We start from the raw sequence: 115,343 nt of genomic DNA, 5'->3' as shown, positions 1-115,343 counted from the left end.
GCTTTCGGCCTACGATCTCGGCGATATCCCAACCGTAAAAAGTCACTTACATACCCTTAAAGGCAGTGCCGGAACGATTGGCGTATCCCGCGTAGCGGATATTTCCCGTGCGGCCGAAGGCAAGCTCAAGGTGAATGACACCAGCGGCTTAGCCGACGCACTTCAGGCCTTAAAACTAGCGTTCGAAGAGTTTCTAAGCACCTGGAAAAATTAATAGAAGGGATAGTTCTATCCCTTCTATTAAGTCTGCGTGATCGGCTCATATCGGTTATTCCTGAAAGGCGCTAAGGTCTTTGCAGCAGCAGTGCCGACGTTGAGGTGTCGTATTGAAGCCGGGCGTTTGTTCCAAATTGCACAAGTTTGGCTTCGGCATTACTTATGTTTATGGTAACAACATGCCCCGCACTGATCAGCACATCATCACAAGCCGTCGGGACGCGACCACAGCTCCAGGTAGCCGCCGTGCTCCAGTTGCCGGATGCCAGGCTTGCGCAGCTTCCCCGGCTGATAACGATATCGTCCAGCCGAAGTTGGTCACGCGCTCCGGAAGTGCCTACGCCCGTCCAGTAATATTGCCAAAGTAGCTGAATGTAAGGCTTGTTGAGCAAGCTTACTGGCAGGGCTACCGGACCAATTACCTGACTATGGCCAGCACTGGCGTTACGAACATATTCTACGGGGTTGTTAGACGCATCGAGGAGGTCTGTAAACGCCCCGCTGTCGCCAACCCGGTACCGTAATCGGATTCGGTACTGGCGAGAATTGGGCGTCACCGTTCCTCCGGTCCACTGGACCGAAGCCTGGTTAAGCCCTGTTGTGCGTAAAGCGAGTAAGGCTCCCCCTACAGAACTGGCAGTAAAACCGGGGTTTCCACCGCCCGTATTGATGAAGGCAATTCCAGAACTTCCCAACCCATTGATACGGGTACCACTGCTAAGGTTATAAACTCCTTTGACCGTATCGGCAATGGTAGCGGTTAGGGTCGGATCGGCCTGGTTCATCACAACCAGGTGCATATTAGGCGGGTAAGTTCCGGCCGGTGCTGTAGCCGACCAACTGTCAAGATTATAATTGCAATTAAGCAACGCAAACGAAAGCGGGTTACTGTTGAAGCTGTCATCCAGTTCAAAAACGGCCACCAGAGTACGATCTGACGTAGGATTATAGCTATAGGCTGTATCGGTAGAAACTGTGGTACTTCCCTCCTTCCAGGCCTGAAACTTGTAGCCGGTTTTCGCTTTAGCCACCACCCGAATAGGGTTTCCCTGAAAATAAATACCTGTCCAGGGATATGGGTTAGCCGCAACTCCCAGTGTCGTAGGTACGATGTCGATAGTATTCACCTTGACGTATCCTTGTGCCGTATTTGACACATTAACCGTCAGGTTGCGGTTGGTAGTCAAGCCAAACTTATTGCGCAAATGTTCACGAACGTAAGTAGGCCGTTGCTCCACGAAGGTTTTTATTCTATTAACATTAGATACCCACTCGGTATAGGTATTGCTGGAAGGCCACCGATTGAAGTGCTCCTGCATGTGCGGCTGGTATTCATCTTTAAAAGAAGTTAGCAAACTAACCGTGCGAGAAGGGAGAAAAGTGGTGTTGAGTAAATCGGCGAATCGATTGATAAAGTAGCTTTTAAATTCAGGGATGTCGAGTAGCCGCCGAAAAAACAGGGTAAACTCATTATTGTCAGTAGCATGGTAAAGCGTTGTGTGAGTAAAATCATTAACTAAGCTAAGGCCATAGTCCATATCTTTTATCATCCACCGCCAGCGTCCATCGTGCCCACGGGGGGCATTGGAAACATACTGACTGGTTCGTTTCCGCCAGGAGAGCTGGTTGTTATGTGGCCAGTCAGTATTTGCTGAGTAGACTTCCGATATCTGGTAATCAGCTAGATTATCAACATCAATTTGTGTTTTTGCGTATGTATAGTTGACAGGGCTGTTTTGCGTAAAATAAGATTTCAGTTCGTTATATTTAACCAGGTCACCTTCATCGGCAGAGTAGCCGTTCCGGATATCAACTATATCCACACTGTCTGGATCAACGGCGAAGTTTCGATTTACGTAATACCTATCGTACCGCTCGTTAAGAATATGTACGCCCCAATATTCACCATTGAGAAATAAAACACTGGGGCGACTCGACTGGGTTTCGACATTTAGATGGCGCACCATGGTTTGCATATAAGAATCGATCATTAAGGTATATGCCCAGTCATTACCGCTATTTCGAAGCATCAGTCGATTGTAAAAAAGCGAAGATGGTCGATTGGCGAAGAACGGATATTGGAAATCCGTATCGCCATACAGTCGTAAACTTTTTCGGGGAAACGCCCGCGAACAACCGCCATGTATGCGCAACCCGATTGGCTGATTGATGATCGACGAGTTATTCAGAAAAAACTCAACGTTACCGGGCCGCTCCCATGCATCGCCTTCCATGGTATAATTAGAAACCGTGCAGAACTCGGCGGGCCCACCGGGATACGTTGTCCGCCAGTTATCAAATACGGCTCCGGCCGCATATATACCTGTGTTATAGTCAAAAAGGTGCTTCTCGTTTAACGTAATGGACACCACCGGAAGTGAATAGCGGCTCGTCGATGGGGTAACAAAATAGGTCTGCGTAACAATGTCGCTGGCAATCGAATTAGCTTTGTAAGCAACTGCCCGCACAACAGTACCCTTAAAAACAGGCGTTGTTGGAAAATAACCAGGAGAAAAATTAAAGGTAGATGACTTTGTTGACAGACTATTTGCGCTGCTGGTTCGATCACTGATGGGAATGCTTCCTGAATAGGGGTAAGTTCTGAACGACCCGAACAACATGGTTCCAAAAGGCTGACCAGCTTGATCTGGATAGCTATTTTTATAAGGGAACGCAACGGCGTTGGGATTAGTCGGGTCCGGGTCCGACCCATCCAGCGTGTAATAGATGGTAACGGTAGGATCGGCCGATGTAATCGACAAATTAAAATCAGCATTGTAGAAGCCGCCTGCTCTTGAAAAGGCAGGGGCACTCACAAAACCTTCATAACCTGTTTTTCCCTGGTTTGTCGCTCCGGGACTTATGTTGTTCTCTTGAAAGTAGAGCCAGGTAGCACTCCCGTCGGGCTGACGTCCCCGCGATATGTCCGTACGCTGCGCCCCAAAGCTCAGCGTATCAACCAGCGTAACACCATCGGGACGGTACAACCCGATTTGTTCACCTTCAGCCGCCAGCTTGAAACTTACATGCAGCGGACCGCGACTAACCTCTCCACTAGCCCAGATCAGCAGATACCCGTTGGCCGGAATAACGGTTTGGGGCGATCCAACAGGCAGTTTATACTTAGTAGGTGTGCTAAGGTTGTCGGTCAGGTAGTAGCCACCAATATCGACGGGTGTATCCGATGGGTTATACAGTTCAAACCAGTCTTCGTAGGCACCGGTGGCATCGGCCAGCGTACGGCTATTGGAGGCCATCAGCTCATTGATATAAATCTGCTGACCATAACTGGTAAAACTTATTTTTAAGAGAAGGATGAGGATAGCGATTTTACTTTTCATACTAATTGACTAAATCGGTGTATGAACAACTTGGCATATTCTCCGCTAACGCTCACCGCGCCAGGAATGATACTATACCTGAACTGATGGGCAGTAAGCAGATAGGACTTTAGTTCAATGTACATTTCGCTATTAAAAGCCGGACTCTTACAAATCCGGCTATCCCAAAAATAAAAAACTTACTGTGCCTACAGGTTCGAATCTTCCTGGCTATTGAATGTGTCCCCCTGCTTAAGATCGCCGGTTTTCAGCCCTTTTGAAAACCAGTACACCCGCTGTGCCGAGGTACCATGCGTGAAGGCATCGGGCACGACCCGGCCACGGGTTTGCTGCTGGATACGGTCATCACCAATGGCGTTGGCGGCTGTAAGCGCACTTTCTACGTCGTTCTTATCGATAGAAATGCTTTGCCCCTGCGCGTGATTGGCCCAGACACCGGCGAAGAAATCGGCCTGTAGCTCAAGCCGGACCAATACTTTATTGTATTCCTTTTCGCTTAACTGGCTCCGCAGGGCATCTACTTTATCCATAACACCCATCTGCTTCTGGATGTGGTGACCCACCTCGTGCGCAATAACGTACGCCATAGCAAACTCACCCGGCGCATTGAAGCGATCTCTGAGTTCGTCGTAGAAAGACAGGTCGATGTATAACTTCTGGTCGGCGGGGCAATAGAAGGGACCCGATGCCTGCGATGCTGTTCCACATCCCGACTGGGTAACTTCCCGGAACATAACCAGCGTTGGGGCCGGGTACCGCTCCCCCTGGTCGGCAAAAATCTTCGTCCAGACATCTTCTGTACTGGCCAGTGTTTTCCGGGTAAACGAAGCGGCCGCATCGTCGGCCTGGGGGCCCGCGGGTGCCGACGATGCGGCAGGCTCTGAGGAGCGTTGATTCAGAATTTCTGATGGGTCGCCACCCAGCAACATGACAATGACGGCAATGACAACGGAGCCAATGCCCCCCCCAACGAGTAATCCACCACCACCGCTTCCCCGGCGATCGTCGACGTTATCGCTTTCACGTCCTCCTAACCAACGCATAATTTCTTCTAGTTAATTAACTGGTGAATGTATAGTTTAACTTCTGCTGGCAAGATTACTGTTTCCAGCCCTAAAATGTTTTACCACCCCACGTATTCAGCGGGGTTTGGCACGTTCATACTGCACCGGCCACGCTTGTTCTTCTCCCAACTCATGAGCCGCATGGAGCGGAAAATAAGGGTCACGCAAAAACTCACGCGCCAGTAAAATTAAATCAGCCTGCCCATTCGCCAAGATACTCTCGGCTTGCTCAGCGCCTGTAATCAGACCTACGGCGGCCGTTTTTATGCCCGTCTGCTGCTTAATCTGTTCCGAAAACGGTACCTGATAACCGGGGCTAAGCGGAATCCGGGCCGCTACATTACCACCCGTTGAACAGTCGATAACATCCACACCCTTCTCATTAAGAATACCGGCGAGCCGCACCGAGTCATCGATTGTCCAGCCTCCTTCTGTCCAGTCCGTAGCCGATATACGCACAAACAGCGGCAGCGTCGACGGCCACACTCCTTGGACGCGCTCAACTACTTCGAGTAACAATCGAATCCGATTATCGAACGAACCACCGTACATATCGGTCCGGTGATTACTCAACGGCGATAGAAACTGGTGTAGCAAATACCCATGAGCTGCGTGAATTTCGATTACCTGAAAGCCAGCTTCCAAAGAGCGCTGGGTCGCCAGAACAAAATCGGCACGTACTTTTTCGAGGCCTTCATCGGTCAGGGCCAGCGGTTCCGGTCCCCCTTCGCTGAACGGAATGGCGCTGGGGGCCAGTGTTTGCCAGCCGGTTGCTTCAGTCGGCGCAATAACTTTTCCTCCGTCCCAGGGCCGTTGTGTACTGGCCTTTCGTCCGGCATGGGCGAGTTGAATACCCGCCACCGAACCCTGTTGCCGGATAAACTGAGTGATGCGCTTAAGGCCGTCGATGTGTTCATCTTTCCAGATACCGAGGTCATTGGGTGATATGCGTCCTTCCGGCGATACGGCGGCTGCTTCCGTAATAATGAGCCCCGCGCCCCCAACAGCTCTACTGCCCAGATGTACCAGATGCCAGTCCGTTGCGAAGCCATCCTCGCTGGAATACTGGCACATAGGCGACACAACAATACGATTTTTAAGCTGGATACTCCGGATGGTAAGCGAGGAAAACAAAACAGACATATTGGTAAATAGAGACGTGTTTTTTAATAAAACATTCAATTTTGAAAACGGTTAATCTAATCCAACAAAAACCTCAATAGCTATGGCAAGCGATTCGAAAATTGACCGACGGGATGATGTTAACCCCAGCGAGGGCGAGCGTAAATACGGTGATATTGACTTTGCCGACCGAACAAATAACAAATACCCGATAGATACGCCCGAACACGTTCGAGCGGCCTGGAGTTATATAAACCACAAAGACAATGCCGCCAAGTACGAAGCCGACGAAGTAGCCACCATAAAAGAACGGATCAGGAAAGCCGCAAAAAAGTTCGAGGTGACGATTGACGAGTCGTAAACGTGCTTGCTTTCGTCATAGGTTGCAACCTGAGTTGGTTATGAGTTATTGGTTAATAGTTATGGAGTGCTTAATAACTATTGACCAATAACTCATAACCATTAACCAACAAAAGGCCCGGCTTTTGCGAGTCGGGCCTTTTGTTGGTGGCGGTAAGAGAGAAACTAGATTTTCTCTTTCACAACTTTTACATCTTTCTTAGCGCGGTCTTTAATCAGTTCGCCTTCCTTTTTTACCCGATCCTTCCGGGCAGCTTTGAGGGCTTCTTTATCGCCGGTCATCTTGGCGGCTTTACGCTCAGCCTTATTCATTTCCAGAGCTGCTTTGTCGCCTGCTACTTCCGCTTTGGCTTCCACAACATCTGCTTTTTTCTTCATTTTACTATCCTGTGCCTGAGCGGCCGTCAGGGTTAACACAAGGGCGGCAAAAGCAACGAGTACTTTTTTCATAACGTTCGTGGACATTCGTCCTTAAGTGAGTGATTAGTTGCGCAAACGCTGTCAGGCCGTTACCTAACAAGTTTACAAATACTAAACACGTGCAATGCCATGTTGTTTAGGCCAACCGGATTAATCATTGATTAAATTCATTATTCCGTTCGGCGGCCTGATCAGTAAGCGTTGTCAATACTGATTCTGACAGCTTGCTTTCGCTATCCTTGCCAAAAGCACGCTTTTCACTAATACCACCCGGAGCCGGTAGCCAGTCGTTCACGATGCCCATCGCTTCAGCCATCAGATTAGGGGCTACTCCCTGAAGTGCGGCCCCTACTTTGGCCGATAAGGTTATTGTTCGTTCCGCTTCGCCATAACGACAGGCATCAATAACGTCGCGGGCTGCATCGGTAGAGTCGATGGTAAAGAAAGGGATTGAATCACTGATCTTGAAAGCAGCGTATTCTTTTTCGTTCTGTCCCTTAAAAATAGCGTTTCGGGGACTACCGGTACGCATGAGGCCGGGAACGATAGTTGTTACATAAATTCCTTTCGTGAGCAACTCGGCCCGTAAGCCTTCCGAGTACCCCACCATTGCAAACTTACTGGTTGCGTAGGGCAGTAAATGAGGTACGGCCAATTTGCCGCCAATGGACGTAATATTGATAATGCTACCCCGCCGGTGAATCGTTTCACGGGTGTCACGCGCCAGCATCTGGGGTAATACCGCATTGATCATGTAGAACGACGCCCAGAAGTGAGTATCCATAGCCTGCCGGAAATCATCTTCCGTAGCGTGTTCATAAGGAGTTACGATAATGGTACCAGCATTATTGATGAGCACGTCAACCGGGCCAAGTGCCTGCCGAACATTTTCCGCAAACTGATCGATATGGACCTTGTTTGTCACATCGCAAACCTCCGTGTATACCGATGCGCCAAGGGCTTCCAATTCAGCTTCAGCGCGGTCGAGTTCGTCGGCGTCGCGGGCACAAAGCGCCAGATTAGCCCCCTCCTTCGCCAGCAACCGGGCCAGTTCAAGGCCAAGCCCCCGCGAGCCACCGGTAATTAATACGGTTTTGTCGCGAAAATCAATCTTACGTTTTTGGGCCAGTGCCGCTTTAACGGCCGCCCAGGCACTGATACCGGCAATTCCCCAGAGCAGGGCTTTCGTTGGAAGGGATACATTCATGATTTGTTCATCTCGTTGAACTACCATAACTACCCTACAGCCGGAAGGTTATCCGGCAACGTGCTGACGGAGGTCAAGAGTAATCCACAGTCGTTGTCTACTTTATCAAACAGAACCCTGTCTACCTCATGAAACTACTTACGCTCCTGCTTCTCGCCTTAGGTTTATCCATCAAACCGGACCCTGTGCAGCCCATCGTTTCTAAAACCTACGTGTGGGCTCAGGCACCCGTAACCCGGAAAACGGCATCCGAACAACGGGCTATTCTGGACGGCACCTCAACGGATTTTAACCACATCGAAATTCACGCGACTACCCTCCCACCCCGTCAGGCTCCGCACCCGGCGCACAAACACGACGACGAAGAATTGATTATCATCAAAGAAGGAGAACTAACCGTTACCATTGCCGGTAAAACGAAGACCCTTGGCGCTGGAAGTGTAGCGCTGATGATGCCCGGCGACGAGCATGGTTTCGACAACCGGAGCAACTCGCCCGCTACGTATTACGTTATGCGCTATACGGCCAAAGAACCGGCAGATGCGGAGCGTGGCAAAAAAGCGGGGGGCTCGTTCTGGATCGACTGGAAGGACGTTGCCTTTCAGCCCCACGACAAAGGCGGTATCCGGCGCATGTTCGACCGGGCAACGGCCATGTCGAAACGATTCGAGATGCACGTCACGACGCTGAACCAGGGCTTGTGGAGCCACCCACCCCACACCCATCGGGCAGCCGAAATCCTGCTGATGGTCGATAATTCGGCGCAGGAAAGCATTGACGGAAAGCTTCATCCGGCCACCACCGGCGATCTTATTTTCCTGGAGTCCAACGTGCCCCACGCAATCCAGAATACGGGAAACAAACCCTGTACTTATTTTGCTTTTCAGTTTGAGTAATGTCGTTGGTGTTGTGGTGTCGGTTTTGAGACACCAACACCTCATTTCACTTACCAGCGCCTACAAACGCCAGCAGCTCCCGATAGACGAGGTTATGCTGCCAGAATAACTGCGTTACCATGGCAACGTGTTTCTTTCCCGGCAGCACCTTATAGTCATGGTTCACGTTGTGCGCCTTAAGCCGTTCATGAAAGCGCTGAGAGCTGCTCGTAATGCTTGGATAGGTGCGACCGCCACTATACATCAGCATAGGTTTTGTGGTGTCACTAACAAAATACATAGGCGACACCGCCCGCCACACAGCCGGGTCTTTTCCGTACGGAATCAGGTATTGCTGATCATTCGGATACTCCAGTTTAGTGAGGTAATCGAACATATCCAACCCGGCGGGGTCGTCGAGAATGGCCCCTTTCACAGGGTTTTTGGCCATACCCAGTTTAGCAAATAACCGACTGTCGGTAGCCAGAAGAGCAGCCAGCCCGGCACCCGCCGAGTGGCCCATCACGAAAATACGGTTCGGATCTCCGCCATAGTCGGCAATGTGCTGCGTAGTCCAGCGAACAGCCTCCGCACAGTCGTCGGCCATGGCAGGTACCCGGACGGCAGGCGAAAGCTGGTAGTTGATAATCACTGCCACAATACCCTGTTTTGCCAGCCGACGGCCGATGAACGAGTACAGGTTTTTACTGCCGCTGTTCCAACTCCCGCCATGAATGAAAACGACTACCGGCATTCGAGCCGTTGCCGGAGCTTTTCGGGGTGCGTACACATCCAGCAGATGCCGTTCCGCATCTACGCCGGGAGTATTCGTTGCTGCGTACGCTATGTCTTTTACGCGCCGACTGGGCCGGGCAGTGGCATATTCATTGAGAAACAGTACTAAGATTAGTACAAAAAAAAGCCCTGCCGGAATCTGCCAGAGCAAGCGAAGAATAATCATGTTGAAAACTCTCATTCTAATGAAATCACAAAAGGCGCAAAGTTCTCATACCTACGCACTTGGGTCTTATAGCTGGCGCAGGTAAATACCCGCGCCAGCTTTTTTCTAATTTTTAGCCTGAACGGGCAAATCTTCCAGTTGCGCGTAGCTGAGTTTCCAGGTACCATCATCTCCTTTTTTCCAGAGTAGCATGAAGTTACCTTCGCCAAAGGCACGGGGCTGGTCAGGCAGGTTGGTCAACACGTCGACGGCGAAGGTACCTGCCTCATAAGCGGTGCGGGTATCGGAAGCTGAACTGATTACGTTCGTTTTCAGATTTGCCAGCGTGGGTAAAGTTGCCTGAACCCATTTCTGGCTCACCTCCGATTTGCCTTTGTAATGCACATTTCCCTGAAGGAAGTCCACGTCATCGGCCATGAGCGACGTTATTTTATCCGCATTCTTGTTATTCCAGGCATCAATAAACTGCCGGTTGAGGTCCTGCACATTAACGGCATCGCCCGACTGTGAACAAGCCGTCAACAGCACGGAAGCGATTAGTATACCAAAAAAAGATTTCATAAGTGTATGATTTAACATGGTGAGAAAATAGGGTACTGTCATTCCAGTGAGACGTTTGATACTGTCTCACTGGAATGAATACAAGTCTTATGGAAATTGATTACCAGCTCTTACGTCTGTACTCCGAGGTACCGTAGGGAGCGGAAGGATCGCCGTAGGTTTCGTTTTCGAGGAAACCGGCATTCATCATATACGCTGGCGTAGTTGGGTGAGCGGCCAGCATGGCTACCGGCTGAACGGCTTTCGTAGCGGTACCTTTGGTCGAGGCAGAAGCCACCATGGGTTTAGTGTTGGCAACTCCGGTATGTCCGGCTGCCCGTTCAGCCGCCCGTTGTTCGGCAGCTGCACGCTCTTCGGCAGCGGCCCGGTTAGCGGCAGCAACACGAGCCGCTTCTTTATTCTTGTTGTCTTTGATTTTACCGATGGCATACCCGGCGGCTCCACCCGCTACGCCACCAACAACACCACCCACAACACGGTTTCGTTTGTTGATGATAGCACCGGCCGCGCCACCTACTCCGGCACCGATCGCCGTACCTTTTGCCTGCGGGCTCCACCGTTTTTTGCCGTTCTTGCCAATAACATACCCACCGGCCCCACCGGCAAGTCCGCCAATGACACCGCCAACGGCCCGGTTCCGTTTGTTTATAATAGCACCCGCAGCTGCCCCCACCCCGGCACCGATAGCGGCACCTTTGGTTTGTGGGGCCAGGCCCTGCGCTTTTATTTCTACCGATTGGCCAAGGATACCCGTTAGGATCAGTGCAATGGCCATATTTTGAATCGTTCTCATAGCGTCATTTTTTAGTGCGTGATATATACTTACTACGTTACATAGCACCCAATCAACTTGTCTTGTTAAGCGATTGTTTTATTCTCAGACTATTCCAAAGCCGTAAGGTTTAATAATTGAGGTAATCCCGACTTACGTACGATGGACAAATACCGTCTGGATTCGGCTGGTTGCAACTAACCGGTGAGTTTGTAAATTTTTACCAAACACTACTGACATAGGGCTGTCAGTGGTTGCCGATACCTTTGATCCATCAACCAAATCAATAGCCCAATGTCACTAATTCAAATGCTGGTAAAGGAAATGAAGCAGGAAGCGCAGACGACGCGAAAAATGCTCGAACGAGTTCCGAATGACAAATACGACTGGCAGCCGCATCCCAAAAGTATGACCATTCGCCAGTTGACGACTCATATTGCGGAGTTGCCCACCTGGGTTTCGTTGGCTCTGGCAACGGATGGTTTGGATTTTGCCACTAACCCGTATTCGCCCGTTACCATCAACAACACAACTGAACTGATGGACCTCTTTGAGCGGTCGCTGGCAGAAGGTGAAACAGCCCTTAGTCAGGCTACGGATGAGCAACTGGAACCGATGTGGACGCTGCGACACGGCGATACAATTTTAAGTAAAACGACTAGGGGCGAAATGATTCGCATGTCTTTTTCGCAGATTGTCCACCACCGGGCGCAGTTAGGCGTATTTCTTCGATTGCTCGATATACCCATTCCCGGCAGTTACGGCCCCAGCGCCGATGATTCTGGTTTCTAAATTTGCACTGACGCATCATAAAAAAGCGTGTTGCCGAACCATCCGGCAACACGCTTTTCATACTTCATTCGAACGGATTTGTTATTGACTAAGGTTCGATCAGCACTTTCAGGGCTTTCATCTTCGTTCCATCGGCTGGCTTTACATGAAGGTAATAAACACCCGGTGACAGAGAGGTACGGGACTGGATGTCAAGTGCTTTATCTACTTCATTCGCTTCCGTATCAATGGGAACCTCCACACCAGAAGGGTTATATAATGTAACATTGACAGGTATCTGTTCCTGTCCCAAAAGGGTAAAACTACCCTTGTTGGGATTGGGCGATATAACCGATTTGTCTGACTGCGCTGTTGCATCTGCCAGTACAGCAATAATCTGTGACAAGGCACTTCCACCACCAACATCTTTTTGCTTGAGTCGGTAGTAATAAATCTGTCCCGGCGTCACATTTTGGTCAGTAAAGGCATAAACCGATTGTACTTGCGTATCGTACTTACCATCTACGGTGCCAACGCTTTCGAAGTTTTTTGCGTTGGTACTTTTCTGAATATCAAAGCCCTGATTGTTCTCCTCCCAGGCAGTTACCCAGTTTAGCGTAATCTCATTTTTACTGGGTTTGCCCGTAAATGAAACAAGATTGACGGGCAGTGGAGACGTTCCGTTGAGCGTAACATCGTCGACACTGAATGTTCCTGTAGTACCCGACGATGGCCCTACAGTCAAATCGGCACGCTGAGTCCCATATGGATAAAAACGAAAGGTTAGCGTTGTTCCCGACGGAACGGTGAAGTCAGCAAAATTCCATGTAGTAGAAGCTCCAGTCGTTGGCGTAATTGGCGCAGCGCCCCAACTGGTCGATGTGGCAAAACCGTCCGTACTATAACGGACTTCCAACTGATTAGGTGCACTATTGCTGGCGTCACGCTTAAAGCTCAGAGAAGCCACATTTAACTGCGCGTTAGCATTGGCCGTTACAGAAAACTCAATGTATGAGGAGTTATTAACAGCACTGGTATTATTGAGTGTTGCAGAGTTAAACACACCGGCAGAAGCTGTGCATGTTACTGTACTTCGGGTGAAGGGTGTACCTGTTGCGTTAGCTGATACGGTAGGTGTATTGCCCTGTGTAGGACAGGTTCCGGTACCCGTAAATGTATTGCTATAAATTACCTGTCCGTAGTGGACCGTTGGTAGAAACACGCAAATTGAACCTATCAATAACCATTGGCGTAACGAAGCAGAGAAGATTGGATAGACTTTCATGGAGTGTACTTATAAAAGTGCGGGGACTTATTATAGTAGTACGCAGAATATCCAGAAAGTAACGATTAAATCACAAAAAGTTTACATAGATCATTCGGAGCAGATCTTTGGACAGATCATCACGGGTCATTTCGATCAAGCTCCAGACAAGCTGTACGACAAACGGGGTGGCTTTGTACTCAATTGTGAATGAGTACAAAGCCACCCCGTTTTAACTCTCTGCTGTTCTTAGCTTAGGGCATTCCGGCAAAAGTTAACGCACTTTTTAACTTCCGCTACGGAATTCGACCCTTCCGGAATCTTATACTCCAGCTCAACGGTAGCCGGGAAGTTATATTTCTGCTCACGCATCAGTTTTAGTACCTGAAGCAAAGGCGTATCACCCTGACCCCACACCAGATTACCTTTGCCGTGATCGGCCGTTTGGCGGTCTTTGATGTGCATACTGGCAATACGGTCGTGCTTCTGTTTGATCAACGCCAGCGGATCGGGATTACCGGCGGCCACGTAATGCCCCAGGTCAAAATTCATCGCATTGGCCGGTGATTGCGCCAGTGCGGTATCCCAGAAAGTAGGCGTTTGCTGCTCATGTCCGTGATAGCCCACTTTCATACCCTGCTTTTGGGCCATAGTGCCTAGTTTCAACGTATGAGCGTCATTGGCCGGGTGCTCCAACGTAACCTGATTGGCTCCCAGCATTTTGGCGGCCCGTAGCCCGTATTCGATTTCCGCGTCTGAACTCTGCATCCCGAAAGTATCGGGTTTGAAGCCGTAGATGCGTACTCCCGCCTGGTTATATAGTTTGCGAACCTGCTCAAACTTCGACATCGGCACCGAAAGCCGCCACTTGGTCATCTCGGCCCGGTAAGCTTTCATCTGGGCTTCGGCTTCGGTAACCAGTTTCTGCTCATCCTCCGTTAGCGGCTGATTTTCGCGCTTTTTCCGCATCAGCGGGAACACCGACCGCATATCGACCGTGTTTTTTGGAGCACCGGCGAATGTTTCGGCGGGGCCACCCATCAGTTCAATGGCACTCACACCCGAATCCAGTACATACTGCAAGGTAGCTTCGGCACTCTGGTCGGGCATCTCCCGAAATGAGTAAGTGATGACCCCAATCTGTACACCGTCGATCAAGGAATTCGGCTTGTCACCTAATGAGCGAATCAGGGCGGGAGCGCCAAAGAGTTTGTTGGTACCCGCTACGGTTCCGGCTACAAGTGCGGCCGTAGCACCCAAAAACTTACGGCGCGATGGATGGTTGTTCATGGTTTACAGTCAGTTAATTTAATTCGGGTAAAGGAATAGAGATGTGACTATAAATATAGAAATTATTGCGAAACTATGTTTAAGAACGTGATTTTCGCCCGTATTTCGCCCGTAAAATCCTTCACTCCTTTACCCGCTCCGACGCTGAAATCAACTTATTTATACGTATGTAGCCGGTCAGTACCCCATGAGATTCAAGTCTGCGGTTTCCAGCATCTCAACCCGTTTGCCCATCTTTTTCTGAATGATCTTGAAGTGGTGTTCCTCCTCCGGGGAGATCAATGAAATGGCTTCGCCCTCGGCTTCGGCGCGGCCCGTCCGGCCAATGCGGTGGATGTAATCTTTAGGCGAACGGGGTAGTTCAAAATTGATCACATGCGGTAACAGTTGAATATCGATGCCCCTGGAGATCAGATCGGTAGCTACGAGTACGGTCAGGTGCCCTCCCTTAAACTTCGTGAGCGCATCGGTACGGGCACCCTGCGTTTTCCCACTGTGGATAGCGGCCGCATGAATGCCGTTCTTGTTGAGCTTTACAACCACATTGTCGGCCGTTCGGGTGGAGGAAACGAATACCAGCACCTGCTTCATCTTCCCCTCTTTGATCAGGTAACGCAGCAGCGGTCCTTTCCGCTCAAGATCGACGCGGTAAGCAATCTGCTTAATCAAATCGAGGTTCTGCTCTTCCTCAACGACTTCAATTTTGACCGGATTCCGCAGTAAGTTTTTGTTAATGTCCTTGATGGCATCGCCCAGCGTGGCGGAGAATAAAATCGTTTGCCGGTGGCGGGGCAGTCGGTCGAAGATCCGCTCCATTTCCTCCTCAAAGCCAAGATCGAGCATTTTATCGGCTTCGTCCAGTACCAGGATGTCGACCTCTGTCAGTTGAAGTGCGTTGGACGCCATCAGGTCCAGCAACCGGCCGGGTGTTGCCACCACAATTTCGGCATCGCGCAGGGCCATCATCTGTGGATTGATGGATACGCCCCCAAATACCGCTACCGTTTTCACCTTTCGGGGAAGGTTTGCGCCGAACGTTTGGAAAACTTCGGCCACCTGAACGGCCAACTCGCGCGTTGGCACAAGTACCAACGACTTTACGTAGCGGTTGCGGGTCGGAGATTTCCGCTGAAACAGTTCCAGAATAGGCAACACAAAACTGGCCGTTTTCCCCGAACCCGTCTGGGCAATACCCAGAATATCCTTCCCCTGCAAGATAGCCGGAATAGCCTCCTGCTGAATGGGATACGGCTTCGGATAATGTTGGGAGGCTATCGCTTTGAGGAGAGGTTTGGATAAACCGAGTTCTGAAAAGGGCATACTATGAATGAAATAGATTGTAATTGATGGGGACCACCCCCAACCCCCTCCTAAAACAGGAGGGGGCTTAATAACGGACTACGCTTTTTTTAGCCCCCTCCTGTTTTAGAAGGGGGTTGGGGGTGGTCTCTCCGGTTGGGGGGTGGCCTTACTTATCCCGCTTTTTCTTCCCACCCACCCGCTTGATGGGTCGGCCGTATTTGAGCATTTTTTCCTCGGCAATATTCCGCCGGACGTTCACTTTCTGGTTCTTGGCACTTTTTTCATGAAAAGCCGGGCCAACATCTTCGCGTCTGACAGTTTTGACCTCTATGGACTTCATGTTCACCTTCGGCTTCTCGTCGTCGGTCAGTTCGTCCGAAATGACCAGATTTTCGGGCAGAGGCAGCATCGGGATCGGCTGATTCATTAGTTGCTCGATGGCTTCCTGTTCCTCATGTGCATTCTCCGTGATGAACGAGATGGCGATACCTTCCCGATCGGCCCGACCGGTTCGGCCAATGCGGTGGATGTAGTTTTCAGGTACTTCGGGCAGGTCGAAATTGACCACGTGCGATACGTCGGTCACGTCGATACCTCTGGCAATAATATCCGTGGCAATCAGAATCCGGCAGATTCCCGCCTTAAAATTATTGACGGCCTCAAAACGCTTATTCTGTGCTTTGTTGGAGTGAATAACCCCAATCTGATCCGGGAAGCCCGATTCCATGTGCTCGAATAACTGGTCGGCCAGTTGCTTGGTGGCTACAAAGACCAGCACTTTGGTCATGGCCGCGTTTCGGTTCAGCAGTAGTGTCAGCAGGTTGATCTTGGTGTAGAAATTAGGCACCCGGTAGCCCGACTGGTCTATTTTTTCCAGCGGAGTACCCATCGGGGCCGCTTCCACCCGAACGGGTTTGTTGAAATAATCATTGACCAGTTGGTCGACATCGTCCGTGAGCGTGGCCGAGAAGAGTAAATTTTGCCGTTTGGGGGGCAACAGGTCCAGAATTATTTTGAGCTGGGTACGAAAGCCCAGGTTCAGCATTTCGTCGAATTCATCAATGACGAGTTTCTTAATCGCCTTCGTTTTTAAGGTACCACCCAACATAAAATCGGCCAGCCGACCAGGTGTTGCCACGAGAATATCCATCCCCTGTAGAATCTCGACCGTCTGCGCCTTCATGTTCACGCCCCCGTATACCCCAACCACCGTCAGGTTCATGTAAGTCGTCAGTTTTTTGACCGCTTCGACCACCTGCACCACGAGTTCGCGGGTGGGGACGATGATCAGCATTTGGGGAATCCGTTCTTTGGAAAACTGAAACTGACGAAGCGTTGGCAACAGATAAGCAAACGTCTTTCCGGTTCCCGTCTGGGCAATGCCGCACACGTCCTGACCCGACATGACAACCGAAAATACCTTTTGCTGAATGGTTGTGGGTGTTGTATAGCCCAAATCGCTGAGTGCGTTCAGAAGGGGTTTATTTAGATTCAGTTCGTCGAATGTCATAGCGGTACCAGTCAAATAGAGTACGAAGGTACGGCTTATCCCCTATAGGAACACGGATGAAACGGATTGAACGGATTAAAACGGATTTTTTATCTGTCCTAATCCGCCCAATCCGTTTCATCCGCGTTCCTATTATATACCCGGCATATTTTGCGTTACTTTTACGGGATGATAACCCCTCAGCAGCAAACACAAATCCTGACGAACCTGGGCATTTCGGCGTTGAATCCAATGCAGGAAGCCGCCCTGAACGCCATCACACAGGATAACGATACGTTTTTGATCGCCCCCACCGGCTCCGGCAAAACGGTGGGCTTTCTGTTGCCCATCCTAAACCTGCTCAAATCCGACCAGAAAACGAGCGTTCAGTGTCTGGTTCTGGCCCCTTCCCGCGAACTGGCGATACAAATCGAACAGGTCTGGAAGAAAATGGCGACGGGTTTTAAAGTCAACGTTTGCTATGGCGGGCACCCGGTCGAAACCGAAATCAAGAACCTGAGCAACCCGCCCGCGCTGCTGATTGGCACCCCCGGCCGCATTGCCGACCATATCACCCGCCGAACGTTCTCGCTGGATGGTATTCATACGCTGGTGCTGGACGAGTTCGACAAGTCACTGGCGCTGGGCTTTCATGATGAGATGGAGTTCATTGTTCGAGGACTACGCAATCTCCGGAGACGCGTGCTGGTATCGGCCACATCGGGCATCAGCATTCCCGACTTTATCCGGCTCAAGTCACCTACCAAACTGACATTCAAGGCGGAGAACGAGGACGAAACCGGTCTGACGACGAAGGTAGTTTACTCCCAGTCGAAGGATAAAATCGACACCTTATTTGACCTGTTATGCTCCCTGGACTCAGAGCCTGCCCTGATCTTCCTGAATCACCGGGAAGCCGCCGAACGCACCCGCGAACTACTGGCCGAACGGGGTATTCATTCGCTCGTGTATCATGGCGGCATGGAGCAACCCGACCGCGAACGGGCGCTGATCCAGTTCCGGAATGGCAGCACCCGCTACCTCGTCACCACCGACTTAGCCGCCCGTGGCCTCGACATTCCCGAGATGAAATACGTGATTCACTACCACCTACCCTTGCAGGCCCACGAGTTCACGCACCGCAACGGCCGCACCGCCCGGATGCACGCGTCGGGTACGGCCTACGTGATTCTATCCAGCGATGAAACCCCGCCGACTTATCTCGACCCATCGCTCGAAGAGTTTCATGTTTCTCCGAAGCACACGCTGCCCCAGCCTCCCGATTTTGTGACACTGTACGTGAGTGGTGGCAAGAAAAACAAGCTAAATAAAGTGGACATCGTTGGTTTCTTCTCCCAGAAAGGCGGTCTGGAAAAGGGCGATCTGGGCCGCATCGACGTGCAGGATTTCATCTCGTTTGCCGCCGTGAAGCAGGAGAAAGTCAACGCGCTTCTGGCCAAAATCAGTCAGGAGAAAATGAAAGGGAAGAAGTATAAAATTGAGGTGGCGCGGTAGCTTGTGCGCAGCTTTATTTCACCGCACAAGCTACCGCGCTGCTGTTTAAAACAACGAAAAACGAAGGCCCAACTCCGTATAAAGACTATTTTTCAGTGCCTGATCCGGCTGTACCAACTCGGTTAATTCGAACGTCGCCTGTTGTGAGAGTAAATTGGTGTTGCTCCGGCGAAACAGGGGAAAACCGCTGGCTTCCCGGCCATAAATAACCAGCTTGCGGTTTTGTTCAAACTTGATGCCGGTGTCTAGATAAAGCCACGTCTGCCCTTTAAGCTTTTTTTCAAGCTTGAGTGAAGCCAGAATACCCCAACTACGACTGCCCAGCGACAGGTCTATCTGGTCTGTACGGAAGCTCCGGTTGCCCACCGTCACGTCACGGGTTGTGTTACCAATCTGACCCGCACTTCGCAGATCCGTTTGCCAGTAATACCCGATGGTTGGTTTCAGAAATACCGGATTGCCCCGCCGTTTCAGGAGCAAATGGGAACTGGTTGTTAGCTGTTTTGATTTGGAAAATACCTCATCATCCCTTACAGCGCTTGATCTATAACCCACGCTCCACCACTTGTTGATTGTATAACCTAATCCACTTGTGGCATAAATGGGTATTGACAAACGGGCATTTTCTTGCTGTCGCAACCGATACTTAGCTGGTACATACGTTAATCCAAAGCTTTCCGGCAAATTACCGAGCGCAAATGGTACATATCGTAATCCACTCAACGTTTCCAGATGAGTCAATATGTGAATGAGTAACCTTCTGCCCATTCCCTTTTTTGAAATAGCCCCTCCAGCAAGGGCACTCGTGGTGGATACCGGGACATTAGCAGCCGGTGCGACAACAACATTGGTTGCCAATGCCTGCGCCTGCGCAACGCTAACACCCAGGGTTGTTTCGGGGACCAGCGTGGTAAATTCGTCCCAGAAAGAGGTAGAATAATTGTTTGGCAAGTTGTAGAAAAAGTCGCCATAGGCCAGACGCTTAGCGTACGGTATGGGTTGTGCGTTCGCCGTATCCAGATCGGTGACGACCAAATCAACCGAAGCCAGTACCTTTTTCGTTGTTCGTCGACTGGTTGCCTGAACCGTAATGTATTGCATATACCATTTCCCGTTCAGCAGCCGATAAACAGCTCTCGACTGGTTTTCGGCTTCCATTCTCGAATTCAGCGAAGTTGAATCCTCCCGGCCCATCCGTTCAATAAACCGGTAAGCCAGTGTTTCTTTGTCTATATGCAGGACACCCCGCGGTTTATTTTTTGGGTCAGCCTGTTTTCGTTCAAAGGATACAACATAGGTCGGCCGTCCATCGAACAGCGTTTCCTCAACAAGCTGATACCGATAGCGGGACATATCGCCCTTTAAGAATCGGAATCTTCTTTTTACAATATCGTCCGCTGCGAAGCAAAAGGGGCCACCATAAAATACAACATTAGTCAATGAATCGCCACCGGCAAATCGGCTGATTCTAACCTTCTGTAATTCGACCTGTCCATCCTCCACCGTATTCTGATAGCCGGTGATGTAGCCCTTCATTAACGCTTCGCCAGCAAACACATAGCGATTATCCGGCGTTTTTAGAGATTCCCGGTAAAATAGCTGATAAGCAATTGGATGCGTCGGATAGTTTTGTTCAATACGATCATAAGCTCGTTTCAATAACACCCGCAAGGAGGAATCGGGCATGACAGTAACTTCCTTCAGCGTCTTGTCTATCGGCGCCAGACGCACCATTATGGTTTCTTTACTTGCCGAAGAGGCTATAACTTCTGATTTAGTACGGTAACCCAGGTACGAAACCAGCAACGTTACCGGCCCTGATGATTTGGAAATATTGATCGAAAAAAGCCCGTCGCCATTAGCCGTTGTACCAAACTTAGTACCGGCTATACTGATGGACGCAAAGGGCAGCCGGGCCTGCGTCTGCCCGTCAATAACGCGTCCCGTAATAGTCTGTGCATGAACCGAAGCCGAGAGTAAGCAAACCAAAAGTAAAAACTTCATATACGGAATTGGGCTGAAAAAGCTAACCTTAACAAGTCGCTCGTGAGGCTCACTCCCGCGTTTGTCCTTCTACTGGAAGTGACCGGAAGCGCTCGGCAACTTACGTAAATCCATCAGGAAACGCTTACGCTAAGTATACTTTATTCAACAATTCATTATAAAAAAATAGTAGGTTAGTAATTGAAATCAGATGTGTATTTGGCAAGTTTCTTCCACCCGCGTACACCATACTACAGATTGAATAGCATTAGGAGAACGTTGTTCAGACCTTTACTTTCGTACCTGAGCCAACTAATCTCCTCCTGCTCTGAGACTTCCCATATGCGCTACACCCGAATGCCTATCGAAATTGAATCGCCGGAAGAGGTCGGCTATTCGACGATCAAGTATAATCTGGCCGAAAGTTCGGTACGCGACATTCAACTGCGTGAACTGAACCTCGATCTGGGCCAGCTTGTCCTGAGTTACGGCCACCACCGGGGCCACCCGGATCTGCTCGACTGCCTGGCCAGCGAGAGTGCCCTGCTGAAACCCGACGATGTGCTGGTATGCAGCGGTGCCGCTACGGCGTTGTTCATCATTGCCACCACCCTGCTCAGCGAACACGACCACCTCATTGTGGTGCGTCCCAACTACGCTACCAACCTCGAAACTCCACGGGCCATCAACTGCGACATGAGCCTGATCGACCTCACGTTTGACGAGCAGTTTGCCCTCAACGTCGATCAAATCCGGCAGGCTATTCAGCACAACACCCGGCTCATCAGCATTACCAACCCGCACAATCCCACGGGCACGGTCATTCCTGAGACTACTCTGAACGAACTGATCGCTCTGGCAGAAGAGTACAATTGCTACCTGCTGGTTGACGAAACCTACCGTTACCTGAATTTCCAGACAACACGTCTCCCCTATCTGGCCGAGAAAAGTAAGCATGTGATTTCGGTGAGTTCGCTGTCGAAAGCATTCGGCGTGCCGGGTATTCGCATCGGGTGGATCATCTGCCGGGATGCGTCGCTCATGCATCGGTTTCTGGCGGCAAAGGAGCAGATTATGATTACCAACTCGGTGGTGGATGAACAGATTGCCCTGCACATGTTACAGCATCAGACCACCCGACTTACCGAAGCTCACCGGCATATCCGCGCAAACTTTGCGATTACTCAGCAATTCTTCGCCCAAACGCCCTATCTGGAATGGGTGGAGCCAACGGCCGGAGTCGTCTGCTTTCCGCGCCTGAAAGCCAACTACTCCCTCAACATCAAAGGTTTTTATGAATCTCTTTATACGACTTACGAAACCATCGTAGGGCCGGGACACTGGTTCGAGCAGGACAAAATCTACATGCGCATTGGCTTCGGCTACCCCACCGCCGACGAGCTACGAACCGGCTTGCAAAACATAGACCAATGCCTGAAGGAGCACATAACGGACTAAGCCCTTCGTTTTTTTCTGTATTATTACTTCCTGATCAACTCATTTCCAAGAATTGGTTTTTCCAACCCTTCAGTTATTGATTTCCGGCAATAAAAAAAAAGCATAGTGCAACAGTGATAAAAACTCCTCCCACGAACCACCAAACCGTGAAGCGAAAAATACCTCTGTGCATCTCTTTTTTTCTCTGCGAATCTCTGTGACATAACCTTACACTAATGGATTTTTCGAAATACGAGAAAAGTACAGCCTCCGTCTGGGCGGGCGAAACCGACCCCTTACCCAACGGGGCCGTTACCACACCCATCGTCAAAAGCGTTGCCTTCGCCTACCATGATCTGGATGAATGGCATGAAGTAGCCCTGGGCAAAGCCGATGGCTTCATCTACAGCCGCAACACCAACCCGACCGTTCACGTACTCGAAGAAAAAATCCGGATTCTGGAAGGGGCCGAAGCCGCCACGGCCTTTGCCACCGGTATGGGGGCCATCAGCAACACCCTGTTTGCGCTGCTGGGTCCGGGGAAACGGGTGGTATCCCTCAACGATACCTACGGCGGTACCAGCCGACTTTTCCTTGACTTTCTTCCTCGCTATGGGGTCAACGTTACCCTGTGCGATACCACGAATTTCGACCAGATCGAAGCCGAAGTTGCCAAAGGATGCGATGTGCTCTACCTCGAAACGCCCACTAACCCCACCCTGAAAGTTGTCGATATAGCGCGACTGGCCGCTGCCGCTAAAAAAGTGGGGGCCGTAACGGTTGTCGATAACACCTTCGCCACGCCCATCAACCAAAACCCGCTAGCCCTGGGTGCCGACCTGGTATTACATAGCGCGACCAAGTTCCTCGGCGGCCACTCCGATGCCATGGGCGGGGTCCTGTGCGGCAGTAAAGAGCTGGTGAGTAAAGTATTCCAGTTTCGCGAAATCAACGGAGCCAGCATTCAGGCCGATGCCGCGTACATGATCGCGCGGGGCATGAAAACGCTGGAACTGCGCATTGAGCGGCAGAACGCGTCAGCCCTGACCATCGCACGGTATCTGAAGGCGCACCCAAAGGTCAGGGATGTTTTTTATCCGGGACTGGAAACGCACCCCGGTCATGATATTGCCAAAGCACAGATGTCCGGTTTTGGGGGAATCATGAGTTTCTCGCTGGATGGCGACTACGATCAGGTCAAAAAGTTTTTGCCGAAACTCCAGTTTGTGCATCTAGCCGCCAGCCTCGGCTCGGTGAGCACATTGGCCGGGCCACCCCGAACTACCAGCCATGTAGAGTTGACCGAAGAACAGCGTCGACAGTTAGGCATTCCCGAAAGCCTGATTCGTTATTCCGTTGGCATTGAGAACGTAAACGATCTGCTAACGGATTTAGAGCAGGCGCTGGCAATTTTATAAGCATTTACTCTGGTTTTGGTCAACCGTTGAAACCGGATTTAGCCAGAAACTTCTTTACTTTTTTTGGGCTGTTACAATCAATCGAGAGAATGTCTTTGATCGCTTTTTTTTTGTCTCTTGCATTCAGGTAATAGCGTTTAGCTATTTCGTACCCGATGAAGTAGCCCAGGTCGCCTTGGCCAACCGGGTAATCCAGGGAATTGTAAAACCACTGGTCGCGGGTATCCGATGACGTCGAATAAAGGTCTTTGCTAAACTGCTGCCACAGCGCCTGTCGTTTCGTTTTGCCGTAGTTTATATAAGGCAGAAAATCGACTGGACGCTCCAGCAACAGTTCCGCCATAAAATCGCATGATCCCTCCAGAAGCGCATGACCCAGCAAAGGGGTTTTCATGCCGTAGCCATGAGTTTTTTGCTGCGTATGTACGGCTTCATGAGCGACCAGATAAAGCATTTTGGTGGGCGAGCTATACAAAAGACTTTTAAAGAAAGCGGGTAACTCCGAAGCATTGGAGGTGCTGTCGCCAATTAAGATTTCTGTTCCAATAAGAATTTGTCCATTTTTGGTTGTCCCACCCGTCGACAAGGTGCCTATGCAAAAGTAAATGGATGGTTGTTTGAAGGCTGGATAAAGTTGGGCAAAGTGATTCAGCACTTCGTTGAACTGTACCTCCTGCGTTGCTAACCGCAATGTATTTGGTCGAATAGAGGTCAGATACTTGGGATAAGACTTAATCATTTGATACCATTCGACAGGCTTAAAATGCCTGCTTTGGATAAAGTAGTGTAAACCTTTCGTTGCCTGGTCAACATAGCTCGACTTGATAATCGCTACGGCTTTAGCCGAATCGGATTCGTTTTGAACCTGATCAAACGCAAGCCAGAAATTGGTGATATCGATTGTTGAGATGACAGGTTTCGTTTGGGCAAAAGCCAGAGAAGTATAACAAACAAGAACAATGAGTACTATACGAGACATGGACAGATTCTGTTTAGTAGTTCGACAAGGGGCAACACCCCCAATTGATGAAATGACCCCCAACCCGTAGCATCCGGCCTACAATGTGTTTTTAACAAAAATGTATATGAAGCAATATAAACACGACAAGTCATATCGCCCACTCTTCATAAATCTATTGTTTCTAAAATCTGCTTTCTGGCTCGCTAGTTTACTGCTGTTAGTCAATCTGTCGGGCATGGCACAGCCCGGCAAAAAAGATGTAGCCGCGCAACGGCTGGAGCAGGAACTGAATCGTATTGCAGCAATTGCCAAAGCCAAAGTGGGCATTTGCGCGTTGCACCTCGAATCAGGAAAGCAAGTAAGTTTGAATCTACAGGAGCGGTTCCCGATGGCGAGTACCGTGAAGATTGCCATTGCGGTGCAGTTGTTCACGCTGATCGAGCAGGGTAAGTTGTCGCTGATGACGATGGTGGACCTGCAACCGTCCGACCTGCATCCGGGCAGTGGTACGCTTGACGTTCTGTTTGCCAAACCCGGCGTTCAGTTGTCCGTTCAAAATCTGCTGGAATTGATGATGGTGATCAGTGACAACTCGGCCACCGATATTCTCCTTCGGCTGGTGGGCGGCACCGAAGCCGTTCAGAATCGGGTCAGGACACTGGGTATTCAGGGCATGTCCGTCGACCGGACGATTATCCAGCTGATCGCTGATCTGGAAGGCATTACGTTGCCCCCTTCCGATAAATGGACGGTCGGATTTTACGCAAAACTGGACAGCACCACGACGCCGGAAACAAGACGAGCCGCAGCAGCCCGACTCAAAACGGACCCACGCGATACCTCAACGCCCGATGCGATGGTCAACTTGCTGACACAGATTTACCGCGGAACGGCTCTCAAACCCGAAAGCCGGGCGTTGTTGCTGGGCGTGATGGAACGCTGCCGGGGTGGTGCCGCCCGACTCAAAGGGTACCTGCCACCCAACACCATCATCGCCCATAAAACGGGCTCGCTGGATGGCAGCGCAACCGACGACGTGGGCATCATCACCCTGCCGGGCGATGCGGGTCATATTGCCATTGCCGTTTTCGTCGGCGATTCGCCCATGCCCCTCGCCGAGCGGGAACAGACCATTGCCCATGCTGCCCGCTCTATTTATGACTATTTTTTATACCAGCCAGCCATTATGTCGAACACGGGCCGGTAATGTTTTCGGTCATACAAAATTACAGCACGGTACGGCATCGTCATACAACGCTACCAACCGTGCTGTTAACTCAATGTTAAAATAGCTACAGGCCCGACTAACGTGCAAACAGTCAGTATGGTACTTATCCGAAAGGCAGTCATTACGTCATTCGGACCTATAGCAGGCGATCATATAAAATATAGGTATAGTGATCCGTTGGTAAAGCAGGTCGCCTGACCCCCATAACAGGGTTTTCCTATTGTGGAACTTCCCTGATGGTCAGGACGCCATCAATATCCACCCGGCTGCCTCGCTGTGCCGCTTCCCGCAGGAAACGAAGAGACTGCCGCAAGTCCTCTTCAAGCTGCTTAATTCGGTTTTCCGACGCTTTTATGCCCTCTTCCGTCTGGTCGTGCAGGGAAATTTTACGGGCATGATGCTGTAACTTAGCATTGATGATTCCCGTAAGGATAGGCGTGGCCTCCTCGGGGTTAAAGCGGCCGTTCATGACCTTCAATTGTATTGACTCAGACATATTTTTCTGCTAAAAAGAGTGATTACTTAAGCGCCCTGACCCGCCGAGAAGGCTGGTTGCCCATCGAACGTGCACAGATTCTCCGTCTTGATGATGCGGTAACCGGCTTCGGTGAGCTTGCTCTGCAACGCAAGAATTTCTTCGTACCGAACGTTTTTCACATCCCCGGCCTTGAATCGGCAACGCCAGTGATCGGTACAGAACGTTTCGGAGAAACCGTCCGGCCACACTTTTACCCCCCGGTTGGTAATCATGGATAAACTCAGTGGCCCGGCGATGTACTGTTTCAAATCTTCTCCCAGCAGAGCCGCATTGCGGTTTTCGTGGTAGAGAAAAATATCGACGCCAACGGTTTCCGTCGTCACGGGTTTCCGGACGCTCAACTTGTCTTTTATTGGCTCAGCTTTCACGCTGGCATAATGAACGGGTTTGAGTTGGGTGGGTAACTGCCCCATGCGGGCAATGACCGCGTCGGCAAATTCTTTTGTCCCAACGCGCTCCGTACTGACCGACTCTTTATAAATGTCATACGTATGGATACCGTCTTCCAGCGTTTTGAGCCAGGCGTTGTGTACTTTAGAAGCCACCTCGCCCTCGCCCAGATGAACCAGCATCATGATTGCCCCCAGCAATAAGCCCGATGGATTGGCCAGATTCTGACCCGCCCGCCGGGGAGCCGATCCGTGAATGGCTTCAAACATGGCTACTTCTTCGCCGATGTTGCTGCTACCGGCCAGCCCAACCGACCCGGCAATCTGAGCCGCCACGTCGGAAAGAATATCTCCGTAAAGGTTCGGCATCACAATAACATCGAACGCTTCGGGTGTGTCGGCCAGTTTAGCGGCTCCAATGTCGACAATCCAGTGTTCCGCTTCAATTTCCGGATACTCCTTGGCTATTTCATCGAACACCTGGTGAAACAAGCCATCCGTTTGCTTCATGATGTTGTCTTTGGTGAAGCATGTCACTTTTGAGCGACCGTATTGGCGGGCGTAATTGAACGCGTACCGCACAATCTTTTCGCAGCCGGGCCGCGAGATGAGTTTGAGGCACTGGACAACTTCCGGTGTTTGCTGGTGTTCAATACCGGCATACAGGTCTTCTTCATTTTCCCGGATAATCACCACATCCATAGTTGGGTGTTTGGTCGCTACGAAAGGCGCGTAGGAAATACACGGACGAACATTGGCGTACAGACCCAGCATTTTTCGGGTTGTCACGTTCAGGCTTTTGAAGCCACCGCCCTGTGGGGTTGTGATGGGTGCTTTCAGGAAAACCTTTGTCCGACGCAGCGACTCCCAGGCTTCGGGCCGTATACCCGCCGAGTGGCCACTTTGATAGACCTTTTCGCCAATTTGTATCGTTTCATACGCCAGAGGGGCCTGCGCAGCTTCGAGAATGCGAAGGGTTGCCTCCATAATTTCAGGACCAATACCATCGCCGTAGGCTACGGTTACGGGAATCGAATAAGACATAGTGAATGCGGTGTTTTTTTGGCAAATGTAAGACTAATCTTCACAAATGATAGTATTACTATCAAAAATAAATGTTTTACTAATAAATTTACTAGCATAGCTAATAATTGATCATTCATTCGTCCGGTTTGACGTGTTAGATAACAGACTAAACAGGTGTTGGTATGAATCTATTGATACTACTAAGTGGGCTTTGGCCGGTAATACAGCCACCGATAGGTGATTCGGTACGACAGCAAATCGGTGTACAGGCGTATACCGGCTTTATCATTCCGCATGCTCCCGATTTGAAAGCCATTTCGCAAACCCGACCCGTTGGAGCAGAATTAACCTATAGCCGAACAACCTTCAACCGGGCGGCTTATGAGCGCTGTAACTGCTTTGCCCGTACAGGTGCTTACGTTAATTATGTGGCATTTAATAATCCTGCCGAATTGGGCCGGACAGTGGGGCTGGGCGGGTATTTCGAGCCGCTGATCCGGCACCGGAAACCACTCTATTTTTCACTGAGGGCAACGGCGGGTCTGGCCTACATCACGCGGGTATATGATGCCGAATCGAACCCCGGGAATACATTTTTTGGCTCACCACTGAGTGGCATGCTGGCCCTCTCTGTCAACGCCCATCACCGACTGACGCAGCATATACACGCATCGCTAACGGCCAGTTATAACCATATTTCCAATGGCGGTATCCGGCAGCCCAACCGGGGTATGAATTTTCCTACGCTGGGGCTGGGACTAGTGTATATAACCAATCCAGCGCCTTTACCCAATCCGGCTTACTGGCCAAAACCAACGGTTAACAACCGATTTACGAAGCGGGTGATGGCGTTTGGCTCGGTACGAACGCTACCCCAAACGGATATTCTGCCGGAAACGGTCGGGTGGCTATGGGGCTTTTCGGCTACGGCCGGGTACCGCATCAGCCGGTTTCATGCCTTCACGGGTGGACTGGAGTTTGTGGACGATGGCTATATTCGGGAACAGCTCCGCCGGGAGAACAAGCTGACCAATCATCGTCAACTGGGTTTGCTGGGTGGCTACGAGTTGTGGCTTGGCCGGTACACGTTCACAACGCATCTGGGCTGGAACCTCGTACAACCAGCGGCCCTGCCCGACGGCCGTCTTTTTCAACGATACCAGCTATTGTATACGGTGCGGAATCACTATCTGGTAGGTGTTGGCCTCCGGGCCAGACTCAACGTAGCCGAGGGATTCGATTTGCGGATGGGGGTACGATTCTAACAAAAAGGGCAGCTGACCATCCTGATCAACTGCCCTTTTAACCTTGATAGATTATTGACTTACTGCTTCAAGCTTTTCAGATACGCAATGCTTTTGGGCATTTGTTCGTACTCCTTGTTGCTTTCGTCTTCGATGAAATAATGCTTAACACCCGCCTTTTTGGCCAGACGTAAGATTTCGGGAATGTTCACCTGTCCATCGCCGAGGGTCACGTCATTTTCGGGCGGAGTACCACCCGTCAGATCACCTTTGATACCTTTTTTGAGGTCTTTCAGGTGCATTAGCTTATATCGGCTACCGTATTTTTTCAGTAAGGCAACCGGATCACCGCCCCCGTGCTGGGTCCACAAAATATCCATTTCGAACGAAACGTACTCCGGATTCGTATTTTTTACGATGTAGTCGTACAGGGTTCCATCCTGATACGGCTGAAATTCGTAGCCGTGATTGTGGTAGCAGAACGTGATGCCGTTTTCTTTCAGCGTCTTGCCCACCCGGTTAAAATCCTCGACGGCTTTCTTCGCGTTTTCGAGCGAGAAATTACCCTTCTGATGCGGAATCCAGGCGACCATCACAAAGGAGGCTCCCAGGGCTTTGGCTTTCTGCACCGCTTCCATAGGCTCTTTTACGATCTGCTCATAGCCCATGCCCGTTGCCGGAATTTTGATCCCCCGTTCGTCGCACAGCTTCTTGAACTCTGCTTCGGTAAACCCTTTGGGTGCCCCGCCTTCCATTTCGGTGATACCCAGCGCCTTGATCGTATCCAACGTAGCGATAACATCTTTAGGGAAACTGGCGCGGTAGGTATAAGCCTGAACACCCACCGGAAAAGTATACAGCGGTTTGCCTTTCTGGGCAACGCTATCGGTTATACCCAGGGCAATTGTCGTTGCCAGATACAACGAGAAAACGAGTTTTTTCATGGTTAACGGTTTTTCTTTTCATGCCTGTCATTCAATAGCAAGGCTTCGCTCAATAAGGCGCTATACGCACTATTTTTACTGTATGTGCCAGACTATCGACAAGTAGATTACCGGGTTTACAGCCTCTTTTTCCCATGCAACGAAGGACGTTTATTCAGAACACGGGTTTGCTTACGGCAGCCCTCAGCACCACCGGAACCGAACTTTTAGCCCGTTCGGCCCCGGTCACCGCAGCCAGAAACAAACTGCCCAAGTGGAAGGGGTTTAACCTGCTGGACTTCTTTTCGCCCGACCCCGCCAAAAGCCGGAAAGGCACGACCGAGGACCACCTCAAATGGATGCAGGATTGGGGTTTCGATTTCGTCCGGTTGCCAATGGCGTACCCGTATTATCTGAAGTTCGACCGGAGCCGCAACATCACCCCCGACGAAGTTTACCAGATCGACCCACGGGCCGTCGACCGGATTGACGAGCTGGTCACTATGGCGCACAAGCATAATCTGCACGTGAGCCTTAACCTGCACCGCGCACCCGGCTATTGCGTCAATGCGGGCTTCCACGAACCGTATAACCTCTGGACCGATCAGGCGGCACTGGATGCCTTCTGCTTCCACTGGAATATGTGGGCGAAACGGTACAAAAATGTATCCGCCAAAAAAATCAGCTTCGATTTGCTGAACGAACCCGGTATGCGGGCCGACATGAACGACCAGCATTCCAAACGGGGTTCGGTTCCGGGCGAGGTGTATCGAAAAGTGGCGCTGGCCGCTTCTGAAGCCATCTGGAAAGAAAATAAGAACCACCTTATAATTGCCGATGGCAACGATACGGGCTCGTCGGTGATTCCATCCATCGCCGATCTCAACATCGCCCAAAGCTGCCGGGGGTATAATCCGGGCACTATTTCACATTACAAAGCGCCCTGGGCCAACAAAGACCCGGAACATCTGCCCGAACCCAAGTGGCCGGGGCAGGTGGGCGACAAATACCTGAGCCGGGCCATGCTGGAGACCTTCTACCAGCCCTGGATCGAGTTGGTCAATAAAGGCGTTGGTGTGCATTGTGGCGAGTGCGGTTGCTGGAATAAAACGCCACACGATGTGTTCCTGGCCTGGTTTGGGGATGTACTCGACATCCTGTCAAAAAACGGCATTGGCTTTGCGCTTTGGGAGTTCATCGGCGATTTCGGCATCCTGAATTCGGGTCGGGCCGATGTGGCTTATGAAGACTGGCACGGCTATAAGCTCGACCGAAAACTACTGGAGTTGATCAGAAAGGTATAAATTCAGCGAGTGCCCGTTGAACATCTCTTTTTTTAACCAATCTGTTCCGGTATGAATACCCTGATCATTGCCCGTTTTATGAGTTTGCTACTGTTCGTCACATTCCCTTTGTGCGGCCAGCCAACCGGTAAAGGCGACCGGATTACAGGTCCTAACTTTGCGACGCGAAGTCCAGTTCTGGGGCGGCACGGGATGGTAGCTACCAGTCACCCACTGGCCACACAAATTGCGCTGGACATTCTCAGACAGGGTGGTACGGCAGTCGATGCTGCCATTGCGGCCAATGCTGCCCTCGGCGTGGTTGAGCCGAATAACGGTGGTATCGGGGGCGACCTCTTTGCACTTGTCTGGTCGGCGAAGGATCATAAATTATATGGGTTGAACGCAAGCGGCAGATCACCCGGAAGTCTGACATACAGCGCGTTACGTACTGCATTAGGAAACCGAACGCAAATCCCCTTATATGGCCCGTTGTCCGTATCGGTTCCGGGCGCGGTAGATGGCTGGTTTACGTTGCACCAGCGGTTTGGTAAGTTGCCCGTTCGTACGCTGCTGGCACCCAGTATTCGCTACGCACGCGAAGGCGTTCCGGTACCGCAGGTAATTGCCTATTCCTGGCAGGTGGCCGCAGCCCGGTTGGCCGCCAGCGAGGACATTGTTCAAGAGTTCGACAACTTCCGCCGTACGTTTCTGATCAACGGCAAAGCACCCGTTGAAGGACAAGTATTTAGTAACCCGGACCTGGCAGTTACGTACGAAAAAATAGCTGCCGGTGGTCGGGATGCGTTCTACAAAGGCAATCTGGCCGAGGCTATGGACCGGTACGCCCGTCGGGCAGGCTTGTATCTCCGCAAAGCCGATCTGGCCGCTTGTAAAAGCACCTGGGTCGAGCCGGTTTCGGTAAACTACCGAGGCTATGACGTCTTTGAACTACCGCCCAATGGACAAGGAATAGCCGTTTTGCAGATGCTCAACCTACTGGAAGGTTATGATCTCAAAAGCTTAGGACATAACAGCGCCGACTATCTGCATCTATTGGTCGAAGCCAAAAAACTAGCCTTTGAAGACCGGGCCAGGTACTACGCCGATCCCGAGTTTTCCAACCTACCCGTTAGCGGGTTGCTTTCCAGGGACTACGCGGCCAACCGGCGCAAACTCATCGACCCCAAGAAAGCGGCCGAGCGACTGGATGCGGGTGACCCGGCCCTCCGCACGGGCGACACCGTTTACCTGACTGTAGCCGATGAGCAGGGCAATATGGTATCGCTCATCCAGAGCAATATGCTGGAATTTGGCAGCGGCATGGTGCCGGATGGCCTCGGTTTTGTTCTTCATAACCGGGGCACGAGCTTTAATCTGGAAGCCGGTCATGCTAACGTTTATGCCCCGGCCAAACGGCCATTCAATACGATCATTCCGGGTTTCGTTACCAAAAATGGTGAACCGTTTCTAAGCTTTGGGGTCATGGGGGGCGCTATGCAACCGCAGGGTCACGTTCAGGTATTGTGCAACATCATCGACTTTGGCATGAATGTACAGGAAGCTGGTGATGCCGCCCGGTTCAGCCACTCGGGCAGTAGTGAACCCATCGGCACCGTCATGACCGATGGTGGGAAACTGGCCCTGGAAAGCGGCATCTCCGCCGACGTCAGAACTGAACTGGAAAAGCGCGGACACCACCTCGCAACAACCGATTTTTTCGGGGGCTATCAGGCTATTCAATGGGACCCTGTCAATCGAATTTACCGGGGAGCAACGGAGATGCGTAAAGATGGGCAGGCTGCCGGTTATTGACCTAAATAATTTAGCCTTACTGTATAGCGATTGATAGTGGGCCAGCCGTTAATGCAATAATACATCCGGTAAAGACGGGGTTAAAAATCTACGGTAAACGCTGTGGAAAAACAGAATCAAAATACACTACATCGCCAAGCAACTAACTGATAATCATCAGTTGGCACAAATTTGGATAATACACCTTAAAATAAGTAGCTTACATTTAATTAGTTAATCAGCATGGCAAACCTGGCAGACCGGATAGCAAGTTTTTTTAGTGGTAACGATTCCAACACCGACGAAGGATTACGCGACCTCTTTATTAGTGAGCTAAAAAGCGTTTACTATGCAGAGAAGCGAGCCGTCGATGCCCTGGGCGACCAGGCCGAAGCAAGCACAACGAATGAAGTCCGCAGTGCTTTTCTGGCGCATCAGGAGCAGAGCCATATTCAGGTTGAGCGACTGGAAGAAATATTCAGGATTATCGGTATAAAAATCGATATACACCTGTCAGATGGCATCGACGGACTGATCAGCGATTCAAAACGAGTTGTTTCGGAAACAGAATCGGGTTCGCTGACACGCGACGCCGGACTCATTATTGCAGCCCAAAAGATTGAGCACTATGAAATTGCAGCCTATGGTTCACTCCTTACATTAGCCCGCACGCTTGATTTCAGCCAGTCGGCCGAATTAATTGAAAAGACGCTGGAAGAGGAAAAGGAAGAAGATCGAAAACTGACTATCCTGGCTCAAACCTTCGTCAACAAGCGCTCCAAAGAGGAAGAGGAAAAACATCCCGGCAGCCACCACGCCAGCCGTCCTGTCCCGCACGGTTCCGACTCAGACATTACGCTGGGCGGTCCGTTAGGGATTTAGTGTTGTAGTGCCGACCGTCCCGGTCGGGTGTGAAGAAGACAAAATATTAGATTCACACCCGACCGGGACGGTCGGCATTACGTTACTACTGCACCACTGCTTTGTGCTTTTTCTTCGACAGCGGGGGTGTACTTTCCGGCGGTCGGCGGTGGTGGGTGGCCTGTTCGTAGGCATACGCCAGTTTTATCAGTGTTGGTTCACTGAACGGCCTGCCGAAAAACTGCAATCCGGCGGGCAACACGCCGTAGGTAAAGCCCATCGGCACCGAGAAGGCCGGGAATCCCGTTGGGGGCGACAAGGCATTATTATTCGTTCCGGAAGGCGTATTCAGATCGCCGATGAGCCGGGGCGGGTAACTGAACGACGGATATACGAGCGCATCGACCTGCGTGGAATCCATCGCCCGCAGCAACAATTGCCGAAGCCGCTCCCGCAGTGCCAGGTTCTTACCCCAGCCTTTGTGCGCTTCCGGTGCCAGCGTGTCCGCTATGGCATCCAGCAACCCTTTTTCCAGATAAGGATGAAACTGGCGTGATTTAACAATGGATTCCAGCGTTTTATGCGGTGCATTGGGTCCCAGACTGGCCAGGTACAAATTGAAATCGCGCCGAAGCTGCGGAATGGTGTCGAAGGACTTATTGATCGTGTCGAGTTGGGGCACCCGAACGGAGTCGATCACAATGGCTCCTGCAGCCCGAAGTTCATCGAGAGCTTTGTTGAAGAGCGCGTACACCTGCGGGTCTGAATTCTTCGGCATGACCATCTGGCGAAAAACACCGATCCTCGCTCCCTTGAGCCCGTCTTTGTCCAGAAACTGCCGATACGTTTGTGGAATTTTCCCCTCGCTGCGTTTCGTTACCGTATCGGCTTTGTCGTAGCCAGCAATCACATCGAGTACCCGAACGGCATCTTCCACCGTCCGGCAGATGGGTCCGCCGGTATCGTTGGTCATCGCCAGGGGTGCAATGCCATCGCGGCTAACGAGACCCAGCGTTGGCCGAAAACCCACCAGACTCTGGTGCGACGCCGGGCCGCGAATGGAGCTTCCGGTATCCGTTCCGAGGCCAATAACCCCGAAATTAGCGGTAACAGCAGCCGCCGTCCCCCCACTTGACCCCGCCGTTGTTCGCTTGGTGTCATAGGGATTTCGGGAGTAGCCCGGCAAAATAGAGCTTACCGAAAACTGCCCCGAATAGGCAAACTCCGCCAGATTTGACTTGGCAATGATAATGGCCCCGGCCTCCCGGATTTTTCGCACAACAAAGGCATCGTCAGGTGGGATCGACTTCTTCATGGCCAATGTGCCGTTGGTGGTGGGCATGTCGTAGGTATCGTAATTATCTTTCACGATTACCGGAATGCCATGCAGCGGCCCAACCAGTTTGCCGGTTACCTTGTAGAGTGAATCGAGCCTCCGGGCTTCGGACAGGGCTTTGGGATTGACCATAATGATGGCGTTCAGGTAAGGCCCCTGTTTATCGTAGGCCTCGATCCGGTCCAGATACAGTTGTACCAGTTGAACGGCGGTTAGTTTACCCGCCTGCATAGCAGTGTGCAAACTGGTGACGGTGGCTTCGGGAATGGTTTTAGCATTGAAAGACTGGCCGCAAACGGACGCAATCATAACAATATAAAGAAGAGAAAGAGAAATTATGTATTTCTTCATTTAGCAGAATAAACAATAACTTTGGCGCTAGTACAGTGAGTTTTCAGCATAATGATACGCTTTTAAGCCGAATAAAAACTCAGAACCTCAAATAGTTTAATTTCATATTTCTTTCAGCACGTTTTGGTGCTTTTACACTTCCTATGAATCGAGTACTTGCTCTCCCTTCTCTGGCATTCATTTCTCTTTTTTCAATTTCGCAACCGCTCCAGGCGCAACAGACCCCCTCAAAAACACAAGCTCCTTCGGGCGTTGAGAAGCGTTACGTTGATGAAGTGAATGCCCTGGCCGCTCAGCCTTCAGTAAAAAAAGCCTTTCAGTTTTTCGTTGATCTGGAACCTCAGACGATGAAAGATCTGATCAACCTGACCGAGACACCTTCTCCGCCCTTCAAGGAAACGGTGCGGGCTAAAAAATACGCGGCCATGCTCAAAGAAGCCGGGGCCGATTCGGTCTGGATCGACGAGGTGAGCAACGTAATCGCCAAACGAAAAGGCCGTACGGGTACCAAGACGGTGGTTGTCGAATCGCACCTGGACACCGTCTTCCCCGAAGGCACCGACGTGAACGTAAAACATAAAGGCGACACTCTTTACGCACCCGGCGTGGGGGATGACACACGTGGATTAACCGCCATTCTGGCCGTTCTAAAGGGCATGGAAGCTGCCTCGATCGAGACCGATGCCGACGTACTGTTTGTTGGCGCGGTGGGTGAAGAAGGCCTGGGCGACCTCCGTGGGGTGAAGCACCTCCTCCGGAAAGGCGGTCCTAAAGTCGATTCTTACATTGCCGTGGATGGCGACGGCATCAGCAGCATCGTTCACCGGGGGCTGGGTTCGCACCGGTACCGGATTACGTTCAAAGGACCGGGTGGGCACTCGTATGGCTCCTTCGGCATTGTCAACCCGCACAGTGCCCTTGGGAAAGCGATTTATTACTTTACGGCCGAAGCCGATAAGGTGACGCGGCAGGGCGTTAAAACAACCTACAGCGTCAGCGTAATTAACGGCGGCACCTCCGTCAATGCCATTCCGTACGAGTCGTGGATGGAGATCGACATGCGTTCTGAAAGTCCGGAGAAACTCAACGAAGTCGACCAGTTGTTGCAGGCGGCTGTTCAGCGGGCCTTGAAAGAAGAGAACGGAATCAAACGGCAAGGCCCGGACCTGACCGTAGAAGTGAAAAAAATCGGCGATCGGCCATCGGGCAAAACCGATGCATCGGCGGCTATCGTTCAGCGGGCTATGGCCGCTACCAGTTACATGAACGTAGCTCCTCAACTGGATGTGGCCTCAACAAACGCCAATACGCCCATTGCGCTGGGGATTCCGGCGGTCACCATCGGAAGTGGCGGGATCGGCGGGGGCGAACACTCCCTGAACGAGTGGTGGCTGAACGACAAAGGTTACCTCGGCATGCAACGCATTCTGCTGGTCCTGCTGGCCGAAGCCGGGCTGGATAAGGGAACGACAGCCCCGAAAGCGAAAGCGGGGAAACGGCGGTAAACGGCTTAGCCGTTCCTACCAATAACATCTTTTTAGTAGCTTGCAGGGCTGTAGTGCCGACCGTCCCGGTCGGGCGAGTAGTTGCTAAAGGCCAGCCGCCCGACCGGGACGGTCGGCACTACACTAACTACCAACCTATTTCCATGAAACCACTCATTCTCGCTTTTTGCCTTGCCATTCTTGGCGGAACCGTAACGGCTCAGGGTTTATACATGCCGCGCAACGTGAAGCAGGCGTACCAGAAAGGAACCCGCTCACTGGATGGCCGACCCGGCAAAAACTACTGGCAGAATTTCGCCCGGTACAACATCACCATTACGGCCACGCCCCCCAACCGAACCATTCGCGGGACAGAAGAGATTACGTACATCAACAACAGTCCAGATACGCTGAGATCGCTCGTCTTCAAGTTGATCCTGAATAGCCACAAACCCGGTGCGGTACGTCAGTCGCCCGCTTCGGCCGAGTATATGACCTCCGGGATTCACATTGACAAGTATACCGAAGGCAAAAACGATAAAATCTGGCGCGATGCCGGTAACGCCACCCAACGGCAGGTGGCGCTGACGCAGCCCCTCATGCCCCATGACTCGATAAAGCTGGCCTTCGAATGGCATTACGATGTTTCTAAGGAAAGCGGGCGCGAAGGTGTACTGGATTCAACGACGTTTTTCCTGGCTTACTTCTACCCACGAGTGGCCGTCATGGACGATTACTACGGCTGGGACCGTACCACGTTTACTGAAGCACAGGAGTTTTACAACGACTTCAATGACTATACCCTCACGGTCAATGTACCGAAAGATTACCTCGTCTGGGCTACCGGCGATTTGCAGAATGCTGCCGAAGTACTGCAACCCACCTACGCCAAACGCCTGAGCGAATCCCTGCAAACGGACTCCATCATCCACGTAGCCACCCTCGCCGATCTGGCCACCAAAAATGTAACGACCCAGCAACCGGTCAATTCATGGAAATGGAAAGCCAGCTATGTACCCGATATGGCACTGTGCATCAGCAACCAGTATGTCTGGGATGCATCGAGCGTGGTGGTCGATAAAAAAACAAACCGCCGATCCAGTGTGCAGGCGGCTTTTCTGGACAATGCAACCGATTTTCACGAGATGGTAGGTTTTGGTCGGCACGCGCTCGACTGGTTTTCCAACAACACGCCGGGCGTGCCTTACCCCTACTCCAAAACGACCATCGTTCAAGGGTTTGCGGACATGGAATACCCTATGATGGTGAATGACGGAAGTACGAACGACCTGAACTTCTCGCGGTTCGTGGCCGAGCACGAGATTGCCCACACCTGGTTCCCGTTCTACATGGGCATCAACGAAACGCGCTACGGATTTATGGACGAAGGCTGGGTGACGGCTTTCGAATACCTGATCAGCCAGGCTGATTTGGGCAACGATCAGGCCCGACAAAACTTCCAGCTATTCCGGGTAAAAGGCTGGATAAAAGACCCGTCGGCGGAGCAGGATTTGCCGATCATTACCCCTGCCAACGTGCTGAGCGGGGCAGCCATGGGCAACAACGAGTACGGGAAAGCCGCGCTGGGCTATCTGGCGCTGAAAGAGCTGCTGGGCGATGCCGATTTTAAAAAGAGCCTGCTCGAATTCATGGCTCGCTGGCACGGCAAACACCCCACGCCCTGGGATATGTTCTACAGTTTTAACAACGCATCGGGCAAAGACCTGAACTGGTTCTGGAGCAACTGGTTTTTCAGCAACAACTACATTGACCTCGCCATTCAGAACGTTGCCATGACGCCCACACTTTGTAGCGTCACGATTCAGAACATTGGCGGCTACGTGGCCCCAACGGATGTTATTGTGACCTTTACCGATGGCACGTCACAGACAGTTCACCAAACACCGGCTATCTGGCAGGCGAACCAGCGCCTTGCCATCGTAAAGATTCCGGTCAAAAAGAAGGTTGCGTCGGTTCGTCTGGAAGGCGGCATCTTCATGGACGCCGACGAGCAGAACAACGTCTGGAAAGGTAACACCGGGCGTCCCGCCCGGCCGTGACAAAGCAAACCCTCTTACAGTAGTTAGTACCGAACACCAAAGCCAAAGCCAAACCCCTAACAACCGGCCGCCCGACGGGAACAATCGTTTACTGGAACGCGTATCTACATAAGTACCTCCCAGTTGAGTTTATGACTCGCCGACAGCATTTTGTTATTATCCTGATTTTAGGGGCACTCTCAACGATCAGTCCGTTTTCCATCGACATGTATTTGCCGGGCTTTCCGGCTATTGCCAGAGACCTTCGTACGTCCATTTCGCAGGTTCAGCTTTCCCTCACGGCTTATCTGGTCGGTATTTCGGTAGGGCAGCTTTTGTATGGCCCCCTGCTCGACCGCTTTGGCAGGAAGCGGCCCCTGTTTGCGGGCTTGATCGTGTACGGCATTGCCTCGATTGGCTGTGCGTTCAGTTCGTCGATCGAGATGCTGATCGCCATGCGTCTGCTGCAGGCACTTGGCGGTTGTGTGGGTCTGGTAGCCGCGCAGGCGCTGGTGCGCGATCTATTTCCGGTGGGCGAGATTGCGCAGGTCTTTTCGCTGCTTACCCTGGTGGTAGCCGTTTCGCCCATGATTGCGCCAACCGTTGGCGGGTACGCCACTGTTGCCTTTGGCTGGCACTCCATCTTTGTTATCCTGGCTATCATCACGGTCTTGATGTTAGCTGGGGTCTATTTCGTTTTACCCAACGGTAAAGCGCCCGATGCGTCGTTGTCCCTCCGCCCGAAGGCCGTTATGGGCAGTTTTTTCACCGTGCTGAAACAGCCCCAGTTCCTGACCTATACGCTGGTTGGCGGTATTGCCACCTCAGCCCCGTTCGCGTATCTGGCGGGTTCTTCCGATGTGTTCATGAATATCTACCACGTCAGCGCTCAGGAATACGGCTGGATTTTCGCCTTCCTGGCCATCGCCATGATCGGACCAACGCAGTTGAATCGCTTCCTGCTTCGGCGGTTCAGTAACGAACAGATCATTTTCGTCACGCTGATTTACCAAACCGTAGTTGGGGTGCTGTTGGTGCTGGGTACCTGGGCGGGCTGGTATGGGCAATATGGCCTGATTGGCATGTTATTCCTGTTTCTGGGCGGTCAGGGAATCACCAACCCCAATGCGTCGGCACTGTCGCTGGCACCGTTTTCCCGGCACGCGGGCAGTGCAGCTGCCCTCATGGGAAGTTTCCGAATGGGCTTTGGTTCGCTGGTATCGGCCTCTGTCAGCCTGTTGCACAACAACACGGCCATCCCAATGGTGGGCGTCATGACGGGCTGCATCACCCTAGGAGTGGTCATTCTGCTGATCGGCGAGCGGGTCATTCGCCAACAGGCCAAAGCCAATGATCTGGACGAGCCCATGTCCGAAGTTTTGTTATGATTGGCCAATGCTTAACACAAGCGTTTTGGCTAAAACGCAACAACAACGAGTAGTTGGTACTGACAGCTATTCGTTCTATATTGCATAGGATACAACGATTTTGTTCACGTAAACATCTACCGCTTATGGCAACAACAGTAGAGCGTCCGAAAGAGATCGCCCAGCAGATGTTAGACAAAAAACGACGCATTCAAGAGTACTTAAAGAGCGGTGATGAAACAAAAAAACCGGCCGGAGTTAAATTTGTCAAGCCCTTTACCGTACCTGCTGAAGGACAGTGATACCGGTTTCATCTTTGAGACAGACCTTGGTCTACTCTATGAAATAAGCTTTACAGACGACTCAGGCTATTTAACTGAGTCGTCTTTTTCGTCTATAAACCCAGTTTTTTCATTTACCATAACTCACCTGTCCGGACAAATTCAACCTAAAGATCCGCGTATCGAGCAAACGATAATAAGCGCCCTTTATCAAACGTTTGAATCCCTACCAACGGCGGTCGTTAGCTATGTGTGTAGCCTGGATAATAATCAGGAAATAGCCAGAAACAGACTATTTCACAGTTGGTACTTAAAGACCGGCAAAGACTATTTTGTAAAGCTTGACCACACAATTATTGATGATCGAATTTATTCGTCCGTTATTTTCCGCAGTGATCATCCGGCAAGAGATGAAATAAAAAACCTGTTTTTTACGCTTTTTCATAAGTAGGGATAGATAGCCAATATTGGTATTTACCGTTGAAAAGTACAGGAAAGTATCACCAATGCGACAATCTTCTGAAAATAGCGACAACACTAACTTTACCTACGATTACCGGCTGGACGCTGTCACGGTGCCGACCTTGACGGATAGTCTGCTGGCCATGCATAGCGGGGGCTTCCTGACGTCGGCAGACTCCTACGCCGACATTATCCCGACCAGTATCAGCGTCGATCAGGGAACGTTTACGACGGCATCGCGGGTGGCTTATTTTCCGGTCGTTGTCGTTCGGCAGACGGCCGATGCCCTGCTGGTGTCCTGCACCTGCGAGGCTACCAAAACCAAACTCTGCACCCATCAAACGCAGGTACTATCCAGCCTGATTGGTCGGCGGGAGCTGCGTATCTTTTTCGACCCGGCCATTCGGCACGAAGCGATCCGGCAGGTAGCCAGTGATTACGGACTGGAAAACGAAGCCCGACCGGACGATTTTTTCCGACTGGATTACGACAACAAAACCATTACCATTCGCCCCAAAAGGGACGAACTCATTCCATTTACCCCGGCCGACCGCGAACGCCTGACCGCGAGTTTGCTCCCGAAAACCACGCGACAGGGGCCGATGATGGAGGAGCTTTCGCCCGGTCAAAAACGGATACTGGTGTTTACGAAGCATCGGTATTACGACAACTTCTGTCTGGAGCTTTTCGATGTGGCAACAACCAAAGACGGTAAGCCCAAGAACCCCTTAACGGACCTTCAGCCACTTGACCTGCTACCTAAAGTCGACAATCTGAATGAAGTCAGATTCTTTTCGGCAGTGGCTAAATTTCAGAACCATCACCGAACGAAAAACGAAGAGATTGATCTGGAAGGGTTACGGCTGGTGGCGGGTAATCCGTCGAAACTGGCGGTTTACTACCATTCCAGCCGCGTTTCGGAGAATATAACCGCCCACTCGCTTGTTCCGATCAAACTGGCCAGCCTGAAAACCGACCTTCGGTTAACCGTTCAGTACGTCGACAGTTTTTACGAGGTTTCGGGAAGCGTCACGATCAATGGGGCAACGCATGGCCTGCACACCCTCACGCTCCGGTACGATTATTTTATTTTGCTCGACGATACGCTGTACCTGATCGACAACCCGGCTCACCTGCGCGTTATACAGTTTTTCAACAAAAAGAAGACCAGACTAGCCATTCACCAGTCGAAGTACGACCTCTTTCAGCAGACGGTATTGTCGGAACTGGAAGATCAGGTTTTAATTCAGTACGCGTACCTGAAACCGGCCACCCCCAACCAACTGGCGCAGCAGGGTTTCGCGGAAGAACGGGAGCGACTTATTTATCTGTCGGGTACGGAGAATTATGTGTTCCTGACGCCGGTGATGAAGTACGGAAACGCCGAAGTTCCGGTGCTGTCCAAGCGGCAGATTCAGGCCGTCGACCGCAAAGGGAAACCGTTTTCTGTGGCGCGGGACGAAGCCGCCGAAGTAGCGTTCACGATGGCTGTACTGGCGGAGCATCCCGATTTTTACGATCAGCTGAACCAGAGCTATTTCTACCTGTACAAAAAGCATGTACTCGATGAAGGCTGGTTTCTGGACGCTTTTGAGGCCTGGACCAGCCAGGGCATTAAGGTGTTGGGTTTCAACACGCTGAAAAACAACAAACTGAATTCCAATAAAGCCAAAGTTTCGGTGACGGTGAGCAGTGGCCTCAACTGGTTCGAAACGGCGCTGGGACTGTCGTACGGTAAGCAAACAGTATCGCTCAAACACCTGCATAAGGCCATCAAAAACCGCAGCCGGTTCGTTACGCTCGACGATGGAACGCAGGGCCTGCTTCCTAGCGAATGGCTCGACCGGTTTTCGGCCTATTTCCAGGCGGGCGAAGTTGTCGACGATCGTATCCGAACCCCCAAAGTCAACTTTCAGAGCATCCGTGAACTATATGCCGAAGAAGAACTGCTGAATGACGTAAAGGATCAGTTGGCGCTGTTTGCGAAAGGGTTCCGGGATTTTACGTCCATCCGTCCCGTTGCGGTGCCGGGCGAGCTACAGGCTACCCTCCGGGATTATCAGAAAGAAGGATTAAACTGGCTGAACTTCCTCGATGAACTCGGCTTCGGCGGTTGCCTGGCCGACGATATGGGCCTTGGGAAAACCGTTCAAATCATCGCGTTTATTCTGTTGCAGCGCACGAAAAACCGGCCTAATACCAATCTGGTCGTTGTACCTAAATCGCTGCTCTTCAACTGGCAGGCCGAAGTGGCCAAATTTGCCCCCAACCTCCGCATACACACCTTTTACGGGGCTAATCGTGGCCTGACCAAAAAAGAGTTCGATCAATACGAAATTATCCTGACCTCGTACGGTACGCTCCTGTCCGACATTCGTTTTCTGAAGGAATACCCGTTTAATTACGTATTTCTGGACGAATCGCAGGCTATTAAAAATCCCGAGTCGCAGCGGTACCAGGCCGCGCGTTTATTACAGTCCCGCAACAAGATTGTGCTGACGGGTACGCCCATCGAAAACCACACCTTTGACCTATACGGGCAATTGTCGTTTGCCTGTCCGGGTCTGCTGGGCAGTTACAACCACTTCAAAGCGCATTACTCCACGCCCATCGACAAATTTGGCGATTACCAGCGTGCCCGCGACCTACAGAAGAAAATCAACCCGTTCATCCTCCGCCGAACCAAAGCCCAGGTGGCAACCGAACTGCCCGAAAAAACAGAAATGGTCCTTCACTGCGACATGGGTCTGGAGCAGCGCCGGGTGTATGACGCCTACGAACTGGAGTTCCGGAATTACCTGCTATCGACCAAGGAAGGCGATATCCCCCGTGCGAAGCTACATGTGTTGCAGGGGCTCACGAAGCTGCGCCAGATCTGTAATGCCCCGGTGCTACTCAACGACGAAGAATTTTACGGTAACTCGTCGGCGAAGATCGACGTGCTGATGGAGCAGATCGAAAACAAATCGCCAAATCATAAGATCCTGGTCTTCTCGCAGTTCGTGACCATGCTCGACCTGATCAAAAAAGAGCTGGAAACCCGGCAGATCGGGTTTGAGTACCTGACCGGCCAAACCAACGACCGGCAGGCTATCGTCAACCGGTTCCAGACCGACGACAGCGTTCGCGTATTCCTCATCAGCCTCAAAGCGGGCGGGACGGGGCTCAACCTGACCCAGGCCGATTACGTGTACCTGGTCGACCCGTGGTGGAACCCGGCGGTCGAGAACCAGGCCATCGACCGGAGTTACCGGATTGGGCAAAAAAAGAATGTGGTAGCCGTTCGGCTGATCTGTCCCAATACCATCGAAGAAAAGATTCTGCTCCTTCAGGAGACCAAGCAGGAACTGGCCGATAAGCTGGTTAGAACTGATACAGCCGTACTCAAATCATTATCGAAAAAAGACCTGTTAGAACTACTCAATTAATACAGATTTTTCTCTTTTCAATTCAAAAATGGAGCTATTACCTATGTTAACAAAAATAATTTATCATAAACTATAGATTTACAATAGAATTCTTATTTATCTTTACAGCGTAATACTCACCGTAACTTTTACTTATGCCTACATTAGTACATACTATTGCCGCCGTAACCGAATTAGCCTTCGTAGCGGACGCTTATCCTTACAAAAATCCAGATACTATTATTGTCATACTTAAGCCTACACTACGCGATGGGCTTCCGTTGACCAAATCCACGTTGACGTTCAATGCGGACAGCTTTACGGTTGAGGCCGTACTGGAAGCGTACGAACGGGAAGTCGTTTCGTTTTTATCAAACACCTTACGAACGGCCGAACGGCTTTTGGCCAAATCAACGCGGACTACGTTAGCACCCTTCGCGCCTTTATGTCTAAACTAGAAAATCTACTTAAAAAACTACTACCATAAAACACTAAAAGTAAGTTGACAGGTACGTCATTTAGTCATGCCTGTATAGAGCTCCTAGTAAAAATTTATACTGTTGACAGGCAAGGCGAGCTACGGATGTAGCTCGCCTTACTTGTTTTTTAAAGATTCTGCTGCCAAGTCTCCCGCAGTTTGATCTGCTGGGGTGTCGCCTGCGGGTCGAGTTGAAATTTGTACTTCTGCACCACTTCCTTTTCCTGAACCGTACCCTTAGCCTTCAGTTCCTGCCCATTTCGTCTGACGGTCAGCTCATACACATCGCCCACTTTCTGCTTTTTCAACTCATTTTGAATGTCGCTGAACGTTTCCAGCGTTACGGGTTGGCCATTGTAAGCAACCCACTCGTCTTTTTCCTGCAAACCTGCTTTGCGCAACGAGTCGCTCAGACTTGTCAGCAAAAACTTATTATCGGCAAAACCGGCCCCCATGCCCATGTAAGGTGCTTTCTGACCCGTGTTCACACTGGGCATGTAGGTAATCCCCAGCTTCCCGTAATAGTCACTAAAGGGCAGCGATTCGGTCGCTTTTATGTACCGATTAAAGAAATCGGCGATTTCGGGATACGTCTTTTGCGTGAAAATGGTAAAGAATTCTTTTTCAGGAAATGCCTGATTGGGTCCGTAGGTTGTGGCCAGTTCGTTGATCACTTCGCGCAGGCCGCGCTTTCCGTTCGATAGTTCCAGCAAACGAATATCCAGCAGACCGGCCACCAGCGCCCCGCGAGCGTAAATGTTACCGTATTGCCGCTGGCCTTCGTCGGTATAGCAGGTCAGGCCCAGTTTACTCAGGCTGTAGGTTGTATCCAGGCTTTTGTCGTACGCTATTTTCTGGCTCAGCTCGTCAAAATACGTTGGCAGGTCCATAATCTTGCCTCGCAGTTGCATGGCATCGCTGGCCCACTCGGTCACGCCTTCGTAGAGCCAGAGGTGTTCGGAGGGCGTGGGCGTTACGAAGTTGAACTGCTGGATGATTTCGCTGTGAATGTTGAGGGGCGTTACAACGTGAAAGAACTCATGCGCGGCAATCGATGTCATGTTATCGGCCAGCTTCTGAGAGAATTCCTCTTCTTTGATCACGTATTCCGAACTGTAGGAATGCTCCCACGCGCCCCAATCCTGATCTTCGAAGTGGTACAGAAACGTGTACCGTTTTACAGGCAACTGCTTTAAAAACTGACCGGCGGCATTGAGCATCGACTGCATGTTGGTGAGCAGTTGATCGGATTTGATCTTGTCGCTTTTCGAGTAGGTGTACACGTCGATCTGCGCCCCCGCTACCGTAGTGGTTGCTTTTGTCAGGCGGCCCAACAGAATGGGCGAGTCGACAATGCGGTCGTAATTAGCCGCCGTAAAATACCCTTTTGCGTTTTTCTCCAGCGCCGTCCCCACCGACCATTCGGCCGGGTAGTTGAGTTTTACGTCGATGGGTGCATCCTGCATACCGGTGGGAAAGCCAAAAACACCCTGCCCGTTAATGAGCACGTGGTCTTTTTCGATGGACGTGCCACACATGTTGTACGGCTTATGCTCGTTGACGGGTGTATCCCAGGTTTCGGCGATGCTGTACTGCACCGTCCGCACGTTTTCGGGTTTATCGAACTGCCATTGGTTGGTCGACACCTGCTGCGTTTTCAGTTCGCGGCCTTTGGCATCGAATGCTTTGAACGACCGCACATACCGGCCAATGTCCATGATCTGATAGGTACCGGGAGCAGTGGACGCGAACTGGTAAACGGCATTGGCTGCCGTCAGGCCGCTCACCCGCAGCGTCACCTTAAACTGATCATCGGCGCGGTCGTTGAGGTTTACTTCGTACACCAGTGGCGTAGTGGGTTTGGCCGTTGTGAATTGAAAAAGGAGTGTGCTGGATGCCAGAAACAGCAAGCGTAAGATCTTCATAAATGGTCTGTATCAACGTAAAGCGGCAAGTTAACCGAACCCACAAAACGGCTAAAGACAGATAGTTTTTACGGAAGTATTACGGGATAAATGGCGCTGGTGCGTCTGGCAGGTAGGCGTAAAATGTCGGTCTGGTTGGCTTTCGGTATCTTCCTAACCTGCCTTTAAAATTAGTATATTTGTCAAAAGCCTTTCTTCATGAAGACAGCCGAACTTAAAATAAGTGTCGTCAAAGAAATTGCGGAGTTATCCGATGAACAATTTATGCAAGTGTATGACGACCTGATGCGTCTTTTGCATGCCTCCGACAATAAACCATCCTTTGGCAGTGCGAAAGGGCTTGTCACATTTATGGCTGACGATTTCGACGCGCCACTGAATGACTTTAACGACTACATGCCGTGAATCTGTTATTAGATACACACACGCTTATCTGGTATCTGGAGGGCAGTCAGGAATTGAGCGTAAATTGTCGAATCGCCATTGAAAACCCGACAAATAAGATCTTTGTTAGCGTTGCCTCCTTTTGGGAACTCGCTATTAAGCTTAGCATTGGCGGGAAAATAGAGCTATCTGTTTCACTGGATCAATTGAATGAGTTGGTTCGCAGAAATAATATCAGCGTTTTACCTGTTCTGGTTGCACATACTGTCATAGTTCGCTCGCTGCCGTTTTATCATAAAGACCCATTTGACAGGATAATTATTGCTCAGGCAATGAGTGACGACATGACTGTTTTAAGTCGGGACGGGCACTTCAGTTCCTACCCGATTCAGGTTGTTTGGTAACTCGTTTTCGTTGCCCAACAATTAACGAGGAGCCGTAGAAGCAGGCAATGTCTGCTTCTACGGCTCCTCGTTATATCATTCTTCCCTACGCACTAACTTCCGAAGCGGGTTGCTCCTGCTGGATGTAGCTGGGGTCCATGTACATGGTTTCCCAGAGGTGGCCGTCCAGATCCTGAAAGCCGTGGCCGTACATGAAGCTGTGATCCTGCGGCTCGTTGGGCGTGATGGCCCCGGCGGCTACAGCTTTGCTTACCCACTCATCCACCGCTTCCCGACTCTCCGATGAAAGACAGATAATCGCTTCGGCACTTTTGGTGGTATCCGAAATTTCTTTCTTCGTGAAGCTTTTAAAAAACTCCTCGACCAGCAGCATGACGTAAATATCCTCGCTGATAATCATGCAGGTGGCTTTTTCGTCCGTAAACTGTGGGTTGAAACTGTACCCCAGGCGGGTAAAGAACTCAATGGATCTGTTTAGGTCTTTAACGGGCAGGTTTACAAAGATTTGGGTTGCCATACGTAGTTGTGTTTAGTTGTTTACCAGACAAAAATACCAGCCCTGGCGCGAATGGAAGGTGTGTAAATGCGGCAATAAAAGGGGTAATTGCGGCAATTATCCGCTTTCTTACACAGGGCCGTAAAACCATGAACCCAGACTTTCCTGTAGAAACTCCCGTGTGCCAACCTATGGCCTTTCGTTACCTTCATAAACCTGCTTTACTCATGATCCGACCGGTATATGCTTGCCTGCTTTTCTCCTTCATCCTACTGCTAACGGTGGCGTTCAAACCCAAATCAACTACCAAACCCATCGTACTGGCTTACGTGGGCGGCTATCGCGGGCTGGTCGATGCGGAGAAAATTGCCGCCGAAAAAATCACGCACATTAACTACGCCTTCGTCGATGTGCGCAGGAACCGGGCGTGGCTGCATAATCTCGCTACCGACTCCACCAATTTCAGGAAACTGAACCAGCTCAAACGACGCAACCCCGACCTTAAAATTCTGATTTCCATTGGCGGCTGGGCCTGGAGTGAGAACTTCTCCGATGCCGTCGTGAGCGATACAGGTCGGGTGGCGTTTGCTGCTTCGGCCGTCGACATTGTCCGGGAATACCAGCTGGATGGTATCGATATCGACTGGGAATACCCCGGCATGAAAGGCGAAGACAACGTTTTTCGGCCGGAAGACAAAGAGAACTTCACCCTGCTGTTCAAATCCCTGCGCGAACAGTTGAACGGCCTGAAAAAGCAAACGGGCAAAGACTACCTGGTTACGACCGCTTTGCCCGGCTTTGAGGCCATTTTTACGCATACCGATATGGCCCAGGCGCACCAATACCTCGATTACATCAATGTGATGTCGTACGATTTCTTTACGGGCGGGCCGCTGGCCGGGCATCATACAAACCTGTATGCATCGGGTAAAGTCGACAATGAAAGCTCCGGCGACCTGTCGGTGAAGCGGTATGAGCAGGCGGGTGTTCCGGCCAATAAACTCCTGCTGGGCATTGCGTTTTACGGTCGGGCGTGGCAGTTGAAGGATGGCAATCCCAAAGCGCATCCCAGAACCATCACCCAAGTGGAACGGGGCGGGGGTTACACCTTTATCAAAGATAGCCTCCTCACCAACCCGGCCTACAAACGCCACTGGGACCGACGGGCCAAAGCTCCCTACCTCTACAATGCCGACCTGAAACGGTTTGTCTCCTACGATGACGAAAAATCGGTGAAGGCTAAATGTGATTACGTGAAGAAAAACGGCCTGGCGGGGGTGATGTTCTGGGAATACTTCAGCGACCCAAAGATGTATCTGCTGGATGAAATCAACCGGGAGTTATAGTAACGCGGGTGGGAACCCGCGTTACAAGTTTCATTAAAAACAAGACAACCAATTATTGATCTTTTATTGACCATCAATTTATTCCATGGATATATCCACAAATACCGTCCTCATTACGGGCGGGGCCTCCGGCATTGGCTGGGCACTGGCCGAACGCTTTCTTCAGGCAGGTAGTCAGGTGATCGTGTGCGGGCGACGAGCCGATAAACTTCAGGAAGCCCAACAGAAATACCCACAACTCCATGTTCGGCAGTGCGACGTGGGACAGGCTTCCGAACGGGTTGCCCTGCTCGACTGGGTACGCAGCGATTTCCCGCAGGTCAATGTACTCATCAACAACGCGGGCATCCAGCGACGGATGCAACTGGCCAACAGCCAGGAGGACTGGACCGAAACCCAGTCGGAGATAGCCATTAACCTGGAAGCGCCCATTCATTTATCAACGCTGTTCATTCCGCATTTGCGTGAGCAGCCCAAAGCGGCCATCGTCAACGTAACCTCCGGACTCGCCTTTGTACCGGGTGCGTTTGCGCCCGTTTACAGCGCCACGAAAGCGGCTCTGCACTCGTTTACCATGTCGCTGCGCCATCAACTTTCCAAAACGTCGATTGAGGTTATTGAACTGGTGCCCCCGGCCGTCAACACGGATTTAGGCGGAACCGGCTTGCATAACTTCGGCGTACCGGTGGGCGACTTTGCCGATGCGATGATGGCGGGTCTGGAAGCCGGCGCGTTGGAAGTTGGCTACGGCACATCGGAAACCAATCGAAAGGCGTCCCGGGAGCAGATCGACGAAATATTCCAGCAAATGAACAGCCGGTTTTAAGGACGAGAGAAGCCGTTCTGACGAAAAAAAGGAGTAGTAAAAGGGGTCTGTCATGTGTGAATGACAGACCCTTACTATTTCAATGCTTTCGCAAACAAAGCAATATATCAGTCTGTTGAGCCTCAAAATAGCAGCAAAACCTAACTGAACTCAACGTCATGACAAATCAAGAGCACAATCAGTCAACCCCCTGGGGACTTTTATCAGCAAAGGCAATTATATACGTAGCCATTGGGGTATTTATTTTCGCATTTTCCGGGTCATTTACGGCTGTTTCGGGCAGTATTCTGGCGGGGTTATTTATGCTGGCCGGTATTTTTCAGCTCCTGTTTTCGAGACGAAACAAGAGTACTGACACCTCTAACATCTGGGGCTTGATGTATGGCTTCAGCGACATCGGTTTCGGTATCGCCATCCTCATTTATTCGCTGGGCGATTCAGACAGCATTGTACAAACGCTTGCCTTCTGGGCGTTGCTGTATGCCATTTTACAATCTGTGCAGGCTATGTATTCGTTTATTGCCGCACGGGGCGGAACGAGCGCACCGCTCAAGAGTATGTTAACGCACGGCATCACAGTGCTGGTTTCGGGCGGTATGTCGTATGTACTGTTAACCTTCGCCACGGGCTTTAATGAATCCATGCACCTGTCAGGCCTGTTCACCATTGGGCTGGGTGCCCTTCTTTTTGTGCTGATCCAGTTAATGCGCGCCCAAAAAGCCAACGAGCCCGAGCATCGTGTTGGATAACTAAATTGTACCCGACAGCCTCTGGCTGTCGGGTACTTACTTATAAAGCCATCTGGCAACGAGCCGGGTATAGCGAGGCATGACCACAAACGTCATGAGCCCCACAATGAGCATACTTATCAGCAACGGCTTACCCAGTGAAACAGATAGGAAAGGAAGCGCCGAAAACAGGGGCGAAAGCAACAACGGGACAAGCACGGATAACGGAAAAATAGCTGACCACGTTAGCAGAAACTGTTTGTAAGGAGGTGCCATTTTTCTGGACTCCGGTGGAGTAAACCAAAATTCGAGCCCGGTCTTTATTTCTATCTTTTCGTCCGTGTTCAGAAACGGACGCACCTTCTCAACCATCTGCCGGCGTGTATCGGACTCCAGCCAATGGCGCAATGTGGTTTCCGACGCAAAATGAAGGACAATGGTGTATTCGTCGTTCTGTCCGTGTGGCTTAATCACGTTTACGCCCCGATGCCCGGCAGCTCCCTGCGCTAACGGCACCATTTCTCGTAACCAATTCTCATAGGCCTCAACCTGGTTTTTATACGGCCGCTGCACAATGATTGTCGTAACGGCACTTTCGACTTCAATGGGAATACTGGCTGACATAACGTGAGTTCTTTAACCGGCGATTGGCTGTACAGGTAGGTAAATCTCCGCTTTTCCGTAAGTTTTCAAGTAGCTGTCAGGCAAAAAACCACGCATTGTACCGCAAAACCGGCGATTTGTACTGGTGACCAGTTTAAACTTCCCTAAAATATGTTGAATGAAAAGTGACTTCGAGTTTGTAGTACCGACCGTCGATGCGTCGAACCGTCCCGGTCGGACGTGTATCTAATCGCTTCTTACCCGACGGGGACGGTTCGAGGCATCGACGGTCGGTACTACAAACTCGTTGAGCGTAGTTTATAACTACGCTCGGGCGTTATCCGGTCTCTGACCGGTGTACTGAGCAATTCATTTACACCGGTCAGAGACCGGATAACGCCACGACATAGTCACAGACTATGCCGAACACCTGACAAGGTACTCCCTTATTTCTTCTTCCCCCCTTTTGCCATCTCCGTGGACAAATTCTTGGTAAAGAAGGGCAGCATTTTCTGTTCGATGCGCTCACCGATTCGGTTGATGTGGTCGCCGTCGTACTCTTCGTAGGTGTGCGGGATGCTGTAATTGGTGAGCATGGCGTCCAGTATCTTGTTGTTGGCGGCTATGCTGGCATCTTTTGAGCCAGCATCGAAAGCCAGCGCGTGCAGTTGTTTGATGTTATTGATGTACTGATCGAGGGTGGCGAGGGGTGCGTTGGCCGCCCATTTCGCGGTGACCATCGGTTGGGGCTCCCCTCCTTTTACCGGCAAGTCAAGGAAGAAAGGTGCGTTCGTGGGGTTGGGCGACCACGAAGCCGCCGACGCAAACATGGCTTTCGTGCCAAAATCAGCTTTTTCCAGGTCGGCCTGCGTTTTAACGCTTTCCATGCGAGTCGCCATCTGCGGATTAGCCGAGCCACCCATGTTCGGCACCATGCAGCAGGGACTCAGCAGGTACAAACTGGAGAAGATTTCGGGGTGCTTCTGCCCAATGCGAATGGTGCCGTAGCCGCCCATCGAATGGCCCGCCAGACCACGACTGGCCGCTTGCGGAAGGGTGCGGTACTGCTTGTCAACGTAGGCCACCAGTTCATCGGCCACAAAATCCTCCCAGTTGCCAATCGTTACCGAGTTGGAGTACATGCTACCGAAATACCGGTTGTAGGCATTGGGTGTCACCAGGATAAACTCCCCCGACTTACCGTCGGCCAGCGTTTTATCGACCACGGCGGGCAGGTTGATCCAGTGTTTTGTGAAGCCGTACCATTTATCGTCGCTGTCGGTAAAGCCGTGCAGGAAATAGATAACGGGATACCGGCGTTTTTTGTCCGTTTGATAACTGGGCGGCAAATACACCGACACATCCCGGTCAGGTGAATCGCCCGCCAGATTCCCCTCCAGCCCTTTGCCGTGTACTTTTATGCGTTCCACCTTCCCGGCTTTGAGTGGGCTGTCCTGGCTATAGCCGGGTGTGGCGAAAAAGATACCCAGCACAAGCAGGGAAAGGATTACACGAGTTAACTGTGTCGATTGGCGATTCATAGACTTAACGTTCATGGCGGTAGAAGAACGGGAAAGGCTGTTTTTACTTTCACAACGCCACCTTCTTCTCCCCTTTATCAACTCCTTTTATGAATTTGATCAAGCCGTTCATATACGTCTTCTGGTCGTCGTACATGGACATGTGGCTGCCGTTGGGGCAATAGAGGTAGCTTCCGTTGGGCAGTTGGGTGGCCATCCATTTCATGTGCTCCGGGTCCATGGTGTCGTACTGAGCACCGATGGTTAGGGTGGGCACGGCGATTTTCGGGAGGTCGGCTTTGCGGTCCCAGTTGGTGAGTTTGCCCGCTATACCAAATTCGCTCGGTCCCTGCATGGTTACGTACAGCGACTGGTTTGATTTGCCCAATGCGCGGGTCATGGGTTCGGGCCACTGGTCGAGGGGTAACCGGCAGATGTGTTTGGCGTAGAAGTTGGGCATGAGGAGTTCCATGTACCGGGGACTCGTATACGCACCCCGGGCTTCGATGTCGTTGACTTCCTTCACCACGGCGGGGTCCATCTGTTTGGCCAGCACGTTATCGGCATACTTACCGTAGTCGGGGCAACTCGACATCATGTTTGAGATAATCAGCCCCTTTAGATTCTTGCCATACTTGAGGGCGTATTCCGTCGCCAGAATACCACCCCACGAGTGGCCCAGCAGGTAGAAATTGTCGGGCGTTAGATTCAGAGCCGCCCGCACCTGCTCCACTTCCTCCACGTAGCGCGGCAAATCCCAGAACGTAGTATCGTTGGGATTATCGGAGTTGCCCGTTCCCAGTTGATCATAGTAAATAAACTCGATACCTTCGGCGGGCAGAAAGCTCTCCATAACTTCAAAGTATTCGTGCGAGGCACCGGGTCCACCGTTGAGAAGCAGCAGTTTGATTTTCGGGTTGTTGCCGAAGCGTTTCGTCCAGACCTTGAAGTTGCCTTTGGGCGTTTTGATCGGTACAAAGCGCATCCCGCCGGTGGCTACTCCGCTCGTATCGGACGTAAAATAGCTTTTGAGGGTTGTCGTATCCGTTTCGGACGACCGGCACGACCAGCTTAACGCAGCCGCACAAAGAAGGAGCAGGCAGAGGTATTTCATAAAGGATTTGGCTAGAGATGAGAGCGTCGGCAAGTATACACACAGCCGGGCAGAACTCCTGCATTTTATGCTCAAAGCATGCCCGGACGTGAGTCTCCGACAAATGAACAAACCGATAGATAAACCATCGGAAAACTCGATTATCGGATGGCGTACCTTAGTTAACAGTCACTTGTTCAGCATCCTTTTCATGCTCTCCACCTCGTTAATTCCACCATTTTCAACTCAGCAAACAACCACTAACTGGTTAAAGTGATGAACAGAAACCAATTTATGGCAGCTCTCTCCGCGCTGGCAGCCGCGCCATCTGTGGCACTTTCCGGATTCAAAAAAAGGCTTCTCAACAAAGGCTTCAAAGTGAGTGCGGGCGAAGGTCGTAAACACGGTCATCTAAAACTCAAAGGGGTTAACGTCAATATTCTTGATGTAAAGGTTTCGGGGAGCGATACCGATGGCGGTCTGGCCATTTTCGAGCAAACTTCGCTCTCACCCAAACGCGGCACACCGTTGCATGTCCATCCGGATCAGGACGAAGTTTTCTATGTAATCGAAGGCGCTTATTATTTTCAGGTAGGCGACGATAAATACAACCTGAAAGCCGGTGACAGCATTTTCCTTCCCCGGAAAGTACCTCATGCCTGGACCCAGGTAGCCGACAGAGGCAAGATGATCGTGGTATTGCAACCGGCGGGCAAACTGGAGGACTTCTTTGTCAGTCTGGCGGGCATGGATCATGACCCTACTCAGGAGGAAGTAACTAAGCTATTTAGTGCTAACCAGATGCAGGTAGTTGGCCCTCCCTTAAAGGTAGACTGAAGCTGCGGAAAGTGATTTACCAACCGCCCTGCCCGGTTGGTAATTTCGGAACGAAGCGTGCTTATTGATTTGACTGGTTAACCGTACTTACGTTGCTGATACCACTCTGGTAAACATTTACGGTATTGGTGCCGAAGGAAGACCCCAATGGAGAAGACTGGATGATGGTCAGGCTGTTTGCTTCACCCAATTGAGTAGCCTCTTCGGCGTTAGTCCCCGCCGGATTGCCGAGTACGCCTTTAATCAGGTTTCCCTCACCGTACTGGCTCGTTGTCATACTGTTGTTGTCGCCCACTTGCAGAATCCGGCTTCGGTTGTTGGAACCATCAATGTAGATAGTTGTCTGATTGTTGGTGCTCACGGCACTGGCAGGCCCGGCAAGAACAACACCCGACACAGAGCCCTGCGTAATGGTAGCAAAGTTATCTCCGCCCCCTGTACTGACGTTTTGCGTAATAATGGCCTTGTTGTCGGAAGCGCTTACCTGCCTGATAACGCCATAGCTGCCTCCGGTTCCGCCAGAAACCTGCGTAATGGTAGCCTGATTATACGCTGCGTTTTGTCCCTGGCTAATGATAGCCTCCGAATACCCAAATCCTTTCTGGCTGATGGTTGCAAGCTGGTCATTGCCCTCCTGGCTAACGGTGGCTGTCAATTTGCTGCCGATCTGGTTAACCGACGCGTTTTGCGAAGTCCCGATCTGGCTCAGGGTAACGGTGTTGTTTTGCGCGAAAGAAGTCGTTGCAAGAACAGCGTAGGTTGAGAGGCTTAAGATAAATGCTTTCATAAAAGTTTACATGAATGGATGAGTAAAAATCATGGCGAAAGCGGGCAGGGCGCTTTCTGCCATAACTCACTACATCAGCCCAATAGCCATGCACTTGCTAAATAAATGACAGGTTTGGCTGTCTTTTTATTCTGGAGTTCGTTTACCTAGTCATTCGGTAAACATCGGGTAGACTAAGTACTATGATTCCACTACACACGTTGTCGGCAACCGTCGACGAACTCATTACAGCAGGTCACTCCCCCGCCGATACGCTCAATAAGGTTGTTGAGTGCGTTGGGACAGCCCTAAAGGCAGATCGATGCTTCCTCTATGTCCGGCAACCCGATCAGGGTCTGGGGCGAACGGCGTTTTGCTGGCGAAAAAATGAGAGCATCCCCGACAAAAACACGATACAGCCCAACTGGCAACCCGATACCGATGCGTTACCGGCCGAGGACCCGCTGATTCGGGCGGGACTGGGCATGAAGCCGTCGGTTTATGTCGATGATGTTAACACCGCCGGACCCGAGGTACTGAACCGACAGTTTGAGGAGAAGACGTTCGGTCACCGGGCGTTAATTCACGCGCACATTCAGCGGGACAACAAGCTGTGGGGGATTTTACAGCCCTGTATGTTTGGCAGTCCCCGCCACTGGACCGACGAAGAGAAAACCCAGATCGAAGCCGTCCTGCCACGTTTACAACCGGTAATCGCGGCCTATGTCACGTTTGCCTGAATCGTACCAGACAGCATCCCTGCTGTCGAGCCGTCAGGCAAGGTGGCTTCCAAATCCGTAAGTTAATCCATGCAATCAGCCCAGTTAACGAGCCTGAGTCATTAGGAAAATCATTTAGCCTAACGGCCAGACAGCAGGGATGCTGTCTGATACACAACTAAAGCGAAACCCCGACGGCCAGCCGTTTGCCTTAGGAAACTCATAAAAAAACAACGGCTGACCCTGTAAAGGACCAGCCGTTGTTGCTGTAATCTAATACCTGAAGGCTACTTTTTAGCCGAAGCAATCAGGTCGGTTGCCATTTTTACGTAATCCGCGTTTTTGGCTTCGGTTGCCAGGGCAACGGTTTTCTCCGCGCTGGCAATCGCACTGGCTTTCTCTTTTAATTTCAGTTCAATCCGGGCTTTCAGCAACATGATCCAGAAAGCTTTCGGATTTTGTTCCGTGGCTTTGGTTACCCAGCCAAGCGCTTGCTTCAAATCGCGATTGGTATCGTAATAATAACTCGCTGCTTCAAAGTACGCAGGCTTGTCAGATGCCAGAGAAGCTTCGATGTTCTTCACGATCGTTTGATCAATATCCGCTGTGATGGTAACCGGAACGCGGGTTTTATCCCACATGATTTCCAGCACGGCCGAGTTTGGCAGAATATCGGCGATGTTGATGGTAAAGGTTTCTACTTTGTTGGCCAGCGTAGTTGGTTTTACCTGAACCCGTACCACTTCGTTCTCTTTTTTGTAATCCCCCACGTTAGCACCCAGGGTCAGGTCTTTGGACAGCATTACTTCCCAACTGGTTTTTCCCGGAATGGTAAACAGTCCGTAAGTACCCGCCTTCACCTCTTTGCCTTCCAGCTTCACATCCGACGAAAAGGTGATTTTCGAGGTTGCATTGGCCCCCGTGCGCCAGATCTTATCAAAAGGAACCAGATCACCGAAGATGGCCCGTCCTTTCACCGCCGGCCGGGAATACTCAAGCGTAATGTCGCCTAATGCAAAACTTTGTTTGGTAGTTTGGGCCGGACTGGCTGCCGGTACTTTAAGCTGAGCGTGAGTAACCGAGAGTGAACAAAGCGTAAGCAAACCAGCTACGGCAAGCGTCGAAAAATTAAGTCTCTTCATGATGAAGGAGTAATGGAGTTAGTAGTAGTGATTTTATTTTCAGTTCGCGAAGGTACAGATTATTGCGCCTGATACGATTCTCCTGCCTGAAGTAGCTCACAGGTTTACGGCTTTTCTTTTAGCGAATGAAGAGATTGGCACTGATAAAGGCCTGATAATCTATCCCTGTCTTAAATGTAAGTGATATTGTCCCAAAACTGAGTGTTGCCCGTTTCTCCACTATCTATTTTTGATTACGTATTTAACCCGTGCAAAAAGTACCGTCACGGCTACTACGTTCCTCATCCTCTATCAATCAATAAGATCATGAATCAATTTATTCTGACCACTGTCTGTTTGCTGATCACGAGTACATTAACGTTTGCCCAACAAAACAATCTCGACGCCCCGGATTCGGATAATCTCCTGGCTAAAATTATTGAGCCGGTGCCGTCTGCTGACCAACTAACGGAGTACACTCCGCTTAACAATGTACCCTTTTTTCCGGGTGGTCAGAAAGCGCTGGAGACGTACCTCAATGACCACAGGCCCTCAAACGCTGAGCAGCGGGAAGGAACTGTTCACATCCGGTTTCGGGTAATGCCCACGGGTCAACTAACAGAAATCAAAGTAATAGAATCGTCCGAACCGCTGCTGAACCAGGCGGCCATGCAAGCGATCGTCCGGATGCCTCGCTGGTACCCGGCGCATCGATCAGGGGTAGCGGTAAGCAGTTTATATGTTTTACCTGTTACCTTTCGCTCCCGGTAGCAGAACCCTGTCCGATTGATCGATAACGGTTTATACGCATAGCAGGGGGTCAGACATGGGCATATTACCCGCACCTGACCCCCTGCCTATACCTTCGTAAGCCTCCGATTAACCTACATTAAAAATCTGTATTAGCCTGCTTTATTTCCAGCGGCTTGATCCAGATGTTGCGATACAGAACATCGTGACCTTCGGCCTGTAGTTTAATGCCGCCGGGCGTGTCGGTGATGCCTTTCCCGCCATCGTTTCCGCCGTCGATTCCTGAATTAGGCCCACCCCACACCTGACTGATCTTTTGATTGGTGTGAGCTTTTTTACCATTCAGGTAGATCGTTACCATGGCGGGTTCGGTGCGTTTGCCATTGGCGAAGCGCGCGGCCCGGAATTGAATATCATAGGCGTTCCATTTCCCGATACCGTTATATAGTTTGTAGGGTGATGGCGATTCGTTGATCACAGCCCCAAGGCCGTGCGAAGTAGTGTCACCATCGAATATCTGAATCTCGTAGCGGTTTTGCAGGTAAACGCCACTGTTGCCGCCCGGCTTGCTCACGTAGAACTCCACATGCAGCCGAAAATCGCGGAAGGCTTCTTTTGTCACAATGTCGGCGGCACCGTAAAGGCCACCCGCAGCGGCCGGGTCATTGGTGTTCATGACAGTACCGCTACCCGCCGGATCTTTTTCAATCTGCCATTTGATAGGCATGGTAGCCGCCAGACGTGGCCCTTCCCAATACTGCCATTTTTCATCGAGCATCTTCTTCGACCCATCGAAAAGTACGTTGGCGTCTTTCGGGGCTTTGGTTCCTACGCCTATCGGTTCTTTGGCCAATGGGACCATAGCCAGCGTGACAACAATGACAAATAGATCCGGGATGAAGGCGGGTAATCTGCGAATAAAGCGTTTCATTGTATGAACCATGAGTTAACGATATGCTATAGTAAGCCTTTCTATACCAAAATTTACCTATAGCGACCGAAGCTAAAAAAAATGTACAAAATAGGTTTCACAGCTGTTTTACCTGAACGCCAACCGTTGACTTAACGTATATGAGTGCCTGAATACCGTCGGGGCGAATGGCTATTTTCTGAGGCACGAACCGAAACGACTGGATGGTTAAATCTGTCTTTTTACCCGGACCTCCTTTTTCAAACGCCTTATCGATGGCCTGTGGTAGTTTGGCAATATCGTCGCCCAATGGAATCGTCAGCAGACTTTCCAGCAGTTCCCGAAGCCCTTTGTGCCAAACGGTGTCACTTCCCTTGGGAAGTGCCTTCCATGTCTCGGCATCAAAATCCAGGTTAGCAATGTGCAGGGTATTGGTCAGCGTGTCAAACTCCGGCCGCCCCCGCAGGTAGATCGTTCCATCCATCAGGCCACTTACATCGGCTTTCACGATCAATGATCGCTGACCGCCATAGACCGATACTTCATGAATGGTCAGCGAGCCAAGCACCAGCTTTTTGTTCTTGCTATTGGTCGTAACGGCCAGCATACGGTTAATGTCGGCATAGGGAATAAAACTCATCAGGTGCAGATCGGAGGTTTGCGGGACCGTATCCCGTTTCTGCAACGGTGGCAACGACGTGGGCGTATGGACGGGCTTAGTCGGTTTTAGTTCGGTTTGGGTCCTGACCGCAATTCGGACGTGGGTCGTTATCTGTTCAGCATTGCCCGTAATAGCTCCGGCCGCTACGCTGATGGGTATGGGCGTTAGCCAAAGGCCGTACTCCTTGTTGATCAGCAACGGGCTTTGCAGATCGCGCCAGATGGGTTTTACCATTTTGTCGAGCCGCAACTGCGTATGCACAGCCGAGTCAATGGCCATTTCAATGTCGGTCTTATGCCTGTCGAGGATATTTTGAACGATACGAGTTAGGGAGATTCCCGCAATTTGGGGCTGCACGATCCATTTGTAGTCTGTAAAAGTTGTGCGGCTTCCCAATCGCCAGTTGGGCGTAACACTAACGGGGCTTTTGAAATTAACGGCCAATGCACAGAAGGGCTTCTTAGGGGGCGTGGTATCCCGGCTAAAGGGTTTTGTCAGCCACATTTGCAGGGGTGCCGACAGTTTTATCTGCTGATCCACATACTCAACATGTACGGGTCCCAGGCGTTTGACCCGAAACGAAATGATGCCTCTGGTTTTCCCGTCCTTTGTCTCCTTACCGACCAGAACAGGGTCGAGTTCCTTGTTGATTTTTTCCTCCAGTTCCCGGAGCTGAAAGGTAATGGAGCCCGCCAGGTAAGACAATGTAGCGGCAATGGGCGGGTCGAACCCCTCCGCTTTGGGAGCCTCTGGTTTTACTTTCTGACATTGAGCCAAAAGTACAAGCAGGCCAAAGCCAATGAAATAACGGCAACGTAGTAGTGTTCTCATGAATGGGGAAAGCGGTCAACATCCTGACAATATGATGTTATTGAACCAGCATCTCCATTTAACTCCCGTTCTTTTCGCGATGTTTAACCGGCGTTATGTTTGCCTTAAAAAAGGGAAGCGGTGCCACGGTTCAAACCGTGGCACCGCTTATGTAATACCGCTCGTTAAAACAACTTCTCGTTTGGTGGCTTGATGCCTTTCATCCGAATGTAAATCGTACACTGCCCCCGGTGGTGGGTCTGGTGTTCGAATGCTTTGGCAAGCGCTAGCTCGCGGGTCATTTCCCGCTGGCCCATTTTCACATTTTCGGCCAGTTGCGCATCACTCATGCCTTTCACCGCATCGATCATGAAATCGTAGCTATCCATAACCGCTTTGGTCAGGGCTGCTTTCGTTTTCAGTTCGCTCATCTCCTCAAGCTTCTTGCCTTGCATGGGATTAGGCTTGCCGCTCACCATAGCCCCAAAGTTGTAATTAGCCGCCGTCAGGTGAAGCATCTGCTCGGCAAAACTGCGAATTTCGGGCGTTGGCTTGTAGTTTACACCATCCTCCGACATTACGTCGAGGTACTCCTTCGTGTACTCTTTAGCCCGCTGCCAGTCGGCGGTGAGCTGCGTAATTGTAGTCATGGGCCGTCCGGCCTGAACGGCCGAAAAAGCACACAGCAAGCCCAGCAGGGTCATTGCCAGTCGAAACGGTAGTTTACGCATCATGGGTAGATTTTGGTTCGTATCGGTAAAAGTTTTACAGGAACTGAAGCTACTGAATTTACTTGGCAACTCCTTCGTTTTCGGTTATCTTTCTGCATCGATCGATTCATCAATATCCCCCATGTCCTCTCGCCGTTCCTTCCTGAAAGCCACCACCCTGGCCCCACTACTGTCGCTGACAACAACCCAGCCACCCCTTACGACCCTTAAACCCGACCGGCTCAAACCGGGCGATACCATCGGTCTCTTTTGTCCGGCGGCCCCCGCCTTCACCCGAGAAACGGTGCAGATTGCCGAGGAGTCGCTACAGGCACTGGGGTTCAAAACCATCGTTGGGCCGCATGCCTACGACCGCTACGGTTACCTCGCCGGGCGCGACGCCGACCGGGCCTCCGATCTGCACGCCCTTTTCGAGAACCGGAGCGTGAAGGCAGTCATGGCCATTCATGGCGGCTGGGGCTGTGCGCGGCTATTGCCCCTGCTGGATTATAGCCTGATTCAGCGCAATCCCAAAATCCTGATCGGCTACAGCGATGTGACGGCACTGCTGCTGGGTATCTATGCCAAAACGGGACTGGTAACCTTTCACGGACCCGTTGCCTCGGCTACGTTTAACGCTTATACGGTCGACTGGCTGAAGCGGCTACTGCTGGAAGGCGAAACGCTGACGATGAAGAATCCTACCGAAAAAGGCGATAATCTGACCCAGGTTCAGGACCGAATTACCACGCTTCGGCCAGGACTGGCGCGGGGTCGATTGATGGGCGGCAACCTTACCGTATTAAGCCACATGATCGGGTCAACGTATCTGCCCGATTGGAAAAACGCCATCCTGTTTCTGGAAGACACCCACGAAGATGTTTACCGCATGGACCGGATGCTCAACCACCTGAAACTGGCGGGTATTCTGGATCAGATTTCCGGTTTCGTATTCGGCAAATGCACCGACTGCGGCCCCGGCAGCGGCTATGGCTCCCTAACGCTGGAAGATGTCCTAACCGAGTATATCATACCCTTGAACAAGCCCGCCTATTCGGGGGCCATGATTGGGCATATTAAGGACAAATTCACCGTTCCGCTGGGTATCGATACCGAACTGGACGCCACAGCGGGCACGATTCGCTTGCTGGAATCGGCCGTTGTGTAAGTGAACCCAGGCTTATTCTGACCAATCACCACGCTGGTAATGTACCTTTGTATTGGGCTAATAAGACGCGTTCCAACGTTCCAATTAGCCTCTATCTTTATGACAGACGACCAGCCACAAGGCAACACAGACCTCTTACGCGAGTTACTCCACTACCAGATGCCCTTCGGCAAGTATAAAGGACATCTGATTCGATCATTACCGGTTTCGTATCTGGAGTGGTTCGTACAAAAAGGCTTCCCGGCAGGCAAGCTGGGCATGCTGCTGCAAACGATGTACGAGATCCGGCTGAACGGGCTGGAGTATCTACTGGATGGATTGAGAAAAGGTAAATAGAGGGGTTACGGGGGCTGACGCGGGTATTAGGTCCTCGACGGTTCGGCCTATTTTTTCCGCGTTTAACAACGTCTACGCCCTCTCATCCGGTATTGATTGTCTGCCTCAACAACCTGCCGTTGCTTTGGTGCCAATCTTTATTCCCTACATCAATGACCTGGACAACGGCCCAACAAGACGCTTTGCAAAACGCCATTCAGCGTCGTAACGAGCGCAATATTTTACAGAACCAACTCGCGCAAACCAAAACTGAACTGGCAAAGCGACAGCAAGAACAAGCCGTTCTGCTCGACCAATGGCGGAATGAGCAAGCCGATGTCGACCGACTGAACCGCCTGAGCTGGGCGAGTTTGTACCATGATCTTCTCAATCAGAAAGAACAGCAACTTACAAAAGAAGAAGCCGAAGCCCAACACGCCCGACTCCGGTACGATGCCATTTGTGCCACCGTAATCGCCTTGCAACAACAATGTAAAGATCAGGAGAAACGGCTCCCCGGCTTTAGCGATGTAGACCAACTATATGAACAACTAATTGAGAGCAAACGGGAAGCCCTGCTCAATAGCTCGGATGCCGTGCGGGAGCAATACCAGCAACACCTGACCACGCTCATTCACAACAACCACTATGCGCAGGAGCTGACGGAGGCTAAAGGTGCGGGCATTCAGGCGCTGCAGGAAGTGAGGCAATTAGGGCAACTATTGGACGAAGCCCGTACCTGGGGCACCTGGGATATGTTGGGCGGTTCCACTATTTCGTCAATGATCAAGTACCGAAAACTGGACGAGGTCAGGGATCAGTCTCAGCAGGTAGCCTATAGTTTACAGCAGTTTCGCCGTGAATATAAAGATGTTGACTCAACCTTCCTGCCCGACTGGACATTTGACAATAACCTGACCCGGTTCGTAGACATCTTCTTCGACAATATATTCACCGACTGGTCAGTACAATCCCGGATTAACGAAGCCCGCACAACGGCTCAGACCCTGGAAGATCACCTGGTTACCGCTATTGCTGAACTTCAAAACCAGCAGGACAAATCCACTGAACAGACGAAGCAGCTATCCGATCAATTTCAGCGATTCCTGGAAACGGTTTAGATCAATTAAGGCGCGGGCCGGTCCGGAGTTCCGCGCCTAAATTGACCTACGCTATGACTGTTTTATAGCGTTAATCCTAGAATTCCTGACGAGTCATCGTGAACTTTCGGTGGAGCAGTTTGATACCTTTGTAAACCGTTACGTCTATGGCCTGTGGCCTGTACATTTGCACCTCAACACTCAAGGAGATTCCCGTCTTGGGATGAATTAAGCGTCCTCCAGACCAGACCTCTCCATCGTAGCGAAGATTATAAATCAGTAGACTATCTTTCATCAGGCCAAAGTTTTGCTCACCGGCCTGGTCAACTTCGGCTACCCTGGCAAAGTAAAGGCTGCCTTTCTTGTAAATATCAACGCTGGACCCTTTGGACGGAAATTGCCACCGGCCTATGAGTCGGTCCGCTGGCTGATCAGCTTTCGCTCCCAGCAGGAAGCAAAGCAGGAACATAAGCCATGACAGACGCCAATGCATGGATACGGCTTTTGATTTATTTGGTTTATTCACAACTAACCAGATTCTTTTTTTACACGAACGTAGAAAGGTTTTTTGAAAAGAACGCCCTAGTAACTCTACTATTCATTACCGGCAGATCTTATAAGAATGACTTCGTAACGCATAAGTTTGTTCAATATCTACGGCTGGATTTAATAATATCATCAGATAAACTCCTGACAATCAGCAATTCATTAAATTTTCACATGGCGTCAAATGAATTCCATCAAACATACCTCTCACCGGATCAGCGGCAAAAAGTAAACCCGGACACCCATTACTTCACCGGCGTAACGGGCGTTTTCCAGAACTCTGCCGACCCGTACTTGCCTTTGGCCACGTCCCCACTGTACAGCAACGAATTAAGCAGCACGCGATACGTTCCTAACGGTTGCCCGCGCCACTGCGGCCGGAAACCGTGCAGAATCACGTGCCCTTTTCCGTGTTGCACATCCAGCGATGCGGCATAGCCATGCAGGTACTTCTCGCCCAGCAAATACCCCGACCGCAACGGCGACCCGCTCAACGCAAACTTAGCCAGTGCCTGCCCTCTGAAACCATCCAGCGTAGCAAAAACGGGACTTCCCTCCACAAAAACAGCTGCTTTGGCAGGCATACCGGCCATAACCGGGTGCGTAGCGTCGGTTTCTATTTCCAGGATCGAACCACCCGTGAAGAAATCTTTACTGTTCACACCAGCCACCACGTTCTTCACGGGTAGATGAAGTGCCTCAATAGCGTAGTCGCTGCTGGCGTTCAGGCAAACAAGCGTGCCCCCCTGACTCACAAAGTTACTCAGGTTGCTGGCCCCCAATTCACCCAGTCCACCTTCGTAAGCCGGAGGCACCAGCCCTTTGGCGAAACCGTCTTTTATATTTCTGGGTCGGTCGGATGCGATCAGGATCACGTCGAAACGGTCGGACAAGTCACCGGCCAGCACATCGGTATTGGTGATGTTGACAAAAGGCATCTCAAACTGTTCCAGTACCCAGTGTGTCCAGCCTTCGTCCATGCTGGCTGTCCAGGGTTTGTACACCGCAATGCGGGGCTTTACCATAGTTCCGGCGGTGTTGGTTGTCAGTTCTGCCGTAACGCCCAGATCCTTTATCCAGGTATCTAGGGTAGCCTTTCCTACTCCGCTGATGGCGTATTTCTGGGCGTCTTTGTTGTACTTAACCGACCCACCGGCTTTCAGCGAACGGCTGATTAGTTTAAACGTATTATTCTCGGCCGGATTGACGAGGGCTACCGTTCCGGTTCCGGTCAGCCGTCCTTCGGGCGCTTTGATACCGGCCGAAACGGGGTTGGTATCAAAGCCAATACCCGTCACAAAGTCGGCGGGGTTAGCATCTTTTTTATCATCCGTTTTCCAGTCCTTCGGTGTTCCGCTGACCATCTGAATGGCCGACTTGACCTCAACGGGCAAAGGTGTTATAGCCGGAATGACATTGAGTTCAAACTGCAGCGGTAGTGTCCAGCCAGCGGCATCGTACGGCTGCTCCGGCGGACCACCCGGAAACTCACGCAAATCGGGGTACGCCTGTACGTCGAGCAGTTGTTTGGTCAGCTCGCCATACTCCTGATTCATCGGGATAACCCAGGTTCCTTTCGGGTAGTTTCGTCCGTCAAACGACACATCTTTGGTTAGTTGCCCGATGCGGATACCGTGAAAGGCCAGACGGCGGAGGAGTTCGGCGGGGCGAGCCGGATCGCGCTGTTTTTGCGGGATGAAATAGGCGTAGGGCGGTTCCTGTTCGTACTTTTTAATGGTGTTACGGCCCGACTGGTAGCGGTTGTACAGCAGCACATCGCTGTATTTAGCGGCATAATCGAGCGTAGCCAGCGACGCTGTTTCCATGTACGCCATGGCATCGCTGATACGCCACCAACCACCCGGCCACGGGCTGGAATATAGCGACTCGACCCGGAACTCGTTCTTGTCTTTCGGGAAATCGCGAACGGTATAAAAGTGGGGGGTGGCGTAGTTATACAAAGCTGTTTCGGTCCAGAAAGCCGGGATGTTCTGCAATACCGGCATGTAGTCGATATAGCCCGGATACCAGGCATCAAAGCCCGTTCCCATGTGCGTAGCGCCTTTCTGGCCGTTGCTTTCCAGCGCCTGCGCCATTGCCATACCGATCATATTCACTTCGCGGGCAATGATGGGGGGCGTTTGCGACGCGATAGGCTCGGCAAAGGGTGGCAACCAGATACGCGTCGGAAACGGTGACGTCTGGTGATGCACGAAGATGATATTCGGCTCCCACTCGCGCCAGGTACGCGCCACCACCCGCGACTCGATCATGTTTAGCATGTAGGCATCGCGGTTGTTGTCGTGCCCCACGTATTTCTGATACAGAAACGGCGGTGGAGCCACTTCGTAGGGCGTCCCGACATTCGATTTGTACCAGTCGCCAATCATCGTTTGCCCATCCGGGTTGAGCGACGGCCACAGCAGCAGAATGACGTTATCCAGAATGTTCTTCATCTTCGGATCGTCGGCTTTGCTGAGCATGTCGTACGCCAGCGAAATGGTGTGCTGTGCCCCGGCCACCTCCGACGCGTGCAGACCGCCGTCGATATGCACCAGCGGCTTCCCTTCCAGCGATAGTTTTTTTGCCTCCTCATCGGTCAGTCCGGCCGGGTGGGCCAGTCGTTGGGCAATAGCCCGGTATTTATCAATGTTATCGAGGTTCTTTTTAGCCGAGATCAGGGCAAAATACCAGGGTCGTCCTTCGGAAGTTTCGCCCACGTAAACCAGCTTTATCATGTCGCTGGCGTCATCGAGTTTCTTAAAATACGCCAGCGATTGTTCGTAGGTAGCGAGTTTAAAATCAGCGCCAACCGAAAAGCCGAGGGTTTCTTCAGGTTTGGGAAGGGCTTTCTGCTGGGCAAACGTCAAGGCGCTCGTCAGAGAAAGAAATAGCCAAAGCCCTACTCGGGAAAAATATAGACATGACGATTGGGAACACCAGTTCTGGTAACGGCGGGTTTGCATATAGTTCAGGTTGTGAATTGTTCAATAGGCAGACAGGGCGATTATTTTACCTATTACACCATCGGCCAACAAAAATACTACACTAGCTCTATTAGCAGATATTTTGTTTGATATACATACAGCTTCGTCTTTCTCCTAAGTTGGCAAATAAATCATAAGGGACTATCTACCACCCCCAACCGAAGCGTCGGTTGGGGGTGGTAAACTCATTATCTTTGCGTCATGGATTATTTCAAAAATCTGCTTGATTTACTAAAGGTTGAACGAGAAGAAGACCGCACACAATACCGAAAACTCACCGAAACAACCTCTATTGCCGAACGCCGGGCCAATGGATTAACCTGGTACCCCATCGCCATCCGGGGTTCCGAAATGAGCCGGGGCGATTATCTATCCGTGGAAGTTGAACGGACCACCCATCAGGAAATTCCGCACCAGCTACGGTTTGGTATGCCCGCCGTCCTGTTCAGTAATCACGACCCCAAAACCGACCGCGTAGAAGGCACCATTTCCCACCAGAGCGGTAATCGTCTGCGCATAACCCTGCGCGTGGATGAACTGCCCGATTGGTCGAGGGATGGCAAACTGGGTGTCGAAGTGCTGTTTGATGACAATAGCTACGACGAGATGGAAGCGGCTCTCAAACTGGCCAATTCACTCGCCGAGAAAGCCGACAATCGCCTGATCAACGTCCTGACGGGCTCAACCACGCCGACCTTCCACCCCGACACGCCACCTTTACAGCTTCCCCGGCTCAACCCCAGCCAGGTAGCCGCAGTGGGGAAAATACTGACCGCCAATGAACTGGCAATCGTGCATGGCCCGCCCGGCACGGGGAAAACCACGACGCTGGTACAGGCTATAAAAGCCCTCCATAAACAGGATAACAAGAAGTTGCTGGTCGTTGCGCCCAGCAACACGGCCGTCGATCTATTAAGTGAAAAGCTGCATGACGAAGGGCTGAACGTACTTCGGGTAGGAAATCCGGCCCGCGTGTCGGAACGGCTGATGGCGCTCACGCTCGATCATAAAATGGCCGATCACCCGGCCATGAAAGAAGCGAAGAAGCTGAAAAAGCAGGCGAATGAGTTCAAGAATATGGCGCACAAATACAAGCGCAACTTTGGCAAAGCCGAACGCGACCAGCGCAAAGCCCTGTTCGACGAGGCCCACCGCATCATGAAGGAGGTGGGTAATACAGAGCAGTACGTCATTGATGATCTGGTCAACAAAGCACAGGTCATTACGGCCACGCTGGTGGGAGCCAATCACTATACCGTTCGGAATCTTACGTACCATACGGTGGTGATTGACGAAGCCGGTCAGGCGCTGGAACCCGCCTGCTGGATTCCCATCCTTAAAGCTCAAAAAGTAGTACTGGCCGGCGACCATTGCCAGCTTTCCCCTACCATTAAGTCGGCCGAAGCCGCCCGGAAAGGATTAAGCAATACGTTGCTTGAAAAATCTATTGGGTTGCATCCCGAGGCCGTTTCCCTGCTGGATGTACAATACCGGATGCACGAACATATCATGGGCTATTCGTCGCAGGTGTTTTATGAGAATAAGCTGAAAGCGCACGGTTCGGTAGCGCGGCACTCGCTGTTCGACGGTGATGCATCGCTGGTTTTTGTGGACACGGCTGGTTGTGGGTTTGATGAGAAACTGGATGGCACCAGTTCAACGAATCCCGAAGAAGCGGCCCTCCTGATGAAACATTTGACCGGGTTGGTCGCGGACCTGAGTGCCCAGTATACGCCGGAAAACTTCCCGACGGTCGCCATTATTTCACCTTATAAGCAACAGATCAATATTCTGAAGGATCAACTAGCGCATACGCCCGAGTTACAGCCCTACATTGGCCGGATTTCGGTCAACACCATCGACAGTTTTCAGGGACAGGAGCGCGACATCGTGTACATCTCCATGACCCGCAGCAATGCCGAAGGGGACATCGGCTTCCTGTCCGACATTCGCCGGATGAACGTCGCTATGACCCGAGCCCGCAAGAAACTCGTCATCGTCGGCGACAGTGCGACGCTGGCGGGGCTTCCTTTCTACGCGGATTTCATCGCCTACGCCGAGAATCTGAACGCCTACCAAAGCGCCTGGGAGTTTATGTAAAGGGAGAGCGTGTGCTGGCGAGGGCATTTGCCCGTGCCTTTTTATGAACCGCACCAACCCATCACTGTTTCTCCAGTTTCTTCAATTCCTTCTGAATATAGGCTTTCGACAGCCAGTTCGTGCCCATCATCACGCCGTCAATGTTTCGGGTCTGGCTGATGTCTTTCAGCGGGTTACCACTGAGCAGCACCAGATCCGATACATTTCCCGTTTTGACGACGCCCCAGTCGGGTTTGTTCAGGTAGGACGCTACATTGACCGTACCCGTCCGCAGGGTTTCGTAGGGCGTTAACCCGGCATCGACCATGTATTTCATTTCGTTGTGGATCGAGAAACCGGGTACGTTGAATATCTGTGGGGCATCGGAGCCTAGCAAAATATCGACCCCATTTTTCTGGCATTCGTAAATGAGCTTCCGGCGAATCTGGATTAGTTTTTCGGCATGCTCCTTCGAGAAGCTCGGGTTGGCGAGGTAGCCTTTTTTGGTATTCTCCCAGCCTTTAACCTGCTCCGGTTTCATGTATTTCATTTCCGGATCGTTGGCGAACGCATCGGCGGGCAGGGGCGAAAGCCAGCGTTCGGCCAGGGCCTGCGTGGGCACAACGCGGATGTGTTTGTCGCGAAGGCCCTTCACGAGTTTGGGAATCTGCGAAGCATCGGCCCGGTAAGCAATCCACGACGCAAACAAACCGGTTTCGGGCTCGGCGAGGGTATCCGAACGGGGCACAATGGCCTCCACAAAGCCATCCATATGGTCGATGGACGAATATCCGGCATCAATCGCCCGCCAGACGCCCACATTGAACGACACGTGACCAACGAACGGGATACCAACTTCATGCGCCGTTTTGGCGATGGCCGGAAACGTCTCTTTGGTCAGACCCGGATGGAGTTTGAGAAAATCGTAGCCAGCGGCTTTCTGTTCACGGACCATCTGGGCACCCCGCTCGGCAGTCTTTACGGTTTGCCCGTTAAACGACGGGCCGGTGGCGTAGAAATGCGGACCAAGGATTTCACCACTGTTGATCTTGCTGCGGAGTTCCAGATGCCGGGGGTGTCCCAGCATACCCCGGATCGTTGTGATGCCGTTGACAAGGTACAGCATCAGCACCTCTTTCATGGGCTCAATATCATCGATGGGTGGCACGTGGGCGTGGATTTCGGCCCAACCCGGCGTCAGGTATTTGCCTTTTGCGTCAATCACCAGCGCGTCTTTACTGACAGCTACTTTTCCATCGGCACCCATAGCGGTTATCCGGCCGTTTCGTACCACGACCGTCTGGTTTTCGAGAACGCGCTCGCGGTCCATGGGAATTACATTGACGGATTTGAACACAATGTCGCGCTGGCTGTTGCTGGTTAACTCCTGCGCGAACAGCGTAACACTGGATGCCAGAAGCAGGGCGGTTAGGAGTAAAGAAGGTATAATTCGCATTGACTAATTGAGTTTAGCGATCCGCTGATCAGGATAAATAACGGCTGGTGAACCTATTCAAGTGCGTTGAGCTTGGGAATGATAAGCTGGTTTGTAAATTTATTCATTCGTCCCGAATACCGGTAACGACCGTATATAAAACCGATTCACCACATGAAAATCAAAGCAATTATAACCGGTGCCACAGGCATGGTAGGCGAAGGCGTTCTTCACGAATGTTTGCAACAACCCGATGTGGAAGCAGTGCTGCTCATCAACCGCAAACCCAGTGGCGTGTCGCATCCGAAAGTGACCGAAATCATACACAAGGATTTCTTCAATCTGTCGTCAATCGAGTCGCAGTTGAGCGGGTATAACGCCTGCTTCTTCTGTCTGGGCGTATCGTCGGTGGGCATGAAAGAGGACGAATACCGTCACTTAACGTACGATCTGACCCTGAATGTGGCGAAAACGCTGGCCCGGCTCAATCCTGATATGACCTTTGGCTACATCTCGGGTGCCGCCACGGACAGCACCGAACAGGGCAGCAGCATGTGGGCGAGGGTAAAAGGCGCAACGGAGAACGCCATTATGCGGCTACCGTTCAAGAAAGCATATATGTTCCGGCCGGGCTTCATGAAACCGACGCCTGGCCTGAAAAATACACTGGTCTATTATAAATACATCAACTGGCTGTACCCAATCGGCCGGGCGCTATACCCGGCGGGCTTTTCGACCTTGCAGGAACTGGCGCTGGCCATGATCAAGTCGGTTGGTATCGGTTATGAGAAGCCGGTGCTGGAAGTGAAGGACATTGTGGCGTTGGCGAAGCGGTAGGGTTCATTTGCCACCTAAGAGTAATCCTCACGCTTATTAAAGCAATTTTATATTAACGGCATTGAGCCCTTTTTTGCCCTGTTCAATGGTAAATCTCACTTTATCATTTTCGTGAATCTGATCAATCAATGCGCTCACATGAACAAATATATCGTCGCCCGAACTATCTGATTTAATAAACCCAAAGCCCTTTGATTCATTAAAAAATTTCACAGTGCCGGTCTGTAAAGCTGACGCATGTTTGGGGAAATCCTGGGCTTTGCGGACACTTTTATTGCCAAAACCCGTAACCTGATCAAACGTATCATTAAGTTCCCGCGTTAAGCTATCCAGTTTATACTTATCCCGAACTGTGTCGAGGTGAATAGACTCAATAATATCGGCCAACAGTTCTTTCTCATCAGCAGATAAATCATCATCGATGGGAATATTATTTTCCACTCGCCTGCGTGCGCCGGAAAGCAGCCTGTACAATTCATTAATAATAGAAACGGCGGAATCCTCCTGAATGTGCATTAACCGACTGAAGGCATTCGTATTTGTATCAGAAAGGGAACCCGTTTCCCTGAAGTGTTGACGGCGTGTGGATGTGTCTGTTCTTGATACCATGTCTATAACCTCAGGTCTGCCACTTAAAACGATCTAAATATAGAAAAAGTTTTACACTACCTACCTAGTAATCAACGCTAATTACGTCGAAAAGCGCTCTGGGCAATTCTTTGATTTGATACTCCACCGATCGCATAGAAGCTTTATCTTTAATCCCAACTGGTTTAAGAATCGCTTCTATGGCTACGCTGTAAGGAATTACATAAATAAAGGGGGTAAAATCCGAGAATATCTTCCTCTGCCAGCTTCGATTTACCCGCGCTTTGATTTCTTCAAATTGAGTAGATGATATAAGACGGTTGTCATGCTTGAATTTGGCTCCTCTTCGTATGCCACTCACATTTTGTCTTATTTTAGCACTATGCTCGTCTTCAGATTCGACGTCCCGCCTGAGTTCTCTATAAATCTCTTTGGGATTTGACGAAGCCGGTTGCCCTACCTCATGAAAAAATGGACTACACCAAACATAATGCGTCTTATTGTAGTATCTCTCATTGATTTCGTAGGCAAGTTTGGTGTTGACAGAATAATATATCAAAGATTTAGTCATATAAAGTGCATAGTTTTCTTGCGGCAATATATAATTTATACCTCAAAAAAACCTAGCATTACACTACACAGAATCTTATTAGGATACTTATCAGGTTATGTACTTCTATTTACAGCCTAGTCGGTAGCTAGTCGCTGGTAAGTACGTTGCCATATTCGCCCTTGCAACATTCATTCCACAACGGAAACGATCACGTAATTGTCGTTTCGGGTAATTCCATATAAGATTTGTTTTCCCTTACTGCTTCGGTCAATGGCAAAAGCCTGCCCTTCGCTGATGGTCGGAATGGTTTTGACATATTGCAACGTGTGCCCCCGTTCGGGCAGTTTTAGCACGTATAGCTCGGGTTTATCGTGGCCGGTGCAATAGATCAGCTCATTCGGCCCCCAGGTGCCGCCTGAGGTGCTGTACGAACCGAAAGCCTGCAACACATTGGCTGGAAAAGCCCATGACTCCAGTTGCTGCCAGGTTGACGTGTACTTGACCAGAGTAGTCCAGCGGTTGTCGCGCCCTTCGGCCGAGGCTTTGTTCGAGTAGTTGGCAAACCCTACCCACCAGTAACCGTTGTAAAAATCAGCCCAGGTGACCGAGCCCGGAAAAAGCCCGAAGCTATGATTGCCGATGTGCCGAAGCGTTCGGGTGTCAAAAATTTCGATGGAACTGGCCATGGGCACATCGGGGTAATTGGAATGCGTGCAATACAGCTTCTGACCCACCACAACCCCGCTGTTCATGTGCTTCAACAAACCGGTTGTATCCTGCCAAATGGCTACTTGTTTGCCGTCTTTCTTCGTATGCTTCGTGAGCGAGTGGTTGTTAACGACGTAAAAGTGCGTCTGGTCGACGGCAACGCCCTGCTGCACCTGTGTTAGTTGAAACCGGCGGATTTCGGTCGCTCTCTGCCCCCGGCTACTGATCGAAAACGATAGGTTTAGGTAGATAAAAAAAGTGGTATTGATCAGCGATCGATGAAATGGCATAGGTTTCGGCTTTTCGGGTAAAGCCTGTAAGTTACAGGACCTGCTCAGCTTTCGACCTATTTAGAGGTCATTTTTGTCAATTCAGTGATTGGAGAAATGGCGTTGCGGACGTTCATCCTGTAACATCTTACAAGACAAAACGGCACCTAGGGGGCCTGCACCAATCCGGCTCCAACCCTGGTAGCGGGGAAAGGCAGACGCCTGGCTGTGTCCTGTAACTTTCGCCATAACTTCATGCCACGCAAGCCGGGCGACGTTTCGGCCCACAGTGCTGCACAACCGGCTACGTGCGCCGTAGCCGTAGCAATGCCGCTGATGGTGTTATACCGGCGAGGGCGGGGCCAGGCCGAAAAAGTATCCAGACCCGGAGCCGCAATATCGACTTTGCCCACCGGTGAGAAAGGTGCTGGCTGTAAGTTTTGGTTGAGTGCCGCCACCGACATGATGGTGGGCGAGTTGGCGGGAGCACCCACTACGGTTCCTGAATTGCTCGACCCGGCCATGATCAGGCAACCCTTTGTTAAAGCGGCCTGCCCGACCGTAGTGAACACAGCCGACGGACCACCCGACATGGCTAACGGAGCAAAAATTACCGGACATCGATTGGCAATGGCCCAGTTCATGCCCGTCAATACACTGGCCAGCGTGCCTGCCATTGAATTGGTCAGCACTTTGCCCACAAAAATGGCGGAGCGGTATCCAATACCGTATCGGGGATTAGTACCGGCGGGTGCATCAGGGCCGCAAGCGGTGCCAATCATGTGCGTACCATGACCGTTCAGATCCTGAACGGGCTCGCCAACAAAGGTTTCGCTGGTCAGGGAACGGCCTGTAAAATCGGGATGTCCCCGATCAAATCCGTTGGTGAGAACCGCTACTTTTATGCCCGCCCCAGTCCGCAGACTGGGTAGTACACGGCACGATTTCAGCCCCCAGGTTGCGTTAAGTACCTGTGTTTCCTCGTCCATTTCGTGGTGCGAATGACCGTTTCCGCTACCACGCATCGCTTTGGCGATGGTCTCGGTAGCCTGCAAGAATCCCCGCAAATAATCGTCTGATGTACTTTGTAATGACTCCGCGAAGCCCGGCAGGCTGTCAAACGTTGTGTTCGTAGCTAATTCAACGAAGCGGCTGCCCACAATACCTCCACTCGTGCCTCCATCGGCAAATACGAAATATTCCGGATCAACGGACACGATGGGGCTATTCGGCTTGCTCTTGTAGTCTATATCCAGCTGGTTCTCCTGCATGACATGACCACCCACCAGAGCGATGTTGATTTCGGGAAAAAATACGGCGTCGGCATCCCCCACCTGGTCCAGCGTAACGGCTTGACCTTTAAAATCTCTGGCATCGGCTACGCGTATTCCCTGCGCCAGCCCTAACTTTTTTAAGGTTTCTTTATCCGAACCTGCCCTGAACGTAACCACATAACGGCCCGTTCGAAAACTATCATCGTTACGATCTAAGGCAGCCAGCAATAGCTCCTCGACGGAAGACGACACCCGATTGGGCAATGAGCCATTTGGGGAGTCGTTTTGAGTATCATTTGTTGCCATGACAATATCCCTCCAACTCGCTGGTAATTGGTAAAATTTAACTTCTGCACTTCTGTCTGACCTTATTTCAGAGCCAATAGGCCCCTACTCCACTGGTTTTATCCAGTCGACAAACACACAGCCTGCTACATTAAAAGAAGCGCCTGCCCTTACCAGGTTACGGACTCGTCGGGTGGCGGAATTTGACTATCCACATCGGGAGACACATCGGCAACACCCGGAATTTTCCTCAGCTTCCGCGCTACCTCATCGCTGCCTGACCCGGTAATGCAGCCAATCTGGTCCAGGACCTGTTCAACGGCAAAGCCCGTCTTGCTCACCTCCCTGGATACTTCACTTACTGACTGATCTGTACCCAGTGTGATAACCCATCTTTTCATGTCAGACATAGTCTTCCCGGAATAATTTATTACGTGGCTGTCTCCTTTTGACACCATCAATATGAATAAAATAACGATCCATCGAACGTAGAGCATGTTCGTTTAATAAGCTGGCAGGCACAATTGCACCTGCCAGCAAGCTCAACCAAATTTAAGTTAAGGCGCCTGAACGAGTCCGGCACCAACGCGGGTGACAGGCTGCGGCAAGCGTCTGGCCGATGCCTGTAGCTTACGCCATAACGTTAGTCCGCGCATAGCGGGCGATGTTTCGGCCCAGAGTGCCGCACAGCCAGCCACGTGCGGAGTAGCCATACTGGTTCCGCTAATGGTCCGGTACCGGGTAGGCCGGGGCCATGATGAGAACACATCCCGACCGGGACCAGCAATCTCAATTTTACCAAAGTTAGAAAAAGAGGAAGGTCTTAACGTGGAGTCCAGTGAAGCCACCGACATGATGGTTGGCGAGTTGGCGGGGTAGCCCGTTGCGGCACCCGCGTTTCCGGCAGCGGCAATAATAAGGCAACCATTGTTCAGGGCGGCCTGTCCGGCAGCGGTATAGGAAGGCTGTACACCACCCTGACCACCAAGCGACATTGAAATAACGGCGCAGCGGTTGGCGATGGCCCAGTTCATACCCGCCAGCACACTGCCCCCCACGCTACCGCCTGAGTTGGAGAGTACCTTACCGACAAAGATGGACGACCGATGGCCAATGCCATACCGGGGCGTGGTACCCGCAGGTGCTTTCGGACCGCAGGCGGTACCGGCCGTATGGGTACCATGCCCGTGAATATCCTGCACAGGTTGCCCAACAAACGTTTGACTAACAATTGGGCGACCCACAAAATCGGGATGCCCCAGATCAAATCCGGTATCCAGAACGGCGACGCGTATACCAACCCCACTCCGTATACTGGCCGGTACCCGACAAGCATTCAGCCCCCAGGTGGCGCCAAGTACCTGTATTTCTTCCTCTATGTCTACCTGCGCATTTCCATTGCCCCGCATCTCTTTGGCAATGATCTCGGTAGCCTGCAAAAATCCCCGCAAAAATTCGCTCGACGTGTCCGGGGTTGACTGACCGGCGCTAGCTTGTAAAAACTCCGAATACATGCTATCTGCAAATACGAAGTATTCAGGGTCGACAGACAGGACCGGGCTATCGGTTGCCACCTCGGCAAAAGCATTCATACTGCGCTCCTGAGCGGCACTCCCCCCTACCAGAGCGACACCAATTTCCGGAAAAATGACGGCATCGGCATCACCGGTATTTTCCATTACAACAGCCTGATCATCGAAATCACGGGCGTCGGCAACGCGCATTCCCTGCGTTTGCAAGGACTGATACCCTTCTTCGCTCGCTCCTTCTTTAAACGTGACCAGATAACGTCCCGTCTCGAAGCTGTTATCGTCACGTTCGAGAGCCGCAAGCAGTATTTCGTCGACAGATGAAGAGGCCCGGTTAGCGGCCCCGCCGTTTGAGGAATTGTTAGCATCTTTCTTAGCCATGGTAATTCATGTTTAATTGTGATAAAAAGAGGAAAGTGGTAAAATCTGAGTGCAGACAAACTGAACGGAAACGCATGAACGTCCGCCAGGAATAAAGCGCAAACCTGTAGAAATCTGGAATAGATCGACTTACCAGACGCGTTAGCCACGGATGCCACCAGTGGCTGGTCTTGCAGTGCGATTACGTTAAAAGGGCTCTCTCGATGATCTGTTATTTCTCGTACGTTTACTCAGGCAACGGTTGTCCGCCATGACTTTCTCAGGCAGCTATTTACTCATCACTACGGCCTATGTTTCCATACTCGTTAGTTTTGACAATTCTGCTACGAGTTATATTGCAAGACAAAATTGTGCAATAAACACACCCATGTACAGTTCTCTTTATTTAACGGCAACCAATTAAAAATCAACCATTTAACATATATTATTTGATATCTATAGATTTACATCCAATAGTCTATAAGGCATTAATTCGTCTCCTTATAAACACATGTCTTTGTTGAAAAGGGTGACAGCAGAACACAAGTTGGAGCAGAGGCTGAACCCAGGTCTTTTCCCAATCCTGACTACGTAACCCTTAGTCGGGAAAGTAGAAAAAACGGGAAACAACATTGATAACCTAATGAGCTACGAATCTGTAGCGTCTACCTCGTCTATTCCTTATGCCCTTAACCATTACCTTCTTAGGCATTCTGGCCCTGATTGCACTTATTTCCCTCGTTCGTATCCACGCTTTTCTGGCTTTTCTGGCCGTATCGATCGGTGTTGGTCTGGCGCTGGGGCTAAAACCATTAGCATTGGCAGAAGCCATTCAGAAAGGCATCGGTGGTACACTGGGTTCCATTACAGCCATTATCGCCCTGGGCGCTATGTTAGGAAAACTGGTGGCGCAGAGTGGAGCGGCTCAACGGATAGCGGTCAGCATTATGTCGCTGGTAGGGACCAAACACGCGCGATGGGCCTTTCTGGTAACCGGCTTTATTGTGGGGCTGCCGCTTTTCTACTCCGTTGGGTTCATGCTGCTGGCCCCGCTGGTGATTACGGTTGCTTACCGGTATAAGTTGCCAGCGCTGTACATTGGCCTGCCCATGCTCGCGTCTTTGTCCGTTACACAGGGTTACCTCCCACCTCACCCGGCCCCGCTGGCGATCCTTAAACAGTTCAACGCCGACATGGGCCTGACGCTCTTCTACGGCATCATCGTTTCCATTCCGGCCATCCTGATCTCGGGCGCATTATTTGGCTCGACGGTAAAACGGTACACGACCTTACCGAACCCGGCTTTCATCGCACCCGACCTGCCCGACGACCAGATGCCCTCGGTTCCTGTGAGCTTCCTGACCGTTTTATTGCCGATTCTGCTTATCGGCCTGAGTACGCTGGTGAGTCCGATGTTGCCCGCCGATTCGGTTGGCCAGCAAGTGTTGCTGTTTGTGGGCGAACCGGTGGTGAGTATGTTCGTCGCCGTTTTGGTGGCCTCCGTTACGCTGGGTATCTGGCGGGGCAAGTCAATGCCAGTCGTGACCGCCATGCTCGGCGAGTCGATCAAAGATGTGGCTCTGCTATTTTTGATTTTTGGGGGTGCGGGGGCACTAAAGCAGGTACTTACCGATGGTGGCGTCAACCAGGCCGTTGCCGACCTCATGCGCGATTCGACCTTGCACCCGTATGTACTGGCCTGGGGGATGGCGGCCCTTATTCGGGTATGCGTTGGTTCTTCGACCGTATCGGGTATCACCACGGCTGGTTTTGTTACACCCATGCTGAGTGCGCCGGGTGTCGAACCCAATTTAATGGTGCTAAGTATTGGGGCCGGGAGCATGATGTTTTCGCACGTCAACGATACCGGTTTCTGGCTGTTCCGGGAGTATTTTCAACTCTCCATGGCCGACACCCTGAAGACCTGGTCCGTCATGGAAACGCTGGTTTCGGTATCCGGGCTGGCGGGAGTTATGGCGCTAAGTTGGGTGCTGGGGTAAGGTTACCAGCCCATAGCTTCAGCTGTGGGTCTTGCAGGAAATAGGTATTTCGTTAACCGTTTCACGGTTTTAGACTTTGAGCCGTTGAAACGGTTAACGAACAATTTGTGCTTTTCTAGTCCCCCGGTTGAAACCGGGGGCTGATAGCTTACAACCAACCCAACCTACCCTATCAACAAACATTACTTTTTATCGACAAATTATTACTATTTCCTTAAAGGGTCGTAAATTTAGGCTTCCAATAACTCAACGCATCATTGGAAAGCTCAACGTACCCATACACAACTGATGCTGCCCTCTGGGATGATTTCCTGGGAGGGAGTAAACGGGCGTACGCTTATCTCTACCGTACATACGCCCCTACGCTCTACAACTATGGCTACAAGATCGCCCAGAATCGGGAGCTGACCGAAGATTGCCTGCAAGACCTGTTCCTGACCATTCTGGAAACCCGCGAGCGGCTCGGCCGTACCGATTCCATTAAGTTCTATATGATGCGATCGCTTCGGCGGGAGATCGTTCGTAAACTGACCAGCGAGCAACGATTCGACCACGATGCCGATCACCTCGACTTCGCCATCGAGTTCTATTACGAACCCACCTGGCTCGACCGGCAGATTTCGCAGGAGCAATCGACGCTGTTGCTCTATGAGTTGAACAACCTCCCCGCCCGCCAGAAAGAAGCGCTGTTTCTGAAGTATTTCGACAACCTCAGCTATGAGGAAATTGCCGGTATCATGGGCATCGAGCAATCTTCTGTCTACAAAATCGTGTACAAAGCCATTGCTTCCCTTCAGAAACGCATACCGACGAATACCGTCTTCCTCCTTTTGGCATTCATCCGATAAAATTTGACAGGCGCTGAATTAGTAGGTCAAAGGACACTACTACCAAATTACCTGCAACCCTCTATCGGCGTAATGAGGAAAGAACGTGTCCGGAGAAACAACAGGAAGATTCATGGCTAAACTATGGGCAATGATCATTCGGTCAAATGGGTCTTTGTGAAGTTCCTGCTTAACGCCCGTTGTTACTACACCATTAATGGTTCGTTGCCACGTTTTACTGATTATCTGGTAGTCGAATGTAGCCAGATAGCTGAGGGCTTGCCATTGTGTATCAAGCAAGGTAATACCCAATGTTTGCAACGCTTTTTGGTAGAAAGTATCGAAATCTGTATCTAATACAATTAATCCTTCCCGAATGTGATTAGCCAACTCCCAGAGGCTTGAAACACAAACATAGACCGTATCGGCCTGCTCAATACGTTTTATAGACGTGGGCGATAATGCTTTTTGATTGCGGGTCAGGTAATCCAGTACGATGGTATCGATGATCAGTTCGTCCATCAAAAACTAAAATTTCCTTCGCCTGTGTAAATGTCTTTGTCCCAGATGTTCTCGGGGCTTTTCCCAAAAAATGGCTTTAGGGCCGAGTTGTCTAAACTCCGCTTTTTGGTTGGTCTAGCCGCTTTATCCGGCTCGCGTGCGCTAACTGGCTTTGTGGATTTCATACTTTTCTGATCAGTCGTCAGTCAAATTTACGCAATATATTGACTCAAGTCTATTCTGAATAACGCCTTCCTTTAAAACGGAGCCCACCAACACGGTCTTTCTCCTTTTGGCATTCATCCGATAAAATTTAGTAAAAAAGTAGGCATACCGAGGGATAATTTGCGGAACGAAGCTCTTTGGTGAGTACCAGACAGCCGGATTTCGTACATGAATACCCCTCTACCCGATTATAGTCAATTCTCCATCAACGAGTTTGTACTCGATGAGCCGTTCCGCCAATGGGTACTTCAGCCCGATGAGCAGAGTATGACCTTCTGGCACAGCTTTATGCTCAAACACCCGGAGAAACAGGCTAGTATCGATGAAGCAACCTCACTGTTACTCCACCTGAATATTCGTTTCCACGACCTGAACAGTGCCAGTCAGGAACGCATCTGGCAGGTGCTTGACCAGACATTCGATGAGCAACAAGCCGAAAGAACAAACGTCCGCCCCCTGTCCGGCTGGCAGCGTTTTATCGGGCAGCGACCCGGCTTTGGCTGGCAGGTGGCGGCTTCCATAACGGGATTCCTGCTGATAGCCGGGGGGATGATCTATTATCAACTACTCCCTAAAGAGCAGCGTATTCACACCGCATTCGGCGAAAACAGGACCGTTACCCTTCCCGACGGCTCAACGGTTCTCCTGAACGGCAACACCACGCTTACCTATACTAATAGCTGGACCGACGACAAATCGCGCGAGGTCTGGCTCGATGGCGAAGGCTATTTTACCGTTACCAAAAAGAAACATCTGGGTGGCCGCGTGAAGTTTATAACACACACGGCCGGACTGGACATTACCGTGCTGGGTACGCAGTTTAACGTGAACACCCGCCGGGGCAGCACCGCCGTGACGCTGGTGGAAGGCCGGGTGCAACTGTCCAAGCCCGACGAGCCAGCGGGTAAAATTATTGAAATGAAGCCCGGCCAGTTTGCCGCTGCAAAACCCACCATTGAAGCCGTCGAGATTCGGGAGGAGAAGCCGCAACTGCACACCTCCTGGGTCGAGCATCAATTTGTGTTCGACAATACGGCGCTGAGCGACATTGCCCAGCAACTCAATGATACCTACGGGCTGGACATTGTCTTCGAAGACAATGAACTCGCTAACCGTCGATTTACGGGCAACCTCTCGAACCAGAGTATCGAAACCCTCCTGACTACCCTTTCGCTCACATTCGACCTGAGCGTACACCGTACCGGTAACCATATCAGTTTACGACATAACCCCTGATTTAGTCAACAACAATTCTTTAGTTCTCTTCGTATGAAAAACCAGTATATTCTCCTTTCTATGCTTCTGGGCGGGGTCTACGTCCTGCCGCAGCCCAGCGTTGCGCAGTTGTTGACCCGCGCACAACCGGCCTACGAAAGCAACGCCCAGGCCACAAGCCCGGCCGAAACACCGGCTGGTCAGCGTACCCGCCGGAATCGTTCGCTCAAGAAGGCCCTGTTCGAACTCGAACGACGTTTCAACGTCAATTTTGCCTACGATGAACAGGTCGTAGCTAATCGGCAAACCGATGCCGATCTGGACGGTCTCTCCCTCGAACAGGCGCTCAGCCAACTGATCGAATCGCAGGGGCTCCGCTACCGCAAAGTGAACGCGAACCTGTTTGCCATTCAGCCGGTACCAGCAAAAAAAGTGGGGCTGGTCTCCCCCGCCGAAAGCCCCGCGCCCGCTTTGGCTTCCGTTAGTAACGCGCTCACCAACGTAACGGAAGCCCCTCAGCTCAAGCGCATTACGGGGCAGATCACCGACGAAAACAACCAGGGCCTGCCCGGTGCCAACGTCATTGAGAAGGGGACGACCACCGGGGCGACAACCGATTCCAACGGTAATTTCGTCCTGAATGTGAGCGATGCCGCCACGACGCTGACAATTTCCAGCGTGGGCTATGTCAGTCAGGACGTAGCGATTGGTACTAACACCGTCGTGAACGTAAAACTCGTGCCCGACGACAGAACCTTGAATGAGGTGGTCGTGATCGGGTATCAGACCGTTCGGAAACGGGACGTGACCGGGGCCAATGATGTGATCAGCTCAACCCAGGCAAATAAAGTGACGGCCAACTCGCTGGCCGAGTCCATTCAGGGGCTGTCGCCGGGGGTTACGGTGCGCAACACGGGTGTGCCGGGACAGCAGGCATCGATTCAGATTCGGGGGGTGGCCAGCTTCCTGAATACGGATCCGCTGTACATCATCGACGGAATGATAGCCGATGCAAACCCAACCATCAACAACGACGACATTGAGTCCATTCAGGTGTTGAAAGATGCTTCGGCAGCCGCTATTTACGGCTCACGGGCAGCCAATGGGGTCATCATTATCACCACTAAACAAGGTAAGGAAGGGCCAATTCGGGTGTCGTTTTCGGCTAAATACGGCACTCAGCAGGTGTATAAGCGCTGGGATGTGATGGATGCAGCCAACTTTGCTGCCACCCAACGGACGCAGTACCAGAACGCCGGGCAAACACCCCCAGCAAGTGTGGCGACAGCTACGTTCAATCCGAATATCAATACCGATTGGCAGGATCAAGTACTGCAAACGGGCAATCTTCAGGATTACAACCTGACGCTGTCGGGCGGGACCAAAACCGGAACGTACCTGATTTCGGGCAGCTATTTTGGCAACAAAGGGTACGTCATTGGCAGTGGCTTCGACCGGGCCAGTCTGCGCATCAACACGAAGAGCCAGATTGGGCGCTTTACCTTCGGCGAAAACGCCCTGCTCACGAACTCGAACATCCAGAATTTTCCGGCGGGCAACCCCATTTACGACATGGCCGGAATGCTACCCGTTATTCCGGTGCAGGACCCCAGCTACATCGACGCGGGGAATCCGGGCGGCTACGGCATTGGCCGCAACCCGGACGCGGTCACATACGCCTTTAATCCGGTGGCGGTTCGTAACCTGGCCAGCAACAAGAGCAATTTCGCCAAGCTGGTCGGCAATGCGTACCTCGACGTAAAACTGGCCGACTGGCTGACCTACCGCGCCAACGCCGGTCTGGAAGTGAGCTTCGATTATACCCAAAATCTGCGTCGGCTGGGTATCTACCAGTACAGTGCCTCGCCGGTGCCTACGTCGGTTGGCGAAGACCGCTCGCGCTACCTGAGTCTGCTATTCGAACACACGCTGAACTTCAATAAAGTGTTCGGTATGCACAACATCAACGGCGTGGTGGGGATCAGTCAGCAAACGTCCCGGCGCGACATCACATCCGGCTCGCGCACCAATCTGGGCTTTGCCGGTGGACAGTATTTCAACACCATCAATGCCGCCACGGGTATTTCCAACTCGGCCGGTGGCACGCCCGACGATTACCGGATTCTGGGGTACATTGGCCGGGTCAACTACACTTACAACGACCGATACCTGCTCACGCTGACGGGTCGGGTCGATCAAGATTCCCGCTTCGGGGCCAACTACCGGACGGGTTTCTTCCCATCGATAGCCGCAGCCTGGCGCATCAGTGAAGAGAAGTTTTTCAACGTCGACTGGATTTCTGATCTGAAGCTGAATGCCTCGTACGGCAAGCTGGGTATTGTGGTGCCAACCCTGGGTTCATTCCCCTATACGGCCTTTATCAACAATAATCCGAGAACTATTTTTGGTGTTGATCAGACACCCTACGTAGGGGCGTATCAGGCACAGTTGGCGAACCCTGACCTTCGCTGGGAAGAGCGGCTTCAGCAGAACTACGGCGTATCGGCTTCGTTCCTGAGAAACCGGATCACGACCGAGATCAACGTTTACAACTCCCTCTCGAACGACGCCATTCTGAATCTGGCCGTGCCGGGTTATCTGGGTAACCTGCGGGGTAATCCTTATGTGAATACGGCCTCCATCCGCAACCGGGGCGTCGAGTTTTCGGCTACGTACCGCAACAACGAACATGCCGTTAAATGGGATGTATCGGGCAACTTTACGACCATCAAGAACCGGGTCGAAAATGTGGGCAACCAGGGGCAGGAGATCAACTACATCCAGAGTGGCAACACCCGCTCGCAGGTTGGGCAGGCCGTTGGACAGTGGTATGTACTGAAAACGGCCGGTATTTTCCAGAATCAGGAAGAGATCAATAATTATCGAGGACCAAATGGAAACCTGATTCAGCCGGATGCCAAGCCCGGTGATATCCGGTATGTCGATCAGTTAACGGTTGATACCAACAATGATGGTATTCCTGATCAGGGCGATGGGCAAATTACGCAGAACAACGACCGCCAGTTTGTTGGCTCGCCCTGGCCCAAGTTGCAGGCGGGTGCCCAGGCCAATGTCTCATACGGGCAATTTTCCCTCAACCTACAGTTGACCGGTGTGTTTGGCTACACCGTCTACAACGACGTACGGCGCGGACTGGACAGCTACCAGCTGACCAACTTCCGCTCTGATATCAGTCCGTGGACGACGACAAATACCAACACTACCGACCCCCGGTTGGGCCTGGAGTCCGGCGATCAGGGGATTATCTCGAACAACTTTGGGTATACGGATCGCTGGCTGGAGAATGCCTCCTACGTTCGGGTGCGTAACGTCGAAATTGGCTTCACACTGCCGAAGACGCTGCTCAACACGCTCAAGATCCGCAATGCCCGCGTATATGTAAGTGGCCAGAATCTGTTCACGATCACGAAATACACCGGACTCGACCCCGATGTTACGGGACCAGCGGGCACCACCGGCATTCAGGAACGGGGCGTTGACAACGGTCACTGGCCTTCTCCCCGCGTAGTATCGGTAGGTGTTAACTGCGATTTCTAATTCAACCCTGAGAAACTAATCATGAAAAATAGATTCATTTCACTAACCATAGCCGCAGCGATGACCCTCGCGGGTTGTGATCGTAGCCTGGATATTGTGAACCCCAACCAGGTAACGGCCGAGTCGTTCTGGAAAACGGCCGACGATGCGCTGGCGGGTGTCAACTCCGTATACAGCACCATGCACCGGGGCGGCATTTCGCGCTGGATGCCGTTCTACTACATCATCCGGTCCGACGAGGGACGCAGCCAAAGCCCGGCCGTCGACATTGTCAATAACATGGACCAGTTTCTGATAACGGACTATAACTACGGCAATGCCTATGGCATCTGGAACGATAATTACATCGGTATTAACCGTGCCAATCAGGTTATTACGAACGTCCCGGCTATTCAGATGGACGCTGCGCTGAAAGGGCGGTATGTAGGCGAAGCCAAGTTCCTGCGGGCCATGTACTACTTCCATCTGGTTACGTTATGGGGTAATGTGCCGCTGATTCTGCAAACATCCGTCGTTGGCGATAAACCCAGTTCGGCCACTACGGCGCAGGTTTGGGCGCAGATCGAGAAAGACCTGACAGAGGCCGCAGCCGTTCTGCCAACGACCTACAGCAATGCCGATCTGGGCCGCGCCACCAAAGGAGCCGCTTATGCCTTACTGGCGAGGGCGCAGATGCAGCAACAGAAATACACCGAAGCCCTGACGCCCCTGCAATGGCTGGCGGATGGCGAAGGAAAAGGCGTCTATGCGCTGATGCCAAACTACCGCGACAACTTCCTGATCACGACCGAAAACAACCGGGAATCCGTTTTCGAGTGGCAATTCCAGATCAATCCGGCCGAATACACCGACGACGATACCGAAACGCCGAACCAGAACTACGGCACCTCGCTGTCGAAGTTCTTTGGTCCACCCCCGGTTGGCTGGTCGGATGGCGAAGCGCAACGCTGGCCTACCCGCGAGTTCACCGAACGAACAACAACCGGTGCCCGCGATCCGCGTCTGGAAGCATCGTTCTTCTTCGACTCGACCGATGTACGCGGCCCAAACTTCACCCAAATTTATGGGCAGACGTTCACGCAACGCTACGGAGCCGATAACAAGCGGGTGTGGTTTCGTAAGTTCCAGAACGACCATTGGAAAAATGATGAAGACTATCGTTCGCCCAACAACTGGCGGTACATTCGCTACGCCGATGTGCTGCTGATGTATGCCGAAGCGCTCAACGCGACGGGCAAAACGACGCAGGCGTATGCCTATGTCGATCTGGTTCGTCAGCGGGCCGGGTTGCCCACGTTGACGGTTGCCAAACCGGGACTTACGCAGGCTCAGTTTCTGACTCAGCTGAAACACGAGCGATTGCTGGAATTGTCAGGCGAAGGACACCGCTGGAATGACCTCGCCCGCTGGGGTGATCTCGGTCCGCAACTGGCCGTCCGTGACCCGGCTTTTTCTACCTTCGTGAAAGGCAAGAGTGAGCTGCTGCCCATCCCGCAACTGGATCGGGACCTGAACCCGAACCTGGTGCAAAACCCAAACTATTAATTTTTTGCCACTTTTGCCACAGAGATGCACCAAGACGCACGGAGATACACAGAGAAAATTTTATCCAAATCTTTGTGTATCTCCGTGCGTCTTGGTGCATCTCTGTGGCAAAAAAATCTCAACGATGAAACACTACCTCTTTATACTCCTGGCACTGGTCATTGCCTGCAAATCGTCAGACAAGCCCAGTCCCACCCCTACCCCACCCGTCACGGCGGTAGACACCGTTGGGAAATTCCAGAACCCGTTGCTGACGGCCGCCCCTGACCCCTGGGTGACCTATAAAGATGGTTTCTATTATGTGATGCACACCACGGGTAATAACCTGCGCATCTACAAAACAGCCGCCATGAGCCGTCTAAGTTCGGCGCGGCCCGTAACCGTCTGGACACCCCCCGCCACGGGACCCAACTCCCGCGACATCTGGGCACCCGAACTGTTTTTCGTGAACGGCAAATGGTACATCTATTACGCAGCCGACAATAACGGCAACGACGCCACCCACCGCATGTTCGTCCTCGAAAACGAATCTGCCGACCCAACGCAGGGAACGTGGGTCGACCGGGGGCAGCTCAACTTGCCCGAAAACCAATGGGCTATTGACGGCACGCTGCTTCAGCAAAATGGGCAGTTGTACTTTGCCTGGTCGGGATGGGAAACGAATTTGGGCGGGTCACAGCATCTGTATATCGCGAGACTATCGAACCCGTATACCGTTGAAAGTACCAGCCGGATTCGGCTTTCAACGCCCGATTACGCCTGGGAGAAGAACGGCTTTGGCGTGAACGAAGGCCCGGAATTTCTGGTACACAACAACAAGGTGTTTTTGATTTATTCGGCCAGCTTCTGCGGAACGGATTTGTACGCTCTAGGCCAGCTCTCTGCCGATGCCAGTGCTGATCTGCTCAACCCGGCATCCTGGACAAAATCAGCCACGCCGGTCTTCGGTCCCAATGGCGGGAATGGCACCTTTGGCATCGGGCATAACAGTTTCTTCACCACCCCCGACGGAAAAGAAAACTGGCTCGTTTACCATGCCAATGCCGCTTCGGGCCAGGGCTGTGGCAATAACCGTTCCATCCGGATGCAGCCGTTCATCTGGAAAGCGGACGGCTCGCCCGACTTCGGTACTCCCGCGCCCATAACGTTGTGGATAAAGCGGCCCAGTGGCGAGTAACTAGATAGGCCACACTTTCTTTCACACGAACCGTCACCTCAGCAGTATACCTGTAACGTTGTGAATCAAGCGGCCTAGTGGCGAGTGAATACTCGCTATATGAAAAGGCACGAGCGAATGCTCGCGCCAGATTACGGAATTGCTGGCGCGAGCATTCGCTCGTGCCTTTTTCAAAGCGAGTATTCACTCGCCACGTTAAGCAACGCCTTCTTCTACCCGAACCGCCACTTCAGCCGTATACCTGCGCTGGAAATAGATAAACGACCCGATCACCAGCACGCCGTATACCATCGACAAAATGTAAGCGCCATCCATGAAGAACTCCCGATAGCTAATATCGGCGTGACCGAAGTTTTTGTAGAGCAACACCCCAACGCTGCCCAGATACCCGTACCAGTCGGCCAGCGTGACCATGAAACCGACTGTGCCTACGTAGCGGAAAGACGCAATCAGACGTTCAAAATAGAGGCCATTGCAGGGCACATAGGCCATGTAAAGCCCCATACCAGTCAGCAGAAACCAGTTCCCGGCCGATAGGGTCCCTATTGAATACGCATACGTGCTCAAGCCAACCAACGCCCCACCGAGCAGCATCAGGCCGTTGAGCAGGGCGAATGCCCGAAAATTTTGGGTTACCCGCTGCAGCAACGCCATCACGATCAGGATACCAAGGGCGACCATTGTTTCGGTTTTGGCGAAAATGCCGGGGTTCTCAACGCCCGCATCCTTCAGAATTTCAGGGCCGAAGTTGTCGCGAAAATCGCGGAAGGCGGACAGGAACACGTAGGAAATAATAAGCAGAACAAGCCCTGGTCTGAACGTTCGAACAAACGCCCGCCGTTCGGCCCCGTCCATGGGTTTACGTTCGGTACGCAGGGCGCGATCTTCGGCGGTGGGGGGCGGCAGTAAGGTTAGGGCGTACACCGAAATCAACATCGGTAGCACAAACAGCATACCCGTTACGAAGGGAAGCCAGAACTCCGACACGCCCCAGTCGGCCCGAATGGTCAGGGCTACCGTTTTTACAAAACCCGACGCGAAAATAAAGGAAGCGGTCAACCCGGCGACTAGCCCATCCGTTTGTCGGCGACCTTCCAGAAACCCGATCATAGTGCCGTAGACCATGCCTAACGGCAAGCCATTCAGGAAGAGAAAAATTATGTTGTACGGTGCCGGAACCAGCGCAAAGCCGAGTAACGCCAGCAACGCAAAACCCACAAAAAACAGCAGACTAATAGCCCGTCGTCCCGGCGACATTTCAGCCACGACCTTCACCCCGATTCCTTTCGAAACCGCATAGCCAAATACCTGAGCCGTTACGAGCCAGATTTTGTAGCTGACCCCCGCGAAGGCCATCCCCTCGAAGGTAACGGCGGTGATCCCTTTCCGAAAGGCGTACATGCAGGCGTAGGTGCAAAAGGCAGCCGTAGCGCCAAAGAGCATGAAGGCCGTTGGATTGCGGAGAAAAGCGGGTGATTTCACGAATAGCTTGCGTTAATGTTGATGATTAAGGGATATTACAAACGGTGAATTGGGGCGCTAAAACGCAAGATAAAACAAAATCGGCCTGTACTACTTTGTTTCGTAAAAGTCAGAAAGCTTTACCAGTTCACCAGTACCGACAGCCATGCACTCCGCCCAACGCCATCCACCCCGGAGCCATGTGTGCGGTAGGCTTGGTTGGTCAGGTTTTGTAGCTCGGCACTGAGGGTCAAGGAGCGCCACCGGTAACCACCGTTCAGATTTATGACCTGCCAGGCAGGTGTGCCCCCTTTGGTGATTCGGTTGTCGTCTTTGTCGCCCTGAGCCAGCCGGGTTTGTGCCCCGGCCACGAGTAATTCAGCTCGTGCCCACCAACCCGTAACGGGTTGATAAGTGAGGCTTAAGCGACCGTTTGCGGGTGGAATCCGGCGAAATGGCTCGTTAGCCGTTTTGTTTTGCCCGTAGGTATAGGTGGCTCCGGCATAGGCCAGCCAGTTATCAGCGAACTCATATTCGACATCGGCTTCGAGGCCACGAATGAACGACTCGGCGCTGTTTTGCTTCAGATAGACCGGATACCCCTGTATGGAATCGGCACCGGACCGAACCCGGCTGATGAAGTTACTCAGCCGGTTGTGGTAGGCCAGCACCGTAGCCGAGAAGCGTTGGGTACGGATTTTAACCCCAACTTCTTTGTTAAATGACTGCTCCGGCTTGAGAGCAGCGTTGGGCACTTCGTACCGAAAATCAACGATGCCCAGCGTACCAAGGTCATCAACATTGGGCGCACGAAAGGCCGATTGCAGTGAACCGACCAAACGTACCGCAGGCACAATCGCATACGAAACGCCTACGTTTCCGACAACCGCCGATGGTCGTACTTGAGCATTCCCCGTTCCCGCCGAACCCAGTGCCTGTTCCGGTATTCGGATCGAAAAGGCGTTATAACGCGCTCCACCGGTGAGGGTCAGGCGATCAAAGGTTAGGGTATGGAGCGAAAAAACGGCCAGACTGTTCATCGAAGCCCCATCGGGATACAAGCCCCTTTTGGGGGTTATGGCTTTGGTCTGCGTATTTACATCTTCGCGTGTGCTACCGACTCCGTCATGATACCATTCAATGCCATTCTGCATTTGCCAGAAACGCGCCGGATTGGCGCGGGCAAGCAGCGTCAGCCCGGTCGAGGTGGTCTCATCGCGTTCGTAAATGGCCGTCGGGTTACTGTTTCGCTGACTCTGATGTCCTTCCGTTTGCTGCTGCCACGACGCGGTTAACTGAACCGATTCGAGCCACGGGCGATTGTAAAACCCTTCCAGCCGGGCATAAGCGAGCTTCCGCCGTTGCGGGTTGAACAGATAGTAGGCGTAATTCTCCAGCTTAACCCGATGATACACCGGCACGCTGTCCTGATTCAGGTGTTGGTAGGCGGCCGTTGCCACCAGCCGATTCGAGAGCCGAAAACGGGCTTTTATGTCGCCGGAAAGCTGATTATAGCCCGTCGGCGACTCTTTACCCAACCCCTCTCCTGCCACCAGATCACCAAACTTACGGTAAGCCAGCGCACCCAGAACAGCCACATTGGCCGACGAAAATCCCAGTTCGGCCCGGCCGCTGTATTCCATATCCTGCGTCATGGCTTTACCGAAAAAACTCCCCGTTACGCCCGGTTTATCCGAAAATTGTGGGTTATTCGTCAGCACGTTGACAACGCCACCGATGGCATCGGACCCGTAGGCCACCGAGCCTGTACTCCGCACAACTTCAATCTGGCGAACGCTCTGTGGGTCGATGGTATTGAGATACTGATTGGGACCGGAGCGAAAGGTAGCGTTGTTGAGCCGAATGCCATCGACCAGCAGCAGCGTCTGCTGACCTGTCAGCCCCCGCACGAACGGCGACCCGCCCCCATGATTCGTTTTCTGCAACCAAACGCCCGTTGTCCCAAATAACGCTTCGGGAACGGTGCGCGGGGCACGCTGGCGCAAATCGCGGGCCGACACCACGCTGGTCACTTCGGGCCGAATAAAATCGGGAGATTCGGTACGCTGCGCCGTGGTAACGGTCTGCTGGTTAAGCTGTATAATCTGGGCCGACAACCGAATGGCTAGTTTCTGATCAGAACGATTTGCCGAAACAGCCTCCTCATGCGCCCGGTACCCAACGGAACTGATACGAAGAGTGAGCGTGCCCGGCGGCAGGTTGTAAAGGCTAAACTCACCCAGCGAATTGGTAACGACGCCCTGGCTCGTTTGCAGCACGCGCACCGCCACACCGGTAAGGGGCAGATCGGTTCGCGCATCCCGGACAACGCCCGTCAGGGTTTGTGAATTGGCAAAAAAGCTACTCAATAGAGCCCAAAAAAGAATGGGTAAGCGATTCATAAAGAATTGGGAAACGTTGACATTGAACCTGTTTAAACTTTTATTTTTCAAGGTGAATTAGGCATTTTTTGTCATCCCGACGCAGGAGGGATCTTCAGTAGGAGTAAAAAAACATCCCGCCTACCGAAGATCCCTCCTGCGTCGGGATGACAAATTCGGACTCGAAATAAAAGTTTAAACAGGGTCATTGTTTAAACTTTCACCTTAATGAGCCTAGTGGCAAATAACGAGCGTGTTTTTATCATGGCTCCGCCCGACCGGGACGGTCGGCACTACAATTAATACTCCCCATTTTGTTGGCGGTAATGTTCGGCGCGCTGGTCGGCGCGGTCGTCCATTTCGGGGCCTTTCTGGATTTTACGCCAGTCGAATACTTTTTTGTAGGGCTTCATGGCTGCCTGCGGGTCGAACACCCGGCCATCGGGCAATACCACCTCATAGGGTCTGAAATCAGGTTTATTGGTAAAGAAATCCTGTAACAACGAGGCCGTTTGGTCGTACTGGTTCACGTACGGAACGCCGAGGATGTTGTACATGGTTTTAAGAATCGACCCAAAATTGGCGTGGGTATGAGACACATAGCCCCGCTTTACGTACGGCCCGGCCATCAGCAGGATCGACCGGTGTGCATCGATATGGTCGACGCCCCCCTGCGGGTCATCTTCGGTGATGATGACGAGCATGTTTTTCCAGTATTTAGTCCGCGACAGGAAGTGCAGCACCCGGCCAACCGCCAGATCGTTATCGGCCATGTATGAATGCAGATAGGGATAAGCGAAGCCCGGACGAGGCCCCGCACCGTGGTCGTTGGGAATCTGCATCGTCACGAATTGCGGCATTTTCTCTTTTCCCTTTATCCACTTCGCCGTGAACTCCCGCTCGAACTGCTCCATCCGGTATTGATCGGGAACATTGGTGTTGTACCCGGCAAAATCACGCGAGGTGTGCGGATAAACGGCTTTCGGCATGGGAAACACTACCGACTGGGCCGCGCCAAACTGCGTGGTTGTCCACTCTTCTACGTTCCCGGCAAATTCATTGACTTGGCCAAAATTGTAGAGCGAAACCTTGTTGCGCTCGAAGGCTTCCCAGAGTCCGCCAATCTCGTTGTAGTCTTCGGGATCTATTGCACCTGACGCTTTGGGAAACCGCCGACCGGGGGCTTTGGAATCCATGTCGAACCGCCCTTCCGAAGCCGCGTTGGCCTCTACCCATTCGTTGGGAATGGTGCCCAGCATCCAGTGGTGACCGTGGATACTGGCGTCGGAATCGCAGTAGAAATTATCGGAAAATGCAAACTGCCGCGCCACTCGTATGTGGTTCGGCATGATGTCGGCCCCCGTTACCCGAACGCTGTCTACGGCATTGTCGGTCGTGCGTCCGCTTGTTCCCCGGCTGGTCGAGACGCGGGTTTTGATAGTCACCCCTTCCCCAAACCGAGCCAGTGTCGAATCGCCATTGGCACCTGCTTTCAGTTGCCCTAATACCTCATCGTAGGTTCGGTTTTCTTTTGTGATGTACACGATGTGTTTTATGGGCGACTGGCGAGTTTTGGGTAATACCGGCAATGGATTGCGGCCATCGTCGGTAAGGGTAACCGTATCGTAAGTATTGGCTAAAGTTTGCTTTGTGTAGGTCGCTAGCTGAGCCGCATCCGGCACCGAAACGGCTTGGAATGTTCCCAGTTGAATATCGCCGATGTACGTTCCCTGCGGTGGTTTTACGAAGGTCGCGCCCCCATTTGGCCCCGCTCCGTGACCCCGCGCCGATATAACATATACGGTCTTCTCATCCGGCGACAACGCCACGCGGGTTGGCCCCCATCCGGTCGGGATCAGCCCCCGGACTTTACGGGTGGGTACGTCGACTACGGCCACCGCATTGAGCGCCAGCAAAGCAACGTACAGGGTCTTCTGGTCTTTGGTCAGGGCCATCCCAAAGGGCATCAGTCCCCGGTAGCGGTCCAGTTTCGGGTCGACTTTGAGCGAAATCGTACCGACCTGTCGTTTGGCCGACGGACTGGCCGGTTTGTAGTCCAGAATGGAAATGTTGTCGTTGGTAGCGTTGGACACGTACGCGTACCGACTACCCACCACCACCGAATTCGGCGATGAGCCGCCCACCACTTCGGCTTCTTCAATCATTTCACCAATCTGCACGCCCGTCTTGGCCTTACTGACCACCTTGTTCGTACCCAGATTCACCGTCCAAACGCTCATGGCTTCGTCGGCCAATGGGCTGCCCAGTCCCGGAATCCGTCGGCCTTCCACCTCCACCCCTTCCGCCGACTCTTTGGTGTGCGCTGCGTAGGGTGGGAATTTCAGGGCCATGGTGTCTTTATTGGTCTTCGTCACTCCCGGTACTTTTGGGTAGGCATACAAGCCCACGTTCGCCACAAAGGCCAGCTTACGGTCGGGACTGATGGCGAGGCCAAAAGGCTGGCGTCCGGTAGGAATGGACGCGGTGATTTTTTTGGTGGCTATGTCGATGCGCACCAGCCGGAAATTAGCCCGGTCGAGAACCAGCAGTTCATTGCCATTTAACAGCAAATCCGACGTAAAGCTATCGGTATAGCCATTGCCGTCGAGGTTGATGCTATCGGTGGTTCGGAACGTCTCGGTATCGAAAACCAGCACCCGTCCTTTGTCGCCATTACTCAGGTAAGCCATGCGGTTGTCGGGAGCGAAAGCCACACCCAGAAACGAACCCGCTTTCAGGGCAGGCGGAATTTTACCGGCATAATCGGGAACACGAGTGGCCTGGAAGTTGGCCAAGTTAAATACCGTTAAGATACCATCGTGCAGCGACACCGCTTTCTGTCCATTGGGCGAAACCGCCAGCCCGAAGGGGTCATTGGCAATGCGAATGGTCTGGCCCGCCGGGGTTACGTAGCGACCGCTTGGTAGCACCGATTTTCCACTGACGTCTATTTTGCAAAACTCGGCCCTACCGGGTACCTGTAAGGTCGCGTAGGTTTTGGGCTTCGGCTGAGCAAGGGCATGAAGCGTAGTAAAAAGGAAACCACAAAGGAAAAAGTACCTCATAGAAATGTGAACAAAAATTGGCGACTATGTCTGGGCCAAGCTCCAGCTTGGCCGTATAAATAGAAAGCTAGATACAAAAGGCCAAGCTGGAGCTTGGCCCAGACATAGTCGCCAATCCATTCAGAAGTTTTAACAATTAAAGCGCCACTGTCCAATGTACAACCTAATCAACCCGATTAGCATTGCGCTCGACAATCGACATATAATAGTCGATACCGGGAGTTGGCAAACCGGGTATTTTGGCCTGTTCATCCCAGGTTCGCATTAAGAGAATCCCTTTGAAGTAAGGATTCGTTTCAAATAATAACGCTTCAGCGGCCGTCATTGGTCCACCCTGAAACTCCAGCGTTTTCAAACTCGCTTCCGATAGGCGGGCGAAGTAAGCCGGGTTTTTATAGACCAGATACCGTTTGGCGTTGACGTGATTTTCAATCAGCTGCGCCACTTTCTCCGAGAAGCCCCGCTCGCGCAGATAATCCGCTCCCAGGCGTTCGTGGTCGACGGTGCCGTAGCCGTCCATATAGCCTCCGGCCAGATCGGGTGGCAGCAGGTGCCCAATGTCGTGCAGAAAAGCGGCCACGATGGTGTCGTCGTCGGCACCGGCTTCTTCGGCGAGTTGAGCGCATTGCAGCGCGTGTTCGAGTTGGGTGATCGGCTCGCCGAAATAGGCGTCGTCACCGCCCTGGGCAAAGAGGTTGGCAATAGTTTCCATGAGTAGTACCGGGCGTCCCGCCCGGGAGGGTAATGAACGAATGAGTTTTTATAGACAACCGGTTCATGTAACGGCCGGGCGGGACGCCCGGTGTTACATGTAGGATAAATAGGTACGTTCTACACTTCCGTCGTCGTATAAATCAAAGAGGGCGTATCCGGCTTTCGTTTGCTGGTAGACATCGTTCTTCCACCAGTTCCCGCTAACGGCCCCGTTGCAAAGGTACGTAACGCCGTTGTACTCAACCCGGTCCAGCAAATGCATGTGCCCGCTCAGGGCGGCTTTTACGTTTGGATACTGATAGAACAGCTTCAGCAACTCCGGCGTGTTAGCCAGAATAAGGCCCGCCGAGATGTTCCACATACCATCCTTCACGTTCGTTTCGCTGAAAAAACCAGTCGGGCTGAAGATTGGAATATGTGACAGGACCAGAATAGGTGTTTTCGGACTGGTTTTGGCTAGATCCGCTTTCAGCCAGTCCATCTGCTCAGCGTCGATGTTTCCCGTGTACCACTTGCCGTCGGGTTTGGGCTGTACACTGTCGAGGATGATAAAATGCCAGCCGTTCCGGTCGAAACTCCGATACCGACCGCTGATTTTCATCTCGTCGATGGCCCATTTCTTCCCGTACAGCAGATCGGTTTTCGCATTCTCGAAGCCCCAGATGTCATGGTTACCGATACAATACTCGATGGGCAATGAATTGTCCGACTTAACGAGTTTATTCCAGGCATCCCACTGCTGCTGTACCTTCTGCCGATCTTCGGCCAGCGCATCCATGATCACATCGCCACCATGCAGGATGAATGACGGCTTATCGGCCTGATTCTGCACGTGGCGAAAGCATTTGGCGATGTGCTCGACTGGTTTGGCATCCGGCGTAATGTGCGTATCGCCCAGATAGGCAAAGCGAACAGAGCGCTTACGGGCCAGATTCGGGCTTATTACCGTTTCTGTAGCGATGGCGGGCAATAAAGCCGCCGACTTAAGGAGGGTTCTGCGGTTCATGAGGTACATACTATTATAGTTTGACACAGAGATACACAAAGCGTAAAAGAGAGTAAAGGAAGACTCCGTAGATCTCTTCTATTCTTTGTGTATCTCTGTGTCAAAACGACTCGCTACTTACTGCAAAAGCCACATAACTGAGTTGATATCATCATTGCCGCCATACTGAGTCGTCAGAGCAGCTTTCAGATTCACCTCGTTCGTTGTCCGTTCGTTTTGCGGATACAGCCAGCGCTTTGGAATCCGTCCGCTGTTGCTGGTGCCTACCCCCGTCAGGAAGGTCGGCACGCCCGTCCGACGCTGGTTATAAAACGCTTCCAATCCTGAATTCTGGAAGAAAGCGATGTACTTCTGCGTTAAAATCTGGCTCAGCCCCGTGGCTATATTACCGGCGTATTTTACCGACGGCTGCGCCAGATAATCGGCCAGGCTCACGTTGACCGTATAGTTATCGAAGTTGAAGATACCCCCATCCCGCGAGAATGTAACGGTGTTAGCACCATCTTTCAGCCCGTAAAACTCCATCGATGCGGCAATGCCTTTTTGATAGTAGCTGGCCGCATCACCAGCTGCCCAACCCCGGTTGATTCCTTCCGCAATGTTGAACATCAGTTCAGGATAGCCAATGATGAATACAGGCTCGCCTATGTACGATGTATAATAATGCTTCCGGTTCTGGAACGAATACTCGCCTTTCAGCACCTTAGTAGCCATATCCTGCAAATCTTCGCCCGACGACGCTCCTACAAAAGCCGCAAAGTCAGTTGGTTTCAGTCCAGCTGCCAGTTTAGCCGACGCCGGTTCAGCTACAACGAAAAGGCGCGGGTCTTTGCGTTCTACCAATACGTCGATATAGGTTTTAGCCATATTTTCACGGGTAGCACTCTGCCCAAAGTTATCCTGATTACGAGGATATTTACTCTGTGTACTATTGTGAATATATTGCAGGTTGTCGCTCAGGCCCGTTGGCAACGGATACTTGGTCGAATTCCCAATCATCTCGGCGAATTTCTGTTTGATGGCCAGATCGGTATCGCCTTCCTTTTTGCTCAGGCTGATCAGCACCCGAATCCGGTAGGCGTTAATGATCTTCTGCCATTTGCGCAGGTCGTTATTCAAATAAAAATCGCCCGCCAGTGTATTGTCGCCTTTGGTGATGATGGCCGCCATATCGGTATTGGCATCGTCCAGCCATTTCAGAATCTGCGCATAAACGGCCTTCTGCGAATCGTACTTGGGTGTCAGATTACCCAAATCTTTCAGCGCTTCGGTGAGCGGAACGTCGCCCACGCGCCGAGTCATATTTTCGTAGAAATACGCCCGAAAGAACTTACCCAACGCGGAGTATGGGTTCACATCGGCAGCACCAGCCCGCTTGGCTTCGGCCTCCATTTTGATCACGTCTTTCAGCGTGAAGTAATTCAGGCTTGTGGTGGTCCAGTTATACTCGTTGGTCGAGTAGTAATCGTAGTTACTGGCGTAGAACTGATTGTAGCGTTGCTCGGCACCCCAGGGCTGGTTGGTAACGCCCGAAAAACCGGACGGGCTGTTGCCGCTATTGTACATATCGTTCAGAATACCCTTCAACACGAGGGAAGCGGGGGCATTCACGGCCCGGTTGGGGTCCTTTTCGAGTTCGTCGAACGACTTTTCGCAACCCGACAGCGCCAGGGTCAGCGTCGTTAACGAGAGTATAAAGAGTTTATTGAGTTTCATATTTAGTGATTAGTTGTGGTAAAAGGTTGTTACACAGAGATTCGCTGAGATTGCACAGAGATTCACTGAGACCTCTGTGTATCTCCGTGCTTCTCAGCGTATCCGCTCCGGCGGCCCGGTCTGTGTCATAACCTTACTACTCGATTAGAATGTCAGGTTCAGGTTGATACCGTACCGGCGGGTCGTTGGCGTTTGCAGATCCGAACGGCCACCGCTCGTAAACTGGTCGATGTCGATGTCTTTTTTCTCGGCGAAGTAAAGCAGGTTACGAGCCACGAGCGAAACAGATGCCTGCCTGATGCCCAGGCGGCTGGTGAATGTCTGCGGCAGCGAATAGCCAACCACGACTTCACGAAGTTTCACGTACGTCCGGCTGATCATATTCCCGCCGTCGAAGCCGTACCGCCGGGCAATGTAATCCTGCAAAAACGCTTTGGTTTCGTTTGGCTTATATTGCAGCTCAGCGTAGTTGGTCACGTAACCATCTGAATTGTAGTTGATGACGGCTCCATTACTCACCTGAACGCCTTCGCCCAAATACGATTTAATCCCTTTTGTATCGTTCAAACGCGCTGCGGCCATATCGCCCTGCACGGTGTTAATGATGCGGCCACCAGCATACGATTTCTGTTGTACGTAATCGGAGATAACACCGCCCACACGACCATCGACCTGGAAGCTAAAGGTCAGGCCTTTGTAGCTGAACCGGTTGTTGACCCCGAATACCCAATCTGGGTTGATGTTACCGACAAATTGCGAAACAGTTGTCCGGATGGGTCGACCACCGGCATCGTTGATGATCTGGCCATCGGGCGTACGTACAAAGGTCGAGGTGTAATACTTATCCGTCCGGTCACCAATTTTAAAGAAGGTATTCAGGGCCGTTACACCCGGATAAAAATCTTTGTATATTTCTTTATAGGTCGACCAGTTGGCCAGTACATCCCAGTTGAGGCCATTGGGATTTTGCAGTACTTTACCCGTCAGCGACAGTTCAATGCCTTTCTTCTGGGTTTTAATCCCGTTTACCAGCGCCGACGAATAGCCGGTCGTTTCGGAAATAGGCAGGTTAAAAATACGCGGACCATCATCACTGATGTAATAAGCGGCATCGAAGGCCAGTCGGTTGTTCAGGAAACGAACATCTAAGCCCACCTCGCTTTGCGACGTACTGTTAGGCTTGATATTCGGGTTGTTCAGCGCATTGGTAAAGTAGGCCGTCGAGGTATTGTTTATGGTTAACGGGGTGCTATATACGGCCGCATTCTGATAGGTTGGCCCATCATACGACGACTGATACTGCTCACCGTAGCCCAGCGACCAGTTTGGTACACCAATTTGCGATTGGGTCAGCCCATCTTTTACATTAGCATAGGAAGCCCGGAATTTCAGAAACGAAATGGCCTGTGGTAACCGCAGATAATCGGACAAGACCGTGCTCAGCGCCACCGACGGATAGAAGAAAGTGTTGTTTCCTTTTGGCAGCGTAGACAGCTTATCCACCCGACCCGTTGTCGACAGGGTTACGAAATCCTTCAGCGTAAAGTCAGCCGAGTAATAGGCCGATAATACCCGCATATCAGAATTAAAGTTGGCGGCAGTAACCGGGTTGAGCGAGTTGGCGAAGTTGTACACGCCGGGCACGTTCAGGTAGTTTGTGGAGGCATAGTTTGAGGTGTAGTTGTACACCCGCAGGTTGCCCCCGGCAATGGCATTGACGTTCAGCAGTGGACTAACACGCTTATTGTATTTAAGCAATAAGTCGGTGTTGTTATCGAGCAGATTCCGGCGGTCTTCGCGGTAATCGCCTTTGGTTTCTTCGCGGCCATAGCTAGTGGCAGAGTAAGGGAACTTCTCGTTGCGCAATAGGTTCCAGGTCGACACCTGGGTACGCAGGGTGAGGTCTAACCCATCAGTAATGCTGTACTTAAGGGATGTTTGCCCAACGATATCCGTTTTATAATGCCCGCGCAACCACTCTTTGGCTACAAACCAGGGATTGTTGTACCGCTGATACTCCGCATAAATCTGTTGCGTCCCTTCTTTGCCCGGCTGCCAGTAGTTTTTCAGTTGATCAACATCCCAGTCGGCACCGCCCCAGATGACGATGTTATAAATCATCGAGTTCGGGCCGTAGTTCACGTCGGGAATATTGGGCGTAAACTGCCGGTTGACCTGCACATCGCCTTCAAACCGCAGCCGGTTCGAGAAATTATAGCCCGTCGACACTTTGAACGTCGTGCTGTTCAGCTTGGTGTTAGGCACCAGACCGCGCTGGTAGTTGTGCGAAACGGAGAAACGCAGGTCATATTTTTCACCCGACGACGACACTGATATGTTATTGGTCGACAGGATACCTGTCTGCAAAAACCGCCGGAGGTTGTCCTTACCACGCGCCACCCAGGGCGTACCAATTCGCTTGCCGGTAGCCGGATCAATAGGGCTGTCGTACTGTGGAATCAACTGACCCTCAAAACGGGGGCCCCAGATGTCGTAGTCACCATCGTTTTTACCGCCCCCTTTACCATCCACGAACTCATACACGCCGTGGTCGCCGGGGCCGTATTCGTCCTGAACTTTCGGAATGGCCAGAAAGCCGTTGTCGACCATCTGGCTCGTATTTACGTCGACGGCAAAGCCACGCTTGTCTTTCGTACCGCGCTTGGTCGTGATCAGGATGGCCCCGTTCTTACCCCGGAAACCGTACAGGGCCGACGCCGAGGCTCCTTTCAGTACCGAATAGGTATCAATATCGTCGGGGCTGATGTTCCAGGTATCGGAGTTGATGGGCACCCCATCCACCACAAACAGCACATCGGTATTACCCCGCAGCACGATATTGGGTCGGCGGAGGAGTTCGGCCGAGGCACCGATTGTCAGACCCGCTACTTTACCAACCAGACCGTTTATGGCGTTGGGTTCACGGGCTTTGAGCAGTTGTGACCCATCGACAGACTGGATGGAAACCCCGATGTTGCGTACATCTTTCTTGATACCCAGGGCCGTAACAACTACTTCGTTGAGCGTCCGGTCACCGGCAAGCATCGTCACATCCAGTTTGGTGCGCGGTTGGCCGTTGCCATTGGCTATGGCAATTTCCTGCGTCGCATAGCCGATAAACGAGAACGTTAGGGTACCGGATGGCTGTACATTGATCGAATACGTACCATCGGCGCGGGAGGTTGTGCCAGCATTGGTTCCTTTTACGACGATAGATACCCCCGGCAACGGCTGGTTATCGTCGCCTGAAGTTACGCGTCCGGTAATCGTCTGCGCAAGGGCCGACATACCGGATAACAGGCAAAATAAAAACGCCACGTACAAACGGCATAAATCGCGGGAAGCGAGTGTCCGTTGCCATGGCGTTGAAGTTTGTAAATAGAGCTTCATACGTTTGACAGGTTAGTATGCTTAAGTAATTTTCCGCAAAAGTATTCTTTTGAGATTGACCTAATATTAAGCATATATTACCAGTACATAAACAAAAAGGCAGAATATTTATCCTGCCTTAATATTTAAACCAAAATATTATTCCATTCAAGAATGTTCACAATTTCATTTTAACCATTGCTGAATATTGTGTTCAGTATAACCGGCCCCTGAACTCATGCCTTTGCCACCTATTCCTGTCACTATATGGATGTTACTATCGATACTATGCTCGAAGATTTCGTTTTTTGTCTGGCTGTAAAATCCGGCCCAGGTTTTTCGGACGGTTAACGGGAAGGTAACAATGCGCCGGGCCTCAGCCAGCATCAGGTCATTGATAAAGTCCTGGGTATGGTAGCCGAGGTCTTCGGCCTGGGTCGCTTCGGCGTATTCATGCGAGTCGCCCACGATAATCGACCCATCCGTTGCCTGTTTGAAAAGAATATGAATACCCCATTTTTTGAGTTCAGCCAGATGTTCGGGTGTATTGACCGATATCCGTTCGTAAGAAGGGCACTCTTGAAAGGATTCGTACCGCCGAATAGTCAGGCCCGTCAATATGTTTCCCGGCAAATCCAGACCGGCAACCGGCTCGGCCAGCAACATCTGTAGTTTGCTCACGACCAGCCCCGCCTGTGCCAGCACCTCCGGGAATAACAACCGAACCTCATGCCCACTGCATATAATAACCCGATCAGCCTGAAACTGCTGCCGATTACTGAGGGTCACGGTAGCCCCGCTGGCCGTAGACTGCGCATCGACCACGACTGAACCGGGCCGGTAATCGACACCGTATTTCTGCTGAACAAAGGCAATTAACCGATGGATCATCTGCTCCGGCTCAACGCTCATTTCCTGCGGAAAATAGATACCGCCCACTACATAATCCGGCTTCAGAGTTGGGTATTTGGCCAGGCACTGAGCTTTCGTCCACAATTCGCTGACGTAGCCAATCTGCTGATAGCGGTCGTGAAGTTCGTTGGCCAAGGTCCACTCGTCGACATCGGAAGCTATATAGATCGTGCCATTCTGGCGCACGGAGATGTCAGTTTCCTGCTGAATGTCCCGGTATATTTCCAGACTCCGCCGACCGTAGTCGAACCACCGCCCCGCCAGTCCCGAGGGCACCGCCTGCCCGAAGTTGCGGACGGTGGCACCGATGGGATAACGGTCTTTTTCGAGCAGTAACACCCGTTTTCCGGCTTTAGCGGCATGGTAGGCATGGAAAGTACCGAGGGCTCCGGCACCAATAACAATCAGATCGTAAGAAGATGTCATTTTATGGATTCGTTTCGAAGCCTAAACGGCTCACGAACGGCATAGATTAGGTAAGGGATAATTCATGCTTTTCCAGCAGAGCCGGTAATTCCCGGAGCGACCCCAGCAATAGATCGTGCGGGTGGGCTTCCAGTTGCTCGCGGGTGTGGGTACCATTGGTAAGTCCCAGATTCATGGCTACTCCCGCTGCCCGGCCCGAGAGCAAGTCAGACGGTGTGTCGCCGATATTCACAATAGCTTTCGGGTTTGTAACGCCCAGCAGTTTCATAGCCCGCTCGATCATTTGGGGGTACGGACGGCCGCGCTCTACTTCATCACTGGCAATGGACGCCTGTAGCAGACTATTTGTTGTGCCAACACGCTGGTCATTGAGTCCATCGAGCCAGCCAAGTTTTTCCAGAATAATATCGGTAACTACCCGATAAAAGCCCGTTGTGAGCGCAATGGCGATGCCCCGCTCGTGCAGGTAAGCGAAAGTCTCCAGACACCCTTCGGTGGGTGTTGCTCCCTGTGTGAGGTAATGATTTTCCAGAATTCGACGAAAAGCATCGTACGAACTATCCACCTTTGGCTGCACCTCTGGACTATCTTCGCCCAACTGCTCCTTCCAGAGGGTTTCAAATACGTATCGCTTGGACAGGCCCTGCATAGCCAGAATTCGCTCATCGGAGACCGATAAACCGGTTTCAAAGGCCGCTTCGGCGAAACATCGCTCTACCTCATGATGGTCGGTCACGGTAGTGCCCGCCATGTCAAATACCACTAATTCAATTGGTTGCATAGTTCAGAGAATGAGAGGGAAAAGTAAGCAAATCAACAGAAACTTTTGTTACTGTCAGCTTTCGCGGGGTTAAGAAATAAAGAAGTTCAACAAATTTGCTCAAGTACTTAACCTGAATTATAATCTATGTGCTAAATATAATTTTAAAAAGATAGCCCCGCCAACCCAATTGACAGGTACCATACAAGTAGAGAATCAGTGTCTTCAACGTGTTACAAAAAATTTAACCTTTTTAAGATTACCATTCTCTTACGCAAGCGTTACCGCAAACGTTTGCGGTAACGCTTGCGCGAAAAGCACTGTTTTTTATGGCTCAAAGGCGTATAAAATTGCATTAACCCTTTACATTCGTGTGTAATATGTAGTAAATGGGCAAAACAAATGATCTATTACTGCTAGTGCACCTGCTTGCGCCAAGATTAGTGATTTGTACTTTTCAACGTTAGACAGGACTTACGTCAACGATTTAAAACGACTAAATTTCCGTTGCCAACTGGCAATTTTACACCTATGCAAACTGAAATAACCCCTGAAGTGGATAGCCAAACCACCTCCCAAACAGTTTTTAAAAGTCGCTATGCTTCTTCGCCGGGCGAAGTAAAAGGTATGGATACCGCGCAACTCCGGCAAAACTTCCTGATTAATAACCTGTTCGTTCCCAATCAATTCCAGTGGGTATTGTCGTTTTTCGACCGGTATCTGACTGGTGGCATCATGCCGGTTGGTAGCCCCGTTACCCTCGACACGCCCGAACAACTCAAAGCAAACTACTTTCTGGAACGGCGCGAACTGGGCATTATTAACGTAGGGGGTGCCGGGACCGTGATCGCCGATGGCACATCGTATGACCTTGAGTACAAAGAAGCCCTCTACATTGGACAGGGAACGGAGGTGATTCAATTCGTTTCAACCGATGCCAACGCTCCGGCCAAATTCTACCTCAACTCGACGCCTGCCCACAAGAATTACCCGACCCGTAAAGTAGCCCGGACCGATGCGGAGGTGGTTACCTTAGGCAGCATGGAAACGGCGAATCATCGGGTGATCAACAAGCTACTGGTTAACAGCGTATTGCCAACCTGCCAGTTGCAGATGGGCATGACCGAGTTGAAAGCCGGAAGCGTCTGGAACACCATGCCTGCCCATACCCACGACCGGCGCATGGAAGTTTATTTCTATTTTGAAGTACCACAAGGCCAAAGCGTCTGTCATTTTATGGGCCAGCCGCAGGAAACCCGCCATATCTGGATGCAGAATGAGCAGGCCGTCATTTCGCCCAACTGGTCGATCCACTCGGGTGCCGGGACATCCAACTATACCTTTATCTGGGGTATGGCCGGTGAAAACCTCGACTATGGCGATATGGATTTCTGCGCGATAACTGATTTGAAATAAGGAATTGCGATACAAAGAAAATAGTCTTAACAGATGCTGTTTTGACGTTTTTTACCATCCTGACCGGTCCGCCGGTCGGGCTAACAAAAAATACACTACATGAGCACCATCCTCAATTCATTTTCATTAGCCGGGAAACTGGCATTAGTAACCGGCTGCAAACGTGGTATCGGCAAAGCCATGGCCGAAGCACTAGCCGAAGCCGGTGCCGACATTATTGGCGTTTCGGCCAATCTGGAACTGGACGGCAGTGCCGTTGCCGGGGCCGTTGAGGCACTGGGCCGGAAGTTCTACGCCTATCAGGCCGATTTTGGCAAGCGGGAGTCTCTCTATGCGTTTATTGAGCAGGTAAAGAAAGACCACCCAACCATCGACATTCTGGTCAATAACGCCGGAACCATCCTGCGCAAACCCGCAGCCGAACACCCGGACGAATATTGGGACGAAGTGATTGCGGTCAATCAGACGGCTCAGTTTATCCTCACCCGCGAAATCGGGAAGGAAATGGTTGCGCGGGGCAGCGGAAAAATCGTCTTCACCGCTTCGCTTTTGACCTTTCAGGGTGGCGTTACGGTACCGGGATATGCCGCCAGCAAAGGCGCGGTGGGCAGTCTGGTGAAAGCGTTTGCCAATGAGTGGGCCTCGAAAGGAGTTAACGTAAACGCCATTGCGCCCGGCTATATTTCGACGGACAACACCGAAGCCTTACGTAACGACCCTGTCCGCAGTAAATCAATTCTGGACCGGATTCCGGCCGCCCGCTGGGGTGAACCCGACGACTTCAAAGGGCCCGTCGTTTTCCTGGCGTCCGATGCCGCCAGCTACGTCCACGGCACCATCCTCACCGTCGACGGCGGCTGGATGGGAAGGTAAAGAATACGTACCCACGGACCGGGCCGCGTTCGGCTTTAGTCCGTGTTTTACTGTAGAATATACCAAAGCACGGACTAAAGCCGAACGCGGCCCGGTCCGTGGGTACGTTACTTTCCTCTCAAAACCCGAATCACCTCTCTTGTCTCGTCAATTCGGATTTTGAGGCCTTTCTTATAAAACCACGCCCGAAACTCCGGGTTGTCGCTGTGTGTGTCCAGCTCCTGTTCTAGTTCGAGCAGGTATTTCTCACTTTGCGTCAGATAGCTCCCGATGGTTTCGGGGTTATGGAACCCTCCCCCATCCACGCTTATGTAAACGGGGGAAGTGTGAGCGGCCTGTCGGTTCTCCCCATAGCAGCGGGCAGCCACCCACAGACCATGCGCTAGGGGTGGTAATTCGAGGCTGATTGTTAAATGATCCGCCGATTGTCCCGCTTCCTGTTTCGTCACGCGCCCTACCACTTTGCCGTGGATAACTAGTTCGAGAATATCGAGCGGGGTTTGCCCCGGATGCCCAAAGGCTTCGGCTTTTATCACCAGCTTTTCCCCTTTTGCCAGTGCCAGTTTATCGCCGGGAATTGCCTTGTTGACCTTCAGATCGAGGATTGGGCCGCTGGTTACGAAGGTACGGCCCGCAGCGACGGCCGCTTTCCAGGCCGAATAACTGAAAGGTTTGTTGAGGTAAGTGTAAAAACGGGCGTTGCCAATGCGGGCCGATTGCTCCGGCGGGCCGTGGTCATGATCGTGCCCGCACCAGGGAAAGTCAGAGCCTGCCGTAGCCGTGAGCGGGAAACCCAAATCCAGCATCCGGTAGTAATTTTCGGTATGCAGCGGCTGGTCTGACACGCAATACTGTAGCAGTTCGAGCATGTCGACTTTACCACGAAGTCCGTCGAGGGTCAGGCCCCGGTACCCATGAAAGGATTCGGCCTGATGCGCGTAGCCGGTCAGGCCGCCCCGTTTGTGTAGTTCATCGAAAACCTTATCGTAGTAATAGTACTCCTGCTTGTAGCGCACCGAACCCGTGGCCCCGAAGCCGAGCGCGTGGCCCAGTTCGGGCGTTCGGGGATCTTCCTGGCCGGGCGTGAGCAGGTAGTTGCCCTGCTGGTAATTGCCCGTCGAGCCGAAAGCATATTGCGGATAGTACGTCTCCCAGAAATCACCCATTTTCAGAAAAACGCCCACATTCACATCCTCCGCCTGAATCCAGTGCATCAACGATTGATTCTCGCCCGGTGACCGTCGGATGTGGATGTGGTCATCGGCCGAGTACCATCCCCGTGCGGCCATGTTTATCCAGCGCGTTAACGTGTACGTTTTTCGTACCGGCCCACCTGATTTAATGACCAGTATGTGTTGCTGGTCAATATATTCGTTGCCTTTCATTAGCGAAAGCTGGTAGGTGCCCGGCGGTAGTTGAAAGCTAAATTGACCCGCGACATAAAAAGAACTATCAGGCTGGTAAGCGTACCCATCGGCATGATCCCATAATCCATACGAAACCGCGACAGCTTCGTTCGGCAACACCTTTACGACTTTCCCCGACTGCGTCAGTCGCACCCGAACGGGGGTAGGCTTGCCGGTTTTGCCATCAAGCACCTCAATATGAAGTGAGGTGGACGGTTGTTTCTGGGCATAGGTATCGTTTAGCGGGAACAGGCAAATAACGCCAATCAAAAAGCAATAAATGCGAACAGTTAAACGTAGATGGCGAGAGGTATTGCGGTTCCTGTACACTGGACAGGGCCGCCATAAACGCCATAGATAAGCTAACCATATAAAGAGCATATAGAAGACGTTGTGTGTATTTTTGTGCTATTTGCGGGCGATGAATCAAGTGATAAATACAACTCAACCCCTCTCTATACTGTATCAGGATACGGATTTAGTGGCGATCAACAAACCGCACGGCCTGCTGGTTCACCGGTCCATGATTGCCAGCGACGCCAGCGAATTCGCCGTTCAGCTCCTCCGCGATCAGTTGGGGCAGCGGGTCTACCCCGTTCACCGACTCGACCGGAAAACGGCGGGCGTGCTCCTCTTCGCCCTCTCCGACTCCATGAACTCGATCATGCAGCAACAGTTTATGGATGGAGCCGTTCACAAAAGCTATCTGGCTATTGTTCGGGGCTACACCCCCGATGAGCTGACGATTGATTACCCCCTCCGCAAGGACGATGGCAACGGCGTGACGGGCGTTCTTCAGGAGGCTGTTACCCACCTTAAAACCCTTCAGCAAACGGAGGTGCCGTTACCCTTTGGCAAGCACACAACCTCCCGTTACTCGCTGGTGAAGTTAACACCCACTACCGGCCGGATGCACCAGTTGCGCAGGCACATGGCCCACATCCTCCACCCCATCATCGGCGACCGGCCGCATGGCTGCAACAAGCAGAACAAGCTATTCAAGGAGCATTTCGAGATGAACACCATGCTCCTCCATGCGCAGCAGCTAACGTTCACACACCCGGTTACCGAAGAACCGATTACGATAACGGCCCCGTTTCAGACGGAGTTTGGGCGGATGCTGGGGGCGTTGTTTGGGGATACGATTTAAAAACATCTTACCCCTAAAAGTAAAAAAAACCACCAGTCCCCTTTTGTGGATTCAATCCGATCAATATCTGTTTTCTTATGAATCAGTCAGATAAGTCAACGCCCCATGTGGATTCGTCCGATCAGACGAATGCCGGCACATCACGGCGTCAGTTCATGCAAACCGGAGCCCTGGCTGCGGCAGGTTTCTTCATTGTACCCCGCCATGTGCTGGGTGGTAAAGGTTTTATTGCTCCTAGCGACAAACTCAATATTGCCGGGGTTGGCTTTGGTGGTAAAGGGTTTAGCGATACCAATAATTCGTATAACAACGGCGCCAACAACATGGTGGCCCTGTGCGATGTTGACTGGGGCCTGGCCCGCGTGAAAGAGAACTTCACCAAGCACCCCAACGCTAAACGCTACAAAGATTTCCGGGAGATGCTGGATAAGGAAGGCAAAAACATTGATGCCGTAACGGTATCGACGGCCGACCATACCCACGCGGTGATCGCGATGGCCGCCATGCAGCGAGGCAAGCACGTATATGTGCAGAAACCCCTGACCCACAATATTTACGAAGCCCGGATGCTCACCGAAGCAGCCCGTAAATATAAGGTTGTGACCCAGATGGGTAACCAGGGCTCCTCGAACCCACAGCAGAAGCAAATGGTGGAATGGTTCGATAAAGGGCTGATTGGTAATGTTCATACCATTAACCTCTGGACGAACCGACCCGTTTGGCCACAGGGCATTCCAGTGCCACAGGCCGCTTCCGAAACCCCCGTCGATCTGGATTGGGATCTGTGGCTCGGACCTGCGCAGAAGGTAGGCTACACCCCCGCCTATCACCCCTTCAAATGGCGCGGCTGGTGGAACTTCGGTGCCGGTGCGCTGGGCGACATTGGTTGCCACATCATGGACGTACCTTTCCGCGTACTTGGACTGGGCTACCCAACTCAGGTTGAAACCAGCATCGGCCAGGTGTTCCTGAAAGACTGGACACCCGAGTACATTCCCGAAGGATGCCCACCTTCTTCGCACGTTGAACTGAAATTCCCGGCTTCCAGCAAAAACAAGTCGGCGGTAACGTTGGTCTGGGAAGATGGCGGTCTGCGTCCATTCCGTCCGGATATGCTGCCCGAAGGCGAAGCCATGCCAGAAAACGGCGAAAACGGCGTGCTCATGCATGGCGATAAAGGCCTGATGATCTGCGGCATGTATGGCGATAATCCAAGACTATACACCAAGAGCGGAGACAAACTGGTAGCAGCCCCCAAACCAACGGGCGGCCTACCCGAAAATGGTCACCAGGTACTGTGGACCGAAGCTTGTAAAGCAGGCTTCAACAGCAAAGAACACAAGGCGCTCACGTCTTCGTTCGACTTTGCCGGTCCGCTGACGGAGTCGGTGCTGATGGGTAACCTTGCTATTCGCAGTTACACCCTCCGGACGCCGAAAGCCGATGGTAAGGGCTTTGACTACCCTGGCCGCAAGCGCCTGCTGTGGGATGGCAAGAACATGAAGATCACGAACATGGACGAAGCCAATCAGTTCGTTAAGCGCGAATACCGTCAGGGTTGGTCCTTGACGGCGTAGATGTTAGTAACCAGTAAAGTGGGTGGAGTGAGTGAAGTAGGTAAAGCTGTTGTTTACCTACTTCACTCACTCCACCCACTTTACTTATTTCACCTACCTCACTCTCTTGACTAACAAAGACTGCGCCATTGTCCGTAAGCGACCGTTGGCTACATAGGCCCAGATGAGCAGCATGTACATCGAGAAATCCTGGTAGGATACCGGGAAAGCCATATTGTTAATGTAATACCGGGTAGCGGTAAAGTCGAGCGTGGGCGTAAACCCGATGAGGTTTTCATACCCTAACACAAGCGTTAGCCCCAGCGCATAGAACAGGTAGTTCGGCTTACGAAAAGCCCACAGAATTCCGGCCAGCGTTGTAGCGCCAAACCCTACGTAATGCTTCCAGGTAAGTGACAGGTCGGTTGTCGTTGCGAGATAAACCGAGTACACCTGAACGGTTGTCAGCACGGCCAGGATGAGTCCATAGCCGTAAAATTCTTTTAATTGAGCACGCTGCATAAATTAGATTGTTACGGAAAGAGATAAAGTACGAATGATAAAAATACGTAAAAACCTCTAACCATATAGACTAACAACAGTTATTTTTTTGCGTTGCCTTCATTAAAAAATACAAAAAGTCCGTCTTTACCCGCCACGACGATGTCGTTTCGGCCGGTTTTATGCAAATCAGCTACGGCAAAATAAATGCCGGTTCCTTTACCAACCCCTGCCGGTCCATAGGCTATCGTGTGCTTTACGAACTGCTTCTTTGATGGCTCCCATGTAAAATAGTAAAGACCAACGGGATCTTTTTCGCCGGGGTCATTGCCGTTATGTGCCCGAAACCGTTTGCCGGTGAGTAACTCGGGACGGCCATCACCCGTAATATCGACCCACTCCAGGCAGTGGTATTGGGAGTTTTTATCATCAATCAGATGCTTTGTCCAGCCGCGTTGCCCGGACGCGTCTCGCGTCTGTTCGTACCAATGCAGACCATAACTATGCCCCTGTCCCACAATCAGGTCGTTACGCTGATCGCCGTTCACATCGGCCACAATGATGGGTACACTGGCCGTACCAAGCGTAAATTCTTTGTGTATTGTCCAGGGACCGGCCTCCCGGTTGGCAGGTGCTTCGAGCCAGCCATCCGGTACGATCAGGTCGCCCCGGCCGTCGCCATTTATATCACCAAAGCCCAGTCCGTGTCCCTGGGTGGGCGCTACCGTAACCGTTTTGAATACGCCGGGGCTCACCAGCTTAATATACTTCAACGGATGATTGGGATTGTTCGGTACAATATCAATGGTGCCGTCGCCATCAACATCCCAGGCGCGGGTTGTCTCCACATTGCCCACTTTACCAATTTCATGCAGGGGCCAGACAGCATTTTTCTTTCCGGGATTTTCTACCCATCGAAGGGTTTGATCGAACCAGCCACCGGTCAGGAAATCCAGCCGACCATCGCCATTCACATCAAGGGGTATGGTCGAGAAGTCATCGTAATACTGGTCTTTCCGGGGTTCATTTCCGATCAGGTACCTGTTCCAGAAACCGGGTCCTTTATACCAGAAATCTCCCGACACAATGTCAAGGGTATCGTCATTATCTACATCAAACACACCCACTGATTCATAACTCTCAGCAGCGATAAACTGGCGGGTAAACCGTAAGCCGGGCTCGGGGGCCGTTGCACCAACAACAACTAGTAAGATAATCAGACTACTAATCAGACGAAACATAGACGATTTCATTTTCTTAATTAAAGGCTAAGGCTTTAAATCCCTACTAAAGCAACCATCGATTCATCTAACGTTTAGCAGTTACCCTGCCGACAATACACGTTCAGATTAAAGGATATACCTCAACTAATCAAAACCTACGTATAACAGAAAGTACTTAATACAACTGAAATAATCTTTTTTAACTACAGATTTCTACTAAGGATATTCTACTATCGCCAATCTTAGATCTAACCCACACTAATATTTACTTATTTTCTAGTATTCCATGAGTAGTTAGCCCTAACGTAATGGCTTATCCCATAATTAATACCCCAAAGTCCAACTTTGTCTACCCTTATTATCAATTATTTTCATTTAACATGCTCTTATGAAAAAACACTTACCTCCCCAAGGCCTGCTGGGCAGGCCATTTAGCGTAGTAATTACTCAATTATTACTGGCTTTACTCTGTATTAGTTTTACCTATGCCAAGAAACCACTCGGAGTGAAAGCGCCTACAGATCGCCCGTCCATGACAGCCGACCGTACCCTGAGCGGACGAGTGACTGACGAAAAAGATGAGGCCTTACCCGGTGTGAGTGTTATCCTGAAAGGAACCCAGCGCGGAACCGTTACCGATGCCGACGGCCGGTACAAAGTGGAGATTCCTACAGGTGGCGCAACGCTTGTGTTCTCGTTTGTTGGATACCTGCCGCAGGAAGTGCGCATTGCCAACCAGACATCAGTTGACATCAGTCTAAAAGCCGATAGCAAAGTGCTGGATGAGATTGTCGTCATCGGTTACGGTACTGCCAAGAAGTCTGACCTTACCGGCGCCGTCACCAGCGTCAAAGAAGCCCAACTCCAGGAACGACCCACATCCTCCCTCAACCAGGCCCTCTCGGGACGCATGCCCGGTGTGCAGGTCAACACCAACTCGGGACGGCCCGGCGGACGTACCACCGTCCGCATCCGTGGGTTCAGCTCCATCAACTCCTCCAACAACCCCCTCTATGTTGTGGATGGCGTGATGCTCCCCCAGGGTACCGGCGACCAGTTCAGTAACCCAATCGACTACATCAACCCCAACGACATCGTCAACGTCGAAGTCCTCAAGGATGCCTCCTCGACAGCCATCTACGGGGCTCGCGGTGCCAACGGCGTCATCCTGGTCTCCACCCGCAAGGGCAAGGCCGGTGAAAGCCGGGTCACCTACGACGGCCAGTTCTCCGTCAACACCATCGGACCCAACAAGCCAAAAGTGCTCAACGCCAAAGAGTACCTGGCCACCGAAGACCTGGCCTACGCCAACATGGCCAAGTATGATCCCGTCGGCTGGGCCGCCGGTAAGTGGTCGTATCTGGACCCTAAAGTGCGCCGGGCCGCTTTCAGTGCCGCCCGCCCTGGCGTGTTCGATGCTAATCTCAACCCCTTGTATGACACCGACTGGTTCAAAGAATCATCGCAGAACACACTCTCCCAGAACCACCAGTTGGGTTTCAGTGGTGGTAACGAACGCACCCAGTACTCACTCTCGCTTAACTACCGCGACGATCAGGGGCTGATCAAGACCTCCTACATGAAGCGTTACTCAGGCCGTTTCTCGATCGACGATCAGGTCAAGAGCTGGCTCAAGATTGGCGGTACGCTGAGCTATAACAATCAATCCGAAAACCTGGTGGACGTCAACGATGCGGTGGCCCGTCAGATCGTGGAAGACTTCCCATTCCTGCCCGTTACTTACCCGACTACCGGTGTCTTTGCCGAAAACCGGGATTACCCCTTTGCCGAAGGCACCATGAGCTCGGTTCACCGGCTGATGGATCGTCGCTACATCCAGAATACCCAGACCACGCTGGGTAGCCTGTTCACCAACATCACCTTAGGCAAAGGCCTGGAGATGCGCACGGTACTGGGTGCCAACATCCAGACCCAGGAGATCAACCAATCGCAGACTCGTACCCTCAACATTGGCGGCAACGGCAACGCATCCGCTAATAACAACAAGACCTCTTTCTGGTCGCTGGAGCACTATCTGACCTACAACAAGCAGTTTGGGCAGGATCACTCCTTTACCGGGCTGCTGGGTCTGTCGTGGCAGGAAACCAACACCTTTGGCATCGGGGCCAGTGTGAGCGGCTTTGCCACCGACTACTTTGGTTTCAACAACCTGGGCGCGGGAGCTACCAACCCTTCTGTTAGTTCGGGCGCGTCGCGGTTTGCCTTTAACTCGTATTTCGGCCGGATCAACTACGGCTACAAGAACAAGTACCTCTTCACGGCAACGGGCCGGGCCGATGGCTCCTCCAAGTTCGGAGAGAATTTCAAGTTTGCCTTCTTCCCCTCGGCGGCTCTGGCCTGGCGGGTATCGGAAGAGGACTTCCTGAAGGGCAACCCGGTCATCTCCAACCTGAAAGTTCGCGCCAGCTACGGTTTGACGGGTAACTCCGAGATTCCACCGTACCAGTCGCTATCGTTGCTCAGCTCGAACTATTCGACTATCTACAACGACGGACGGGTTGGCGGCACGGGCATTAGCCGTCTGGCTAACCCCGACCTGCGCTGGGAGAAAACCGCTCAGACCGATGTGGGTCTGGAAGTTAGTTTCCTCAAAGGCCGCATCACCCTGGAAGCCGACTACTACTACCGCCTGACGACCGACATGCTTCTGGATGCGCCCGTACCTCAGTCGAGCGGCTATGCTACCATCCGACGCAACGTGGGTTCGATGGAGAACAAAGGCTTCGAATTTGGCCTCAACACGATCAACATCAACCGCGGCACTTTCAGCTGGAACACGAACTTCAACATCTCGCTGAACCAAAACAAGGTTCTCTCGCTGGCCACCCCCTCCGACATCTTCAACGTGGGCGGACCTAACTTCACAAACCCCACCAA

General features: G+C 51.7%; 94 protein-coding genes (1 of these 94 running past the window's edge). 43 read left to right on the top strand and 51 right to left on the bottom strand.

Annotated features, from left to right (window positions below; genetic code table 11):
- Nucleotides 1-214, top strand: partial view of a PAS domain S-box protein gene (locus tag CRO74_RS30635; protein ID WP_097132044.1) — the end only. 3,464 nt of this gene lie to the left of the window's left edge; only the last 214 of its 3,678 coding nucleotides appear in the window; the start codon falls outside the window, past its left edge; its stop codon occupies nucleotides 212-214.
- A gap of 70 nt (nucleotides 215-284) precedes the next feature.
- Here the strand turns inward: CRO74_RS30635 and CRO74_RS30630 are convergent, their stop codons facing one another.
- From CRO74_RS30630 to namA, 3 genes are all read right to left on the bottom strand, one after another.
- Entirely contained in the window at nucleotides 285-3,557 is a 3,273-nt protein-coding gene (locus CRO74_RS30630) for a CotH kinase family protein (protein WP_097132042.1), read from the bottom strand.
- A 188-nt stretch (nucleotides 3,558-3,745) separates the two neighbouring features.
- The gene (gene ypfJ, locus CRO74_RS30625; RefSeq protein WP_097132041.1) at nucleotides 3,746-4,600 is read right to left on the bottom strand and encodes a KPN_02809 family neutral zinc metallopeptidase; all 855 of its coding nucleotides are present in this window, start codon (nucleotides 4,598-4,600) and stop codon (nucleotides 3,746-3,748) included.
- 96 nt (nucleotides 4,601-4,696) lie between these two features.
- Nucleotides 4,697-5,764: an NADPH dehydrogenase NamA gene (namA, locus tag CRO74_RS30620; protein WP_097132039.1), complete on the bottom strand. Its 1,068-nt coding sequence runs from the start codon at nucleotides 5,762-5,764 to the stop codon at nucleotides 4,697-4,699.
- A gap of 82 nt (nucleotides 5,765-5,846) precedes the next feature.
- Here namA and CRO74_RS30615 point away from each other — a divergent pair, with 82 nt between their 5' ends.
- Nucleotides 5,847-6,104 carry a DUF6582 domain-containing protein gene (locus CRO74_RS30615; RefSeq protein WP_097132037.1) on the top strand — a complete coding sequence of 86 codons (258 nt, stop codon included), beginning with the start codon at nucleotides 5,847-5,849 and terminating at the stop codon, nucleotides 6,102-6,104.
- Between the two features lie 164 nt (nucleotides 6,105-6,268).
- On the opposite strand, the gene CRO74_RS30610 is transcribed toward CRO74_RS30615, so the two are convergent.
- A complete protein-coding gene (locus tag CRO74_RS30610; RefSeq protein ID WP_097132189.1) occupies nucleotides 6,269-6,553 on the bottom strand; it encodes a hypothetical protein in 285 nt (94 codons plus the stop codon).
- Between the two features lie 124 nt (nucleotides 6,554-6,677).
- The gene (locus tag CRO74_RS30605; protein WP_097132187.1) at nucleotides 6,678-7,730 is read right to left on the bottom strand and encodes an SDR family NAD(P)-dependent oxidoreductase; all 1,053 of its coding nucleotides are present in this window, start codon (nucleotides 7,728-7,730) and stop codon (nucleotides 6,678-6,680) included.
- 128 nt (nucleotides 7,731-7,858) lie between these two features.
- Between CRO74_RS30605 and CRO74_RS30600 the strand changes: the two genes are divergently transcribed.
- The gene (locus CRO74_RS30600; protein ID WP_097132035.1) at nucleotides 7,859-8,626 is read left to right on the top strand and encodes a cupin domain-containing protein; all 768 of its coding nucleotides are present in this window, start codon (nucleotides 7,859-7,861) and stop codon (nucleotides 8,624-8,626) included.
- Nucleotides 8,627-8,672: 46 nt separating this feature from the next.
- Here CRO74_RS30600 and CRO74_RS30595 read toward each other — a convergent pair whose 3' ends face one another.
- The 3 genes from CRO74_RS30595 to CRO74_RS30585 all read right to left on the bottom strand — a co-directional run bounded on the left by CRO74_RS30595 (nucleotide 8,673) and on the right by CRO74_RS30585 (nucleotide 10,920).
- Complete coding sequence (locus CRO74_RS30595; protein ID WP_097132033.1) at nucleotides 8,673-9,566, bottom strand: alpha/beta hydrolase; 894 nt, start codon at nucleotides 9,564-9,566, stop codon at nucleotides 8,673-8,675.
- Between the two features lie 105 nt (nucleotides 9,567-9,671).
- On the bottom strand, nucleotides 9,672-10,127 hold the full coding sequence (locus tag CRO74_RS30590) for a YybH family protein (protein WP_097132185.1): 456 nt from the start codon (nucleotides 10,125-10,127) through the stop codon (nucleotides 9,672-9,674).
- A gap of 100 nt (nucleotides 10,128-10,227) precedes the next feature.
- Nucleotides 10,228-10,920, bottom strand: a complete 693-nt coding sequence (locus tag CRO74_RS30585) for a YMGG-like glycine zipper-containing protein (protein ID WP_097132031.1) — start codon at nucleotides 10,918-10,920, stop codon at nucleotides 10,228-10,230.
- A gap of 273 nt (nucleotides 10,921-11,193) precedes the next feature.
- Between CRO74_RS30585 and CRO74_RS30580 the strand changes: the two genes are divergently transcribed.
- A complete protein-coding gene (locus CRO74_RS30580; protein WP_097132029.1) occupies nucleotides 11,194-11,691 on the top strand; it encodes a DinB family protein in 498 nt (165 codons plus the stop codon).
- 88 nt (nucleotides 11,692-11,779) lie between these two features.
- Here CRO74_RS30580 and CRO74_RS30575 read toward each other — a convergent pair whose 3' ends face one another.
- The 4 genes from CRO74_RS30575 to CRO74_RS30555 all read right to left on the bottom strand — a co-directional run bounded on the left by CRO74_RS30575 (nucleotide 11,780) and on the right by CRO74_RS30555 (nucleotide 17,036).
- Nucleotides 11,780-12,955 carry a T9SS type A sorting domain-containing protein gene (locus tag CRO74_RS30575; protein ID WP_097132026.1) on the bottom strand — a complete coding sequence of 392 codons (1,176 nt, stop codon included), beginning with the start codon at nucleotides 12,953-12,955 and terminating at the stop codon, nucleotides 11,780-11,782.
- A gap of 228 nt (nucleotides 12,956-13,183) precedes the next feature.
- Complete coding sequence (locus CRO74_RS30565) at nucleotides 13,184-14,224, bottom strand: sugar phosphate isomerase/epimerase family protein (protein WP_097132023.1); 1,041 nt, start codon at nucleotides 14,222-14,224, stop codon at nucleotides 13,184-13,186.
- Between the two features lie 177 nt (nucleotides 14,225-14,401).
- Entirely contained in the window at nucleotides 14,402-15,544 is a 1,143-nt protein-coding gene (locus tag CRO74_RS30560) for a DEAD/DEAH box helicase (protein WP_097132022.1), read from the bottom strand.
- Nucleotides 15,545-15,692: 148 nt separating this feature from the next.
- Nucleotides 15,693-17,036 carry a DEAD/DEAH box helicase gene (locus CRO74_RS30555; RefSeq protein WP_097132019.1) on the bottom strand — a complete coding sequence of 448 codons (1,344 nt, stop codon included), beginning with the start codon at nucleotides 17,034-17,036 and terminating at the stop codon, nucleotides 15,693-15,695.
- Between the two features lie 168 nt (nucleotides 17,037-17,204).
- Between CRO74_RS30555 and CRO74_RS30550 the strand changes: the two genes are divergently transcribed.
- Nucleotides 17,205-18,530, top strand: coding sequence for a DEAD/DEAH box helicase (locus CRO74_RS30550; protein WP_097132017.1), 1,326 nt, complete (start codon nucleotides 17,205-17,207; stop codon nucleotides 18,528-18,530).
- A gap of 45 nt (nucleotides 18,531-18,575) precedes the next feature.
- Here the strand turns inward: CRO74_RS30550 and CRO74_RS30545 are convergent, their stop codons facing one another.
- Nucleotides 18,576-20,534 carry a carboxypeptidase-like regulatory domain-containing protein gene (locus CRO74_RS30545; RefSeq protein WP_097132015.1) on the bottom strand — a complete coding sequence of 653 codons (1,959 nt, stop codon included), beginning with the start codon at nucleotides 20,532-20,534 and terminating at the stop codon, nucleotides 18,576-18,578.
- A 321-nt stretch (nucleotides 20,535-20,855) separates the two neighbouring features.
- On the opposite strand from CRO74_RS30545, the gene CRO74_RS30540 reads away from it, so the two are divergent.
- Entirely contained in the window at nucleotides 20,856-21,971 is a 1,116-nt protein-coding gene (locus CRO74_RS30540) for an aminotransferase class I/II-fold pyridoxal phosphate-dependent enzyme (protein ID WP_097132013.1), read from the top strand.
- Between the two features lie 215 nt (nucleotides 21,972-22,186).
- Nucleotides 22,187-23,368 (top strand): cystathionine gamma-synthase family protein, encoded by a 1,182-nt coding sequence (locus CRO74_RS30535; protein WP_097132011.1) that lies wholly within the window; start codon nucleotides 22,187-22,189, stop codon nucleotides 23,366-23,368.
- 19 nt (nucleotides 23,369-23,387) lie between these two features.
- Here the strand turns inward: CRO74_RS30535 and CRO74_RS30530 are convergent, their stop codons facing one another.
- Nucleotides 23,388-24,347 carry a gliding motility protein GldB-related protein gene (locus CRO74_RS30530; RefSeq protein ID WP_097132009.1) on the bottom strand — a complete coding sequence of 320 codons (960 nt, stop codon included), beginning with the start codon at nucleotides 24,345-24,347 and terminating at the stop codon, nucleotides 23,388-23,390.
- Between the two features lie 106 nt (nucleotides 24,348-24,453).
- Here CRO74_RS30530 and bla point away from each other — a divergent pair, with 106 nt between their 5' ends.
- Complete coding sequence (bla, locus tag CRO74_RS30525; protein ID WP_245878034.1) at nucleotides 24,454-25,536, top strand: class A beta-lactamase; 1,083 nt, start codon at nucleotides 24,454-24,456, stop codon at nucleotides 25,534-25,536.
- A 238-nt stretch (nucleotides 25,537-25,774) separates the two neighbouring features.
- Here bla and CRO74_RS30520 read toward each other — a convergent pair whose 3' ends face one another.
- Nucleotides 25,775-26,053, bottom strand: a complete 279-nt coding sequence (locus CRO74_RS30520) for a hypothetical protein (RefSeq protein WP_144036011.1) — start codon at nucleotides 26,051-26,053, stop codon at nucleotides 25,775-25,777.
- A 26-nt stretch (nucleotides 26,054-26,079) separates the two neighbouring features.
- Nucleotides 26,080-27,528: an NADP-dependent isocitrate dehydrogenase gene (locus CRO74_RS30515; protein ID WP_097132005.1), complete on the bottom strand. Its 1,449-nt coding sequence runs from the start codon at nucleotides 27,526-27,528 to the stop codon at nucleotides 26,080-26,082.
- Between the two features lie 164 nt (nucleotides 27,529-27,692).
- On the opposite strand from CRO74_RS30515, the gene CRO74_RS30510 reads away from it, so the two are divergent.
- A complete protein-coding gene (locus CRO74_RS30510; protein ID WP_097132003.1) occupies nucleotides 27,693-28,775 on the top strand; it encodes an acyloxyacyl hydrolase in 1,083 nt (360 codons plus the stop codon).
- 59 nt (nucleotides 28,776-28,834) lie between these two features.
- On the opposite strand, the gene CRO74_RS30505 is transcribed toward CRO74_RS30510, so the two are convergent.
- Nucleotides 28,835-29,698, bottom strand: a complete 864-nt coding sequence (locus CRO74_RS30505; protein WP_097132001.1) for a sugar phosphate isomerase/epimerase family protein — start codon at nucleotides 29,696-29,698, stop codon at nucleotides 28,835-28,837.
- A 134-nt stretch (nucleotides 29,699-29,832) separates the two neighbouring features.
- On the opposite strand from CRO74_RS30505, the gene CRO74_RS30500 reads away from it, so the two are divergent.
- The 3 genes from CRO74_RS30500 to CRO74_RS30490 all read left to right on the top strand — a co-directional run bounded on the left by CRO74_RS30500 (nucleotide 29,833) and on the right by CRO74_RS30490 (nucleotide 33,636).
- A complete protein-coding gene (locus CRO74_RS30500) occupies nucleotides 29,833-30,981 on the top strand; it encodes a glycoside hydrolase family 5 protein (protein WP_097131999.1) in 1,149 nt (382 codons plus the stop codon).
- A 51-nt stretch (nucleotides 30,982-31,032) separates the two neighbouring features.
- Complete coding sequence (gene ggt / locus CRO74_RS30495; RefSeq protein WP_097131998.1) at nucleotides 31,033-32,775, top strand: gamma-glutamyltransferase; 1,743 nt, start codon at nucleotides 31,033-31,035, stop codon at nucleotides 32,773-32,775.
- 222 nt (nucleotides 32,776-32,997) lie between these two features.
- Nucleotides 32,998-33,636, top strand: a complete 639-nt coding sequence (locus tag CRO74_RS30490) for a YciE/YciF ferroxidase family protein (protein WP_097131996.1) — start codon at nucleotides 32,998-33,000, stop codon at nucleotides 33,634-33,636.
- A gap of 85 nt (nucleotides 33,637-33,721) precedes the next feature.
- Here the strand turns inward: CRO74_RS30490 and CRO74_RS30485 are convergent, their stop codons facing one another.
- Nucleotides 33,722-35,302 (bottom strand): amidase family protein, encoded by a 1,581-nt coding sequence (locus CRO74_RS30485; RefSeq protein ID WP_097131994.1) that lies wholly within the window; start codon nucleotides 35,300-35,302, stop codon nucleotides 33,722-33,724.
- Between the two features lie 143 nt (nucleotides 35,303-35,445).
- On the opposite strand from CRO74_RS30485, the gene CRO74_RS30480 reads away from it, so the two are divergent.
- From CRO74_RS30480 to CRO74_RS30455, 7 genes are all read left to right on the top strand, one after another.
- Nucleotides 35,446-36,807, top strand: coding sequence for a M20/M25/M40 family metallo-hydrolase (locus tag CRO74_RS30480; RefSeq protein ID WP_097131992.1), 1,362 nt, complete (start codon nucleotides 35,446-35,448; stop codon nucleotides 36,805-36,807).
- A gap of 143 nt (nucleotides 36,808-36,950) precedes the next feature.
- Entirely contained in the window at nucleotides 36,951-38,846 is a 1,896-nt protein-coding gene (locus tag CRO74_RS30475) for a M1 family metallopeptidase (RefSeq protein ID WP_097131991.1), read from the top strand.
- A gap of 131 nt (nucleotides 38,847-38,977) precedes the next feature.
- Nucleotides 38,978-40,213, top strand: a complete 1,236-nt coding sequence (locus tag CRO74_RS30470) for a Bcr/CflA family multidrug efflux MFS transporter (protein ID WP_097131989.1) — start codon at nucleotides 38,978-38,980, stop codon at nucleotides 40,211-40,213.
- 125 nt (nucleotides 40,214-40,338) lie between these two features.
- On the top strand, nucleotides 40,339-40,494 hold the full coding sequence (locus CRO74_RS31785; RefSeq protein WP_179830350.1) for a hypothetical protein: 156 nt from the start codon (nucleotides 40,339-40,341) through the stop codon (nucleotides 40,492-40,494).
- Entirely contained in the window at nucleotides 40,427-40,924 is a 498-nt protein-coding gene (locus CRO74_RS32165) for a DUF6169 family protein (protein ID WP_097131987.1), read from the top strand. The genes CRO74_RS31785 and CRO74_RS32165 overlap by 68 nt, the downstream gene beginning before the upstream one ends.
- 55 nt (nucleotides 40,925-40,979) lie before the next feature.
- Nucleotides 40,980-44,363: a DEAD/DEAH box helicase gene (locus CRO74_RS30460; protein ID WP_097131985.1), complete on the top strand. Its 3,384-nt coding sequence runs from the start codon at nucleotides 40,980-40,982 to the stop codon at nucleotides 44,361-44,363.
- A gap of 134 nt (nucleotides 44,364-44,497) precedes the next feature.
- Nucleotides 44,498-44,800 carry a hypothetical protein gene (locus CRO74_RS30455; RefSeq protein ID WP_097131983.1) on the top strand — a complete coding sequence of 101 codons (303 nt, stop codon included), beginning with the start codon at nucleotides 44,498-44,500 and terminating at the stop codon, nucleotides 44,798-44,800.
- A gap of 148 nt (nucleotides 44,801-44,948) precedes the next feature.
- Here the strand turns inward: CRO74_RS30455 and CRO74_RS30450 are convergent, their stop codons facing one another.
- A complete protein-coding gene (locus tag CRO74_RS30450) occupies nucleotides 44,949-46,745 on the bottom strand; it encodes a M61 family metallopeptidase (protein ID WP_097131981.1) in 1,797 nt (598 codons plus the stop codon).
- A 198-nt stretch (nucleotides 46,746-46,943) separates the two neighbouring features.
- Between CRO74_RS30450 and CRO74_RS31860 the strand changes: the two genes are divergently transcribed.
- Together CRO74_RS31860 and CRO74_RS30440 are read left to right on the top strand one after the other, a co-directional pair.
- Nucleotides 46,944-47,150 (top strand): type II toxin-antitoxin system prevent-host-death family antitoxin, encoded by a 207-nt coding sequence (locus tag CRO74_RS31860; protein ID WP_097131979.1) that lies wholly within the window; start codon nucleotides 46,944-46,946, stop codon nucleotides 47,148-47,150.
- Nucleotides 47,147-47,533 (top strand): type II toxin-antitoxin system VapC family toxin, encoded by a 387-nt coding sequence (locus CRO74_RS30440; protein ID WP_097131977.1) that lies wholly within the window; start codon nucleotides 47,147-47,149, stop codon nucleotides 47,531-47,533. The genes CRO74_RS31860 and CRO74_RS30440 overlap by 4 nt, the downstream gene beginning before the upstream one ends.
- 85 nt (nucleotides 47,534-47,618) lie before the next feature.
- Here the strand turns inward: CRO74_RS30440 and CRO74_RS30435 are convergent, their stop codons facing one another.
- Nucleotides 47,619-48,050: a VOC family protein gene (locus CRO74_RS30435; protein WP_097131975.1), complete on the bottom strand. Its 432-nt coding sequence runs from the start codon at nucleotides 48,048-48,050 to the stop codon at nucleotides 47,619-47,621.
- A gap of 206 nt (nucleotides 48,051-48,256) precedes the next feature.
- Here CRO74_RS30435 and CRO74_RS30430 point away from each other — a divergent pair, with 206 nt between their 5' ends.
- The 3 genes from CRO74_RS30430 to CRO74_RS30420 all read left to right on the top strand — a co-directional run bounded on the left by CRO74_RS30430 (nucleotide 48,257) and on the right by CRO74_RS30420 (nucleotide 50,950).
- Nucleotides 48,257-49,375, top strand: coding sequence for a glycoside hydrolase family 18 protein (locus CRO74_RS30430; protein ID WP_097132182.1), 1,119 nt, complete (start codon nucleotides 48,257-48,259; stop codon nucleotides 49,373-49,375).
- Nucleotides 49,376-49,460: 85 nt separating this feature from the next.
- Entirely contained in the window at nucleotides 49,461-50,201 is a 741-nt protein-coding gene (locus CRO74_RS30425; protein WP_097131973.1) for an SDR family oxidoreductase, read from the top strand.
- A gap of 158 nt (nucleotides 50,202-50,359) precedes the next feature.
- Entirely contained in the window at nucleotides 50,360-50,950 is a 591-nt protein-coding gene (locus CRO74_RS30420) for a DUF308 domain-containing protein (protein WP_097131971.1), read from the top strand.
- A 36-nt stretch (nucleotides 50,951-50,986) separates the two neighbouring features.
- Here CRO74_RS30420 and CRO74_RS30415 read toward each other — a convergent pair whose 3' ends face one another.
- From CRO74_RS30415 to CRO74_RS30405, 3 genes are all read right to left on the bottom strand, one after another.
- The gene (locus tag CRO74_RS30415) at nucleotides 50,987-51,553 is read right to left on the bottom strand and encodes an antibiotic biosynthesis monooxygenase (protein ID WP_097131969.1); all 567 of its coding nucleotides are present in this window, start codon (nucleotides 51,551-51,553) and stop codon (nucleotides 50,987-50,989) included.
- Between the two features lie 425 nt (nucleotides 51,554-51,978).
- On the bottom strand, nucleotides 51,979-53,088 hold the full coding sequence (locus CRO74_RS30410; RefSeq protein WP_097131968.1) for an alpha/beta hydrolase: 1,110 nt from the start codon (nucleotides 53,086-53,088) through the stop codon (nucleotides 51,979-51,981).
- A gap of 34 nt (nucleotides 53,089-53,122) precedes the next feature.
- Nucleotides 53,123-54,166: a proline iminopeptidase-family hydrolase gene (locus CRO74_RS30405; RefSeq protein WP_097131966.1), complete on the bottom strand. Its 1,044-nt coding sequence runs from the start codon at nucleotides 54,164-54,166 to the stop codon at nucleotides 53,123-53,125.
- Between the two features lie 255 nt (nucleotides 54,167-54,421).
- Between CRO74_RS30405 and CRO74_RS30400 the strand changes: the two genes are divergently transcribed.
- Complete coding sequence (locus CRO74_RS30400) at nucleotides 54,422-54,982, top strand: cupin domain-containing protein (protein WP_097131964.1); 561 nt, start codon at nucleotides 54,422-54,424, stop codon at nucleotides 54,980-54,982.
- Between the two features lie 61 nt (nucleotides 54,983-55,043).
- Here CRO74_RS30400 and CRO74_RS30395 read toward each other — a convergent pair whose 3' ends face one another.
- Nucleotides 55,044-55,769, bottom strand: coding sequence for a hypothetical protein (locus CRO74_RS30395; RefSeq protein WP_097131962.1), 726 nt, complete (start codon nucleotides 55,767-55,769; stop codon nucleotides 55,044-55,046).
- Nucleotides 55,770-55,951: 182 nt separating this feature from the next.
- Between CRO74_RS30395 and CRO74_RS30390 the strand changes: the two genes are divergently transcribed.
- Complete coding sequence (locus tag CRO74_RS30390) at nucleotides 55,952-56,488, top strand: GAF domain-containing protein (protein WP_097131961.1); 537 nt, start codon at nucleotides 55,952-55,954, stop codon at nucleotides 56,486-56,488.
- Nucleotides 56,489-56,754: 266 nt separating this feature from the next.
- On the opposite strand, the gene CRO74_RS30385 is transcribed toward CRO74_RS30390, so the two are convergent.
- Nucleotides 56,755-57,609 (bottom strand): DUF2911 domain-containing protein, encoded by an 855-nt coding sequence (locus tag CRO74_RS30385; RefSeq protein ID WP_097131959.1) that lies wholly within the window; start codon nucleotides 57,607-57,609, stop codon nucleotides 56,755-56,757.
- Between the two features lie 306 nt (nucleotides 57,610-57,915).
- Here CRO74_RS30385 and CRO74_RS30380 point away from each other — a divergent pair, with 306 nt between their 5' ends.
- Entirely contained in the window at nucleotides 57,916-58,359 is a 444-nt protein-coding gene (locus CRO74_RS30380; RefSeq protein ID WP_097131957.1) for an energy transducer TonB, read from the top strand.
- Between the two features lie 118 nt (nucleotides 58,360-58,477).
- Here CRO74_RS30380 and CRO74_RS30375 read toward each other — a convergent pair whose 3' ends face one another.
- From CRO74_RS30375 to CRO74_RS30365, 3 genes are all read right to left on the bottom strand, one after another.
- The gene (locus CRO74_RS30375) at nucleotides 58,478-59,269 is read right to left on the bottom strand and encodes a 3-keto-disaccharide hydrolase (protein WP_097131955.1); all 792 of its coding nucleotides are present in this window, start codon (nucleotides 59,267-59,269) and stop codon (nucleotides 58,478-58,480) included.
- Between the two features lie 97 nt (nucleotides 59,270-59,366).
- Nucleotides 59,367-60,740 (bottom strand): DUF4403 family protein, encoded by a 1,374-nt coding sequence (locus CRO74_RS30370; protein WP_097131953.1) that lies wholly within the window; start codon nucleotides 60,738-60,740, stop codon nucleotides 59,367-59,369.
- 164 nt (nucleotides 60,741-60,904) lie between these two features.
- Entirely contained in the window at nucleotides 60,905-61,450 is a 546-nt protein-coding gene (locus CRO74_RS30365) for a DinB family protein (protein ID WP_097131950.1), read from the bottom strand.
- Nucleotides 61,451-61,571: 121 nt separating this feature from the next.
- On the opposite strand from CRO74_RS30365, the gene CRO74_RS30360 reads away from it, so the two are divergent.
- The 3 genes from CRO74_RS30360 (at nucleotide 61,572) to CRO74_RS30350 (ending at nucleotide 64,033) form a co-directional block, all read left to right on the top strand.
- Nucleotides 61,572-62,597, top strand: coding sequence for a S66 peptidase family protein (locus tag CRO74_RS30360; RefSeq protein ID WP_097132180.1), 1,026 nt, complete (start codon nucleotides 61,572-61,574; stop codon nucleotides 62,595-62,597).
- Between the two features lie 99 nt (nucleotides 62,598-62,696).
- Nucleotides 62,697-62,933, top strand: coding sequence for a DUF3820 family protein (locus CRO74_RS30355; protein ID WP_097131948.1), 237 nt, complete (start codon nucleotides 62,697-62,699; stop codon nucleotides 62,931-62,933).
- Nucleotides 62,934-63,085: 152 nt separating this feature from the next.
- Nucleotides 63,086-64,033, top strand: coding sequence for a hypothetical protein (locus CRO74_RS30350; protein ID WP_097131947.1), 948 nt, complete (start codon nucleotides 63,086-63,088; stop codon nucleotides 64,031-64,033).
- Nucleotides 64,034-64,109: 76 nt separating this feature from the next.
- Here the strand turns inward: CRO74_RS30350 and CRO74_RS30345 are convergent, their stop codons facing one another.
- Together CRO74_RS30345 and CRO74_RS30340 are read right to left on the bottom strand one after the other, a co-directional pair.
- The gene (locus CRO74_RS30345) at nucleotides 64,110-64,505 is read right to left on the bottom strand and encodes a DUF2147 domain-containing protein (RefSeq protein WP_245878033.1); all 396 of its coding nucleotides are present in this window, start codon (nucleotides 64,503-64,505) and stop codon (nucleotides 64,110-64,112) included.
- A 298-nt stretch (nucleotides 64,506-64,803) separates the two neighbouring features.
- Complete coding sequence (locus CRO74_RS30340) at nucleotides 64,804-67,524, bottom strand: M14 family metallopeptidase (RefSeq protein ID WP_097131945.1); 2,721 nt, start codon at nucleotides 67,522-67,524, stop codon at nucleotides 64,804-64,806.
- 222 nt (nucleotides 67,525-67,746) lie between these two features.
- Between CRO74_RS30340 and CRO74_RS30335 the strand changes: the two genes are divergently transcribed.
- A complete protein-coding gene (locus CRO74_RS30335) occupies nucleotides 67,747-69,645 on the top strand; it encodes an AAA domain-containing protein (protein WP_097131943.1) in 1,899 nt (632 codons plus the stop codon).
- Nucleotides 69,646-69,706: 61 nt separating this feature from the next.
- On the opposite strand, the gene CRO74_RS30330 is transcribed toward CRO74_RS30335, so the two are convergent.
- A complete protein-coding gene (locus CRO74_RS30330; protein WP_097131940.1) occupies nucleotides 69,707-71,080 on the bottom strand; it encodes an amidohydrolase family protein in 1,374 nt (457 codons plus the stop codon).
- 153 nt (nucleotides 71,081-71,233) lie between these two features.
- On the opposite strand from CRO74_RS30330, the gene CRO74_RS30325 reads away from it, so the two are divergent.
- Nucleotides 71,234-71,896 (top strand): NAD-dependent epimerase/dehydratase family protein, encoded by a 663-nt coding sequence (locus CRO74_RS30325; protein ID WP_097131939.1) that lies wholly within the window; start codon nucleotides 71,234-71,236, stop codon nucleotides 71,894-71,896.
- 36 nt (nucleotides 71,897-71,932) lie between these two features.
- Here CRO74_RS30325 and CRO74_RS32160 read toward each other — a convergent pair whose 3' ends face one another.
- The 6 genes from CRO74_RS32160 to CRO74_RS30295 form a co-directional block, all read right to left on the bottom strand.
- Nucleotides 71,933-72,109, bottom strand: a complete 177-nt coding sequence (locus CRO74_RS32160) for a cold-shock protein (protein ID WP_245878036.1) — start codon at nucleotides 72,107-72,109, stop codon at nucleotides 71,933-71,935.
- Nucleotides 72,110-72,569: 460 nt separating this feature from the next.
- Nucleotides 72,570-73,055, bottom strand: coding sequence for a hypothetical protein (locus CRO74_RS30315; RefSeq protein ID WP_097131935.1), 486 nt, complete (start codon nucleotides 73,053-73,055; stop codon nucleotides 72,570-72,572).
- 170 nt (nucleotides 73,056-73,225) lie between these two features.
- The gene (locus CRO74_RS30310; RefSeq protein WP_097131933.1) at nucleotides 73,226-74,035 is read right to left on the bottom strand and encodes a hypothetical protein; all 810 of its coding nucleotides are present in this window, start codon (nucleotides 74,033-74,035) and stop codon (nucleotides 73,226-73,228) included.
- A gap of 146 nt (nucleotides 74,036-74,181) precedes the next feature.
- Nucleotides 74,182-75,594, bottom strand: a complete 1,413-nt coding sequence (locus CRO74_RS30305; RefSeq protein ID WP_097131931.1) for a S8 family serine peptidase — start codon at nucleotides 75,592-75,594, stop codon at nucleotides 74,182-74,184.
- A gap of 149 nt (nucleotides 75,595-75,743) precedes the next feature.
- Nucleotides 75,744-75,974: a hypothetical protein gene (locus CRO74_RS30300; RefSeq protein ID WP_144036009.1), complete on the bottom strand. Its 231-nt coding sequence runs from the start codon at nucleotides 75,972-75,974 to the stop codon at nucleotides 75,744-75,746.
- A gap of 156 nt (nucleotides 75,975-76,130) precedes the next feature.
- Entirely contained in the window at nucleotides 76,131-77,483 is a 1,353-nt protein-coding gene (locus CRO74_RS30295; protein WP_097131928.1) for a S8 family serine peptidase, read from the bottom strand.
- Between the two features lie 662 nt (nucleotides 77,484-78,145).
- Here CRO74_RS30295 and CRO74_RS30290 point away from each other — a divergent pair.
- Together CRO74_RS30290 and CRO74_RS30285 are read left to right on the top strand one after the other, a co-directional pair.
- A complete protein-coding gene (locus CRO74_RS30290; protein ID WP_097131926.1) occupies nucleotides 78,146-79,462 on the top strand; it encodes a gluconate:H+ symporter in 1,317 nt (438 codons plus the stop codon).
- A 257-nt stretch (nucleotides 79,463-79,719) separates the two neighbouring features.
- On the top strand, nucleotides 79,720-80,310 hold the full coding sequence (locus CRO74_RS30285) for an RNA polymerase sigma factor (RefSeq protein WP_097131924.1): 591 nt from the start codon (nucleotides 79,720-79,722) through the stop codon (nucleotides 80,308-80,310).
- A 39-nt stretch (nucleotides 80,311-80,349) separates the two neighbouring features.
- Here CRO74_RS30285 and CRO74_RS30280 read toward each other — a convergent pair whose 3' ends face one another.
- Nucleotides 80,350-80,811 carry a PIN domain-containing protein gene (locus tag CRO74_RS30280; RefSeq protein WP_097131922.1) on the bottom strand — a complete coding sequence of 154 codons (462 nt, stop codon included), beginning with the start codon at nucleotides 80,809-80,811 and terminating at the stop codon, nucleotides 80,350-80,352.
- The gene (locus CRO74_RS31780; protein ID WP_179830349.1) at nucleotides 80,811-80,975 is read right to left on the bottom strand and encodes a hypothetical protein; all 165 of its coding nucleotides are present in this window, start codon (nucleotides 80,973-80,975) and stop codon (nucleotides 80,811-80,813) included. Before CRO74_RS31780 ends, CRO74_RS30280 begins: the two co-directional genes overlap by 1 nt.
- Before the next feature lie 208 nt (nucleotides 80,976-81,183).
- On the opposite strand from CRO74_RS31780, the gene CRO74_RS30275 reads away from it, so the two are divergent.
- From CRO74_RS30275 to CRO74_RS30260, 4 genes are all read left to right on the top strand, one after another.
- Nucleotides 81,184-82,251, top strand: coding sequence for a FecR family protein (locus CRO74_RS30275; RefSeq protein WP_097131920.1), 1,068 nt, complete (start codon nucleotides 81,184-81,186; stop codon nucleotides 82,249-82,251).
- A 33-nt stretch (nucleotides 82,252-82,284) separates the two neighbouring features.
- A complete protein-coding gene (locus tag CRO74_RS30270) occupies nucleotides 82,285-85,788 on the top strand; it encodes a SusC/RagA family TonB-linked outer membrane protein (RefSeq protein WP_097131918.1) in 3,504 nt (1,167 codons plus the stop codon).
- Between the two features lie 21 nt (nucleotides 85,789-85,809).
- The gene (locus CRO74_RS30265; RefSeq protein WP_097131916.1) at nucleotides 85,810-87,333 is read left to right on the top strand and encodes a RagB/SusD family nutrient uptake outer membrane protein; all 1,524 of its coding nucleotides are present in this window, start codon (nucleotides 85,810-85,812) and stop codon (nucleotides 87,331-87,333) included.
- A gap of 124 nt (nucleotides 87,334-87,457) precedes the next feature.
- Entirely contained in the window at nucleotides 87,458-88,510 is a 1,053-nt protein-coding gene (locus CRO74_RS30260) for a glycoside hydrolase family 43 protein (RefSeq protein WP_097131914.1), read from the top strand.
- A 195-nt stretch (nucleotides 88,511-88,705) separates the two neighbouring features.
- Here CRO74_RS30260 and CRO74_RS30255 read toward each other — a convergent pair whose 3' ends face one another.
- The 9 genes from CRO74_RS30255 to CRO74_RS30215 all read right to left on the bottom strand — a co-directional run bounded on the left by CRO74_RS30255 (nucleotide 88,706) and on the right by CRO74_RS30215 (nucleotide 104,341).
- The gene (locus CRO74_RS30255) at nucleotides 88,706-89,992 is read right to left on the bottom strand and encodes a DUF5690 family protein (RefSeq protein WP_097131912.1); all 1,287 of its coding nucleotides are present in this window, start codon (nucleotides 89,990-89,992) and stop codon (nucleotides 88,706-88,708) included.
- 119 nt (nucleotides 89,993-90,111) lie between these two features.
- Nucleotides 90,112-92,373: a TonB-dependent receptor gene (locus tag CRO74_RS30250; RefSeq protein ID WP_097131910.1), complete on the bottom strand. Its 2,262-nt coding sequence runs from the start codon at nucleotides 92,371-92,373 to the stop codon at nucleotides 90,112-90,114.
- Between the two features lie 278 nt (nucleotides 92,374-92,651).
- Nucleotides 92,652-95,417, bottom strand: a complete 2,766-nt coding sequence (locus CRO74_RS30245; RefSeq protein WP_097131909.1) for a bifunctional YncE family protein/alkaline phosphatase family protein — start codon at nucleotides 95,415-95,417, stop codon at nucleotides 92,652-92,654.
- A 163-nt stretch (nucleotides 95,418-95,580) separates the two neighbouring features.
- A complete protein-coding gene (locus CRO74_RS30240) occupies nucleotides 95,581-96,129 on the bottom strand; it encodes an HD domain-containing protein (protein WP_097131906.1) in 549 nt (182 codons plus the stop codon).
- 93 nt (nucleotides 96,130-96,222) lie between these two features.
- Entirely contained in the window at nucleotides 96,223-97,137 is a 915-nt protein-coding gene (locus tag CRO74_RS30235) for a metallophosphoesterase family protein (RefSeq protein WP_097132176.1), read from the bottom strand.
- Nucleotides 97,138-97,254: 117 nt separating this feature from the next.
- Nucleotides 97,255-98,853 carry a SusD/RagB family nutrient-binding outer membrane lipoprotein gene (locus CRO74_RS30230; RefSeq protein ID WP_097131904.1) on the bottom strand — a complete coding sequence of 533 codons (1,599 nt, stop codon included), beginning with the start codon at nucleotides 98,851-98,853 and terminating at the stop codon, nucleotides 97,255-97,257.
- Nucleotides 98,854-98,997: 144 nt separating this feature from the next.
- Complete coding sequence (locus CRO74_RS30225; RefSeq protein ID WP_245878035.1) at nucleotides 98,998-102,141, bottom strand: SusC/RagA family TonB-linked outer membrane protein; 3,144 nt, start codon at nucleotides 102,139-102,141, stop codon at nucleotides 98,998-99,000.
- A gap of 267 nt (nucleotides 102,142-102,408) precedes the next feature.
- On the bottom strand, nucleotides 102,409-103,560 hold the full coding sequence (locus CRO74_RS30220; RefSeq protein WP_097131903.1) for a TIGR03364 family FAD-dependent oxidoreductase: 1,152 nt from the start codon (nucleotides 103,558-103,560) through the stop codon (nucleotides 102,409-102,411).
- Between the two features lie 46 nt (nucleotides 103,561-103,606).
- A complete protein-coding gene (locus tag CRO74_RS30215) occupies nucleotides 103,607-104,341 on the bottom strand; it encodes an HAD family hydrolase (RefSeq protein ID WP_097131901.1) in 735 nt (244 codons plus the stop codon).
- A gap of 510 nt (nucleotides 104,342-104,851) precedes the next feature.
- On the opposite strand from CRO74_RS30215, the gene kduI reads away from it, so the two are divergent.
- Nucleotides 104,852-105,736, top strand: a complete 885-nt coding sequence (kduI, locus tag CRO74_RS30210; protein WP_097131899.1) for a 5-dehydro-4-deoxy-D-glucuronate isomerase — start codon at nucleotides 104,852-104,854, stop codon at nucleotides 105,734-105,736.
- 108 nt (nucleotides 105,737-105,844) lie between these two features.
- Nucleotides 105,845-106,609 (top strand): SDR family oxidoreductase, encoded by a 765-nt coding sequence (locus CRO74_RS30205; RefSeq protein WP_179830352.1) that lies wholly within the window; start codon nucleotides 105,845-105,847, stop codon nucleotides 106,607-106,609.
- Between the two features lie 107 nt (nucleotides 106,610-106,716).
- Here CRO74_RS30205 and CRO74_RS30200 read toward each other — a convergent pair whose 3' ends face one another.
- Nucleotides 106,717-108,285, bottom strand: coding sequence for a CehA/McbA family metallohydrolase (locus tag CRO74_RS30200; RefSeq protein WP_245878032.1), 1,569 nt, complete (start codon nucleotides 108,283-108,285; stop codon nucleotides 106,717-106,719).
- A gap of 151 nt (nucleotides 108,286-108,436) precedes the next feature.
- On the opposite strand from CRO74_RS30200, the gene CRO74_RS30195 reads away from it, so the two are divergent.
- Together CRO74_RS30195 and CRO74_RS30190 are read left to right on the top strand one after the other, a co-directional pair.
- Nucleotides 108,437-109,165 (top strand): pseudouridine synthase, encoded by a 729-nt coding sequence (locus tag CRO74_RS30195; protein ID WP_097131896.1) that lies wholly within the window; start codon nucleotides 108,437-108,439, stop codon nucleotides 109,163-109,165.
- A gap of 77 nt (nucleotides 109,166-109,242) precedes the next feature.
- The gene (locus tag CRO74_RS30190) at nucleotides 109,243-110,742 is read left to right on the top strand and encodes a Gfo/Idh/MocA family protein (RefSeq protein ID WP_097131894.1); all 1,500 of its coding nucleotides are present in this window, start codon (nucleotides 109,243-109,245) and stop codon (nucleotides 110,740-110,742) included.
- Between the two features lie 93 nt (nucleotides 110,743-110,835).
- Here CRO74_RS30190 and CRO74_RS30185 read toward each other — a convergent pair whose 3' ends face one another.
- Nucleotides 110,836-111,243, bottom strand: a complete 408-nt coding sequence (locus CRO74_RS30185) for a hypothetical protein (RefSeq protein ID WP_097131893.1) — start codon at nucleotides 111,241-111,243, stop codon at nucleotides 110,836-110,838.
- An 80-nt stretch (nucleotides 111,244-111,323) separates the two neighbouring features.
- Complete coding sequence (locus CRO74_RS30180) at nucleotides 111,324-112,463, bottom strand: FG-GAP repeat domain-containing protein (protein WP_097131891.1); 1,140 nt, start codon at nucleotides 112,461-112,463, stop codon at nucleotides 111,324-111,326.
- 370 nt (nucleotides 112,464-112,833) lie between these two features.
- Here CRO74_RS30180 and CRO74_RS30175 point away from each other — a divergent pair.
- A partial coding sequence (locus CRO74_RS30175) for a SusC/RagA family TonB-linked outer membrane protein (RefSeq protein ID WP_097131889.1) occupies nucleotides 112,834-115,343 on the top strand: 2,510 nt, incomplete at its 3' end.

It is taken from the genome of Spirosoma fluviale (assembly GCF_900230225.1).
Taxonomy (GTDB): Bacteria; Bacteroidota; Bacteroidia; order Cytophagales; family Spirosomataceae; genus Spirosoma; species Spirosoma fluviale.
This window is presented reverse-complemented; position numbering and strand designations above follow the sequence as displayed.

What these genes read in the sequence shown, in the direction of transcription:
- CRO74_RS30630 (WP_097132042.1), bottom strand. Translation starts at nt 3,557, where the DNA reads ATGAAAAGTAAAATCGCTATCCTCATCCTTCTCTTAAAAATAAGTTTT.
- ypfJ (WP_097132041.1), bottom strand. Translation starts at nt 4,600, where the DNA reads ATGCGTTGGTTAGGAGGACGTGAAAGCGATAACGTCGACGATCGCCGG.
- namA (WP_097132039.1), bottom strand. Translation starts at nt 5,764, where the DNA reads ATGTCTGTTTTGTTTTCCTCGCTTACCATCCGGAGTATCCAGCTTAAA.
- CRO74_RS30615 (WP_097132037.1), top strand. Translation starts at nt 5,847, where the DNA reads ATGGCAAGCGATTCGAAAATTGACCGACGGGATGATGTTAACCCCAGC.
- CRO74_RS30610 (WP_097132189.1), bottom strand. Translation starts at nt 6,553, where the DNA reads ATGAAAAAAGTACTCGTTGCTTTTGCCGCCCTTGTGTTAACCCTGACG.
- CRO74_RS30605 (WP_097132187.1), bottom strand. Translation starts at nt 7,730, where the DNA reads ATGAATGTATCCCTTCCAACGAAAGCCCTGCTCTGGGGAATTGCCGGT.
- CRO74_RS30600 (WP_097132035.1), top strand. Translation starts at nt 7,859, where the DNA reads ATGAAACTACTTACGCTCCTGCTTCTCGCCTTAGGTTTATCCATCAAA.
- CRO74_RS30595 (WP_097132033.1), bottom strand. Translation starts at nt 9,566, where the DNA reads ATGATTATTCTTCGCTTGCTCTGGCAGATTCCGGCAGGGCTTTTTTTT.
- CRO74_RS30590 (WP_097132185.1), bottom strand. Translation starts at nt 10,127, where the DNA reads ATGAAATCTTTTTTTGGTATACTAATCGCTTCCGTGCTGTTGACGGCT.
- CRO74_RS30585 (WP_097132031.1), bottom strand. Translation starts at nt 10,920, where the DNA reads ATGAGAACGATTCAAAATATGGCCATTGCACTGATCCTAACGGGTATC.
- CRO74_RS30580 (WP_097132029.1), top strand. Translation starts at nt 11,194, where the DNA reads ATGTCACTAATTCAAATGCTGGTAAAGGAAATGAAGCAGGAAGCGCAG.
- CRO74_RS30575 (WP_097132026.1), bottom strand. Translation starts at nt 12,955, where the DNA reads ATGAAAGTCTATCCAATCTTCTCTGCTTCGTTACGCCAATGGTTATTG.
- CRO74_RS30565 (WP_097132023.1), bottom strand. Translation starts at nt 14,224, where the DNA reads ATGAACAACCATCCATCGCGCCGTAAGTTTTTGGGTGCTACGGCCGCA.
- CRO74_RS30560 (WP_097132022.1), bottom strand. Translation starts at nt 15,544, where the DNA reads ATGCCCTTTTCAGAACTCGGTTTATCCAAACCTCTCCTCAAAGCGATA.
- CRO74_RS30555 (WP_097132019.1), bottom strand. Translation starts at nt 17,036, where the DNA reads ATGACATTCGACGAACTGAATCTAAATAAACCCCTTCTGAACGCACTC.
- CRO74_RS30550 (WP_097132017.1), top strand. Translation starts at nt 17,205, where the DNA reads ATGATAACCCCTCAGCAGCAAACACAAATCCTGACGAACCTGGGCATT.
- CRO74_RS30545 (WP_097132015.1), bottom strand. Translation starts at nt 20,534, where the DNA reads ATGAAGTTTTTACTTTTGGTTTGCTTACTCTCGGCTTCGGTTCATGCA.
- CRO74_RS30540 (WP_097132013.1), top strand. Translation starts at nt 20,856, where the DNA reads ATGCGCTACACCCGAATGCCTATCGAAATTGAATCGCCGGAAGAGGTC.
- CRO74_RS30535 (WP_097132011.1), top strand. Translation starts at nt 22,187, where the DNA reads ATGGATTTTTCGAAATACGAGAAAAGTACAGCCTCCGTCTGGGCGGGC.
- CRO74_RS30530 (WP_097132009.1), bottom strand. Translation starts at nt 24,347, where the DNA reads ATGTCTCGTATAGTACTCATTGTTCTTGTTTGTTATACTTCTCTGGCT.
- bla (WP_245878034.1), top strand. Translation starts at nt 24,454, where the DNA reads ATGAAGCAATATAAACACGACAAGTCATATCGCCCACTCTTCATAAAT.
- CRO74_RS30520 (WP_144036011.1), bottom strand. Translation starts at nt 26,053, where the DNA reads ATGTCTGAGTCAATACAATTGAAGGTCATGAACGGCCGCTTTAACCCC.
- CRO74_RS30515 (WP_097132005.1), bottom strand. Translation starts at nt 27,528, where the DNA reads ATGTCTTATTCGATTCCCGTAACCGTAGCCTACGGCGATGGTATTGGT.
- CRO74_RS30510 (WP_097132003.1), top strand. Translation starts at nt 27,693, where the DNA reads ATGAATCTATTGATACTACTAAGTGGGCTTTGGCCGGTAATACAGCCA.
- CRO74_RS30505 (WP_097132001.1), bottom strand. Translation starts at nt 29,698, where the DNA reads ATGAAAAAACTCGTTTTCTCGTTGTATCTGGCAACGACAATTGCCCTG.
- CRO74_RS30500 (WP_097131999.1), top strand. Translation starts at nt 29,833, where the DNA reads ATGCAACGAAGGACGTTTATTCAGAACACGGGTTTGCTTACGGCAGCC.
- ggt (WP_097131998.1), top strand. Translation starts at nt 31,033, where the DNA reads ATGAATACCCTGATCATTGCCCGTTTTATGAGTTTGCTACTGTTCGTC.
- CRO74_RS30490 (WP_097131996.1), top strand. Translation starts at nt 32,998, where the DNA reads ATGGCAAACCTGGCAGACCGGATAGCAAGTTTTTTTAGTGGTAACGAT.
- CRO74_RS30485 (WP_097131994.1), bottom strand. Translation starts at nt 35,302, where the DNA reads ATGAAGAAATACATAATTTCTCTTTCTCTTCTTTATATTGTTATGATT.
- CRO74_RS30480 (WP_097131992.1), top strand. Translation starts at nt 35,446, where the DNA reads ATGAATCGAGTACTTGCTCTCCCTTCTCTGGCATTCATTTCTCTTTTT.
- CRO74_RS30475 (WP_097131991.1), top strand. Translation starts at nt 36,951, where the DNA reads ATGAAACCACTCATTCTCGCTTTTTGCCTTGCCATTCTTGGCGGAACC.
- CRO74_RS30470 (WP_097131989.1), top strand. Translation starts at nt 38,978, where the DNA reads ATGACTCGCCGACAGCATTTTGTTATTATCCTGATTTTAGGGGCACTC.
- CRO74_RS31785 (WP_179830350.1), top strand. Translation starts at nt 40,339, where the DNA reads ATGGCAACAACAGTAGAGCGTCCGAAAGAGATCGCCCAGCAGATGTTA.
- CRO74_RS32165 (WP_097131987.1), top strand. Translation starts at nt 40,427, where the DNA reads ATGAAACAAAAAAACCGGCCGGAGTTAAATTTGTCAAGCCCTTTACCG.
- CRO74_RS30460 (WP_097131985.1), top strand. Translation starts at nt 40,980, where the DNA reads ATGCGACAATCTTCTGAAAATAGCGACAACACTAACTTTACCTACGAT.
- CRO74_RS30455 (WP_097131983.1), top strand. Translation starts at nt 44,498, where the DNA reads ATGCCTACATTAGTACATACTATTGCCGCCGTAACCGAATTAGCCTTC.
- CRO74_RS30450 (WP_097131981.1), bottom strand. Translation starts at nt 46,745, where the DNA reads ATGAAGATCTTACGCTTGCTGTTTCTGGCATCCAGCACACTCCTTTTT.
- CRO74_RS31860 (WP_097131979.1), top strand. Translation starts at nt 46,944, where the DNA reads ATGAAGACAGCCGAACTTAAAATAAGTGTCGTCAAAGAAATTGCGGAG.
- CRO74_RS30435 (WP_097131975.1), bottom strand. Translation starts at nt 48,050, where the DNA reads ATGGCAACCCAAATCTTTGTAAACCTGCCCGTTAAAGACCTAAACAGA.
- CRO74_RS30430 (WP_097132182.1), top strand. Translation starts at nt 48,257, where the DNA reads ATGATCCGACCGGTATATGCTTGCCTGCTTTTCTCCTTCATCCTACTG.
- CRO74_RS30425 (WP_097131973.1), top strand. Translation starts at nt 49,461, where the DNA reads ATGGATATATCCACAAATACCGTCCTCATTACGGGCGGGGCCTCCGGC.
- CRO74_RS30420 (WP_097131971.1), top strand. Translation starts at nt 50,360, where the DNA reads ATGACAAATCAAGAGCACAATCAGTCAACCCCCTGGGGACTTTTATCA.
- CRO74_RS30415 (WP_097131969.1), bottom strand. Translation starts at nt 51,553, where the DNA reads ATGTCAGCCAGTATTCCCATTGAAGTCGAAAGTGCCGTTACGACAATC.
- CRO74_RS30410 (WP_097131968.1), bottom strand. Translation starts at nt 53,088, where the DNA reads ATGAACGTTAAGTCTATGAATCGCCAATCGACACAGTTAACTCGTGTA.
- CRO74_RS30405 (WP_097131966.1), bottom strand. Translation starts at nt 54,166, where the DNA reads ATGAAATACCTCTGCCTGCTCCTTCTTTGTGCGGCTGCGTTAAGCTGG.
- CRO74_RS30400 (WP_097131964.1), top strand. Translation starts at nt 54,422, where the DNA reads ATGAACAGAAACCAATTTATGGCAGCTCTCTCCGCGCTGGCAGCCGCG.
- CRO74_RS30395 (WP_097131962.1), bottom strand. Translation starts at nt 55,769, where the DNA reads ATGAAAGCATTTATCTTAAGCCTCTCAACCTACGCTGTTCTTGCAACG.
- CRO74_RS30390 (WP_097131961.1), top strand. Translation starts at nt 55,952, where the DNA reads ATGATTCCACTACACACGTTGTCGGCAACCGTCGACGAACTCATTACA.
- CRO74_RS30385 (WP_097131959.1), bottom strand. Translation starts at nt 57,609, where the DNA reads ATGAAGAGACTTAATTTTTCGACGCTTGCCGTAGCTGGTTTGCTTACG.
- CRO74_RS30380 (WP_097131957.1), top strand. Translation starts at nt 57,916, where the DNA reads ATGAATCAATTTATTCTGACCACTGTCTGTTTGCTGATCACGAGTACA.
- CRO74_RS30375 (WP_097131955.1), bottom strand. Translation starts at nt 59,269, where the DNA reads ATGAAACGCTTTATTCGCAGATTACCCGCCTTCATCCCGGATCTATTT.
- CRO74_RS30370 (WP_097131953.1), bottom strand. Translation starts at nt 60,740, where the DNA reads ATGAGAACACTACTACGTTGCCGTTATTTCATTGGCTTTGGCCTGCTT.
- CRO74_RS30365 (WP_097131950.1), bottom strand. Translation starts at nt 61,450, where the DNA reads ATGCGTAAACTACCGTTTCGACTGGCAATGACCCTGCTGGGCTTGCTG.
- CRO74_RS30360 (WP_097132180.1), top strand. Translation starts at nt 61,572, where the DNA reads ATGTCCTCTCGCCGTTCCTTCCTGAAAGCCACCACCCTGGCCCCACTA.
- CRO74_RS30355 (WP_097131948.1), top strand. Translation starts at nt 62,697, where the DNA reads ATGACAGACGACCAGCCACAAGGCAACACAGACCTCTTACGCGAGTTA.
- CRO74_RS30350 (WP_097131947.1), top strand. Translation starts at nt 63,086, where the DNA reads ATGACCTGGACAACGGCCCAACAAGACGCTTTGCAAAACGCCATTCAG.
- CRO74_RS30345 (WP_245878033.1), bottom strand. Translation starts at nt 64,505, where the DNA reads ATGCATTGGCGTCTGTCATGGCTTATGTTCCTGCTTTGCTTCCTGCTG.
- CRO74_RS30340 (WP_097131945.1), bottom strand. Translation starts at nt 67,524, where the DNA reads ATGCAAACCCGCCGTTACCAGAACTGGTGTTCCCAATCGTCATGTCTA.
- CRO74_RS30335 (WP_097131943.1), top strand. Translation starts at nt 67,747, where the DNA reads ATGGATTATTTCAAAAATCTGCTTGATTTACTAAAGGTTGAACGAGAA.
- CRO74_RS30330 (WP_097131940.1), bottom strand. Translation starts at nt 71,080, where the DNA reads ATGCGAATTATACCTTCTTTACTCCTAACCGCCCTGCTTCTGGCATCC.
- CRO74_RS30325 (WP_097131939.1), top strand. Translation starts at nt 71,234, where the DNA reads ATGAAAATCAAAGCAATTATAACCGGTGCCACAGGCATGGTAGGCGAA.
- CRO74_RS30315 (WP_097131935.1), bottom strand. Translation starts at nt 73,055, where the DNA reads ATGACTAAATCTTTGATATATTATTCTGTCAACACCAAACTTGCCTAC.
- CRO74_RS30310 (WP_097131933.1), bottom strand. Translation starts at nt 74,035, where the DNA reads ATGCCATTTCATCGATCGCTGATCAATACCACTTTTTTTATCTACCTA.
- CRO74_RS30305 (WP_097131931.1), bottom strand. Translation starts at nt 75,594, where the DNA reads ATGGCAACAAATGATACTCAAAACGACTCCCCAAATGGCTCATTGCCC.
- CRO74_RS30300 (WP_144036009.1), bottom strand. Translation starts at nt 75,974, where the DNA reads ATGAAAAGATGGGTTATCACACTGGGTACAGATCAGTCAGTAAGTGAA.
- CRO74_RS30295 (WP_097131928.1), bottom strand. Translation starts at nt 77,483, where the DNA reads ATGGCTAAGAAAGATGCTAACAATTCCTCAAACGGCGGGGCCGCTAAC.
- CRO74_RS30290 (WP_097131926.1), top strand. Translation starts at nt 78,146, where the DNA reads ATGCCCTTAACCATTACCTTCTTAGGCATTCTGGCCCTGATTGCACTT.
- CRO74_RS30280 (WP_097131922.1), bottom strand. Translation starts at nt 80,811, where the DNA reads ATGGACGAACTGATCATCGATACCATCGTACTGGATTACCTGACCCGC.
- CRO74_RS31780 (WP_179830349.1), bottom strand. Translation starts at nt 80,975, where the DNA reads ATGAAATCCACAAAGCCAGTTAGCGCACGCGAGCCGGATAAAGCGGCT.
- CRO74_RS30275 (WP_097131920.1), top strand. Translation starts at nt 81,184, where the DNA reads ATGAATACCCCTCTACCCGATTATAGTCAATTCTCCATCAACGAGTTT.
- CRO74_RS30270 (WP_097131918.1), top strand. Translation starts at nt 82,285, where the DNA reads ATGAAAAACCAGTATATTCTCCTTTCTATGCTTCTGGGCGGGGTCTAC.
- CRO74_RS30265 (WP_097131916.1), top strand. Translation starts at nt 85,810, where the DNA reads ATGAAAAATAGATTCATTTCACTAACCATAGCCGCAGCGATGACCCTC.
- CRO74_RS30260 (WP_097131914.1), top strand. Translation starts at nt 87,458, where the DNA reads ATGAAACACTACCTCTTTATACTCCTGGCACTGGTCATTGCCTGCAAA.
- CRO74_RS30250 (WP_097131910.1), bottom strand. Translation starts at nt 92,373, where the DNA reads ATGAATCGCTTACCCATTCTTTTTTGGGCTCTATTGAGTAGCTTTTTT.
- CRO74_RS30245 (WP_097131909.1), bottom strand. Translation starts at nt 95,417, where the DNA reads ATGAGGTACTTTTTCCTTTGTGGTTTCCTTTTTACTACGCTTCATGCC.
- CRO74_RS30240 (WP_097131906.1), bottom strand. Translation starts at nt 96,129, where the DNA reads ATGGAAACTATTGCCAACCTCTTTGCCCAGGGCGGTGACGACGCCTAT.
- CRO74_RS30235 (WP_097132176.1), bottom strand. Translation starts at nt 97,137, where the DNA reads ATGAACCGCAGAACCCTCCTTAAGTCGGCGGCTTTATTGCCCGCCATC.
- CRO74_RS30230 (WP_097131904.1), bottom strand. Translation starts at nt 98,853, where the DNA reads ATGAAACTCAATAAACTCTTTATACTCTCGTTAACGACGCTGACCCTG.
- CRO74_RS30225 (WP_245878035.1), bottom strand. Translation starts at nt 102,141, where the DNA reads ATGTCGGCCCTTGCGCAGACGATTACCGGACGCGTAACTTCAGGCGAC.
- CRO74_RS30220 (WP_097131903.1), bottom strand. Translation starts at nt 103,560, where the DNA reads ATGACATCTTCTTACGATCTGATTGTTATTGGTGCCGGAGCCCTCGGT.
- CRO74_RS30215 (WP_097131901.1), bottom strand. Translation starts at nt 104,341, where the DNA reads ATGCAACCAATTGAATTAGTGGTATTTGACATGGCGGGCACTACCGTG.
- kduI (WP_097131899.1), top strand. Translation starts at nt 104,852, where the DNA reads ATGCAAACTGAAATAACCCCTGAAGTGGATAGCCAAACCACCTCCCAA.
- CRO74_RS30195 (WP_097131896.1), top strand. Translation starts at nt 108,437, where the DNA reads ATGAATCAAGTGATAAATACAACTCAACCCCTCTCTATACTGTATCAG.
- CRO74_RS30190 (WP_097131894.1), top strand. Translation starts at nt 109,243, where the DNA reads ATGAATCAGTCAGATAAGTCAACGCCCCATGTGGATTCGTCCGATCAG.
- CRO74_RS30185 (WP_097131893.1), bottom strand. Translation starts at nt 111,243, where the DNA reads ATGCAGCGTGCTCAATTAAAAGAATTTTACGGCTATGGACTCATCCTG.
- CRO74_RS30180 (WP_097131891.1), bottom strand. Translation starts at nt 112,463, where the DNA reads ATGTTTCGTCTGATTAGTAGTCTGATTATCTTACTAGTTGTTGTTGGT.